This window comes from Actinomadura sp. RB99, from assembly GCF_014706005.1.
In the GTDB taxonomy this organism is placed as follows: domain Bacteria; phylum Actinomycetota; class Actinomycetes; order Streptosporangiales; family Streptosporangiaceae; genus Spirillospora.
Window position 1 is genome coordinate 1 of the sequence record NZ_JABMCA010000014.1, and the last position, 109,747, is coordinate 109,747.

Genomic DNA, 109,747 nt, shown 5'->3' on the forward strand with positions numbered 1-109,747 from the left:
CGCGCGCGAGGAGCGGGGGCTCGTCGTGCGCGTCGCCGACGACGGCCGGGGCCCCTCCGGCGCCGAGCCGGAGGGGTTCGGGATCCTCGGCATGATCGAGCGGGCGCGCAGCGTCGGCGGGCCGCTGGACGGGCTGCTGGGCGGGCGGGGCCGGCGGCATCGGCGCGCCCGGCCACGCCGGGCCCTGGTCGAGCTTGGTGCGGAACGCGTCGGTGTCTAGCTGCGTCGCCGGGGCGTGCACGGCCGGCGGCTCGGGCTCCGAGGGCCACAGCGGCTCGCCCGCCCCGTCCCGCGGAGGCTCCGAAGGCCACCGCGGCTCCTCCGCCGGAGCGGGAGCGGGAGCGGGCGGCGGCTCCGGCGCGGAGTGCGGCGCAGGGGGCGGTGCCGGTTCCTGCTGGGACGCGGCGCGCGCCTCGGGCTCCGGCGCGGCGGGCGGCGGGGGAGGAGGAGGCGGCGCGATCCGCGGGGGCGGGACGTCGGAGGACAGCGGGTTCACCGGCGCCTGCCGCTCCCCGTGCACCGCCGGAGACGGCGCGGGAGACGGCGGCGGAACCGACCCGGCCCCATGCGCCGCAGACGGCGATACCGGGGGCGACATGGGCGGCGGCATCGGCGGGGCCGACGGCGGCTCCACCGGGGCCACGGCCGGCGGCGGCCCCGGCGCCTCCTGCGCGGGCTCCGGCACCGGCGCGACGGCCCGGTCCTCGCCCGAGGACGCCCGCTCGGCGGCCATGTGCGCGCGGGCCGCCTTGATGATGTCCCACGCCGACAGCTCGTCGGTGGACGGCGGGGAGTGCATCGCGGGCGACGTCAGCTCCGCCGCGACCGCCTGCGGCACGGCGAACCCCGACGCCGGCGGCGGCACCTGCGCCAGCCGGCACCACGTCAGCCCGATCGTGTAGGTGGTGGCCAGCAGCGCGGCGAGCGCGTCGGGGTCGTCGCGGCGCAGCGCGTCCGGCAGCCGCCCGTCGCGCGGCCACAGCGCCCGCAGCGGGTTGGCGGGGTCGCCGAGCACCGCCTGCAGCGTGCGGGCGCTGTCGGGGTCCAGCCAGCGCTGCAGCGCCGGCAGCGCGCCCGGCGCGGCCTGCAGGTCGGCGGCCAGCACCGCGATCCCCGCGCGGCGGACCTCGTCGTGGCTGCGGCCGCCGGGCACCGGACGCGGCCCGGTCAGCCCGTGCACGATCTGCTCCAGGTCGTACAGGGCCAGGCGCAGGTACTCGCCGGGCGCGGTGTCGCGGACCATCGGCGTGGCGAACTCGGCGGGGCAGCGGCGCCGCCACTCCTGCACGATCGCCTCCGGCCCGTACCGGACGGTCGCCATGTCCTGGTTGACCATCCGCAGCGACGCCGCGGTGACCGCGGCGAGCGCGTCGGCGCCGGGCCGGAACCGCGGGTCGGTCTGCAGGCCCGCCGCGACCTCGTACATCACCCGCGCGATGTGCGCGGCGCCGCCGCCGTCGCCGGCGCCGAGCCGGTGGATGTAGTAGCCGGCCAGGGTGCCGAAGTCGGGCGGCATCATCCAGTGCAGCCGGTCGGCGGAGGTGGTCAGGAACGGGATGAACGACTCGATCAGCGGGTGCTCGGTCAGCACCACCGGGGAGCCCGCGCACCACAGCAGCGCGCCCCACGCGGCGGCGATGGTGCTGGGCGTGCCGGGCTGGAACATCGGGTCGCGCTGGGCGAACTGCTGCGGGTCGACCGCGAGCGCGGTGGTGATGGCCTGGGAGATCCGCGCGACGACGGCGGTGTCGGGGACGGGCCCGAGGAACCCCAGCGGCGCGACCCGCCCGGCCGACAGGTCGGGGCCGGTCGGGTACAGCTGCGGCGGGACCGGCGGGGTGCCGGCGCCGCGCGGCGCCGGGACGGCGACGCGCCGGTCGGCGTGGTCGGGCGGGGGAGGGCAGGGGAACCAGGCGCCGTCCAGGCCGCACCGGTACCAGCGCCCCCACGCGCCGAACAGCCACCATTCCCCGGCGCCCCACAGCATCCGCGCGGCGATCTGCCCGGCCCGCTCCTGCGGCTGGGCGGTCCGCCACCACGGGGAGGCGACCAGTTCACGCACGTTGCCCTCGACCGCCGCGAACAGGTCCGCGCTCGGGCCGCCTCCCGTCCCGCCGGGTCCCGCCCCGGCCCCCTGCCAGCTCACCCGGCGAATAGTAGTCCTCCCCGGCGGAGTGTCCGGCATGTCGTGTTCTGTCGGTCGCGTTCCACCCTCCCCTTGTAATGAGCGTTATGGCACGATGCTCCTGAACGGTCGAGGGGAGGGGCGGCGATGGGCGTCGACGCGGCGGCGCGCACCCGCGCCCAGGGAGTCGCGCTGGCGGTGTTCTCCTCGGTGTGCTTCGGCGCGTCCGGCCCGTTCGGCAAGGCGCTCATCGAAGGCGGCCTGGACCCGCTGCAGGCCGTGTGGCTGCGCATCACCGTGTCGGCGCTCGCGCTGGTCCCGATCGTGTGCGCCGTGCGGGCCCGGCGCGGCGCGCGCTCCCTGCGCGCGCAACTGCGGCCCCACCTCGGGCGGCTGGCGGCCTACGGGCTGACCGGCGTCGCCGGATGCCAGGCCTGCTACTACCTCGCCGCGTCCCGGCTGCCCGTCGGCGTGGCGATCCTGCTGGAGTTCACCGGGCCGGTCATGGTGCTGGCGTGGCTGCGGCTGGTGCGCCGCGCGCCCGTGCACCGCACCGCCGCCGCCGGCGTCGCGGTCGCCATGGCGGGCCTCGCCCTGGTCGTCCAGGTGTGGACGGGCCTGAGCCTGGACCCGCTCGGGCTGGCCGCCGGGCTCGGCGCCGCCGCCTGCCAGGCCTCCTACTTCCTGCTGGTCGACCGCCTCGCCGGACGCGTCGACCCGCTGGTCATCACCACCGCCGGCAGCGTCGTCGCCGCGGCCGCGCTCGCCGCCCTCGCCGCGCCGTGGGCGCTGCCGTGGCGGGTGCTCGGCGACGCCGTCCCCGTCGCCGGGCGCACCGCGCCCGGCTGGGCGCTGGTCGCCTGGATCGCGCTGGTCAGCACCGTGCTGGCCTACCTGACCGGGATCGCCGGCCTGCACCGGCTGTCCGCGCAGGTCGGCGGCGCCATCTGCTACACCGAGGCGGTCGCCGCCACCCTCATCGCCTGGGCGGCGCTCGGCGAACGCCTCACCGCCGCGCAGACGGCCGGCGGCGCGATCGTCCTGACCGGCGCCTACATCGCCCAGCGCGCCGCCGTCCCACCCGACCGCCCGGCCGCCGCCATCGGGACCAACACCGGAAGCGCGGCCGGTGGCGGCGCGGTGCCCGCGGCCCGGCCCGCCGACGCCCCGAACTGACCTAAGGGCGCCTGCGGCCCGGGCCCGCCGGACGGGTCAGGCGTTCTCCGCGCGGAACCGGCGGGCCCCCAGCCACACCGACACCACCAGCAGCACCACCGCGACCAGCGCGCCCTCGGCGACCGCCGCCGTCGCGTAGTCGCCGAGGAACGCCGCCCGCGCCGCGTCCACCACGTACCGGAACGGGGTGAACCGCGACACCGCGTCCAGCCATCCCGGCGCCAGGCTCATCGGCAGCAGGATCCCCGACAGCAGCATCAGCGGCAGCGTCACCGCCGACAGCAGCGGCGCGAACGCGTCCTCGCTGCGCGTCCGCATCGCCAGCACGTACGACAGCGAGGCGATCGCGACCGCCAGCGACACCACGAACAGCAGCCCGACCGCGATGCCGCCCGCCGGCGCCCGCAGCCCCAGCGCCAGCCCGACCGCCACCAGCAGCACCGCCTGCGCCGCCACGATGACGGTGTCGCGCAGCACCCGCCCCAGCAGCAGCGCGGTCCGGCTCACCGGCGTCACCCGCAGCCGCTCCACCACCCCCGACCGCAGCTCACCGATCAGCCCGAACCCGACGAACCCGGCGCCGAACAGCGCCAGCTGGATCAGCACGCCCGGCACGAACACCTGCCAGGCGTTGCCGGCGCCGAAACCGCGCACGTCCACCAGCCGCGACAGCAGCGGCCCGAACAGCACCAGGTACAGCAGCGGCTGCACCGCGCCGAACACCACCGCGACCTTGCTGCGCAGCGTCTGCCGCAGATACCGGCCGAACACCAGGCGGGTGTCGGCGGCCGTCCGTGCCAAGGACATCGAAGTCCTCCTTCGCTTCTCGGGGGATGGATCCGCCGCCGGTCAGGCGGCGTCGCGCAGGGAACGGCCGGTGACGGTGAGGAACACGTCGTCGAGGCTGGGACGGGACAGGTTCAGCGACGCCAGCTCCACCCCCGCGGCGTCCAGCGCCCGCACCAGGCTCATCAGCTGCCGCTCGCCGTCCTCGACGGTCAGCCGCACGCCGCGGCCGGCGACCACCGCCTCCCGCACCGACGGATGCCGCGACAGCGCCTCGCGCGCCGGCGCGCCGCCCGACGGGTCGGCGAACTCCAGGGTGACCACGTCGCCCGCGACGCGGCGCTTCAGCTCCGCGGGCGTGCCCGCGGCGACGATCCGTCCCCGGTCGATGATCAGCAGCCTGTCGCACAGCGCGTCCGCCTCGTCCAGGTAGTGCGTTGTCAGGAACACCGTCGTGCCGTCCCCGGCGCGCAACGAGCGGACGTGCTCCCACAGGTTCCCGCGGCTCTGCGGGTCCAGGCCCGTCGTCGGCTCGTCCAGGAACAGCAGCGGCGGCCGGTGCACCAGCCCCAGCGCGATGTCCAGGCGCCGCCGCTGACCGCCCGACAGCGCCCCGCACGGCCGCCCCCGCAGACCCTCCAGCTCCAGCCGCGCGCACAGCTCGCCGATCCGCGCGGCGCGGTCCCGCACCCCGTACAGGCGGGCCTGCAGGTCCAGCTCCTCGCCGACCGGGACCGACGGGTCGGTGCCGCCGCCCTGCGCGACGTAGCCGATGCGGCGCCGCACCCCGCCCGGATCGGCGCGCAGGTCGCGCCCCGCGACGGTCGCGGTGCCCGCGGTCGGCGCCAGCAGCGTCGTCAGCATCCGCAGCGTGGTGGTCTTCCCGGCGCCGTTGGGGCCGAGGAACCCGACGATCTCGCCGGGCGCCACGGACAGGTCCACGCCGCGCACGGCCTCGACCGTCCCGTGCCTGCCGGTGAAGGTGCGGGCGAGCCCGCGTGCCTCGATCACGATGACCTCCGATGGGGGAACGACTCGCCCAGTAGAGTAACCACAAAGTTTCAGTGACACCAAGTTTTCAGTCGCACCAGCGAAGGTAGGATTCCGGGCATGGGCAAGGAGATCGACCGGCGGCCCGGACCCGAGCCGGGGCCGCGCGAGCGCAAGAAGCGCGAGACCCGCCGCCGCATCGCCGACATCGCCACCGGGCTGTTCATCACCCGCGGCTTCGACAACGTCACCGTCGCCGACGTCGCCCGCACCGCCGACGTGTCGGTCAACACGGTCTTCAACTACTTCAGGACCAAGGAGGACCTGTTCTTCGACCGCCAGGGCGAGATGATCGAGGCCGCCGGGCAGGCGTTCCGCGACCGCCGCCCCGGCGAGGGCGTCGTCGCGGCGTTCCGCCGCCGCTTCTTCGAGGGCCTGGACGAGGGCGACTACCGGACCGCCTTCCACGAGGGCTCCGAGGTCTGGCTGAAGACCGTCCACGACAGCCCCGCCCTCACCGCCCGCATGCGCGAACTCGGCGAGCAGCTGAAGGACGCCCTCGCCGGCGTCCTCGCCGAGGAGACCGGCGCCGGCCCCGACGACATCACCCCCCGCGCCGCCGCCGCGATGATCTACGCCGCCCAGGGCGTCCTCATCGAGGAGATCGCCGCCCGCAAACGCGCCGGCGAGACCCTCAAGGAGATGCGCGACGACGTCTACGCCTCCGCCGCCCGCGTCTTCGGCATGCTGGAGCACGGCATCGGCGACTACGCCCCCAAACCCGCATCCGCCGACACCGTTACACGGCCCGGCGAGGACGCATAGCGCGGCACCAACGCAGGGATCGGGCCGCCGCCGCCGGAAAAATGAGTGTCGAGGCACTCCGCGGCGTTCCTAAAATCCATGATTGCGGAGGCGATCAATCATGGACACCCCCACGCTCCTTGCCCACCTGCAGACCCACGACACCCCGCTCACCCTGCCCCGGGGCGGCACCCTGCGCTGGGACGACGCGGACCTGCACCGCGCCGCCCACGCCGCCGGCCCCGAGCACTACGCGCTGCTGGCCCTCGCCCCCGGCGCGCTGCCCTGGCAGCGCGCCCGCGTCCTGCTGCAGACCCTCGCCGCCTCCCAGGCCGGTCTCGACGACGCCACCCGCGACACCCTCGCGCGCCTCGCCCGCGTCCTGACGCTGGCGCTGCCGCCCGCGCACGTCATCACCGTCCTGCTCGCGCTGCGCCGGCTGCGCGCCAACCACAAGCACACCACCCGCACCGTGCTGCGGTTCGTGCTGGAGCACCCCGACGCCGACGCGCTCATCGCGGCCCGCCGCCCCGCCCTGCTCGACTGCTTCGAGCACGCGCTCGGCAAGACCGCCGCCCGCGGCTGCGCCCGCCGCATCGACGACGGCGACACCGCCTCGGACTACCTGCGCCGCCGCCTGCTGCGCTTCCTCGCCGTCCCCGCCGCCGCGCCCGCCCGCGTCCAGGCCCTCTACGCCGCACCGCCCACCGCCACCACCGGCGGCCTCACCGGAACCGGAACCGCGGCGGGCACCGGAACCACGCCCGGCACGGCGACCGGCACGGCGACCGGCCCGGTGCGGGCACTGCCCGACGAGCCCGCCCTCACCCTCGACCCCGCCCGCGAACAGCCCGCGACCGTCACCGCCACCAACCGCGGCCACATCGCCGCCACCCTGGTCCACCTGTACCGGGGCGGCCCCGCCGAGGACCTGTACGCCGCGCTCGGCCGCTACGTCGACGACGCCGCCCGCGCCTACCCCCGCTTCGCCGGGACCGTCGCGCTCGTCCTGGACGCCTCGGCGTCCATGCGCGGCTACGGCGAACGCGAATGGGCCGTGCTGTCGCAGGCCGCCGCGCTGCGGATGCTGCTGTCGCGCGTCTGCGACCGGCTCGAGGTCGTCGAGGTCGGCGGCGACGAACGCGCCCCCCGCGGCGCCACCGACCTCGCCACCGGCGTCCTGGACGCCCTCGCCGCCGGACCCGACCTGGTCGCCGTCGTCTCCGACGGCTACGAGAACCGGTTCCCCGGCGACCTCGCCCGCGTCGCCGCGACCCTCCCGCGCGCCGGCGTCACCACCCCCGTGGTGTTCTGCCACGCCCTGTTCACCGCCGCCGACGACCTGACCCTGCGCCGACCCGCACCGTCCCTGCCGCAGCGCGGGTTCTGGCACCAGGACGACTTCACCACCCTGCTGCCCTGGATGTTCGCGCACTGCCCCGCGGGCCGCCCCTGGCTGCGCGCCGCCCTGCACGACCGCCTGGACGCCCTGGACCGGCAGGCCGCCGACCTCACCACCGCCCTCGCCGCCTGAACCGCCCCCCGAACCACCCGAACCACCCCCGGCCCGGAGGCCGCGCACGCCCTTGAGCGCGCTGCGCGCGCCTTGTACGCCGCCCGCGCGCGATTTCGGGGGAGCGGCCCTCGGCCGGCACGAACGAAAGGAGCACCGCATGACCGAGATGACGGCGCTCGACACCCTGCTGCCCGGCCCGCTCAGCCTCGCCGGGCACCGCCTCGGCACCCCGCAGCAGGCCGGCGCGCTCACCATGGTGCCGGTCTCCGGCCCCGCACGCCCCGGCTTCGTCCCGCCCCGCACCGGGCTGAAGCTGTCGCGCGTCACCGGCTACGGACGCCTCGAACTGCGCAACGGCGCCGCCGACGGCGTCGCGATCGTCCCCCTGCACATCGGCTACGTCCAGGACGCCGCCCAGAACCACGCGCTGTGCCGGTCGGCGTTCCTGGCCCCCGGCCAGAGCCTGCTGTTCGAGGACGCCTGCTGCGTCCAGCAGACCCAGGGCGGCTACCTCACCGGACGCGACCAGTGGTTCTTCGTGCTCCCCGGCGAACTGCGCGCCCGCGCCCTCGAACTGCGCGACGTCCGCGGCTACGCCAAGCTGTGGGACGACATCGCCGAGCTCAACCACCGCTGCGGGCTGCCCCGCCGCGGCCACCTCGAGCAGATCCTGTCCCGCAAGCGGCCCGTCCTCACCCAGTTCCAGAGCCGCCTGGAACCCCAGCCCGGACAGGTCGGCGCACTGTTCCTGGTCGCCGGGCGCTTCGCCGGCCTGGAGATCTGCCCCGACCCGCGCTACTTCGCCGAGATGTGGCCCGCCCTGGCCTGCTTCGCCTACGGCGTCGCCGCCTGGCGCGCCGAACCCGCGCCCGCCCCCGCCGTCCCCTACGACGCCGGCTCCCTCGCCGAACTGCGCGGCGCCCTGGACCGCGACCGCGCCGCCCGCCTCACCGACATCGCCCGCCGGCTCACCGCCGCGGGCCCCGCCGAACTCCGCGACCCCGTCCAGATACGGGAGGAGGAACGCTACCTGGACCTGCGGCTGTCCACCGTGACCGGCCCGCACCTGGCCGGGCAGGTCGTCACCGACGGCGGCCGCGCCGTCTACGCCTCCCTGTTCGCCCGCTGACCGACCGCTCCGCCCCCGCGGACCCGGCCCGCGGGCGGCACCCGCACGGGCCCGCCCGGAACGGCCCCGCAAAAGGGGTTGCCCCGGGCGGCCCCCACCCAGTTGAATCGGACCCACGGGAACTGAGCCGGACCCATCAGGCGATAACCCGGATTCCAAATTCGGATCTCGCACGACGCTCGACACGTCGCAAAGCGATCACGAGCCTGACCCGGTGCCGGCCGCCTGTCCCGTCTCCTCCAGGTAGGGCGCGAGCGCCGCCCGCACGTCCCCCGGCATCTCCCGCTTGGACTTGGAGCGCGGGTCGACGAACACGTGCCGGACCTCGCCGTCGGCCATCAGCCGCCCGCCCACCACGAACCGCGGACGCACCACCATGCTCGTCGTCCCCAGGTGCGCGACCGGCATCTCCACGTCCACCAGGTCGTCGAACCGCGCGCCCTCCCGGTACCGGATCCGCGCCTCCGCCACCACCAGGTCGTAGCCCGCGCCCACCATCTCGTCCGGCCCGCACACCGCCGCCCGCCAGAACTCCGTGAGCGCCACGTCGTAGAAGAACAGGTAGTGGCCGTTGAACACCACGCCCTGCTGGTCGCACTCGCTGTACCGCACCCGCAGCTGATGACTGAAGATCTGCCCCATACCGCCACATCCTGCCGCACCGCGCGGCACCGGCGGGCGGTGGCGCCTCACCGGGAACCGGCGTCCCGATCCTCGGCAGCCATAACCAGAGCTTCTGGATAGCAGAAGAATCATCTGTTGGACTTCTGCACTGCGAGTGACCAGCATGGGAGGTGACACACCAGCCCACCAGGGAGGACACCATGGACGAGAAGGCCATGCGCCCCGAGGACATCACCCGCCTGTTCGTCGAGCGCTCCAACGCCGGCGACGCCGCCGGGGTCGCCGCGCTCTACGAGGAGGACGCCGTGCTGGCCTACCCGCCCGGCGCGCAGACCGTCGGCCGCGACGCGATCCGCGCGCTGTGGGAGAAGGTGCTCGCCGGGCGCCCGCACTTCGAGCCCGAGGAGCCGCTGCCCACCCTCGTCAGCGGCGACCTCGCGCTCACCTCCACCCCGCCCAAGGACGGCGCCGGCGCCCGCGCGCAGGTCGCCCGCCGCCAGCCCGACGGCAGCTGGCTCCGCGTCCTCGACCAGCCCGAGTTCGTGCCCCCCGGCCGCTGACGAGCCCCGCCGCCGACGGGCCTGCCCGTGCCCAGGCCCTGCGTGGACGCCCGCGCCGGGCAAGCGCGGGCGCGGGCGCCGCGGCCGCGATGCCGAGAAGCCCAGGCCGAGAAGCTCAGCAGGCTCAGGAGGCCAGGAACTCCAGCAGGTCCCGGTTGAAGCGCTCCTTGTCGCCCGGCACCATCGCGATGCCGTGCGAGCCGCCCTCGTAGACCTTCAGCGTCGCGTCCGGGATGATCTGCGCGGACTTGCGGCCGGTCGCGTCGATCGGGACGATCTGGTCGTCGTCGCCGTGCACGACCAGCGTCGGCACGTCGAACTTCTTCAGGTCGTCGGTGAAGTCGGTCTCCGCGAACGCCGTCGTGCAGTCCACGCCCGCCTTGATGCTCTCGTGCATCGCCATGAACCAGAACGCGTCCCGGTTGCCCTGCGTCACCTTGTTGCCCGGGCGGTTCGCGCCGAAGAACGCCTCCGAGCTGTCCTTCCAGAACTGCGACCGCTCCTTCAGGATCCCGGCCTTGATGTCCTCGAACACCTGCGCCGGGACGCCCTCGGGATTGGCGTCGGTCTTCAGCATCAGCGGCGGGATCGCCGACAGCAGCACCGCCTTGGAGACCCGGCCCGTGCCGTGCCGGCCGATGTAGCGGGCCAGCTCCCCGCCGCCCATCGAGTGCGCCACCAGCGTGACGTCCCGCAGGTCGAGGGCGCCGAGCAGGTCGGCGAGGTCGTCGGCGAAGGTGTCGAAGTCGTAGCCGTCCCACGGCTGCGACGAGCGGCCGTGCCCGCGCCGGTCGTGGGCGATGCCGCGGTACCCGGCGTCGGCCACCGCCTTCATCTGGTCCTCCCACGCGTCGGCGTTCAGCGGCCAGCCGTGGATGAACACCACCGGGGCGCCCGAGCCCCAGTCCTTGTAGTAGATCTCGTTGCCGTCGCGCGTCGTGACGAACCCCATCCCGTGAACCCCCAGAAGTATCGGTGCGTTCCGCGGGGCGTTCCCGGGCACGCGCGCCGCTACCCGGATCGCGGGGCAAGGCAGGGTCGACCTTTCTTTGCACGCCCGCCCCGCGAGCACCGCGCCCGCCAGGCGCGGCGGCTGAAGTCTCGGCAAAGGCGGGCGCGTGCGGCGGGGAACGGGCCATGCGCGCGGCTAGCGTGCGGCCATGCCGCAGACGCCCGGCGACAGGCCCGCGTACGAGCCCGCCGACGTCCCGCCCGACGCGGCGTCCCCACCGCCCGCGCCTCCCGGCGCGGCTCCGGCCGGGACCGGCGGGGCCGGCTCGCGGCGGATGCCGCCGTGGCTGCCCCGGGCGTTCGCGCTCGGGGGCGTGATCACGCTGGCGTTCCTGGCGCTGCTGTGGCTGCTGGCACGGCTGCGCGGCCTGCTGCTGCTCGTGCTGGTCTCGCTGTTCCTGGCGTTCGCGATCGAACCCGCGGTGAACCGGCTGGCGGCCCGCGGATGGCGGCGCGGCGCCGCCACCGGGCTGATGTTCGTGGTGATCGCCGTGCTGCTCGCCGCCTTCGTCGGCGGCATCGGATCCCTGCTGGCCACCCAGACCAGCCACCTGATCAACGGGTTCCCCGGCTACGTCCGGCACGTTATCGACTGGGTCAACGCCACCTTCGGCACCCGCCTGTCGCGCGACACCCTGTTCCAGCGGCTCCCGACGGTGACGGGCACGCTGTCGCGGCACGTGTCGGGCCTCGCGCAGAACGTGTGGGGGATCGGCACCACCGCCTTCGGAGTGATCTTCAAGGCGCTCGGGGTGCTGCTGTTCACCTTCTACCTGTCGGTGCAGGGCCCGCAGCTGCGCCGGACGGTGTGCTCGCTGCTGCCGCCGCACCGGCAGCGCGCGGTGCTGCGGGCCTGGGAGATCGCGATCGACAAGACCGGCGGCTACATCTACTCGCGCGCGCTGCTGGCGCTGATCTCCGCCGTCGCGCACTACATCGCGCTCGCCGGCCTCGGAGTGCCGTACGCGGTGACGCTGGCGCTGTGGGTGGGGGTGGTGTCGCAGTTCATCCCGGCGGTCGGCACCTACCTGGCGGGCGCGGTGCCGGTGCTGATCGCGCTGACCCGCTCGCCGTCGACGGCGCTGTGGATCCTGCTGTTCATCATCGCCTACCAGCAGATCGAGAACTACCTGCTGCAGCCCCGCATCACCGCCCGGACGCTGGACATGCACCCCGCCGTCGCGTTCGGCCTGGTGCTGGCCGGGGTCGCGGTCGCCGGACCGGTCGGGGCGCTGGTGGCGCTGCCGTTCGGCGCGAGCGTGCAGGCGTTCGCCGGCGCCTACGTCCGCCGCTACGAGGTGGAGGAGCACCCGCTGACCCGGACGATGCCGCCCCGGCGCGAGCGGCGCGCCTCGCGGCGCGCACCGCGGTGGGCACGGCGGTGGCTCGGGCGGCTCCGGCGCCGGAAGTGACCCCGCTTTTGGCGACATCGTGTCGCCATCATAAGGTTGGCGACACACTGTCGCCAACTATCCCTCCGGAGCCCCTCCGTGTTCCTCGCCCTCCGCGACCTGCGGTTCGCCCGCGGCCGCTTCCTGCTGATGGGCACCGTGATCGCGCTGATCTCGGTGCTCGCCGCCGTCCTCACCGGCCTGTCGTCCGGGCTCGTCGGCGACGGCGTGTCCGCGCTGCGCGCCATGCCCGTCACCCACTTCGCCTTCCAGCGCGGCGTCGAGGGGGACCTGTACTCGCGCAGCACCGTCCCCGCCGGCGACGCCGCCGCCTGGGCGGCGCGGCCCGGCGTCCGCAGAGCCGCCGCCTACGGCAACCAGCTCGCCCACGCCAAGAACGCCCGCACCGGCCGGGACCTCGACATCGCCGTGTTCGGCATGGAACCCGGCTCCTTCATCGCGCCCCGCCCCGCCGCCGGCCGCGCGCTCGGCTCCGTCCCCGACGGCGTGTTGATCTCCGCCCGCCTCGCCGACGACGGCGTCCGGATCGGCGACACCCTCCGCGTCGAGCGCAGCGGCGCCGCGCTGCCCGTCATCGGCACCGTCGGCGACCGGTCCTTCACCCACGTCGCCGTCGTCTACGCGCCGCTGCGCACCTGGCAGCGCGTCCACTACGGCCTGCCCGGCACGCCGCCCGCGCAGGCCTACCAGCAGGCCACCGCGATCGCCCTGGACGCCGCGCCCTCGGTCGCCGGCGGCGGGGACGCGCAGGTCCTCACCAAGGAGAAGTCCTACTCCGCCTCGCCCGGATTCGCCGCCGAGACCGCCACCATGACGCTGATCAAGGTGTTCCTGTACCTGATCTCGATGCTGGTCGTCGCCGCGTTCTTCGTCGTGTGGACCGTCCAGCGCCGAGGGGAGATCGCCCTGGTCCGGGCGCTCGGCGGATCCGCCTGGTACCTGGCGCGCGACGCCGTCGCGCAGGTGCTGGTCGTGCTGGTGTCGGCCACCGCCGTCGGCACCGCGGCCGGCGTCGGCATCACCGCCGGGCTGCACGCCGCGTCCCGCACCGTCCCCATCGCCCTGGAGGCCGCGCCGCTGGCGACCGCCGCCGGGCTGCTGATCGTCCTCGGCGTGCTCGGCACCGTCGCCGCCCTGCGCCGCGTCACCTCCGTCGACCCGCTCACCGCCCTGGGAGGCCACCGATGACCGCCACCGCGACCCGCACCGGGCTCACCCTGTCCGGCGTCACCCTGCGCTACGGCGCCGGCGACACCCTCGTCACCGCCCTCGACGGCGTCGACCTCACCGTCGGGGCAGGCGAGGTCGTCGCCGTCGCCGGCCCCTCCGGCTCGGGCAAGTCCAGCCTCCTCGCCGTCGCCGGCGCGCTGATCACCCCCACCGAGGGCACCGTCGCCGTCGGCGGCACCGACGTCACCGCCGCCGCCCCCGCGCGCCGCACCGCACTGCGCCGCACCGGCATCGGCTACGTGTTCCAGTCCGCCAACCTGCTGCCCTCCCTCACCGCCCGCGACCAGCTGCTGCTCGTCGCGCACCTGGGCGGGCGCGTCACCCGCGAGCACCGCGACCGCGCCGCCGAACTGCTGGACGCCGTCGGGATGACCGCCAAGGCGCACCGCCGCCCCCACGAGCTGTCGGGCGGCGAACGCCAGCGCGTCGGCATCGCCCGCGCCCTGATGAACCGGCCCGCGCTGCTGCTGGCCGACGAGCCCACCGCCGCCCTCGACCAGCACCGCGCCCGCGACATCGTCGCGCTGCTGGCCGAGCAGGCCCACCGGCGCGGCACCGCCACCGTCCTGGTCACCCACGACGAGGGCCTGCTCGGCACCGCCGACCGCGTCGTGCGCATCCGGGACGGCAGAATGAACTAGCCGCGCCCGCACCTCCCCGCCGCGGAAGGAGACCGCATGCCGAGGATCACCGCCCCGACCGTCGCCGAGCACCGCGCCCGCAGGCACACCGCCCTGCAGGCCGCCGCCCGCGACATCCTGCTCGCCGACGGCGCGCAGGCGGTGACCCCGGCGTCGGTCGGCGCCCGCGCCGGCCTCGCCCGCTCCAGCGTCTACAAGTACTACGGCTCCACCGGCGACATCCTCGCCCAGCTCGCCGCCGACGTCTTCGCCGACTGGACGGACCGGCTGCGCACCGCCACCGCCGCCGCCGAACCGGACGGCCCCGCCGCGCGCATCGCCGCCTACGTCCGCGGCCACCTGGAGTTCGCCCGCAGCGACGACCGCCGCGTCACCGACGCCATCGCCGCCGCCGGGCTGCCCCCCGCCTGCCTGGACTGGCTCGCCGACCGGCAGCGCGCCCTCACCGCGCCGCTGCGCGAGGCGCTCGCCGACCGCGGCGACCCCGACCCCGACGCCACCGCCGCCCTCATCCTCGGCACCCTCGACGGCGCCGCCCGCCTCATCGACGCCGGACGCGACCCCGCCGCCGTCACCGACGCCGCCCTCGCCTTCATCACCCGCCCCTGACCCGCCGAGCCCCGTCACCCGCCCGGCGCGGCGGACGCGCCCCCCTTTACCCGCAGCAGGACGGACCCGGACCACATCGTCGACCATTGCCGTGGACGAGCCCGCCCCACCGGGTTAGCGTGCCAGCAGAACCTTGATCAATTAGCAGCTCGGGGGCGGAGGGAGCCGTCATGCACCTGCCCCGTACGCACCGTCCTCCCCGGCCCCCCGAGAGCGCGCCCCGCATCCGCGCGCTCAGCATCCGCGCGCCCGGCATGGGCCGCGCCCGCCGCGCCGTCGCGGGACTGGCCGCCGGAGCGCTCGCCGCCACCGCGCTCACCGCGCCCGCCGCCCACGCCCAGACCACCGGACGCGACGCCGGCAAGGACCCCGCCCTCGTGCGGCTGCTGCGCTCGATGAGCCTGCAGGACAAGGCCGCCCAGCTGTTCGTCCTGCAGGTCTACGGAAAGAGCGCCGACACCGCCGACCCCGCCGACGTCGCCGCCAACCGGAAGCTGTACGGCGTCGACAACGCCGCGCAGATCGTCGCCCGCTACCACCCCGGCGGATTCATCTACTACGCCAACAACGTCGCCGACCCCGCGCAGCTCGCCGGGTTCTCCAACGGCATCCAGCGCGCCGCGATGGCCCAGCCGCACCGCGTCCCCGAGACCATCGCCACCGACCAGGAGGGCGGCATCGTCGCGCGCGTCCAGCCGCCCGCCACCCAGTCGCCCGGCAGCATGGCGCTGGCCGCCGGACGCAGCACCGGCGACGCCGGAGCGCTCGCCCGCATCACCGGACGGGAACTGCGCGCCATCGGCGTGAACCAGGACTACGCGCCCGACGCCGACGTCAACGTCAACCCCGCCAACCCCGTCATCGGCGTCCGCTCCTTCGGCTCCGACCCGGCACTGGTGTCGTCCATGGTCACCGCGCAGCTGCGCGGCTACCGGGACGGGGGAGTGACCGCCACCGCCAAGCACTTCCCCGGGCACGGCGACACCACCACCGACAGCCACACCGGCGTCCCCCGCATCGGCCACACCCGCGCCCAGTGGGAGACGCTCGACCTGCCGCCCTTCCGCGCCGCGATCGCCGCCGGCGCCGAGGCCATCATGACCGCGCACATCATCGTGCCGGCCCTCGACCCCTCAGAGGACCCCGCCACCCTGTCCAAGCCGATCCTCACCGGCATCCTGCGCGACCAGCTGCACTACCGCGGCGTCATCGTCACCGACGCCCTCGACATGCAGGGGGTCCGCGACAAGTACGGCGACGAGCGCATCCCCGTCCTCGCCCTCAAGGCCGGCGCCGACGTGCTCCTCAAACCACCCGCCGACGCCTCCGGGAACGGCGTGTTCGCCCGCCAGCTCGCCGCCGTCGTCGACGCCGTCAAGACCGGCGAGATCAGCGAACAGCGCCTCGACGCGTCGGTGTACCGGGTGCTGGCCCTCAAGAAGAAGCGCGGCCTGTTCCGCAGCCCCTACGCCGACACCTCCAGGGTCGGCCGGACCGTCGGCACCCCCGCGCACCTGGCCGCCGCGCAGCGCGCCGCCGACCGCACCACCACCCTGATCAAGAACGACGCCGGACTGCTCCCGCTGACGACCGGCCCCCGCAAGGTCCTCATCGCCGGATGGGGCACCGCCTCCACCACCGCCGGCCTCGCCACCGGCATCGCCGGGCACGGCGCCGCCACCACCGTCCGCAGCACCGGCCTCAGCCCCACCCCCGCGCAGATCGACGACACCGTGGCCGCCGCCAAGGACCAGGACCTCGTCGTCGCCGTCACCAACCGCGCCTGGGACGTCAGCACCGAACCCGGCCACCAGGGCCCCGGGCAGACGAACCTCGTCAAGGCTCTGGTCGCCACCGGCAAGCCCGTCGTCGTCATCGCCGTCCGCGACCCCTACGACATCGCCTACTTCCCCGAGGCCGCCACCTACCTGGCCACCTACTCCTACACCGCCGAAGCGCTGCGCTCGGCCGTCAAGACCCTGTTCGGCGAGAACGACCCGCAGGGCAGGCTGCCCGTCGCCATCCCCACCCGCGACGACCCCGGCACCGCCCTGTACCCCTTCGGCCACGGCCTCACCTACCAGCACTGACCCTCGGACGCGGCCCCGGCTCGGGGCGCCCGGGCCCAACGGCGACGGCCCGGTTCCGGGGACGACAGCCGCAGTCGTCCCCGGAACCGGGCCGGGTTCAGCCTCTGCTCCTCACGCGGCCCCGCCACAGCGTCAGGGCCCAGGAAGGCCCCTGCGGCGGAGACCCCGAGGTCAGCGGTGCCGCGCGGTGACGGTCACCTGGTTGGCGCCGATCGCCTTCATCATCGTCGGCCAGATCTTGGTGGCCTCGCGGATCCACGCGGGCCAGTTGTGGCGGCCGTCGCCGTAGATGTCGGCGGTGTAGGGCACCTTCAGCTCGTCCAGGCGCTTCTTGAACTCCTGGTTGTCCGCGCCGACCGCGATCTCGCTCAGCAGGCCGATGTCCCACGGCGCCACGTTCGGGTCGCCCGGACCGGGCTTGCCGGTCGTCCCGGAGGAGAAGAACAGCTGCGTGCCGCGCAGCTTGTCGGCCAGCGCGTACGGGTCGTGGGCCGCCCAGTTGGCGTCGTCGGCCCACGGGATGCCCCAGATCGCGAACGGGTCCTGCCCGTTGCCGGCGTTGGTGAACATCAGCATCGCCGGCATCCCCGCCGACCGCAGCGACAGCGTGCCGCTCAGCGAGGCGACGTACTTGAACAGCCCCGGGTGGCGGGCGGCGTAGCTGTACGCGCCCTGCCCGCCCGAGGAGTTGCCGATCGCCGCGCGGACCGCGCCCGCGCCGTAGTTGCGCTCCATCAGCTGGCGCACCTCGGCGGTGTGGAAGGTCTCCCACTTGGGGGTCCCGCCCTTGCCGTAGTTGTACCAGTCGGTGTACGAGCCGTTCTCGCCCTCCGGCATCACGACCAGGACGTTGTACTTGGCGGCCCAGTCCTCGATGTCGGTGTTCTTGGTCCAGGAGGTGTAGTTGTCCTGGCCGCCGTGGAAGGCGTACAGCACCGGCCACGTCCGCGCCGAGCCGCGCGCCCAGTCGCCGGGCAGCAGGATCCGGGTCTTCACCGACTTGCCGAGCGCCGGGGACGAGATGGTGACGTCCACCTCGTGGTCGGCGACCTTGGTCTCCTGGGTGATCCGGGCGCCGTCGTCCGCCTTCACCGGCGCCGTGTCCGCCTGCGCAGCCCCGGCCCCCGCCGCGCCGATCCCGGCCACCAGTACCGTGGCGGCGGCCGCCGTCACCGAACGCCGCCAGTGGACGACCGTGGGTGCCGGACGGCGGACAGAGGGTGTCATATGCTCACCTTGCGGAACAGGCCCGACCCCCGTGGCCGCGCGACTTCCGCAGAGTGTGCCGCCGACCCGCCAAATGATCTACAAACCGGAGTAACAAAGAAAACTCCGCCTCACTGTAGATAAGTGAGTCATTCAGGGGGCGCCGTGAGCGCCCGGTGACACTCGGGTCAAATATGGCGATGAGGGACCGCGCGCGACGCCCGGGGGACCGGCATGTGAGCCAGGTCTCGGCGTGAGGGGTCCCGCGCATCGGGCAGGATCGAGGAATGCGGGCGCATCGGCCGGGGGGCGGTCGCGCCGACCGGCGGCGGCCCCGGGCACTGACGGCGGCCGCGGCCCTCGCCACGGCCGCGGCCGTCCTGGACGTGGTGGCCGACGGCCCCCTGCGCCACCTGGACCAGTGGGTGTTCTCCGCCGGCCTGCCGCCCCGCACCGGCGCCTGGCACTGGACGTGGCGGACGATCGTCAACGGCGGCCAGTACTGGATCGTCGGCAGCATCGCGGGCGTCACCGCCGCGGCCGCCGCGTGGCGGCGCCGCAGCCTCCCGCTGCTGATCCGCGCGGGCCTGTGGCTGGCCTGCACCGAACTCGTCGTGCGGTCCGCGCAGGTGCTGTTCGCGCGGACCGCACCCCTGTACGGCGAGGACGAGCTGTTCGCCGCCGGGCACCTGTCGTTCCCGTCCGGGCACTCCGCCAACGCCGCCGCCTGCCTGCTGTTCATCGCCGCTATGGCCGGCGCCTCGCGCGGCTGGACGATCGCCGCGCACACCCTGGCCGGGCTGGTCGCCGTCGCCGTCGTCGCGCTCGGCTACCACTGGCCGACCGACGCGCTCGCCGGATGGGGGATCGGCACGCTGCTGGCCTGCGCCGCGCGCGTCCTGGTCGTGCCCGGCGAACCCGCCCGCGAAGGCCGCCGCCGCGCCGCGCCGGTCACCGCCGCCCCCAAGGACGCCTGACCTCGCCACCGCCCCGATCTTGACTCCGCCCCGACCCGCCGCCGACCCGACTCTGACCCGACTCTGACCCCGCCTCAGCCTTGCCGCCTGGGCCTCACTCCGGACCGGCGGACTCGGCGAGCAGCGAGGCGAGTTCGCGCGGCTCGGACAGCATCGGCCAGTGCCCGGTCGGCAGCTCCCGGTACGTCCAGCCCGGCCCGGCCATCATCGCGAACACCGGATTGCCGCTGTCGGCCATCTGCCGCACCGCCGCCAGCGGGATCGTGCACAGGACGAGCGTGCGCGGCGTGCCCGGCAGCGGCTCGGGCCGCCGGAGCGGCTGCGTCACGGTCGCGAACGGCTGCGGAGTGCCGCGCCGCCGCATCTCGGCGAGCCGCTCGGCGCTCAGCCCCGCGAGGTTGACCGGGTCGATGTCCGCGTCGAACGCCGGCACCGGGATCGTCCAGCCGTCACCCTCCTCGGCGACGGTCTTCTCCAACTCGGCGCGGTCGTCGGGGGCGCGGAAGTCGATGCCCGCCATCCCGGACGGCATCGGCCCGCTGTCGACGTAGACCACGCGCGAGACGCGCTCGGGGATCCGGTCGGCGGCGCCGGTGACCGCCATGTTCGCGCCGCTGTGCGCGACGAGGACCACCGGCCCCGGACCGGCGCTCTCCACCGCGTCGACGACGTCGGCGATGTGGGTCTCCAGGCCCACCTCCGGCGTCAGCTCGCCCGCCCGCTCGGCGAGCCCCGTCAGCGTCACCGGGACCGCCTCGTGGCCCTCCTCCCGCAGCCCCGAGGCCACCTCCTCCCACGCCCACGCGCCCAGCCAGAACCCCGGAACCAATACGAACGTCGCCATGTCAGCGCCCTTTCCCTCGTTGGTGAGGTCAACGCTAGGCTCGATACCGGACAGAAACCGCCCGGATTAGTGGAGTGTCCCGTGTCACACCCGGCGCCGGACTCCGGCCGGTCCCACCCGACGACCCGCGTGCTGGCGATGCTCGAACTGCTGCAGGCCCACCACCACATGACGGGGCCCGACCTGGCGCGCCGGCTCGGTGTCGACGAGCGCACCGTCCGCCGTTACGCCGCGCGCCTCGACGACCTCGGCGTGCCCGTCGTCGCCGAACGCGGCAGGCACGGCGGCTACCGCCTGATGCCCGGCTACAAGCTGCCGCCGCTGATGCTCACCGACGACGAGGCGGTCGCGGTCGTGCTCGGCCTGGTGGCCGGCCGCCGCCTCGGCCTGCCGGGACAGGCCACCGAGAGCGCGCTGGCCAAGGTGCAGCGGGTGCTGCCCGCCGCGCTGCGCGACCGCGTCCAGGCGCTGCGCGAGACCCTCGGGTTCACCCTCGCCGCCCGCGACGCCGCCGCGCCCTCCACCGGTGTCCTGCTCACCCTGGCCGCCGCCGTCCGCGAGCGCCGCCGCGTCCGGCTGCGGTACCGGTCCTGGCAGGGCGCCGACTCCGAACGCGACCTGGACCCCTACGGCCTGGTGTTCCACTCCGGACGGTGGTACGCCACCGGCCACGACCACCGCAGCGGCGAGGTCCGCACCTTCCGCGTCGACCGGATCGCCTCCGCCGACACCGGCGGCACCGCGACCGGCGCCGCCTACGAGATCCCCGCCGGCGCCGACCCCGTCCAGCACGTGACGCGGTCGCTGGCCGGCGTCCCGTACGCGCACGAGGTCGAGGTGCTGCTGGAGACCACGCTCGAACAGGCCCGCCGGCGCGTCCCCGCGACCGTCGCCACCCTCACCGAGACCGCCGGGGGAGTGGTGATGACGACCCGCGCCGAGCACCTGGACGGCATGGCGCGGATGCTCGCCGGCCTCGGCTGGCCGTTCATGATCCGGCGGCCCGCCGAACTGCGCGGGCACGTCCGCGACCTCGCCCGCCACCTGGACGAGCAGGCGGGCCGCTGATCGGCCGCGCCCGGCACGCCATCAGCCCGCCCCCGGGCACCGCCGTCAATCCTGCTCGGGCTCGCCGCCGGAACCGTCCGGGCCGGAGCCGGCGGGTTCCTCCGAGCCGCCCGCGCCGCCGGAGCCGCGCGCCTCCCACTCGTCGCGCAGCATCGCGTAGACGACCTCGTCGGTCCACTCGCCCTTGACGAGCTCGTTCTGCACCAGGTGCGCCTCGCGCCGCATCCCGAGCCGCTCCAGCACCCGCGCGGACGCGGCGTTGCGGCCGTCCAGCCGGCCCACGATCCGGTGCAGCCCCAGGCCCTCGAACCCCAGCCGCAGCACCACCTCGGCCGCCTCCGTCGCGAACCCCTTGCCGTGGAAGGACGGGTTCAGGATGTAGCCGATCTCGCCCTGCCGGTGCTCGCGGCTGCGCCACTGCAGATTGACCTCGCCGACCAGATCGCCGGTCTCGCGCCACTCGACCGCCAGCACGAGCCAGTCGCCCTCCTTCTCCAGGGTCGCGGCGGCCATTTTCTCGCGCAGGAACGACCGCGATTCCTCCCGGTCACGCGGCTCCCAATAGAGGAAACGCGCCACTTCGGGAAGGGATTGGTAGGCGTAGAGGCTCTCCAGGTCGTCCTCTCGGAACGGACGCAGCGCCAGGCGCTCGGTCTCGATGGGAAAGGTGGGACGAAGCACGCGCCGATCCTATTCACCCGGCTCGCCGTTCGGCGACCCGTGGTTCCCCGGTAACCACCCGGTCGGCCGCCCGCCGTCCGGCCGTCACCCCGGGTCAGGAGCGGGTGGCGCCGTGCCGGCCGTCCCGGCCGCCCGCATTCTCATCGGCGTCCCGGCCGCCCGCGACGCCGGTCTCGCGTTTCTCCTCCTCGCTGAACCCGCGGGTGTCGCGGAATTCGACATACGGTTCCGCTCCCGCCGGCCGCCCGGCGGCGATGGCGCGGCCGCGCTCCAGTTCGGCGTTCATCTCCGCGCCCAGCAGGATCGCCAGATTCGTGACCCACAGCCAAACCAGGAAGATGATGATGCCGGCGAGGCTGCCGTAGGTCTTGTTGTAATTGGAGAAGTTCGTCACGTAGGCCGCGAACACCCCGGACGCCACCAGCCACAGCAGGATGGCCAGCACGCCGCCCGGGGTGACCCAGCGGAAACCGCGCTTGGCGTTCGGCGCCGCCCAGTACAGCAGCGCGAACAGGAAGCTGACGACGATCAGCATCACCGGCCACTTGACGATGTCCCAGACCGTCACCGCGGTCGAGCCGAGCCCGAGCAGGTCGCCGGCCTTGCGGGCGAGCGGACCGGACACGATCACCGCGATGACCGACACCGACAGCAGCACCAGCGTGACGATCGTGACGCCCACCCGCAGCGGCAGCGTCTTCCAGATCGGCCGCCCCTCGGGGATGTCGTAGATGGCGTTGGACGCCCGCATGAACGCCCCCACGTACCCCGACGCCGACCAGATCGCGGCCAGGATGCCGACGATCGCGGCGACGCCCGCCCCGGCGCGGTTGTTCTGCAGCTGCGTGAGCGCGCTGACCAGGACGTTCTTCACGGCGCCCGGCGCGATCCCGTTGAGGTTGTCGATGAGGTCGCTGGTGACCGACTTGCCGCCGAGCCCGACCAGCGACACCACCACCAGCATCGCCGGGAAGATCGACAGGATGGCGTAGTAGGTGAGGGCGGCGGCCCAGTCCGACAGGTTGTCGCGCTGGAACTCGCCGATGGCGCGCTTGGCGGCGCGCCCCCACGAGGTGACGGGCAGATCGGTGGGCGCGGAGGGCCTGCGCATCTCCGGGGGTCCTCTCTCAGCGTGCCAGCGGTCCGCGGCCGGTCCGGCGCACGCGGATCGGGGCGCGCTGCGCCCGCCGCACCCGGACCTGCACCGGCGCGTTGCGGATCCGGCGGCGCCGCCCTGCGCGGCCCTGGTCCGCGCCTGCCGCGACGCGACGACCTGCCGGGCGCGCAGCATGCGCTCGCGGGCCATCTCCTTGGCCTGGTCGGCCCGGTCGCGGGCCATCGCTTTCACGTCGGCCTTGGCCGCCAGCGCCTCGACGGTCTCCCCGAGCTCCTGGCGGGCCCGGTCGACCTCCTGGCGCAGCTCCTCGGTGCCGGCGTCGGCGCCGTGCCTGCCCTGGGTGGTCATCGGTGCGTCGCCCTCTCCTTCAGGTCGTGGACGGTCATGCGCGCCTCGTCCATCGCCCGTTCGGGTTTGGCGGGCGTCGCCCGCTTGGTCTGCGCCATGCCGAGCAGCGCCAGCACGCCCGCGGCCGCCACCAGCGCGCCGCCGACGATGAGGGCCGACGCCCACACCGGCAGCACCAGCGCGATCGCGGCGATCACGGCCGTGAGCAGCGCCGCCGCCCCGAACAGGGCGACCAGCGCCGCGCCGCCGAACATGCCGGCGCCGGTGCCGGCGTGCCGGCCCTTGTCCTTCAGTTCCGCAACGGCGAGCCGCAGTTCCGCGCGCATCAGCTCCGAGACCTGCTGCGTCGCCTGCCGGACGAGCTCGCCCGTCCCGGCCTCGCTCCTGTGCCCGTCGTGGACCGCGGGCGCGCGTCCGGCGTCCTGCCGGGACGCCCCGGTGATGTCGGCGGCGCTCCGGCCGTCGTGTGTCCGCAGGGTGCTCATGGCCTCAGGCCCCCTCCGCGTGCCGTCGTTTCGAAGCCTGCGGCAGACCCGTTCCCCCTGGTGGGGACCTAAACGTGGGACGCGGCGCGCCGGGCCCCTAGCCGCGGCCGACGAACGAGGGCATCGCGGTGGCCATCACCGTCATGAACTGCACATTGGCGTCCAGCGGCAGGCCCGCCATGTACAGCACGGCGTCGGCGACGTGCCGGACGTCCATCACCGGTTCGGGCCTCACCGACCCGTCGGCCTGCAGGGTGCCGGACCCGAACCGGCCGGTCATCTCCGTCGCGGCGTTGCCGACGTCGATCTGCCCGCACGCGATCCGGTGCGGGCGCCCCTCCAGCGACAGCGTCTTGGTGAGGCCGGTGATCGCGTGCTTGCTGGCGGTGTAGGCGGCCGACATCGGGCGCGGGGTGTGCGCCGACAGCGACCCGTTGTTGATGATCCGGCCGCCCCGCGGGTCCTGCTCCTTCATCATGCGGAACGCCTGCTGGGCGCACAGGAACGCGCCGGTGAGGTTGGTGTCGAGGACGGTCCGCCACTCGCGGTGCGAGAACTCCTCGACCGGCTGCGGCGCGCCGAACACCCCGGCGTTGTTGACCAGCAGGTCCAGCCGTCCCCAGCGCTCGGCGACGGCGCCGAACAGCGCCTCGACCGACGCGGGGTCGGTGACGTCGGCGGGGACGGGCAGTGCCCGGTCCCCGGCGTCGCGGGCGCGCGCGGCCGTGTCCGCGAGCGGTGCGGCGCGGCGCCCCGCCAATGCCACCCGCCAGCCGCGGTCCAGCAGGGCGACGGCGACGGCGGCGCCGATGCCCGAGCCCGCCCCGGTGACGAGCGCGACCGGTTCCCCGCCGGGCTTCCGGCCGGGGCCGGTTTCATGATCGGACACGGATCGAGCCTCCCTCGCCGACGTCTCACATGTCAAGATCAGCGTTCACGATACGGATGCACTCCGGCGAACCGCCACATCGCGGTCACCGCCGGCGCCGCGTCCGGCCCGCGCCCGGGCCGTGCCCGTCTGGCCGGTACCGGACCCGGCGTGCGTGTCCAGAGTCGGTCACCGGGTCTTGTGGGCCCGCTGAGGCGGATCTACCTTCCGCGCGGGCGTTGCTCCCAGCGCCCGCCCCAGGCGACGACGAGCAGATCCTCACCGCCGCCGTCCGGCTCCACCGACCCCCGAGGAGCTCCCCCCGATGACGACCCGCACAACGATCACCGCCGCCGCGCTGCTGCTCGGCGCCGCGCTCGCCACCGCGCCCACCGCGCCCACCGCGCCCGCCGCGCACGCGGCGCCCGGCCCGGCCGCGCAGCCCGTCCACCCGATCTCGCCCGGCGACCCCTACGCCGCCTGCACCGCCGGCGCCAGCCCGGACGGCACGGTCTACCCGGGCGCCGAAGTGGAACCGTGGATCGCCGCCGACCGGCACCGGCCCGGCCGCGTCATCGCCGTCTACCAGCAGGACCGCTGGTCCGACGGCGGCGCCAAAGGCGTCGCCGCCTCCTACAGCCGCGACGGACGCCACTTCACCAAGACCACGCTGCCGTTCAGCAAGTGCGCCCCCGGCGGCCTGAACTACGAACGCGCCTCCGACGCCTGGGTGGACTTCGGCCCCGACGGCGTCGCCTACGCCAGCGGCCTGGACTTCGACGTGTCCACGGCCCGCAACGGCGTCGGCGCCGCCACCTCCTACGACGGCGGACACACCTGGACCCGCACCACCCAGCTCATCGACGACACCGACCCGTCCATCGTCGACGACAAGAACTCCGTCACCGCCGACCCGCGCCACCCCGGCACCGCCTACCAGGTGTGGGACCGCATCGACCAGGTCACCACCGGACCCGGCGCCCACTACACCGGCCCCTCCTACATCGCCATCACCCGCGACCACGGCCGCACCTGGACGCCGGCGCACCCGTTCGTGGACACCGGCGCGGTCCCCAACTCCCAGACCATCGGCAACGTCATCGTCGCCGACGCCCGCCGCGACGTCCTGTACGACTTCTTCGAATGGCAGACCTACAGCGGCGTCGACGCCACCGAGCCGGTCGACCTGCACTTCGCCGTCGTCACCTCCAAGGACCAGGGCCGGACCTGGAGCAAGCCCGTCACGGTCGCGCCCGACACCTCCGTGCCGGAGGTCGACCCCAACGCCCCCGACGACCCGTCCAAGGCGCTGCGCGGCGGCGCCAACCTCATCAGCGCCGCCGTCGACCCGCAGACCGGCGAGCTCTACGCGACGTTCGAGGGCGCCGACCCCACCGGCTCCTACGACCAGATCCAGCTCGTCCACTCCACCGACGGCGGCCGCACCTGGTCGGCTCCGGTGCGCGTCAACCAGGCTCCGGCGGCGCCCGCCTTCACCCCGTCCATCGCGGTGAACGACCGCGGCACGGTCGCCATCACCTACGTCGACCTGCGCTACCTGCGCCCCGGCGACACCACCACGCTGCCTGCCGCCATGTGGTACCTCACGTTCCCGCGCGGCGGCGAGAACCGCCCGTCCGAGCGCCGCATCTCCCGCGTCTTCGACTGGCTGAAGGCGCCCTACGCCGGATGGGGCCACTTCCTCGGCGACTACGAGAGCGTCGCGGCGGCCGGGCACGGGTTCCAGCCCGCCGTGATCGAGACCAACGACACCGGACCCTCCGTCAACGGCACCGACCTGTTCACCGGGATCTTCGGCGCCGCCCCGGCGGCGGCCGCTCCGGCGACGGCGAGCCCCGCCCTCCGCGCCACCACCGCTCACCATCTGAACGCCCACCGCGCCCGGCACTGAGCAGCACACGGGACGCACACCGCACTGAGCGAAGGGGCCGCCGGCGACGCCCGGCGGCCCTGCCGCGATCGTCAGAGGATCGCGGTCTCCGCGCCGTCGACCAGCAGGACCTGGCCGTCGCGCAGCGACCGGTGCGGGACGCCTTCGCCGCGGTAGCGGGCGGCGACCGCCGTCAGGACCTCCGACTCCGGATGCCCGGGGGAGTCGACGTGGGGCACGAGCGCGTGATCGAGGACGCCCAGGCCGTCCCAGACCGGCGGGTCCCCGTGGACGCGGGTCACGGCGTCCGGGTCGTCGCACGCCTCAAGGCCGCGCAGGCTCGGCGCCAGCACGCAGCCGCCCGCGCTGTACCCGGCGTAGACGAGCGCGTCGCGGCCGAGCAGGCCGGTGAGCGCGGCGTCGGCGCCGCTGCGGGCCAGCGCGTGGCGCAGCACGAACGCGTTGCCGCCCCGCGCCCATACCAGGGGGAAGCGCGCCAGCTCCGCGGCGATGGCGGAGGCGGGCCGGCCGAAGTACCGCCGCAGGTCGATCTCGGTCGGACGCAGCCCGAGCGCGGTCAAGGCGGCGATCTCGCTTCGCACCCCGGCCCGCCGGCCCTCCTCGGACTCCGCGTCCAGGGCGTTGGCGATCACCGCGGTCTCGGCCCCCGGCGCCGGCAGCAGGCCGAGCAGCCGGTCGGGGTGCCCGCCCATCCGGAACGACGACAGATACAAGCGCACCCGACGACTCTAATCGTCAGGCCGTGCTCACCCAGTCGACGCGGTGCCCCTCGGTCGGGTCGGGCGTCTCCCAGCGGCGGACGAGCCGGTCGATGACCGCGTCCGGAACCGGCGCGGCCCGGCCGCGGTTGCGGTCGCGCAGCACCGCCGGCGGCGCCTCCAGCGCCACCAGCTCCACCCGGCCCTGGTAGCCGGCGATGAGACCGGTGCACTGCTCGCGCTGGGTCCGCGACACGTTCGTGGCGTTCCACACGAACGACCGCCCGGCGCGCAGATGCCCGCGGGCCAGCTCGTGCGCGGCCGCGGCGACCGCGTGCTGGTCGCCGGCGGGCGACACGCCCATCTCGGTGCGCAGCCGGTCCAGGCTCACCACCGGCACGTCCGGCCGGTTCGCGGCGATCCAGTGGTCCTTGCCGACCCCCGGCAGGCCCGACAGCACCGTCACCGTGCAGCGGGTGTCGTCGTAGGCAGCGTAGTCGGGGTCGCGGTCGTCCTTGCGGAAGTACCAGAACCGCGCGTGGTCGGACGGGAACGCGCGCGGCGCGTCCAGGCACCGCTGCTCGGCGCAGTACTCCCCGTACAGGGCGACGTTGTCCAGCAGCTCGTCGGTGTCGGGGCAGATCCGGCCGAGGATGTCGGCCGACGCCAGCAGCACCAGGTCGTCGTTGCGGGCCAGCAGGCTCACCCGGAACGCGATCTTCTGCAGGTCGGGGCGCTCCAGCGCCCAGAACGGCACCTGGTGGTGGCGGATCAGCGCGGCGACGTGCTCGCGCCACGCGACCGGCGCTCCCATCTCCCACAGGATGCGCCGCACCATCAGGTCACCGCGGCGCGAATGGCCGCGCGCGGTGATCCTGCCGTCGTCCTCGGTGCGGGTGCAGTGCGGCTTGGCGATGTCGTGCATCAGCACCGTCGCGAACAGCCGCACCCGCTCGTCCTCCGGACGCGCCCGCCACTGCGGCAGCGCAGCGAGCGCCTCGCACGCCATCCGGGTGTGGACCTCGACGTCGCCCTCGCCGTGGAACACCGCGTCCTGCGGGACGCCCGCCATCTCGCGCACCCACCCGAACGCCTCGCGGATGTCGTCCCACCGGACGTCCCAGTGCGGCGGCGCCGGGCACAGGTCAGCGAACACCCGCATACAGCACCTCCGGGTCGGCCAGGCCGTTGGCGACGATCGGACGCTCCTGCCAGTGCGTCCCCGAGTCGAGGATCGCGGTCAGGAAGCTCGGCCGGACCCACTTGTAGCGGTCGACCGTCTCCCCGTCCTCCTCCACCTTGATGTAGAGGCCCTCCATCTCGTCGGACTTGTCGGTCTCGGCGGCGACCCGGTCCGGGTCGGCGCCGCCCGCCCGCGCCGCCGCGCGCAGCGCGTCCCGCCAGGCGGGGGTGCGGCAGGTCGAGGGGCCGACGAACGCGGTCAGGGCGCCCAGGTCCGGGAGCGTCCCCTCGTGCAGGACGGGCACCGACACCACCGGCGTGCCGGCCAGCAGCTCGCGGCGGCGGGCGGTCGACAGGAACGTCCCGTCGCGCTGGTCGAGGACGTCGAACTCGCAGAAGTAGTGGGGGAGCGCGTCGTAGAAGACGGTGTGCTTGGCGTACAGCCATTCCCCGTACATCACGTACCGGTCGCCGAGGCGTTCCCGCAGGACGTGCTGGACGGACGCGGCCCACGCCTTCAGCGGCCCGAACTGCCGCTCGCGGGGCCCGCCGGTCAGGTAGTGGCCGCGGCTCTGCAACCGCAGCTCCCCGTCGGGGGAGAAGCTGATGCCGCAGTTGGCGCCGTCGAGCTTCTCCTCCACCACCAGGTACCGTCCGGCGATCGCCGAGAACGGCCGCGCGGCCAGGTCGTGGTCTCCCGGCTGGAGCCGGGAGCCCTCGATGTGCCGGGTGCGGGGGTATTTGCGGAGCATGCCGACCGTTCTAACGAACCCGTCCGGCCGTGCCAACCGAATTTCAGCGGTTCGGGACGATCCGGGTGAGCGCGAACGCGGCGAGCCACAGCCCGACGCTCACCCACGCCAGCGCGTGCAGGCCCGCCGTGAAGTGCGCCGCGTCGAGCGCCGGGCCGGCGACCGCCCCGTACACCGCGACGCCGAGGGCCGTGCCGACCTGCCGGGCGGTGTTGTTGAACCCGCCCGCCAGTCCGGCGTGCGCGGGCGGGGCGGCGCGCATCGCCGCGGCGACCACGGCCGTCACGATCAGGCCGTCGCCGATCCCGATGGCCAGCAGCGTCGGCAGCAGCACCGGGTAGGAGCCGCCGATGCCGACCCGCAGCAGGCTGAGGCATCCGGCGGCGGCCAGCGCGGTCCCGGCGCCGAGCGGGAGGCGGGTGCCGAACCGGGCGGTGAGCCGTCCGCTGACCGGTGCCAGCAGCGCCAGCGGCACCGCCATCGGCATCAGCAGCACCCCGGCGGTGAACGCCGAGTGGTGCTCGGCCTGCTGGAGCTTGAGCGTCGCGACGAACAGCACGCCGTTGGTGACCAGGTTCATCGCCAGGGCGATGCCGTTGGCGCCGAGGAACGCGGGGGCGCGCAGCAGCCCGCCCGGCACCATCGGCGCCGCGGCGCGGCGCTCGGCCCACACGAACGCGGCCGCCGCCGCGACCGTGACGGCCGCCGTGACGGCCGCTTCCCCGCGGTGGCCGTGGCCGGCGGCGATGACCGTCCACACCAGCCCGCCGAGGGTGAGCGGCGCCAGCGCCATCCCCGCCCGGTCCAGTGGTGGCCGCGGGCCGTCCGGACGCTCCCGGCGCGGCTCGCGGACGACGGCGAGGACCCCGGCGATCGCGGCGGCGACGATCGGCACGTTCAGCAGGAAGATCCACCGCCAGCCGGCGGAGTCGACCAGCGCGCCGCCCAGCAGCGGCCCGGCGGGCAGCGCCGTGGAGGAGATGCCCGCCCACACCCCGAGCGCGCGGGCCTGCTCCGCGCGGCCCGGGTACGCCGCGGTGATGACCGCGAGGCTGCCGGGCAGCAGCAGCGCCGCGCCCGCGCCCTGGACGACCCGCGCCGCGATCAGCGGTCCCGGGCCGGGCGCGCAGCCGCAGGCCAGCGACGCGACCCCGAACAGCCCGAGCCCGGCCAGCAGCATCCGGCGGTGCCCGATCCGGTCGCCGAGCGCGCCGCCGCCGAGCAGCAGCCCGGCGATCGCGACGGCGTACCCGTCGACGACGCCCTGCAGGCCGGGGAGCCCGGTGCCGAGCGCGCGGCCGATGCCGGGGAGGGCGACGTTGACGATCGTGACGTCCAGCAGCACCAGGAACATGCCGGCGCACAGGATGGCGAGCATCGCGCCGCGGCGCGGGACGGGCGCGGACCCGGTGTTCTCGGTGGCGGTCTGGGCACCGGTGTCGGTCGGCGATCTCATCCGTCCACGATGACCCGCGAACGTTTCGCCCGCGCTGGAACCTTCCGCGACCGCGCGGCGGGTGGCCGGCGTCAGCCGGGGACGACCTGGGCGAGCGCGCCGGTCTCCAAGGCGACCCACAGGGCGCCGTCGGGACCGAGCGCGATGCCGTGCGGCTCGCAGCCGGGCCTCGGCAGCGGATGCTCGTCGATGCGGCCCTCGCAGGTGATGCGGCCGACGTGCGCGTTGCCCCACTCGGTGAACCACAGCGCCCCGTCCGGGCCGGTGACGATCGCGTGCGGGCGCGCCCCCGGGTCGGGCAGCGGGAACTCGGTCACCTTCCCGTCCGTGGTGATCCGGCCGATGTGCCCGGCGCCGATCGCGGCGAACCACAGCGCGCCGTCCGGGCCCGCGGTGATCCCGACCGGCGCGGCGCCCTCGGTCGGCAGGGCGTGCACGGCGACGTCGCCGCCGGGCGCGATCCGCCCGACCGCGTTGCCCTGGTTGAGGGTGAACCACAGCGCCCCGTCCGGCCCCGCCGTGATCATGGACGGCATGGCGCCCGACACCGGCAGCGGGAACTCGGCGACCTCCCCGGCGGGGGTGATCCGGCCGATGCGGTCGGTCCGCATGAGGGTGAACCAGAGCGCGCCGTCCGGCCCGGCGGCGATGCCGCAGGGGCCGCCCGGGGGGACCTCGAACATCGTCACCCGGCCGCCGGTGTCGATCCGGCCGACGCGGTCGCCGCGCAGGCAGGTGAACCACAGGGCTCCGTCCGGGCCCGCGGTGATGTTCATCGGCCCGTCCGGGAGGGGGTCGGCCGGATGGAGGTCCGCCTCGCCGCCCGGCGCCATCCGCCCGATCCGTCCTTCATGCACCAGCGTGAACCACAACGACCCGTCCGGTCCCGTGGCTATTCCATAAGGACCCGCTTCGGGGTCGGTGACGGTGAACTCCCTGATCGTGGCATGCGAACCCTGCGGCATGAATAGTCCCCCCTCGTCCCACTTCTTTCCGAGCGACGGCGAGACTAACGCAACTGAAGTTGCGTTACGATCGCGCCGCCGCACGCGCCGGCCTCCTGACGAGCTGACCGGCGCGGGCGAGGTCAGGGCGCCGGGACGAGCCGCCGGATCGTCATCGGCTCGGCGAGGATCCGCCCCAGCACCTGCTCGACGTGCCGGAAGTGCGGCGTGGCGAAGTGCTCCTCCAGCGCGTCGGGACCCGTCCACTCCTCCACGACCACCATCCGGGCGGGACGGTTCGGGTCGGCGTAGGGGCGGTAGGCCAGGCATCCCGGCTCATCCAGGGACGGCTCGATCATCGCCTCCAGGGCGGTGCGGAGCCGGTCCTCCTGGCCGGGCGAGGCGAGGCATTCGGCAACGACGGTCAATGACATGGCGGTCTCCTTCTAGGTCGCGTGAGGGAAGCGGTGCGGGGTCGGTGACGGTGCGGGTCAGGGGCGGGCGGGGCCGGTGCCCGCGCCGGACGCGGTGATCGCCGCGGCGATCTCGTCCAGGTCGGCCGGGGTCAGCTCGACCGAGCCGGCGCCGATCCAGCCGTCCACCTGGTCGGCCCGGCGGGCGCCGACGATCGCGCCGGTGACGCCGGGCCAGGCCAGCGTCCAGGCGATCGCGACCTCCGCGACGCTCGCGCCGCGGCGTTCGGCGACGGGACGCAGCGCGTCCGCGAGCCGCAGGTTCGCCGCCAGCCCGGTGGTGAAGTCGTGGTGGGCCGTGCGCCAGTCGTCGGCGGGCAGCGACGCGGCCCGCTCGGCCGAGAACGCGCCGGTCAGCAGCCCCGACTGCAGCGGCGAGTACACGATCACGCCGGTGCCGTGCTCGCGGGCCCAGGCGATCTCGCCGGCCGCGGACCGGTTGATGGCCGAGAACGGCGGCTGGACCGCGTCCACATGCGCGATCTTCTCGGCCCGGTCCAGCAGGTCGGGGGAGTGGTTGGACAGCCCGATCGCGCGGACCTTCCCCTCGGCCTTCAGGTCGGCCATGACCTGCCAGTACTCCTCCAGCGGCGTGGCGTTCGGCGACACCGGGCCGCTGCCGTCGCCGGCGTAGTCCAGCGACTCGCCGGTGTCGGGCCAGTGCACCTGGTAGAGGTCGATGCGCTCGACGCCGAGCCGCCGCAGCGAGTCCTCCACCTCGCGGCGCACGCTCGCCGGCTTCATGATCCGCCGCGGCGCGGCCTGCGGGTCGGCGGGGTCCCAGACGAGGCCGGCCTTGGTGAAGACGAACGGCCGCTCGTCCTCGCGCAGCCCCGCGATCGCCTTGCCGACCAGTTCCTCGGAGTGCCCGAGGCCGTACACCGCGGCGGTGTCGATCCAGTTGACGCCGGAACCGATCGCGTGCCGGATCGCCGCGACGGACTCGGCGTCGTCGGTGGCGCCCCAGCCGAACCGCCAGCCCGGGCCCGACACGGCCCAGGACCCGAAACCGACCGCGGTGATGTCCATGCCGGTGCCGCCGAGCGGACGCGTTGTGATCATTTCCCCTGCTCCTCAGGTTCGCGGGAGTTCGTGATGATCACTGTCGTCGGCGGGCGCCGCGGTACCCAGTGGCGGCCGCAGCCTAGGCACCGCATGACCAGGCTCCGCGGTCCCGGCGTCCCGGGACGGCACGGGATAATCGGTCCATGGCACTCGACAGGCGAGCCGAACTCGGCGAGTTCCTGCGCTCACGCAGGGCCCGGCTGAAGCCCGAGGAACTCGGGCTGCCCGACTACGGCGGCCGGCGCCGCGTCCCCGGCCTGCGCCGCGAGGAACTGGCCCGGCTCGCCGGCGTCAGCGTCGACCACTACGTCCGGCTGGAGCAGGGCCGCACCCTGCACTTCTCCGAGGCCGTCCTGGACGCGGTCGCCCGCGCCCTGCGGCTCGACGACGTCGAACGCGGCCACCTGTACCGCCTGGCCCGCCCCTACACCGAGCCCGCCGGGGCGCCCGAGCGGCGGCCCCAGCAGGTCCGGTCCGGGCTGCGGCGGCTGCTGGACGCCACCACCGAAGTGCCCGTCTACATCGTCGGCCGCTACACCGAGGTGCTCGCCTGGAACGACCTGGCCGCCGCGCTCATCACCGACTTCGGGGCGCTGGCGCCCACCGAGCGCAACTTCGCGCGCATGGTGTTCCTGGACGAGGGCATGCGCGGCCTGTACGCCGACTGGCGCGGGAAGGCCGCCGACATCGTCGGCTACCTGCGGCTGGACGTCGGGCGGCATCCCGGCGACCCGGCGGCCGCCGTGCTGGTCGAGGAGCTGTCGGCCGCCAGCCCCGTGTTCCGCGAGATCTGGGCCGAGCACGGCCTCAAGGAGAAGACGCACGGCCGCTACGTCTACCGGCACCCCGTCGTCGGCACCCTCGACCTCGGCTTCGAGACCCTCCGGCTGCCCGACGACCCCGACCAGGCGCTGGTCGCGCACACCGTCGAGCAGGGCTCCCCGTCGCACGCGGCGCTGCGCCTGCTGGCCGCCACCCACCGGAGCGTCTCGGTGCCGTGAGCCGCGGGCCGGACCCGCGTCACGCGGGCGCGGGCGCCGTCCACTCCTGGTCCTCCCAGGCGGGGTCGAGCGGGGTGTGCGCGATGTGGTTGGTGTAGTTCGACAGCGTCTTCATGCCGATCCCGAGGACGATGTCCAGGACGTGGCGTCGGGTGTACCCGGCGGCCAGGAACGCCTCGACCTGCGCGTCGTCCACCCAGCCGCGCTGCTCGACCATCGCGCCGGTGAACACGCGGACCGCCTCCAGCGCCGGGTCGTCCAGCGCGCGGCCGCCGCGCAGCGCCTCGACGACCTCGGCCGGGACGCGCGACCGCAGCGCGAGCGTGGAGTGGGCCGCCACGCAGTACGCGCAGCCGTTCAGCACGCTCGCGGTGATCCACACGACGTGCTTGGCGTTCCTCGGCAGCGACGACCTGCCGAACAGCTCCGACAGCGCGTTGTACCCGGCCAGCAGCTCCGGCGACTCGGCCATCACCCCGTTCAGGGTGGTGACGAACCCCATCCGCTTCCTGGCCGCCTCCAGGTGCGGGCGCGCGGCCTCGGGGGCGTCGGTCTCGTCGTACACGGTGAACTCGGTCATCGGTTCTCCTCATCGGGGGTCAGGGAGGCGAGGGCGGCGTCCACGGACGCGGTCAGCGCGGCCGCGGGGGCGCCCGCGCGCGACCGGAGGTTCACGCCGTAGGCCAGCAGCGCCAGGGTCTGCGCGGTGCCGTCGACGTCCAGGCCCGGACGCAGCTGCCCCTGCCGGTCGGCGGACCGCAGGGCCGCGCGCATCGCCGCGCACAGCCCGTCGTGGTGGACGTCCAGGATCCGCCTGACGTCGTCGTCCTCGGCGCCGTCCGGGCTCGCGTGCGCGTTGGACACCATGCATCCCCAGCGCGCGTGCTCGCCCGAGCAGCGGGCGGCGATGAGCCCGGCGAAGAAGCCGGCGATCGCGGGCAGCCCCCGGCCGTCGGCCGCGAGGCGGTCGAACACCGGGCGCGAGTGGCGCTCCACGTAGCCGCGGAGCGCCGCCAGGTACAGATCCCGCTTGCCGCCGAACGTCGCGTACAGGCTGGACCGGCTGATCCCCGTCTCCGCCACCACCTCGGCGATGCCGGTGGACGCGGCGCCGCGCCGCCAGAACAGCCGCACGACCTGCTCCAGTACCACGTCCGGGTCGAAGTGCTTGACGTCGGGCATCCGCTCCCGCCTCCACATAACTCGGAACGACCGTTCCAAGATGGCATGGAGGGACCCTGCCGCGCAACCGCCCCGCACACTCCGCAGGGCTACAGGCCGTGGCGGCGGTCGCCCAGCACCGCCTCGCAGACGCGCGCTTCGGACTCGGCGGAGAACGGCTCCCGCCGCGCGGCCACCGCGTCCCGCGCCTCCTCGGCGACCAGGTCGGCGTTGATCTGCGCCCCCGCCATCGCACCCGCCGCCGCGGCGGCACCGACCTGGGCGGACAGGTCGGTCACGTTGCCCGCGACCCACACCCCGGGCACGTCGGTGCGGCCCACCGTGTCGGCCGGAATGTGCTCGCCCGCGCCCGTCGGATGCTCCACCGGCCGCAGCCCGAGCCCCGCGAGGAAGCCGCCGCGGGCGGTCATCCGGGACGCCACCGCCAGCGCGTCGCGCGCGACCACCGCGCCGCCGGCCAGCCGGACGCCGACGAGCCGGTCATCGGCGACCTCCAGGCCCGCGACCTCGCCCTCCACCACACGGACGCCGCGGGCGGCCAGCTGCTCGGCCTGCTCGCCGCCGGGCCGCGGCGCGGTGTGGGCGAAGAACACGACATCGTCGCTGAGCTGCCGGAACAGCAGCGCCTGGTGCACCGACATCGGACCGCTCGACAGCACGCCGATGGCCTGGTCGCGGACCTCCCAGCCGTGGCAGTACGGGCAGTGCACCACGTCCCGGCCCCACCGCTCCGCCAGCCCCGGCACGTCCGGCAGCTCGTCCACCAGGCCGGTCGTCACCAGCAGCCGGCGCGCCCGGACGGTCCGACCGCCGGCCAGGCCGACGGTGAAACCGCCGTCGTCGCGCACCGCCTCGGTGACCGTCCCGGCCACCACGTGCCCGCCGTAGCGCCGGACCTCCGCCCGGCCTCGCTCCAGCAGCTCGGCCGGCGGCATCCCGTCCCTGGCCAGCAGCCCGTGCACGCCCTCGGCGGGCGCGTTGCGCGGGGAACCGGCGTCGACCACCACGACCGACCGCCGCGACCGCGCGAGCATCAGCGCCCCGTTCAGGCCCGCGGCGCCCCCGCCGACCACCACCACGTCATAGGCGTCCTTCAGCCGTTCGGTCATCTCGACCACCTCCGCGGCCACTAGGGGTCCAGCCCAAGTAAGCCCAAAACCCACATTGGGATGATCTTGGAATGGTGAAGTAGCGGACCGTCCGTGTGGCCTGGTCGGTCTGAGGGGGCCGGTCAGCCGTTCGCCGGGGCGGCGGCGTTTTTCTCGTCGTGTTCGCGGAGCATGCGCAGGACGGTGGCGGGTGAGGGGTGCTGGCCTTTCTTCTTGCCCTTGGTGATGACGAGCCGGGCGGCGATGTCGCGCAGGCTCAGCTGTTGGTCGCGTAGGTGGAGGGCCATGCTGAGCATGGCGTCGTCGGTGACGGTGGCGCCGCCGATGGTCTTGCCGCGGGTGCGGGCGGATTCGTGGCCTTCGAGGGTGCGGTCGCGGATGTACTCGCGTTCCATCCCGGACAGCGCTGCGAGCACGGTGAACACGATCCCGGAGGGGTCGTGGGAGCCTTGGAGTTCGCCGGTGAGGAACTCCAGGCCGATGCCGGAGGCTTTGAGCTGTTCGGCCAGTGCCGCCAGTTCGATGCCGCGGCCGAGCCGCTTGTGCTCATGCACCACGAGGGTGACCGCGACGCCGGAGGACCGCAGTTCGCGGGCCAGGCCGACGGCCCGCTCGAGTTCGGGGCGGCTGGTGGCGCGGGTGGAGATCTTCTCGGAGAAGACCCGGGTGACGCCGGCGGCCTTGAGTGAGTCGAGCTGGGTGTCCAGGGACTGGCGGAGCGTGGAGGCGCGGGCGTATCCGATCCGTACGTGCCCGGCTGGCTCCGTCCCCGCCGCCGCGGGCCGGGGCAGTTCGACCCACACCGAGCCGGGCTTTCGGATCGCTGGAATGGGGACGTTGAGGGCCTTGGCCAAGGAGGGCACGAGCCGGAACCGGGCGGTGTGGTACTGGGCGGCCACCTTCCCTTTGCCGGTCCGGCACGGCGACCCGGCGGGGGCGGCGCAGGAGGACATCGGGCAGTCGGAGGCTTCCACGCGCAGGAAGTCGTCATCACTCACTTGCGGATCGTTTCATGGGTGCGTTTCATCCGTCGAGCCTTTTGCAACAACCCATGAAACGAGGTTCGCCCTGGACGGCTCACGCTGGGCTGGGTGTTTCATAGGTCCTCGCCTATGAAACACCTTCGGCCCTGCTCTCTGGAGGGCTCCCGGCTTCCTCGTTCTTTCCGGCACACTCCTCGCGAAGTGTTCGGCTCCGATGGCGGCAAGATCACGCAGAACTCGGGCTGGCACGCCGGCGAACGCTTCGTCTAGGAAGGCCGGTGGGACGTGGCCGAGCTCCGCGCCGTTCTCGACAAGATCCCCCGTCGGCCCGCCCCCGCTCGCGTTCGGCGAGTGAGTCCCCGGTTCACCGATAGGAGCGCTCATGTACGTGGTGCACGCGGCCTTCCGCCTCGACGGCATCACCGTCACCGACTACCTGCGCCACTGCGACGAGGTGGCGCCCGAGTACGCCGCCATCCCGGGCCTGCTCTCCAAGATCTGGCTCGCCGCCCCGGAGAACTCCCGTTTCGGGGCCGTGTACATCTGCAAGGACGAGGCTGCCTGTGACGCCTTCCGCGCCTCGGAGTTCTTCCAGAAGGTCGCGGAGACGCCGTTCGTTGCCGCGTGAGGTCGCAGGGCTACCACGTGCTCGACGGCCTGACGCAGGTCACTCGGGGACCGAGTGGCACCGCACCTTGATGTACCGACCGCTTGGCGGCGGGGCGGTGGCCGCGAGCAGGCCGCTGCTCGCGGCCACCGTCCGGTCGGGTGGACGGCCGCAGGTAGTGGCGGCGGCCGTGTCCGTTCAGAATTCCGGGTCGTCTGCGATCCGGACGACGCGCTTGCCGCGGCTGTGGCCGGTCTCCATCGATCTGTGCGCTTCTGCGATCTCCTCCATCGCGTAGACCTTGTGAAGGACGGGACGCAGGTCACCGCGTTCCACATGGTCGGCCAGTTCGTTCAGGTGCGCTCGGGTCGGCTTCATTCGGGCCATGCGCGCACGCGGTCCGGGGAGGAGGGCCGACAGCATCGCATATCCCATGCCCTTCGCCGACAGGGAGGCCATTCGGCCGCCCTGGCGCAGCCTGCGGCGGTAGGTGCCCATGGAGGTTCCGTTCAGGTCGATGACCGCGTCGAATTCCTGTCCCGCGGGCAGTTGCTCGGGCAGTTCGTGGGCGTAGGCCTGCTCGGCGCCCAGTCCCAGGCACAGGTCGGTGTTGGCGCCGGACGAGATGGTGGTGACGCGTGCGCCTTTGGCCGCGGCGAGTTGCACCGTGGCGCTGCCGACGCCGCCGCTTGCGCCCACCACCAGGAGGCTGTGCTCGGGGTGGAGGCCGACGGTGCGCAGTGCCAGCAGCGCGGTCAGTCCGACGGTGGGCAGAGCGGCGGCGGTGACCAGGTCGTGGCCGACCGGGGCGGGCGCCGTGAGTGACTCGTCGAGGCAGATGTACTCGGCGGCGGTCGCGCTGTTGAGACCGACCTTGCTCCCCCAGACGCGCCGTCCCACGACGCTGGAGTCGACACCGGGACCGGCCGCGACGATCTGCCCGGTGAAGTCCTCGCCGGTGCCCTTGGGGAAGCGGAACCCGCTCATCACCCGCATTTTGCCGGCGCGGACCTGCGCCTCGGCGGGGTTGACACTGGTGGCGTGCACCCGGATCAACACCTCGCCCTTGCCCGGCTGCGGCACCGGAACCTTGTGCACCTGCAGGACGTCCGGTGGGCCGTAGCGCTCGTAACGCACTGCGCGCATCGTGGACTCTATCGGCTGGGCCATGTCGTTCCCTTTCTGGAATCCCGTTCATTGATGAGGTGGGAGATCACATGCGAGCCAGGCTCGAATCATGGGCGGCGGCGTCCTCGCCGGGGCGGTCGGGCAGGATCGCCGCGAGCCAGCGCGGCAGCCACCAGGCGGCCCGTCCGAGGAGGGCGAGCGCGGCGGGGACGACGGCCATGCGGACGACGAAGGCGTCGAGGAGGACGGCGACACCGAGCCCGAAACCGAGCATCTTGATCATCGCCTCGCTCGATCCGACGAAGCCGGCGAAGACACTGATCATGATGAGCGCGCCTGCGGTCACGACGCGGGCGTTGTGCGCGAACCCGGCGGTGATCGCCGCGCGGGGTTCGGCTCCCTCGGTGTGCGCCTCGCGCATCCGGCTGACGAGGAAGACCTCGTAGTCCATCGCGAGGCCGAACACGACCCCGATCAGGAAGATCGGCATCGTGCTGTTGATCGGGCCGGTCTGCTCGACACCGAGGACGCCGCCGAGCCATCCCCACTGGAAGACCGCGACGATCACGCCTAGCGAGGCCAGGACCGACAGCAGGAACCCAGCGGCCGCCTTGAGCGGGACGACCAGCGACCGGAAGACCACGAGCAGGATCAGGAACGCCAGCGCCGACACCAGCGCGAGATAGGGCGGCACCGCGCCGCCGAGCCGCTGGGCGATGTCGATGTTGAGCGCCGTCCTGCCGGTCACCAGGACCTGCGCCCCGGTGGCGGAGCGCAGGTCGCCGCGGCGCTTGCGGATCGCGGTGACCAGGTCCTTGGTCGCGGTGTCGTTCGGTCCCGATGCGGGCACCACGCTGATCATCGCGGTGTCGCCCGAAGGGCTGAGCCGAGCCGGGGTGACGGTGGCCACCCCGGGAAGGGCGGAGACGACCGAGATCGCTCGTGCCGCGGCGGTGCCGGCGTTCCCGCGGCCCGCCGTGTCCACGGTGAGGGTCAGCGGCCCGTTGAAGCCCGGGCCGAACCCGTCCGCCAGAAGGTCGTACGCTTTGCGCTGCGTGGTGTCCGGGGGGAGATGCCCGTCGTCGGGCAGTGCCATCCGCAGGCTCGCCGCGGGGACGGCCAGCACGGCGAGCCCGATCACGCCGGCGACGAGCACGCTCACCGGCCTGGCCAGGACGAAGGCCGCCCAGCGCGCGCCGAGCCCGTCCTGGCGGCGGCCGCGCCGCGGCCGGGCTGAGGCCGCGGCGGGCCGCCGGGTCGCCTTGCGGACCTTGCGGGGCAGGACGCGGCGGCCGGCGAACCCGAGCAGGGCCGGGATCAGCGTCAGCGCCACCAGAACGGCCACGACGACGGTCGCCGCGGCGGCCAGCCCCATCTTGGTCAGGTTGGGGATGTTCACCACCGCCAGTCCGGCCAGGGCGACGACCACGGTGAGGCCGGCGAACACCACCGCCGAGCCCGCGGTACCCAGTGCCCGTCCGGCGGCGTCCTCCGGCTGGTGCCCGTCGGCGAGCTCGCTGCGGTACCGGGACACGATGAACAGCGCGTAGTCGATACCGACCGCCAGACCGATCATGAGCGCCAGAAGGGCCGTGCTGCTGGACAGGTGCAGAACTCCGCCGAGGGCCGAGATGCCGGCGATCCCGATGGCGACGCCGAGCAGCGCGGTCACCAGCGGCAGCCCAGCGGCCACCAGCGAGCCGAACGTCAACATCAGCACCAGCGCGGTGATCGCCAGCCCGACCACCTCGCCCGGCCCGGCGGTGGGGACCGGTGTCAGCGCGTCCCCGCCGATCTCGACCCGGAGTCCCGTGTCGCGGCCGTCCCGGGCCGCCCGCTTGAGCGCGTTCACCGTCGCGTCGGTCAGTTCGGTCGCCGTCGTCTTATAGGAGACCACCGCATAGGCGATGGCACCGTCCTTGGCAAGCAGGCGGACAGATCCGCCGCCCGTACCGCTAGTGGAGCCGTCGAAAGGCCCGGCCACGGACGCGACCTGCGGCGACCCGGACCGCAGTTCACCCACGACTCGCTGCACGGCGGCGGTATTGGCAGAGGTGGTGAGCCGCTGCCCTGCCGGAGCCTGGAACACGACACGCGCGGTGGCGCCGTCTGCAGCCGATCCCGGGAAGCGTTGCTCGATGAGGTCGAACGCGCGCTGCGACTCGGTTCCGGGAACGGTGAGCGGACTGTTGGTGGGGCCGGATGCTGCGGCAGCGGCGAATCCGACCGCGACCAGCAAGGCCACCCATGCCAGCGCGACGAGCCGACGGCGGCGGAAGGCGAACCTGCCCAACGCGTACAACAACGAAGCCATGAGGGATGTACTACTCTCCGTGCGAGATTGGAACGGGGACGGTCGGCTTGGTGACCGTCAGGGGGCGAGCAGGACGGCACCGATCGTGGCGCGCTGCTCGAGAACGGTGTGGGCGTCGGCGGCACGCTCCAACGGATAGGTCGCGTGGATGCGCGGCCTCAACTCCCCCGCGGCGGCGAGCTGCAGTGCATGCCGGGCGTGCCCGCGCTGCTCGGCCTCGGGACGGCTGAACGCGATGCCCAGCGCCCCGACCACGCTGAGGCCGAGCCGCCCCACGGTGAGGCTGTCGATGGCAGCGTCACCGCTGGTGGCCCCGTACACGGCGATACGGCCCGCGTTCGGACGGGCGGCGAGCAGCGCCTGCTCGCGGACGGCGCCGCCGACGGCGTCGAAGACCACGTCGGCGCCCCGTCCACCGGTCGCCGCGGTGACCTTGCCGGCCCAGTCCGGGTCGGTGTAGTCGATCAGTGCGTCGGCACCGTCCAGTGAGGCGGCGGCCAGTTTCTCCGGGCTTCCCGCCGCCGCGATAACCTGGCGCGCCCCCGCCTGCCGGCACATCTGGACCAAGAGGGATCCGATCCGCCCGGCCGCGGCGGTGACCAGGACGGTGTCCTCAGGGCCGACCCGGATCGCCGTCATCATGCCGGCGGCGACCGCGCCGGCCTGGAACACCGGTACGGCCTCCTTCAGCGGCAGCCCGTCCGGCACCTCGAACACCCCGCCCGCGTCAGCGACCGCGAACTCGGCGTATCCGCCGCGCATGCCGCTGGTGGTGGCCACCACCCGCTTGCCTCGCAACGACGGGTCGGTGCCGCGGCCGGCCCGCACGACCCGTCCACCGACCTCCAACCCGGGAACGTACGGCAGCGGGAACGGGTACCGCCCCGACCGCACAAGCACGTCCCCGAACACGACCCCGGCCACCTCGACGGCCACCACCACCTGCCCCGGCGCCGGGGACGGTGGATCGGCGTCCTGGACCCGCAGCACTTCCGGCGGCCCGAACTGCTCGACGTACACGGCTCGCATTCGTTTTCTCCCTTGGTGAAGGTCGCCTCTCGACCGGGCCTGCGATTGACAGCTCGAATCGATCGAGACAACATGTCTCATCCGGCGCAATGTGTTCGACTGTCAGTGTCGTGACCGGTCCGCACGGGCGACAAGGCGCAGATCGGCCGTAGCGCCCCAGTCGAGACACCAGGCGCGGATTGTCTCGATCGTGGAGGTCAGATTGCCCCGACCACGGGAGAGCGTGCGGGTCCTTCGTACCCGTACGCTGCTACGCCAGGCCCTGGTGGAACTCATCGAGGAGCGCGGCTTCGACCGCGTCACCGTCGGCCAGATCACCGAGCGGGCGATGGTGAGCCGTGCCGCCTTCTACCGCAACTACCGCGACAAGTACCACCTCGTGGAAGAGATCTTCGACGAGGCGATGGACGTCCTGCGCGGTTCGGTCGCCGACCCTGACGCGAAACCCGCCCTGGAACTGTGGGCTTCCTTCTTCGACCACGTCGCCCACTACCACCGGCTGTACGGCGCCCTGCTGAGCCACCGAGGCAGTCAGTGGTTCGCGGTCAGGATGCGCACCTCGTTGTCCGCCATGGTCGCCGAACACATTCCCTCATCCGGGCCGACCGGCGGCTTGGCGCCGTCCCTCGTGGCCGCCATGTTCGTCCAGGCCATCACCTGGTGGCTCGACAACGGCCGCCCCCTGTCCTCGCAGGACATGGCCGTCCAGACCGGCCGCCTGGCCGGCGCCATCATCGCCGAAGCCAACTCATGGAAAGGCGCGCCCCGCCCCGGCTGACACACCGCACTCCGACCGCCGACCTCTCCACGCCGAGTTCGCCACCGGCTCCCTCCATGCATGGGCCGAACCCACCGGCACGGTGAACTTGATCGCCCCGGCATTGCGCTCGGCGATCTCCACCCACTCCAGCTCGCCCACGACCTCGTCCAGGGCGGCCAGCTCACCGGTCATCTCCGCGCGCAGCTCGTCGATGAACACGCCTGCATCCAGCGGTTTGCGCAACTCGCCGTAGTGCTCGACGCGGCGCGACTCCAAGTCGGTGGGCAGATCGGCGTCGGGGTTGCGCCACCGGTCGGCGCCCACCACCCACACCTCCTTGCAGCGCAACTGCTCGCGCAGCGCCTGGAAGGTGGCGACCTCGTAGACCATCCGCACCACCCGTCGGCGGCCGCAGGTGTCATCCCGGTACACCAAGTCCGCCCACTACCCGTCGGTGCCCCGATGCGCCGGGGCGCGCTCACCGAGCGGGTAGTAGGTGGTGTTGCCCGCCTTGGCGTACCGCTTCACCAGGTCCAGCGCCTCGATCACCGGACGGCGCAAGCTGTTGTTGGAACGACACTCCAGCACCTCCAGCAGCTCGATCAGGCCCCTGCGGTGTCGGCGTGCACGTCGGGTGGCGGCGGGTGCGGGGAGGGGACGGTGCCGTGGATGGTGGACGGGATCGCGCCGCTGGAACGGTCCTGGTTCCTGACGGCGCTGCCGCGGGAGGTGCGGGAGCTGAACCGGATGCGGTGGGAGCCGCGCTATCGCAGGCGCCGCCTGTGGAGCGTCTGACCGCCCGGCCCGGGCGGGGGCGTCGCCAGGGGACGGCGCGGACGGTGACGTGCCGGTCGGCGGGGCTGTAGTACGACATCAGCAGCGCTTGCGGGGTGCTGAGCTCAGGGTGGCCGATGAAGGCGCGGCACTGGTTGTTGCCGGTGCCGCCAGAGCAGGGGAGGGCGCCTTCCCCGGCGGGCTGCCAGGGGCCTTGCGGAGCGGGCGCGCGCCACAGCCGGTACCGGCCGTCCAGTCCGCGCTGCTCGATGAAGACATGGCCTCACCATCCCGAACCGCATCGGGACGAAAAGTCACGCCACCGTCAGACCAAGCCACCGCCTAGCGCGGATTTTCGTTCCGATGCTCGTCAACCCCCGACAGTTCGCCGATGCGCATGGCCTCTCCCTGGTCTGCCGCGAGGAAGTCGCCGACGCGACTTGACTCTCACATCTATGTGAGACTTTAGCGTCCTCGCTATGAGAAGGAGTTTCGCGACGCTCGCGGCCTTGTGTGTGAGCGTCTTCGTCGTCGGGACGTCGGAATACTTGATCTCCGGGCTGCTGCCGCAGGTCGGAGCGGATCTGAAGGTTTCTGTGGGCACGGCTGGGCAGGCGGTCACCGTCTACGCGCTCGGAGTCGTGGCCGGTGGGCCCCTCGTTGCCGGGCTGACCGCCCGGATGCCCCGCAAGGGGCTCGCGTTGGGTCTGATGCTGCTGTTCGCGGCGGGCAGCGCGATCTGCGCTCTGGCCCCCTCCTACGAACTTCTGCTGGTAGGCCGCCTGGTCTCGTCGTTCAGCCACGCCGCTTTCCTCGCCCTGGCGCTGGTGATGGCGACCAGCGTGGTGCCGCCGGACAAGACCGGCACGGCGATCTCCACGGTCGCCTCCGGCTTCACCGTGGCAACCCTGCTCGGGGTACCTTTGGGTGCGCTGCTGGGGGAGAGCGCCGGATGGCGCGCCCCGTTCGCCATCCTGACCGCACTGGCACTGGCAGGTGTCGTACTGCTCGCAGTCGTCCTGCCCAAGCAGCCGGCCCCGGCCACGCGGCTGCGAGACGAGGTCCGGGTGGTGACCCGCCGCCCGGTCCTGCTGGCCATCGCCACCACCGCGGTCGGATTCTCCGGCGTCGCCACGGTGTTCACCTACATCGCCCCACTGCTGACCCGCGTATCGGGCTTCTCCTCCACGGCGGTCTCGGGGCTCCTGCTCGCATACGGGGCAGGCAGCTTTCTCGGCAACCTCCTCGCCGGCCGACTCACCGACAAGTCCATGAGCGCCACCGTGCGCGGCGTCTTCGGCGGGCTGACCGGTGTGCTCGTCCTCATTCCGTTCGCCGCCGTCTGGCGGCCCTCGGCGGTGGCGGCGGTCTTGGTACTCGGCCTGCTCGCCACCGCCACCATCGCCCCTTTGCAGGGGCTGATCCTGCACCACGCGGGCGATGCCCCCACGCTGGCCGTCTCCGCCAACGTCGGGGCCTTCAATCTCGGCGCGGCCGCCGGCTCGGCCATCGGCGGTGTCATCGTCTCGGCAGGCGCCCTGCGCTGGACCGGTCTGGCCGGTGCGGTGCTGAGCCTGGCGGGGCTGGCCCTGACCTACCTCGCCCTGCCCCGCACGCCCTCGGTCACGCAGCCGGCCGACGACGACGTCCCAGCCGCCATCTGACTCGCCACCGTCCACTCCCCGCGAAGGAGGCAATCCATGCGTGCCGTCCAGATCGACCGCCACGGCGGTCCGGAGGTCCTCACCGTTCGAGAGGTTCCCGAACCCGTTCCCGAGGCCGGCGAGGTCCTCATCCGTTCGACGGCCAGCAGCCTGAACCCGGTCGACTGGAAGACCCGGGCGTGGGACATCGGCCCCGAACTCCCCGCCACCCTCGGCTGGGACCTGGCCGGAGTCGTCATCGCCGGCGGCGGCACCGCGTTTCGCCCCGGAGACCACGTCATTGCGATGTCCGCGCAGATCGCCACCAGGCGCGGCACATGGGCCGAGCGCGTCGCCCTTCCCGCCGCGCTGCTGGCAAAAGCCCCCACGACCGTGCCCTTGGCCGACGCCGCGGCACTGCCGCTGGCCGGCGTGACAGCTGTGCAGGCGCTGGACAAGGCGGCTGTCAGCAGCGGCACGCGCCTGCTCGTCATCGGCGCGGCCGGTGCCGTGGGCGGCATCGCGGTGCAGCTCGCCCGCCGGGCAGGGGCCGTCGTCGATGCACTGGTATCTCGGCCCGGCCACCGCGAGGAGGCACGAGCCCTTGGCGCCGATCACGTCTGGCATACCCTTGCTGACCTGCCCGCCGTCGCCTACGACGCCGTACTCGACACCGCCGGCCTTGATGCCAGCCGCGCCCTCGCGCCCGGCGGCCGGTACGTCTCCATCGCCGACCATCCGCTACCGGATGTTCCCGGTGCGGTCAAAAGCTACGTCCAGGAGGACCAGGAACAGCTCGCCCACCTCGCCTCCCTGATAGAACGAGGTGATCTTCGCCTGCGCGTCGCGCACCGGTACCCGTTTCACCAGGTCCGCGCCGCACATGAACGCTTCGAAGCCGGCGGCAACGTCGGTAAATTCCTGCTCACCTTCTGAAGTCAGCGCAAGGCCCCCCGTCTGTCCGGACAGTCGAGTCCGGGCGACGGGGGCCTCGTTGCTGGTCATGCGATGATCTTCCTCTGCCGAAAAAGCGACAGAGCCATTAACTGGACACACCCCCGCCATGGCCCCGGTTTGCGCCGGTCGGGGCCCTGGTGGGGCTCACGCCGCCTCATCCAGGGTGTCGAAATCGATCTCGGCCAGGGCGGCATCGAAGGCGGCGGGTTTGATGGCCAGGTCGTCGGTGGGATAGATCCCGAACCGGTTGATGTGCTCGGTGAGGTAGGGCGACAGCTGCGCCAGCAGCTCGGCGGTGACCTCCCAGCCTTCGGCGATCAGCTCGCGGATGACCTCGGTCATGTCCAGGGCGGTGTGGAACACCACGCAGTTGGCCAGCAGGGAGTTGAACTTGATGAGCTTCTCCTGCTCGACGGGGTCGTTGTCGGCGATCACGCCGGCGTTGCCGAACCGCAGCCAGTCGGCGAACCCGTTGTAGGCCTCGACCTTGTTGGTCGCCGCCGTCACCCGCCGCCGCAACGCCGCATCCGCCAGGTAACGCAACAACGCGACCGTGCGTACGCTGCGGCCGACCTCCCGGAAGGCCTTGTAGATCTCGTTGCGGCGGGAGTTGGAGGTCAGCCGGCGCAGCATGGTGACCGAGTTCAGCCGGCCCTCGCGGATCGAGATCGCCACCCGCATCAGGTCCGGCCACATCTTCTCGATCAGCCGCCAGTCGATCACGTTCCGCCCTGCCTCACCGAACAGCGCCTCGATGTGGGCATACTCGGCTTGGGCGGAGTGGCGGAAGAAGATCAGGTCCTTCCAGTTCCGGATCCGGGGCATCAGGTCGAACCCGAACAGGTGCGCGAGCGTGAAGACCGGGAAGCTCTGGCCCTGGGTGTCGGCGTGGATCGTGCCCGGCTTGACGTCGGAGGCGTTGGCGAGCAGCCCGTCGATGATGTAGATCGCCTCCCACGCCCGCACGGCACGAACCGGGAGAACAACGCGATGTAGTGGTCGGCGACGTAGTGGTAGGCGATCCCGCCGAACCCGCCGTAGCGGATGTGGTTCTCGGCCAGCAGGTTGTCGATGTAGGTGTCGACCTGGGTGCCATCAGTAGCCACCGACGACCCGTCCCCCCAGGCGCGGGTCACATCGAGCTGGGCGAAGGCGTTGACGACCTCGGCGATCGCCTTGTTCAGCTTGGTGATGCTGGCGTGCCGGTTCTTGGCCAGGGAGATCTCGTGCGCGGTGATCCCGGGAATGTGCCGGGCCGCCTCGTAGGGGCCCATGTTCGACCCGCACGCGAACGTGGTCAGCACGTACCGGCCCTGGGGGTCCTTCAGCTTCGGGTCGTTGCCCGAGGCCGGGCCGAAGTGCCGCCACCAGCCCAGCCAGTACGCGGTACGGGCCAGGATCTGGATCAGCGTGCGTTCGGGCATCCGCCGTCGGATCTCCTCGGCCAGCCACGCGGCCTCCTTTGAGGTGCCCATCCCACGCAGCGGCTTGAGCACCGGCACCCCGTCTTCGTCGATGACCAGGTCGGCGTTGTCGGAGTAGCCAGCGTCCAGATCGGCCGCGGCCTGGGCGTGCCGCTCCTTCAACGCCGCGGTGAACCCGCCGGCGCTGGCGGGCAGGCCGACCTCGGAACAGAACTCGCCGATCAGCGGCTGGCACTCTTCATAGGTCAGCAGGTGCGCCGACCAGTCGGCGAACTCACTCGCCCCGGCCACCGCGATGTCGCCGGTGCGCAGCTCGGCGGCCAGGTAGGTGAACACCATTGCCTCGAAATGCCGTTTGACCAGCATCCCGGGATGGGCGCGGTCTCGTACCGCCCGGAGCCAGTTGCCCGAGGCGAACGACAGATCCAGCGGCACGCCCTGGTGGTGGTCGGGGATGAAGTCACGGGTCTTGCCCCAGTACGTCACCGCGTGCAGCAGCGCGTCCACCACGCTGTGGTCGGCGGAGGTGGCCTGCAGCGTCAGCGACCCGGCCAGGGCCAGCGCGGTGGCCCGGTCGGCCTTGAAGTACCGGGCGACCAGCAGTTCGTAGTTGTCGCCGTGGAAGGCTGAGACCTCCTCGATGTCGGCGAGCTGAGCGGCGAACCCGCCCGCCTTTTCCACCGCGGCCACTGCACGCGCCGCCCCCTCATCCGGCGCCTGCCCGGCCGCCGCCTGCCGCTCAGGGTCCAGGTGCTCCAAAACGGTGCGGTAGGTGCCGATCAGCCGCTCGCTCGCCGCCCGCTGCTGCTCGCGGATCTCCTCCAGTTTCGCCCGGGCCTTCTTCAGGTTCCCGGACATCCGCTTGCACAGCATCTGCGCCAGATCATCACGCGCCCGCGCCTGAGCGGTGTGCACCAGGGATGCCAGCAGCGCCACCCGCTTGACCGGCTCATATCGGCTCAGCACGTCGGCGTCGCCTGCGTCGGCCTCGGCGGCGAAATCGGCGATCTTGGAGGCGGCCACCCCCTCCACCCACGCGCCGGCCGGTCCCAGGGCATCGGCCCATTCCAGGTGCTGGCGCTGCTCCTTGAACCGGGACCATGACGCCCGCCGCGCGGGGCGTTTCAGCCGCGCCAGGTCGCTCTTGCCGTCCGGGCCGACCACCAGCAGGGCCTCCAGGCGCGCCCGCCCGGCCGTCCTCAGGCGGGACCGGATCATCTGGAAGATGCCGGCGTTGGTCTCCGCACGGATGCGGGTGGCCATCTCATCCAGCGTCGAGAACGCCGGCAGCTCGAGACAGGCCTGCACCAGGTGCTCCAGCGCCACGTTGATCAGGTCCGGCGGGTTGTTCTTCACCCGCGCGGCCTTCCGGATCGCCCGATCGGCGATCTTGCGGGCCTTCCCCGGATTCCGCGCCACGCCCAGCCGGGTGCGCACCACCGCGCGATGCGACTCGGCCGTACGCGGCGAGGAATACACCGCCGCGGTGTCCTCACCCAGCTCCAGGCACCGCCGGACGTGATCGACGACCGCGTCCGGCACCTCACCCGCCTTGGGGAACCTGCCCATCTTCTGGAAGCACTTGAGCGCCACCACCAGCGCCAGCAGGTGATCATCAGTGTCCGTACGCTCCCGCGCCCACACCGCCTCATCCGGGCTCGGCGAATAGAAAACATGCAGCTCCCGAGCCATCATCAACTTCGGGAACTGCGGATACGCCGTCCGCTCAACCGAGGTCAACCCAACCCACCGCCCCGCACACCCGCACCGAAGGCGCGTCAGGACAACCCAACGCACCCGCCAGCGAACACAACGTAGCGGGACAACTACCGGCAGCGCCGACGAATCCGATAACTCACCGATACCGAACGAACACACCAACGCCCGGGCACGGGCCCGGCTCGACGATCAGTGCTTCGGATCGGCGTAGGGTGAACCTCGGCGTAGGCGTCGTCAGCCTCGGTCAGGTCGAAGCCCTCGTCCCACTCTGTACTCGGCGGCCAGAGTTACTCGGCGGCCCCGCGCGCAGGTGGTCATACAGCCACTCAGGGCGGGCGACGCTGAACGCATGCGTCTGAGGCTGCTCGTCGTCGAAGCGGCGGATGAACTGCCCGTCATAGACCAGGAAGTGGCCCAGATCGTCGCGGTCCTCGCGGATCTCCTCGGGCAACGTCACCACCCGAGTGACCTCGTCGGCGTCGCAGTCGACCTCGACCATCACCGGCATCACGTACCGCACCCAGCGGCGCGTCGAGCCCGCGCCGGCGTGCTCCTCTTCCCCGGTGTCGTCTTCGGCATCGAGCTCCTCGACGACCTCATCGAGAGCGGGATGGGGTTCGCTCATGCCCGGCAGCGTAGAGACGCGTACCGCCGCGAACTGCTCATCGACACAGATCCAGCATCAACGCCCAGCTTCAAGATCATCCCAATGTGGGTTTTGGGCTTACTTGGGCTGGACCCCCACTATGTGAACCGGACCCCGGCGACGGCAAACCTCTTTGCCGATATGGCAAAATGGCGGCATGGACGACGACCTCGACCAGGCGCTCGACGCGGTCGGCCCGCGCCTGCGCGCGCTGCGCAACGAGCGCGAGATCACGCTGACCGACCTGTCGGCCGCGACCGGCGTCTCGGTGAGCACGCTGTCGCGGCTGGAGTCCGGCGCCCGCCGCCCGACCCTCGAACTGCTCTTCCCGCTGGCCAAGGCCTACGGCGTCACCCTCGACGAGCTCGTGGACGCGCCGCCCACCGGCGACCCGCGCATCCACCTGCGGCCCGTCGTCCGCAACGGCATGACCATGCTGCCGCTGACCCGCCGCGCCGGCGGCATCCAGGCCTACAAGCTCGTCATCCCCGCCGGCAGCGAGCGCCGGGAGCCCACACCGCAGACCCACGAGGGCTACGAATGGCTCTACGTCCTCAACGGACGGCTGCGCGTCCTCCTCGGCGAGCACGACCTGGTCCTGTCACCCGGCGAGGCCGCCGAGTTCGACACCCGGCTGCCGCACTGGTTCGGCGCCGTCGACGCCGACCCCGTCGAGTTCCTCGTGCTGTTCGGCAGCCAGGGCGAGCGCGCCCACCTGCGCGCCCGCCCCAAGGCGAAGCGCCCCGGCTAGCGCCCGCTCACGGGGCGCCCAGCCTATCCGCGCCCGGGCCGCTTGCAGCCGAACCTACCTGCGGCCCGCCTCGTCGCGGCCGAGCTCGGCGAGGCGGGCCAGCGCGGGCAGCGCGTCCGCGAGCGCCCGCCGCTGCTCCCCGGTCAGCCGCTCCACCAGCGGCGCCAGGTGCCGCGCCCGGTCGGCGCGGCGCGACCGCCAGATCCGGCGGCCCGCCTCGGTGATGTGGACCAGGACGGCGCGCCCGTCGTCCGGGTCGGGGCGGCGCTCCACCAGCCCGTCCCGCTCCAGCCGCGTGACCAGCTGGGTGATGCCGGGCTGGCTCACCTGCTCGGTCCTGGTCAGCTCGGTCATCCGCACGGGACCGCCCGCCGCGAGCGTGTCCAGCACCGACAGCGTCGTGAACGGCAGCTTCTCCAGCATCGGAATCCGGATGTAGAACCGGTTGAAGCTCTCGATCGCGGCGGTGAAGGCGTCCACGTCGAAAGCGTCGACGTCCAAGGCGTCGTCCGAGGTGTCGTCCACACCCGAAACCTATCGCCGTTCCCCGGCCCCGCAGCCGCCCGCCTTCGGGGGCGGCTGCGCGAGCCGCGGCGCTGGGGCGGATCCGCCTACACCGCCCGGCCCCTACGGATTCGGGGCGGCCGTCGAGGCGTCGCTGATGTGCAGGACGGCGTCCGCCGCGTCGATGATCTCCTTGCCGAGCGGGAAATAGGTCTGCTGCTGGGCGGCGTCCGTTCGCGGACCGGTGGCGGCGATCGAGGCGGCCTCTACCAGGCCCCACGTGCCGAAACGGCTCTGAAGCGAACCCTCGTAGGTGTCCGGAGCCGGCTCCTGAATATCGAGGATCCCGCTGCGGCCCAGGCTTCCGGCGACGAAAACGTACCGCTCGTCCACCAGGGACCCGAGAATGGCGCCCACACCGATCCAGCTGAGCTCCATATTCCCCATCGGCATGACGCAGATGTTCCGCTGCAGGTGGAGATTGTGCGCGAAGACGAGCGTCGGTCCCCGCCGGGCCTCGATGTCGCGGATGTCGAGGAGATTCCGCGCCATCAGCGCGTCCCGGGTTCCTCCCAGCAGGGAGATGCGGGCGGCCTGCTCCAGGCGCCGGGCCGACTGCTTGTGATACCGCAGCAGACCGAGGCCGGCGGTGAGGTGCGTCCTCGCCCGGTACCACTCGGCGCGCGACGTCGCCGCGATCAGCTCCGGTGCGCGCGCGTAGAGCGTGTTGAGCATGTCGTCGGCGATCGACCGCAGCCTCTCGGCCTCGGGCGTCTCACCGACCGACATGGCCGGGTCCATGACCGCCTCCATGCGGCTCCACCGCCCGTCCTCACCCGTCAGGGCCGCGATGTCATGGTCGAGGGCCAGGTAGTCGCGGCCGTGTTCGAGGTAGGTGCGGGGGCTGGGCGCGCTGGTCGTCTCCATCGGGGCGTCGAACCCGTGGAAGGCCACGCGTTCCGAGGCGGGCCGGTCCCGGTTGTACTCGCGCATCCAGTCGACCAGCCGCCTGTTGGCGTCCAGGTCTCCGAAGCCGTGCGAGAACCCTCCGCCCATCACGGCGTCGAGGCTTCCGGCGCCGTGTTGGACGAAGTCGTCCACGGCGAGCGCGGCCACACGATCGGTCTCCAGGGCGATCGACCGGAAGCCTCGGTCGACCAGTTGGGCGAACAGTTCGTTGCGGACCCGTCCGAAGGCGGGCTCGAGATGCGTCGGCTCACCGAGCCCCAGCAGGTCGCATGACGCGGGTACGAACCCGCAAATGTCCTGGGTCATGTGTCGCAATCGTATCTTTGAAAATTCGCTTGAGACTTTGACTGCATCCATCGTCTTGGAGCGCGCTAAAGTCTCAAACGGTGATGACACTTGCGACCAGCTGACCTCGCGCGCGAGCACGGCATCTCGACCCAGGCGGTGCGCAACTACGAGCAGGACGGCTTCCTCCCGCCCGCCGAGCGCACGCGCAGCGGGTACCGGATCTACACCGAGGCGCACGCGGCGGCGCTGCGCGCCTTCCTCGCCCTCGTCCCCGCGTACGGGCACGCCATCGCGGGCCGGATCATGAACGCCGTGCACGACGGCGACCTCGACGGCGCGCTGAGGATCATCGACCTCGGTCACGGCAGGCTGCTCCGCGACCGGGACACCCTCGACGCGGTGCGGCAGGCGGTCGACCACCTGATCGCGGACTCCGGCGCCCACCCGGACCCGCCCGGGCGCCCCGAGACCCTCACCATCGGCGAACTCGCGCACCGGCTCCAGGTCACGGCCGCGACCCTGCGCAACTGGGAAGGCGCGGGCATCCTCGCGCCCGCCCGGGACCCGGCCACCGGCTATCGCCTCTTCCGCGCCGACGACGTCCGCGACGCCGAGCTCACCCACCTGCTCAGGCGCGGGGGCTACCCGCTGGGCCACATCCGCACGGTGGTCGAGCAGGTCCGGCAGGCCGGCGGGATGGGCGCCCTGGCCGCCGCCCTGGACGGCTGGCAGCGAAAGCTCACCGCGCAGGGGCTGGCGATGCTCGACGCGTCCGTCCAGCTGAGCCACTACCTGGCCGCGTCCCACCGATGACGTCGGCGCGGCACATCGGTCAGGTGGCGGATCCGCGGGCGGCGATGAGGGGGCCGATGACGCTGGTGCCGGGGCCGATGCGGCCGCCGGGACCGGGAAGCTGGGTGGTGTTGTCGGCGGTCAGTTCGTGCCCGCAGTGGGCGCACGCGGTGACGGCCTCGGTGTCGTGCCCGCACTCCAGGTGGTGGATGCGCACGGGCGGCCCGGACTCCCCGTACCAGCGGTCGCCCCACCGCATCAGGGCGAGCAGGACCGGATACAGGTCCTTGCCCTTCTCCGTCGCCAGGTAGTGCTCGCGGGGCGGGTGGTCCTGGTAGCGCTCGCGGACCAGTACCCCCTCCTCCACCAGCCGGGCGAGCCGGGCGGCCAGGACCTTGCGCGAGATGCCCAGGTCGCGGGCCAGGTCGTCGAAGCGGGTCACGCCCACCAGGACGTCGCGCATGATGAGCGCCGTCCACGCGTCCGCGAACAGGTCGGTGGCGCGCGCGATCGAGCACGCGACGTCGGTGAGCGGGGTCCTGGTCACCCGTCCAGACTACCTGGGTTCCCTTAGGGGACTAATGTAGGTTTCCTTAGGGAACCAACGGGAGGCGACATGGGACCGACCATCGAACTGGACTCGCGTACGGCCGGCGCCATCGACGGGCGCCACATCCGGGCCCTCACGTTCCAGGACGTGCGGCTGGAGTACGTGGACTCGGTGCTGCGCCGGCTCGGGATCGACCCGGCCGGGCGGTCCGCCCTGGTGGTCGGTAGCGGGCGCGGGCTGCTCGCCCGGGGGCTGGCCGGGCTCGGCCTCACCGTCGTCGCGCTGGACCCGTCCCCCGAGGCGACCGCGATGGCGCGGGAGGCGGGCGCCGCCGAGGCCGTCGAGTACGCGACCGCCTCCGCGGAGGCCCCCGGATTGCCCGACACGTCCTTCGACATCGTCTTCTACGCCGACACCTTCGAGATCACCGACGACCTCGACCGGGTCGTCGCGCACGCCGCCCGGCTGCTGCGGCCCGACGGCGTCCTGTTCTACGACACCGTCAACCGGACGCCGGTCTCCCGGCTGATCTACCTGGGGGCCTTCCAGGCGCTGCCGTCGACCCGGATCATGCCGCGCGGCCGCTACACCGCCGCGCGGTTGCGGACCCCGGAGGAGGTCACGGCCGCCCTCGCCGCTCACGGGCTGCGGAACGAGGACGTCTGCTCGTTCAAGCCCGCGAACGTCCTCGACCTGGTCCGAGCGACCGTCGCGCGCCGGAAGGGGAGGATCGCCGACGAGGCGATCCCGGGAATGACGGGTTTCGTTCTCGAACCGGACGGCAAGCCGATCGTCACCTACCTCGGTCACGCCCGGCCGGACCGGAGGGCGGGGGAGTAGCGGAACGACGGTCATTCAGGGCCTCGGAGTCCCAGCCCGCACAAGGCGGAGGGCCATGGACGGCATGTCGTCGTCGGTGACGCTGATGCTCTTGCCGCGCTTGCGGGCGGACTCGTGCCCTTGCGGCTCCGCTCGAGTGCTGCGGGTCAGGGCTGGTCGTCCACGAGAGCGATCGCGCGCGCCTCGGGAACTCCCAGCATCAGCAGGCTCGTGATCGTCGCTGCTCGGGCGCCGACGGGCTTGTTCGACAGGTCGCTGTCCGCGATGGCGAACACGACGCCGTAGGCGACCTGGCTCAGAATGCCCGCCGGCAGGTGCTGTGCGAACACGTCGCAGTCCTGGCCCCGTTTCACGAGGTCGGCGAGAAGATCATCGACTGGCCCGAGCAGGCCGTGGATCGCCTCGCCGTACTCGCCGCGGCGCAGCGCCAGCAGCACTCGGTACCGGTGCGTCACCGGCCAGACGCGGCCGATGAATTCCACCCATGTCGCGTCCGCTTCCGCGTGGGAGGCGTTGACCTCGGTGAGCACGGCCGTCATCTCGGTGACGGCCCGTTCCGTGAGTGTCCGAACCAGGTCGAGCCGCGAGGGGAAATGGCCGTAGACGGTGCGGCGGACGACGCCGGCAGCGGAGGCGATGTCGCCCATACCGGCGTCGGGGTTCTCTCCCAGCACGTCGAGGGCGACGTCGAGATCGATGGGCTGGACATCCACTTCATCCACGTCAGGTCCAAGAATCCCAACGCGATGCCGCTGATACTTACGCACGGATGGCCGGGCTCGATCGTCGAGTTCCTGAAGCTGATCGGCCCGCTGACCGATCCGGTTTCATACGGAGGAGACGCCGCCGATTCATTCGACGTCGTCGTCCCGTCGCTTCCCGGGTTCGGGTTCTCCCAGAAGCCCACGGAGACCGGGTGGACGGTATCGCGCATCGCAAGCGCGTGGGTGGAGCTGATGAAGCGTCTCGGCTACACGAGATGGGCCGCGCAAGGCGGCGATTGGGGTGCCGTCGTCACCACCGCCCTCGGAGCCATGCAACCTGAGGGGCTTCTCGGAATTCATCTGAACACCCAGTACGCCTTTCCCGCACAGATACCCGACACCTTGTCGCCCGAACAGCGCTACGCCGTGGAGACCCTCGCCCTCTACACCGGCGATCTCGGTGGGTCGAACCACCTTCAGGGCACGAAGCCGGAGACCGTCGGATTCGCCCTGGCGGACTCTCCCGCTGGTCAGGCGGCCTGGATCTACGAGAAGTTCCAGTCCAAGACCGACAACCACGGGCTCGCCGAGGACGCCCTCGGCATGGACGACATGCTCGACGCGATATCCCTCTACTGGTTCACCAACAGCGCAGCGTCGTCCGCCCGCATCTACTGGGAGAACAAATCGCTCACCTTCGCCGGCCCGAAGCTGACGCTTCCGGTCGCGGTGACCGTCTTCCCGAGGGACATCCCACGCCTGCCACGAAGCTGGATCGAAGACACCTACGGCAATCTGATCCACTACGCCGAGGCCGACAAGGGCGGGCACTTCGCGGCCTTGGAGCAGCCCGAGATCCTGGTCGGCGAAATCCGCACCGGCCTGCGCACCCTTCGTTCCTGACACCAACGCGCGAACTCAGGAGCGCACGAGTATCACTCGGGTCTCACTGAATCGACTCTTGTTGTCACCAGGTCTCGGTCACCGTCTACCAGCCGTCCAGTTCGCCAACGGCTCTTCTGGCGATCGCTTTTGCCGCACACTGGCCCCTTTGCCTCGTTCGCTCGATGAGGCCGAGGACAGGGAAGCGGGGGCTCGTGCGGCTACCCGTGGCCTACTTCGCGGCTGGTGTCCGAGCTAGGACACCGGGGCCTTCAGGGCGAGGATCGCGTAGGCCACCTGCAGGGCCGTCTCGGTGGACAGCGGTGTGGGCAACCGGTCGAGGACGACCTCTTCTCCCTCCGCGCGGACGGCCGCGGATTCACCGATCCGGACGAGCGCCGCGGGGCCGGTGGCGTCCACGGCGGGCAGCCGTCCGGCGGACGGCACGAGGGCCTCGGCGGTCTCGGCGCGCTGCTGGGCGAGGACGGCGCGTTCGCGTTGCCGATCGGCGTCGGCGCGCGCTGCGTCCCGGTCCCGGGTGAGGGCCGCGACCTCGGCCTCGCGCGCCGCCTGCGCGGCCGCCCGTTCGGTGCGGGCCGTCTCGGCGGCGGCCACGGCCTCGGCGAGCCGGTCGCGGACGCTCGCGGTGTCGCGTTCGGCGGCGTCCGCGCGTGCGGTCGCCTCGCGGGCCCGGTCGGCGTGGTCGGCCGCCTCCTGCGTGAGCGCTTGCACCCGGCTGCGCTCCTCCGCGAGCCGGGTTTGAGTCTGGGCGAGGTCGTCGCGCATCTGCTGCAGCCGCCGTTCGGCGTCGGCGAGTCGCTCCCGTGCGGCATCGCGCTCGCTGCGCGCTTCGGCACGGTCGTCGGCGCCCTGCCGGGCCTGCTGCTCGGCCTGCTTGCGGGCGAGTTGATGGGTCTGGGCGAGTTCCTCGGCGAGCCGGGCGCGGGTGTCGGCCTCGGCGGCGGCGGTCCGGGACCGGTCGCGTTCGCGTTCGGCCTCGGCGCGGGCGTCGACCGCGGCCTGGCGGAGCCGTTCGGCGGAGTCGCGCGCGGCGGTCGCCTCGTCGGCCGCGGCCAGGGCTTCGGCGGCCTGCCGTTCCAGCTCGCTGTTGCGGGTGGTGACCGCGTCGACGGTGGCGGCCAGACGGTCCGACTCCTCCTTCTCCAGCTCCGCGAGCCGCTGGAGGTCGGCGACGTGCCGGCCGAGCCGATCGGCGAACGCGGCGCGCTCGGTAGCGGCGCGTTCCCCGAAGGCGCGCAGCGCGGCCAGCGGTTCGGCGGCCGCGGCGGCGGTGGCCGTCTTGCGCGCCGCGTCGGCGAGCGCCTTGCAGTTCTGCCCGCCGGGGCCCTCGCCGGGCTGGTGGTAACGCTGCGGCCGGCCGCCCCGGCGCGGGTTGCGGGGTGGGGGCAGCGGCTGTTGGCACCATTCGCACGGCCGCGGCTCGCTGTTGGGCGTCTGGGGCACGGTCAGAGCGTTCGCGCGCTCGTCCGGCCCACCGTCCGGCCCCGTCTCCTGGCCTGTCGCCTCGGTCTTCCCTGCTTCGTCGTCGCCCACATGCTGATCATAGAGGCTCTGCGTGAAACGTGAAACCAGTTTTGCGGTTCCACGTTTGCGAAACCATCGCTACATGACAATCGCCGTTATGATGTACTCGCCGTGGAGAGCCGACCGAGGGGCGACGGAGTGACCGAGAGCAGTGGCCGCATAAGCCCGACGACGGACACCGCCGCCGGGGAGGACGCAGTCACCGCGCATCTCGCCGTCCCGGGGGAGCGCGTCGAAGTCGCCACCGCGCCGACCGTGGCGCTACGCGGTCCGGCGCCGGCCCGGACCCCGCACCAACTCGCCGACCTCCTCGCGCGCGCCGGATCCGGGGCCGACCTGCCGGCGGCCACGCTGCGGGAGCTGGCGAACGCGACCGGGACCTGGCTCCAAGGCGAGCGCCGCTCCTCGCCCGCCACCCAGGCCGGCTACATCCGCGAGGTGGCCTGGTGGCTGACGTGGGTCATCACCCGGGGCCTGGACCCGACCGACATCAGCCACCTCGAGGCCGATCTCTATCTGGCCGCCCTGCGCGCCCAGGGCCTGAAGAACGCCACTCGCGCCCGGCGGCTGTCGGCCGTCAGCTCCTGGTACGCCTACCTGCACCGCGCCGGCCTCGCCGCGCGCAATCCGTTCGGCTCCGGGATGGAGCGGCCGCGGGTCAGCCAGTACTCCACGACCCGCGGGATCTCCGCCGACGACATGGAGCGGATGCTGGCGTACGCGCAGGTGCACGAGACGCCGCGCACCACCGCGGTGCTGGCCCTGATGTTCTCCACCGGCTGCCGGGTCGGTTCCGTCACCGACACCACCGTGGACAGCCTCGGCCACGACTCCGGGCACCGGACCATCGACCTGCCGGTCAAGGGCGGTGCCACCAAGCGCTTCGTGCTGCCTCCGCTGGCGGCCGACGCCATCGACGCCTACCTCGAACACCGCCGCGAGCGTCCCGACCGGCCGCTCGACCCGGCGGCCCCGCTGTTCGCCACCCGCACCGGCCGCCCCATCGACCAGCCGTACGTCTTCCGGCTGGTGCGGCGGGTCGCCGCGGCGGCGGGCGTCCACGGGGCCGGCCAGCTCTCGCCCCACAGCGCCCGGCACGGCGTGGCGACCGTCCTGCTCGACGGCCACCCCCTCCACGTGGTGCAGGACTTCCTCGGCCACGCCAACCCCGCCACCACCCGCCGTTACGACGAGGACCGCGAAAGCCTCGACCGCTCTCCCGCGTACGACCTCAGCCGGATCCTCAGCGCCGGCGCCGCCCGGCACCGCCGCCGGTACGAGCCCTCGCCGGACAGCGAGAACCGCTAGATCCGCTTTCTCCATCGCGAGCGGAAAAGGGGCGGTTCAAGCCAGGGACGGTGCTCACCCGGCGCGGTGGCCCGCCGCCAGTTAGGTGGCGGGTGATGTGCGTGCCTGCGCGTCGGGTGGGTGGAGTGCGGTGATGCCCGCGAGGATCAGATCGATGCCGGCGAGGAACTGCTCGCGGTCGTCGTGCTCGCGCAGTTCGTCCGCGACGGCACGGGTGAACGGGTAGTCGTCGGCGTCGAGCTCCTCCCATGCCGTGGACACGGCGTCGAGGAACTCGGCGCGGTCGGCGTCGGGTCCGAGAGCGGCGGCTCCGGCGGTGTTCGCGGCGTTCTGGCCCGCGGCGCCCAGGATGTAGTGCATCAGCGCCGACGTCGCCGTGAACCGGTCGCCCCTCGGCACGCCCAGCGCGCGGACCCGCCGGCCGAGGCTTTCGAAGATCCGCGGCGTGACCGTCCCGGCTGGGTTGCGGGACAGCTGCGCGGCGAGCTGAGCGCCGAGCCAGGGGTGCTCTTCGGTCGCTTCGAACAGGCCGAGCGCGACGGCGCGGATCTCGTCCCGCGGCGAGTCCGGAAGGGCGGCGGGCTCGACGGCCAGAGCGGCGGCGACGACGGCGTCCGTGGCGGCGCCGAGGAGCTCGCCCTTGTTCGCCACATGCCAGTAGATCGCTCCGGGACCGGTGGCGAGGCGGTCGGTGAGCGCCCGGAACGTCAGCCCGCCCTCGCCGGCCGCGTCGAGCAGCTCGACGGCCGCCTCGACGATGCGCTCCCGGGAGAGCGCCTCCGTGCGCCGGTGCGACCGGCGTGCCCGCGTTGCCATACCGCCATCCTGCCACGTCTGGAACATCGTTCCAAAGTGCGGCGTTGGAGTGATGGAACGGCGTACCAGAGGCCGGCCGGACCCGGCCTCGCACCATCGAAGGGAGCCACCATGACCGCTCACGTCACGATCATCGGCGCCGGGCTCGGCGGCCTCACGCTCGCGCGCGTCCTGCACGTCCACGGAATCCCGTCCACTGTCTACGAGGCGGAGCCGTCGCCGACGGCGCGCGCGCAGGGCGGGATGCTCGACATCCACGACCACAACGGCCAACCGGCCCTCCGGGCGGCGGGCCTTATCGAGGAGTTCCGCGGTCTCGTCCTGGAGGGCCGCGAGGCGACACGGGCCCTCGCCTCGGACGGGACCGTCCTGCTCGACGAACCCGACGACGGCACGGGCGGGCGCCCCGAGGTGCAGCGCGGCGAGCTGCGGCGGATGCTGCTCGACTCGCTCCCCGCCGGCACCGTCCAATGGGGCCGGAAGGTCACCGGCGTCCGGGCCCTGGGCGGCGGCCGCCATAAAGTGGCCTTCGCCGACGGCGGCACCGTCGTCACGAACGTGCTGGTCGGCGCGGACGGCGCATGGTCACGGGCCCGGCCGCTGCTCTCCGGCGCCGTCCCCGAGTACACCGGCATGTCGTTCGTCGAGACGTACCTGTTCGACACCGATACCCGGCACCCCGCCTGCGCGAAGGCGGTCGGCGGCGGGACGATGTTCGCGCTCCGGCCGGGAAAGGGGATCCAGGCCCACCGGGAGAGCGGCGGAACCCTCCACACCTATGTGGCGCTCCGCAGGCCCCGCGACTGGTTCGCCGGCATCGACTTCACCGATCCCGCCGCTGCCGCCGCGCGCGTCGCGCGGGAGTTCGACGGCTGGGCATCCGCCCTCACCGCGTTGATCACCGACGGTGACACCGCGCCGGTCCTGCGCCCCCTGCACGCTCTGCCCGACGAGCACCGCTGGGACCGCGTGCCGGGCGTGACGCTGCTCGGCGACGCCGCTCACCTCATGATCCCGTCCGGCGAGGGCGCCAACCTCGCCATGTACGACGGCGCCGACCTCGGCAAGGCGATCGCCGCGCACCCCGGCGACGTCGAGGCCGCGTTCACCGAGTACGAGCGGGCGCTGTTCCCGCGCAGCGCCGCTGAGGCCGCCGACGCCGCCCACCTGCACGAACTCATGTTCGGCGACGGCGCACCGGACAGCCTGATCGGCATGCTCGCCGGGGCCGAAGGACGGACCGTCGCGTGAGCCGGAAGGGCGCCGCCCCCGGTGCGTGGGCGGCGCCCGTGTGGGGGCCGGTCGGGGCCGTCCCTTGCGGTCAGGCCGCGGCTGCGGCGGTTTCGGCGGTGGCGGTCAGGACCGCGCGGCCGAGGATGTGGCCGGCCATGGTGAAGCCGAGGAGCGCCGGAGTCGCGTCCGCCGGGACGCCGATGGAGGCGACGTCGAGGGCGTGCACCACGACGAAGTAGCGGTGCCGCCCGTGACCGGCCGGCGGGGCAGCGCCGATGTAGCGCGCGACCCGGGCGTCGTTGGGCAGTTGGAACGCACCCTCGGGCAGGCCCGAGCCGGTGTCGTCACCGGCGCCTTCGGGCAGTTCGGTGACGGTGGCGGGGATGTCGGCGACCGCCCAGTGCCAGAACCCGGACCCGGTCGGGGCGTCGGGGTCGTAGATGGTGACGGCATAGCTCTTCGTGCCTTCGGGCGCGCCGCTCCACGACAGCTGCGGGGAGACGTCCCGGCCGCCGGGGACGCCGGAGGCGAGCTGCTCGGGCGGCCAGGCGTCGCCGTCGCCGACGGTGGTGCTGGTCACGGAGAAGGAGGCCGCCTCGGGGAGGCGGGCGAAGGGGTTGTTCTCGCTCATCGCGGTTTCCTTTCGGGTTGTGCCGTCGGTGGCGTGGGCTGAGCCGATGGAGGCCCGCGGCGTCGTGCAGGGGGCGGGGCCGTCCGCTCTCACCTCGCCATGAATCGACCATAGCATCGAAAATCGATTATCTGCATCTTCGTCTATGCTGGCGCCATGCCTCAGACAGCGCACCCCCCGTCCCTGGAGGCCGGGCCGGGAAAGCGGATGCTCTCCGAGCAGGTCCACGCACGCCTCCGGGACGCGATCATGCGGGGAGAGCACGTCCCCGGCGACGCCCTCAAGCCGCACAACCTCGCCAAGCAGCAGGGGGTGAGCCTGGCCGTGGTGCGCGAGGCGCTCGTGCGGCTGGTCGGCGAGGGCCTCGCGGACCGGCTGCCGAACCGCGGCTTCGCCGTCCCGGCCTTCTCCGACCGCCGCTGGCAGGAGATCGCCGAGGCCCGCCGGGCCGTCGAACCGGTCATGCTGCGCATGTCCATCGAGCGCGGCGACATCGACTGGGAGGCCCGGGTGCGCGCCGCCTTCCACCGTCTGGCCCGCACTCCGCCGTACGCGCCGGACGAGGGTGAGTACTACACCGCCGCCTGGGCCGAAGCCCATCGGGTGTTCCATCGCACCCTGCTGGAGGGGTGCGGCAACCCCGTCCTGCTGGAGACGTTCGACCGGCTGTGGACCGCCAGCGAGCTGGCCCGCCGCTGGTCTGCGCACCGCGGGCCCGAGCGGGACGCCGTCGGCGAGCACCGCCGGCTGGAGGAGACGGCGCTGGCCCGCGACGCCGACGCCGCGGCCGAGGCCCTCACCCTCCACCTGTCCATGACCGCGGCCGTCCTCGCCGGCGACGAGCCCGCGAACCGGGTCTGACGGACTTCACCGACCGCGCCCCGCGACGTCAGGGCGGCGTTGCCACTTGCAATCTCGCGGACTCTTCGCCCTCGCGGATGGAGCCGGGGATCTTCACCGTGCCGCGATACGTCAGCGACAGCAACGGATCCGTCATGAGGGTGGTGACGAGCATCATGACGATCATCAGTGCGTACAATTCGCCGCCGAAAAGGTGCATCTGCAGGCCGATTCCTACGACGATCGGCCCCGTCAGCCCCCGCGTGTTCATCAGGGCCGCGATGGCCATCGAGGGCCGCGCGGACATGCCCTGGGTCCGCAGTCCCAGGTAGGTCCCGCCAAGCTTGCTCACCACCGCGACGAAAAGAATGGCGCCGAACTGCCAGAGGCTGGAGATCTTCAGGGACGTCAGGTTGATCTGCAGCCCGGCGACCACGAAGTACACCGGCAGTAGCACCGAGGTGAGTCGGGTGAGGCCGTCGCTAACGTCGGCATGCAATGCACCGCCGCCGGTGCGCGGTATGGCCATGCCGAACAGAAAGGAACCGAGAATGAAGTGCATGCCCATTGCCTCGGTGGCCGCACCGGACAGCAGCGCACCCGCCAGAACCACGGGGAAGGTCCACGCCGCAGGGGCTTTCCGGCTCCGCTCCGCGCGGATGAGCCTGTGCAACACGGGCCGGACGACGAGGAGCACACCAGCCCCGTAGAGGACGAACAAGGCTGTACGCCACAACGTTGCTCCGCCACCGACCATGGCCTGGACGCCGGCGAGTTCCGCCCAGGCCACTACATCGACCAGGGCGGCGATCGCCAGCGCCAGTCCGCCCAACTCGGTGGCGAACAACCCCCGGCCGTCGATGATCCTCGCGAGCACCGGGAAGGCGGTCACCGAGATCGCCAGACCGATGAACAGCACGAACGCGGTCGGCGACGCGCCTCGCGCCGAATACTCGCGCAGCAGGGAGAACCCCAGACCGATGCCCAGTGCGAGAGGGACGAGGTTGGCTCCGAGAAGTCCGCCGATGGCCAGCCGTCCTCTGCCTCGCAGCGCACCGGCGTCTGCCTCGAGCCCGACGCCGAACATGAACAGAGCCAGACCGAGATTCGCGACGCCCGTAAGCGAGGACCGCACATCGGCGGGGAACAGGGCGTCCGAGATCGCGCCGTCCATCAGCGTGGGCCCGAGCGAATACCGGCGATTATCTCGCCCACTACGGCTGGCTGCCCCACACGCCCGGCCAGCGCGCCGAGCCCGCGCGCCACCAGCAGAATCAACGTTACGTCCAGGAGAAGCAGCTGCACTTGATGACTGGTCAAAGAGGGCTCCCCTTAATGGTCAATCCACTTGAGTCGAGTCGCTCCACCCTGGGTCTCTTTCGGAGATAGGCGTAAAAGGCGCGATCCGTGACAGTACGCGACTACCTGCCAGTCGCCCATAAGAGGCGGCCAAGTTCTTGCATAGTGAGATGCCTTGAGATCGAGACAATTGAGGTGGTCACCAAAGGAAGCCAAGCCAAGTCCAACAACACATCAACATAGCCATAGCCGCCCTTGACGCACTGAGCCTTTTCGGTGTGCTGCGGCCCCCGGTATTGCGGGGTGCGGATGGCTTTGGTGAGGCGGCCGGCGCGGTGGGGGCAGCAGCCCGGCTTTCGTAGGACTCTCCATGGCTTGAGCTGGGCGTTCGGTCGTTCACCGGGTCCGCGGAGTTCGGCGTATGCGCGGTCGGGGTCCTTTTGCGGCTCGGACTTGTCACGCCCCTTGTACGGTGTGTGCGCGCCCGCGGCCTCGTCGGCAGCGAATAGAAACGGGCGCACAAGGCACTGGCCGCGTCGCCGGCCTCGTGCCTGGCAAACCCGGAGGGCAGCGTGTTCTGCGGGCCGGGGCTGATGCGGAGGTTCGCGGCGCCGGAAAACCGTTTGAACGGTTCGTCCGCCCTCCCGTAGGTTGCCTGCGGCCCATCGCCGTGAGGACAGAGGACGGACCCGCGTGACCCCGCCTGCTCTTTAGACCTGACACCTTCTTCCGCTCACCTGTAGCCGACGGACCCCGTCGGCTCTGCCGGGCTGCCCTCGCGCGCCCGGCCGTACAGCGTTCGAGGCCGCGCGCAATCGGCCTCGTGTCAGGTCCAGAGAGATCATGTCTTCACAACCTCATACCGTGCTGCCCTGGGTCGTTCGCCGGACCCGGCTGCCTCTGCTGTCACTGCGGTGCGCGGACTGCCGGTCGGAGTCGGCCACCACCGGCGAGGGCAGGTTCCGCGTCAACGCCAACGGCAAGCTGCTGGACGTGTGGCTGCTGGTCCGCTGCACGTCCTGCGACCGGACGAGCAAGCTCACCGTCCACGAGCGGGCGCCGGTCAGGTCCTTCGATCCGGCCGAACTCCACGGCTACCGCGTCAACGATCCGGACCTGGTGGCGTCCACGCTGCTGGATCCGCTGCTCGCCCGGCGCAACCGCTTCGCCCTGGACTGGACGGGCGCCTGGCGGCTGGACGCCCCGTCGGCATGGCTCGACGAGGCATGGCCGGTCCGGGTGCAGGTCGTGTTCGAGGATCCGGTGCCGGTGCGTCCGGACCGGCTCATCGCGCAGGGCCTCGGCGTCAGCAGGAGCGAGGTGCTGCGCCGGATCAAGTGCGAGATCCCGCTGCGCCGTCCGACGACCACCGGGTTCACCTTCACCGTGATGCCCGGGGACTAGCGGGGAGGTGGTCGCGGCGAGCCCCTCGGCCCGCCGCGGCCGCACCTTCTCGCGGCGTGTGACGTCAGCCAGATGCCAAGTGACGTCATGTTGGCTTGACACGACGTCACTTTGGCGTCATGGTGGTGGCATGGACTTGATGCCGTATGTCGAGAACCTCCGCCGCGAACTCGCCGTCGCCGCCGAGGCGGGGGGTCCGGATGCGCGGGCGCTGGCCGAGCGGCTCACCGGGGCGCTCGACTCGGCGGCCAGGCTCGCGCTGCTGGAGGCGCTGTCGGCCGCGGCCGACGAGATCACCCGGGATCTCGCACCGGGCTCGGTCGACGTGCGGCTGCGGGGCGGCGAACCGGCGTTCGTGGTGACGCCGCCGCCCGCGCCGTCCCCAGACGCTGCCGTCGCCGCACCGTCGCCGGTGCCGGTGCCCGAGGCCGTGCCGCCGTCGGGGGAGGAGGGCGGCACCGCGCGGATGACCTTGCGGTTGCCCGAGCACCTCAAGCTGCGCGTGGAGGAGGCGGCGGGCCGGCAGGGGATCTCGGTCAACGCCTGGCTGGTCCGTGCCGTCTCCGCCGCGTTCGAGCCCGGCGCGGGCGGCCGTCCCGCCGAGCAGGCGCGGCGGCCCCAGAGCGGGCGCGGCTACACCGGCTGGGTGCGCTAGCGGCATCCGCTCGGCTTCATTTCTTCACTCATCGCCCGGCCCCGCGCCGGGATGTTGGACCGGACCCATGAGGAGGGCTCCGCCATGCCTACTTTCGACACCCCCGAGCCGATCACCGCCGACATCGACGTCTACGGCGGCCAGGTCCGGATCAACGCGAGCGACCGCACCGACACCGTGGTGGAGGTGCGTCCGAGCGACCCGTCCGCGGAGGCGAGCGTGCAGGCCGCCGAGCGGACGGTCGTGGAGTGCTCCGGCGGACGGCTGCTGGTCAAGGGACCCAAGCCCAAGGGCCTGAAGTACGTGCTGCCCTGGCGCGGCTCCATCGAGGTGACCATCGACCTGCCCGCCGGGTCCCGCCTGGAGGCCAAGGTCGCGGCGGAGGTCGTCGCCACCGGCGCGCTCGGCGAGGCCGTCGTGCACAGCTCGATCGGGGACGTGCGGCTGGAGGAGACCGGTCCGCTGGACGCCAAGACCTCCACCGGCGACATCACCGTGGACCGGGTGACCGGCCAGGCCGAGGCGGCCACCTCCACCGGGTCGATCCGGATCGGCGCCATCGACGGCACCGGCACCGTGAAGGCCTCCACCGGATCCATCACGCTGGGCGAGGTGACCGGGGACCTGCAACTGAAGACCGGCACCGGTGACGTCACCGTGGGCCGCACGCTGGCCGGTCTCACCGTCAAGACCGCGCACGGCCGGATCCGGATCGGCGAGGCGGTGAGCGGCACCGTCCGGCTGGAGACCGGCCACGGCAAGGTCGGCGTCGGCATCGCCGAGGGCACGGCCGCCTGGCTGGACCTGCACTCCAAGAACGGCGTCGTGCGCAGCACCCTGACCGCCGCGGACGGGCCCGAGCCGTCCGACGCGGTCGTGGAAGTGCACGCGCACACCAACTGGGGCGACATCGACGTCCACCGGTCCTGACCCCCGAGGACCAGCAAGGGAGCCCCTCATGAGCGACGCGATCACCGCCGAAGGGCTGGTGAAGAGATACGGCGAGGTGACGGCCCTGGACGGGCTGAGCTTCTCCGTCCCGCAGGGCACGGTGCTCGCCCTGCTCGGCCCGAACGGCGCCGGCAAGACCACCGCCGTGCGGGTCCTGACCACGCTGCTGCGGCCCGACGCCGGACGCGCCACCGTCGCCGGACACGACGTCGTCGAGGACGCCCGGCGGCTGCGCGCCCACATCGGGCTGTCCGGCCAGTACGCCGCCGTCGACGAGCACCTCACCGGCGCCGAGAACCTGGAGATGGTCGGGCGCCTCTACCACCTGGGCGCCAAGCGCAGCAGGGCCCGCGCCCGCGAACTGCTCGAACGCTTCGACCTCTCCGACGCCGCGGACCGTCCGGTGAAGGGCTACTCCGGCGGCATGCGCCGACGCATCGACCTCGCCGCCGCGCTGGTCGCCGACCCGCCGGTGCTGTTCCTGGACGAGCCCAGCACCGGCCTGGACCCACGCGCCCGAGCCGCCCTTTGGGACACGATCTCCGAACTCGTCGGCGCCGGCAGCACGCTGCTGCTGACCACCCAGTACATGGAGGAGGCCGACCGCCTCGCCGACCAGGTCATGGTGGTCGACCACGGCCGCGCCATCGCCCGCGGCACCGCCGACGAGCTCAAGGACCAGGTCGGCGGCAGCCGCATCGAGCTGACGGTGGCCGACGCCGGCGAGCTGGAGACCGCCCGGCAGGCGCTCGCCTGGGTCGCCGTCGGCGCCATGCGGGCCGCGCCGGAGTCGCTCCGGATCACCGTCCCGGTGACCGACGGCCCCGAGGCGCTCCGCAGCGTCCTCGGCCGCCTCGCCGAGGACGGCGTCCGGATCCGGGACGCCGGGCTGCGGCGCCCGACCCTCGACGACGTCTACCTCACCCTGACCGGGCACCAGGCGTCCGGCGCCGGCGAGCAGCCCCGGGAGGCCGTCCGATGAACGCCGTCATCATGCCCGTCGCCGACGGGTGGACCATCGCCAAGCGCAACGCCCTGAAGATCCGGCGGTCGCCGGACATGCTCGGCGGCGTGATCATGCTGCCGGTCGTGCTGGTGCTGCTGTTCGCCTACGTCTTCGGCAGCGCCATCCACGTGCCGGGGATGTCGTACCGGGAGTTCCTGCTGCCCGGCATCTTCGTCCAGGCGGTGATCATGAGCGCGCAGATCACCGGGTACACGCTGACCCTGGACCTGCAGAAGGGCATCTTCGACCGGTTCCGCTCGCTGCCGATGGCCCCGTCCGCGGTGCTGATCGGGCAGACCGTCAGCGACCTGCTGATGAACCTCGCCGGCCTGGCCGTCATGGCGGTGATGGGGCTGATCGTCGGCTGGCGGGTGCACACCTCGCTCTCCGAGGCGGTGCTGGGGTTCGGGCTGCTGATGCTGTTCGCCTACGCGTTCTCGTGGGTCACCGCGACCGTCGCGCTGGCCCTGCGCACGCCGGAGAGCTTCAACAACGTCGCCACCATGGTCTCGTTCCCGCTGGTGTTCGTCTCCAACGCCTTCCTGGACAGCTCGAAGCTCCCCGCGCCGCTGCGCGTCGTCGCCGAATGGAACCCCGTCTCCACCTTCACCCAGGCGGCACGCGAACTCTTCGGCAACACCAGCGCGGTGCTGAGGACCTCGGACGTCTGGCCGATCCGGCACGCCGTCCTGGCGTCGCTGCTCTGGATCGCCGTCCTCCTGGTCGTGTTCGTCCCCCTGGCCACCCGCCTCTACAAGAAGGCGGTCAGCACCTGACCACTGCCGCACCGGCGCGGGAGGCCAGGGAATCGAGCGTCCGGCCTCCCGCTACCTCTGTGCGGGGCGGGAACAGCATGCGGGGTCGGGTGGTTATACATGATGGTCGGTGTGCCTGGTGTCCCCGGGCCTCATCTATCGCCTTCGCGGAATACCGTCCGGCTGGAGCCGCGTCGCGCCATTCGCCGAGAGGCGACCCGCACACCGGCCCGCACGCATCACCACTCGGCCCCGGCAGCATTCACGTGCTGCCGGGGCTTTGTGGTGTGTTCTCATGTGGACGGCGCGGATGCGGTTGGCGCAGGCGAGGGTGGCGCGGTAGGCGAGGTACTGCCGGGCGTAGACGGTGGTCCTCATCGCAGCCAGCGCCGGACATTGACCGAAGGGCTACTGAGCTAGTGTGCTAGCATCCTCGCGTGGGCGACGAGGACGTCAAGCAGTTCAACGTGTACCTGCCGATCGGGCTGATCAAGCAGGTGAAGCACCGTGCCATCGAGGCGGAGCTGTCGCTGTCGGCGCTGGTCGCGGAGGCGCTGCGCGCCTACCTCGACGACGGCGGCCCGCAGGAGCGGTCCAGCGAGAAGGGGAAGTGAGATGACCACCGAAGGCTTCGAGGCCGTCTACCTGGAGACGCACAACTGGGGGAAGGCGGCCGGGTTCTTCCGGTCGCTGGGGTTCGAGCTGGAGTTCGAGACCGATCACAACTCCGGGCGGCTCCGCAAGGGCGACGGCCCCTACGTCTTCATCGCCGAGGTGCCCGAGGACCGGGAGCCGCACGCGCGGATGGTGCTGAAGGTGGCGGACGCGGAGGAGTTCCGTCCCGGCGCGGGCGTCGAGGTGGTGACGCCGTTCGAGGACACCCACTACGGGAGCCGCGAGATGACCGTCCGGGACCCCGACGGGCGGCTGTGGATCCTGCAGGCGCCGGGGAAGTGACCCGCTGCGCGACGCGATGGACAGATTTGTGAACCACGTGGTTCACTTCAAGGACAGCTAGTCCGTCCATCCGGAGGCAGGCATGCGGACGTCCGTACAGCGGGAGAAGGTCCGGTTCGACAGCGGCGGCGCGCAGTGCGCGGCCTGGCACTATCCGAGTTCGAACGGCGCGTGCGTGGTCATGGCCGGCGGGTTCGGGGTCACCAAGGAGCCGGGCACCGACCGGTTCGCGGAGCGGTTCGCCCGGGCCGGGTTCGGTGTGCTGGCCTTCGACTACCGGCATCTGGGGGAGAGCGGCGGGCTGCCGCGCCAGGTCGCGCGGGTGGGCGAGCACCTGGCGGACTGGCGGGCCGCGATCGGCCGCGCGCGGTCGCTGCCGGACGTCGACCCGGCCGCGGTCGCGGCGTGGGGGTTCTCGCTGTCGGGCGGGCATCTGCTGCGCGTCGCGGCGGGCGATCCCGCGCTCGCCGCGGTGGTCGCGCAGACCCCCGCGGTCGGCGGCTGGGCGGCCTCGCGCAGCGCCACGTCCCACCAGACTCCAGGGGCGCTGCTGCGCCTGGCCGCCACCGGCATCGCCGACGCCGCCGGTGCGGTGGCGGGCCGGGCGCCCCGGACGGTGCCGCTCGCGGCGCCGCCGGGGCAGGTGGGGGTGCTGTCCACCCCCGACGCCTTGGAGGGCGCGCGGGCGCTGGACCCGGACGGCCGGTACGGCGCCTGGCGGCAGGAGATCGCCGCGCGTTCGGCGCTGCGGTTCGCGCTCTACCAGCCCGGACGCGCGGCGCGGCGCGTCCGGTGCCCGGTGCTGGTGGTGGTCTGCGAGCAGGACATGGCGGCCTACCCGCCCGCCGCGATCCGCGCGGCGGGCCGCATGCCCCGTGCGGAACTCCTCCGCGTTCCCGGCCGGCACTACGCCCCGTTCCTGGAGCAGCACGAGCAGGTCGTCGCGGCCGAGCTGGACTTCCTGGGCCGTCACCTGACCGGCGGCGCGGCCACCGCGGGGTGACGCCGGCGTAGCGCCGCCTCCCGAATCGCCGCCGATTGATATTCTCAACGTTGAGATAGGGAGGCGGCGATGGCGGACGCGGTGGACGACATCCTCGCGCAGTGGCGGCGGGAGCGGCCCGACCTGGACGTGTGGCCGATGGGGATCATCGGCCGGATCTCCCGACTGCAGATGCTGCTGCACCGCGAGCTGCGCGGGTTCTTCGCCGAGCGGGGCCTGGAGAGCTGGGAGTTCGACGTGCTGGCGACGCTGCGGCGGTCGGGCGCGCCCTACGAGCTGACCGCGGGCGCGCTGCTGAAGGCGGCGATGGTCACCTCGGGCGCCATCACCAACCGCATCGACCGGATGGAGGCCAAGGGGCTGGTGGAGCGGGTCCGCGACGCCGGGGACCGGCGGTCGGTGCTGATCCGGCTCACCCCGCGCGGCCTGGCGGTCGTGGACGAGGCGGTCGGCGCGCACGTGGAGAACGAGGCGCGGCTGCTGGCCGCGCTCGGCCCGTCCGAGCGGGAGGACCTGGCGGGCAGGCTGCGGGTGCTGCTGGAGTCGCTGGGCGACACCTCCCGGGCCTGAGCCTCGGTCCGCGCGCGGGTCAGCGCGCGGTGAACGGGCGGGTCGCGCGGGCGGCGCGGTCGGCGATGGCGGTGAGGTGGTCGGCCAGCTCGGGCGGGTCGAGCAGGGTGTAGTCGACGTCCAGGACGGCGACGCGGTGCGCCAGGTACCGCAGGGAGTCCGAGCGGGTGTGCAGGCGGCAGGTGCGGTCGTCGACCGGTTCCAGGACGCCGTGCCAGGCGGTGACGTGCCGGGCGGCCTCGGCGAACGGGACGTGCAGCAGCAGGCGGGCGCGGATGGCGCCGGAACCGCCGGCGAGGTTGTCCATGGCCCAGGAGGTGGGGTCCGCGCCGCCGGGCGGGGTGCGGGCCGGGGCGCGGACGCCGGTGCGGTGCGGGTCGGTGATGCGGTCGGCGCGGTAGGTGCGCCAGTCCGCGCGGTCCTCGTCGTGGGCGACCAGGTACCAGCGGCGTCCGGCGGTGACGAGGCGGTGGGGCTGGGCGTGCCGGCGGCTTTCGGTGCCGTCGGCGGCGGTGTAGGCGAAGCGGACGTTCTCGCCGGCGACGCAGGCGGCGGCGAGCAGGGCCAGGACGGCGGGGTCGGCGGCGGGCGGCGCGTCGGTGTGCGGCGGCAGGGGGACGGCGGCCCGCGCGAGCGCGGTCACGCGGTGCCGCAGCCGTTTCGGTAGGACCTGCTCGAGTTTGGCCAGGGCGCGCTGGGAGGCGTCCTCGATGCCGGTGACGGCGCCGGCGGTGCGCAGGCCGATCGCGATGGCGGTCGCCTCGTCGTCGTCCAGCAGCAGCGGCGGCATCGCGGTGCCGGCGGTGAGCCGGTAGCCGCCGGTGCTGCCGTGCACGGCGCGGACGGGGTAGCCGAGGGTGCGCAGCCGGTCGATGTCGCGGCGGACGGTGCGGCCGGTGACGCCGAGGCGGTCGGCGAGTTCGGCGCCGGTCCAGTCGCGGGGCGTCTGCAGCAGGGACAGCAGCCGCAGCAGCCGTGCGGAGGGATCGCGCATGGGGTCCATCTTGCCGATTCATTAGGACGTTCACTGACCTAATGCGGTCCTAGTGTCGTCGTCGTCGGGGCCGGGAGACGTCCGGTCCCCTGGTGGACGGAGGAACGGCATGCTGCGTGGACTGGCGACGATCAGCTTCTTCGCGGACGACGTGGAGGCGGCCGGCGACTGGTACGCCGGGCTGCTCGGGGCGCGTCCCTACTTCCGCGTCCCGGGTCCGGACGGCCGGGCGGTCTACCTGGAGTTCCGGGTCGGCGACCATCAGCACGAGCTGGGGCTGATCGACGCGCGCTTCCGTCCGGGCGCGTCGGGCGCGGCGGCGGGGGAGCCGGGCGGGGCGGTGGCGTACTGGCACGTCGACGACCTGGAGGGCGCGGTGGCGCGGCTGGTGTCGATGGGCGCCCGCGTCCACGAGGAGATCACCGAGCGCGGGGAGGGCACGGGGTTCGCGACGGCGTCGGTCGTCGACCCGTTCGGCAACGTGCTCGGGGTGATGACCAACCCCCACTATCTGCGGATGCTGACGGCGGCGACCGCTGAGGTCGGGAGCACGTCCGCCGCACGCGAGCCTCGCCGAGACCTATCGCACGTCACCTGAACCCAGCACAATCGCCCCTATGACGATCACCACGGGCGCGCCGCCGCCCGCGCGCCGTTCACCCGTCGCGGTCGCTCGGGGGTTCCTGACCGGTGGCGTGGTCGGTACGTCGCTCGCCGCGCTCGTCGTGGGCGCGATCGTGGAGAACGAGCCTCTGTTCGTCACGGGTGCGGTTCTGCCCGTGGGTTACGGACTGCTGTTCTTCCTCGCCGGTATGCCGAGGCGTGCCCGCGAGGCGGCGGTCGTGCCCCGCACGGTGCTCGCGATGATCGAGGATCTGGAGGCCGTCGGGGGCGAGTCGAGCGACGTACCGGTCCGGTTCGAGCTCACCGTCGCGCCGGACGACGGGCCGGCGTACCGGGTGGAGATCACGCAGGGCATCAACCTCGTGGACCTGTCCGATTACCGGCCGCACGGCGTCGTGGTGGTCCAGTACCCGCCGGGCAGGCCGTGGCGGGTGCGCATCGTCAAGCGGCCGACACCGGAGTGGGAGGAGCGGGCGGCCTCGGTCCTCTTCGATTCGGCGCCCAGGACGGCCAGGGTGGCCGCGCCCTCGAAGGGCCGCGCTTCCGGCTTCGCCGCGTTCTTCGGCCTGCTGCTCGGCGCGGCCGTCGTGGTCCTGTCGTTCCGCGCGGTCCTGTTCGACCGGGACGACACCGGGGAGCCGCTTTCGGCCGTGCGGCCGTCCGTCTCCTCCACGTCGTCGACCACGGTGATCTCGTCGGCGTCCGGAACGGTCACCCTGGGCCCGGGCCGGTCGTTTCTCGACAAGGGCGAACTGGACCGGGCCGTCGGCCTGCTCACCAGGGGCAGGGACACGCGTCAGGCGCTCACCGTCGTGGTGCAGGAGCGCCTGCTGTCGGTCGTGTTCTCGCCGACCGGCCCGCAGCCCCCGGGCCTCGACCCCCGTGCGCTGCCCTACGACCGTTTCCCCGCCCTGGTGAAGGAGGCCACGACCGCCCTCGGCGTCGGCTCCCCGCGCACCTGGCAGATCACCGCCGACCGCCTCACCGGCAGCGTCGCCCTCCGGGTCTCCGTGACCGGCTCCGAAGGCACCGCCTATCTGGATGCGGACGGACAGGGCAAGGTCGTACGGCGCGTGTCGGCAGGAGGCTGACCCATGGACTGGCATGTGTATCCGGCCTTGTGGTGCGGGGTGTTCGGCACGTGGGCGCTGGTCGGATACGGGCGGTCGCTGGCCGGGGCGACCCGGGCGCAGCGGACGGTCTGGACGAAGGGACGGATCGAGCGGGTCGGGGAACCGCGGCACGGAAGCTCCCCGGAGGACGGGATAGCCGTGGTCGTCTCGTTCCAGGACCCGGCCACCGGAGAGGAGTTCACCGTCACCAACGACGGTGAGCGGGGCGAGAGGATCAGCGTGGCCTGGACGGGCCGGGAGATCGGCGTCCACTACCCGCGCGGCAGGCCCCACGCCTTCCGGTTCGCCGGCCACCTCTCCGAAGGCGGGCGCGGCCTCGGCTGGCCCACTTTCGCGCTGTTCCTGGTCTACGCCGGTCTGGTCGCCGCCGCCGCGATCGACTGGGGTTGGCCGTGGGCGCTGCTCGGCTTCTGCGGGCCGTGGGCCCTCTCCGGCGTTTACCACCTGCCCGGGAACATCCGCGACAGGAAGCGCCGTCTCGGCGACCTCGCGGCCATGGCCGCCGTGCCCGGACGTGTCGTCGCCGTGCTCAGGAGCGTCACCCGCGACGCCACCGACGGCAACACCTGGACCAGCCTGATGCCGGTCGTCGCCTTCACCACCCTCGACGGCAAGGAGGTCACGGCCTACTGCGAGTCGGGGCTCCCGGACCCCGCCGGGTCGCGGGGGCTGGACGTCACGGTTCACTACGCCCCCGCCGACCCTGCCGTCTTCGTCCTGGACGTCGAGGCCGAACGCCGGTCCTGGAAGCGGGACATGGCCGTCAACGTCGTGGGCGTGCTGGTCGTGGCGGCGGCGGCCGTGGTGGGGGCGGTCGCGCTGTGACCCGGGAGTCGGGCAGGCGCGCCGAGGGGCCGGCCCGGCACCGCCGGCCTCGGCCGGCGCGTCGGGCGGGCCGGCCGGGAACACCCCGGGATGCCGGGCGTTTTCCCCCGGTCAGTCGTGTCCGAGGTAGGCGCGCAGGTGGCGGGCGGTGAGGGTGTCGGCGGAGGCGACCAGGTCAGCGGGGGTGCCCGTGAACACGACGCGGCCGCCGTCGGCTCCGGCGCCGGGGCCGAGGTCGATGATGTGGTCGGCGTGGGCCATGACGGCCTGGTGGTGCTCGATGACGATGACCGACCCGCCGGCGCCGACGAGGCGGTCCAGCAGGCCGAGCAGCTGGTCGACGTCGGCCAGGTGCAGGCCGGTGGTGGGTTCGTCCAGGACGTAGACGGAGGCGTCGCCGGCCATGTGGACGGCGAGCTTGAGGCGCTGGCGCTCCCCGCCGGACAGGGTGGTGAGGGGCTGGCCGAGGGTCAGGTAGCCCAGGCCGACGCCGGCGAGCCGGTCCAGGACGGCGTTGGCCGGGCCGGTGGGGAAGAACTCTCGGGCCTGCTCGACGGGCATCGCCAGGACCTGGCTGATGTCCTTGCCGCGCAGGGTGTGGGTGAGGACCTCGGCGGTGTAGCGGCGTCCCTCGCACTTCTCGCAGACGGCGGCGACGCCCGCCATCATCGCCAGGTCGGTGTAGATGAGGCCGATGCCCTTGCAGGCGGGGCAGGCGCCTTCGGAGTTGGCGCTGAACAGGGCGGCCTTGACGCCGTTGGCCTTGGCGAACGCGGCGCGGACGTGGTCGAGCAGGCCGGTGTAGGTGGCGGGGTTGCTGCGGCGGGAGCCGCGGATAGCGGACTGGTCGACCACGACGACGCCGTCGCGTCCGGGCAGCACGCCGTGCACGAGGGAGCTCTTGCCGGATCCGGCGACGCCGGTGACGACGGTGAGCACGCCGAGCGGGACGTCGACGTCGACGTCCTTGAGGTTGTGCAGGTTCGCGCCGCGGATCGGCAGGTGACCGGTCGGGGTGCGGGGCCGCTCGCGCAGCCGGGCGCGGTGGTCCAGGTGGCGTCCGGTGAGGGTGCCGGAGGCGCGCAGGCCGGCGACGTCGCCGGCGAAGCAGACGTGCCCGCCGGCGGTCCCGGCGCCGGGGCCGAGGTCGACGACGTGGTCGGCGATCGCGATCGTCTCGGGCTTGTGCTCGACGACCAGGACGGTGTTGCCCTTGTCGCGCAGCCGCAGCAGCAGGTCGTTCATCCGCTGGATGTCGTGGGGGTGCAGGCCGGCGGTGGGTTCGTCGAAGACGTAGGTGACGTCGGTGAGGGGTGAGCCGAGGTGGCGGACCATCTTCACCCGCTGCGCCTCGCCGCCCGACAGGCTGGGGGACTCGCGGTCGAGGCTGAGGTAGCCGAGGCCGATCTCCACGAGCGAGTCGAGGGTCTCGCGCAGGGTGGCCACGAGCGGCGCGACGGACTCGTCGTCGATCTTGGCGACGACGTCGGCGAGGTCGCTGATCTGCATGGCGGCGCAGTCGGCGATGTTCAGGCCGCCGATGCGGCCGGCGAGCGCGGCGGGGTTGAGGCGGGCGCCGCCGCAGGCGGGGCAGGTGCTGAAGGTGACGGCGCGGTCGACGAACGCGCGGACGTGCGGCCGCAGGGAGTCGCGGTCCTTGCCGAGGTAGAGCCGCTTCACCTTCACCAGCAGGCCCTCGTAGGTGGTGTTGAGGCCGCTGTTGTGGATCTTGGTGGCGGGTTTGTTGAGGAGGTCGTCCCACTGGGCGGGGGTGTAGTCGCGGAGTCTGGTGTCGGGGTCGACGAGCCCGGATTCGGCCAGCACCTTCCAGTACCAGGAGCCGACGGCGAAGCCGGGGACGGTGACGGCGCCCTCGTTGAGCGACAGGTCGCGGTCGAGCAGCTGGTCGAGGTCGATGGCGGTGGTGCGGCCGAGGCCCTCGCATTCGGGGCACATGCCCTCGGCGCTGTTGAAGCTGTAGGCCGAGGACGTCCCGGCGCTCGGCGTGGCGAGCCGGGAGAAGACGATCCGCAGCATGGTGTGGGCGTCGGTGGCGGTGCCGACGGTGGAGCGGGAGTTGGCGCCCATCGGCTCCTGGTCGACGATGATCGCCGCGGACAGGTTGCGCAGCGCGTCGACGTCGGGGCGTGCGGGGCTGCCCATGAACGACTGCAGGAACGCGGTGTAGGTCTCGTTGATCAGCCGCCGGGACTCGGCGGCGATGGTGCCGAAGACCAGCGACGACTTGCCGGAGCCGGACACGCCGGTGAAGACGGTGAGGCGGCGCTTGGGGATGTCCAGGTCGACGCCGGCGAGGTTGTTCTCGCGGGCGCCGCGGACCTCGATGACGTCGTGCCGGTCGGCGGCGGGTCCGGGGCCGGCCGCGGTGTCGGTGCCGGTGGTGGGCGGGAGAGGCATGCGTCGTCCTCGCATCGGCTTGATAGCTTATGGCGTAAAGAGATCGTGGAATGAATCAGTTTACGGCATACGGAGTTGTTCGGTGACCGTGTTCGCGGGGCAGGGCGACCCCCGCCGCTCGATGGACCTGCTGTGGGGGCGGACGGAGGCCGCGGCGCCGCACGCGCGTCCGGGGCCGCGGCCGGGGCTGAGCGTGGAGGTCATCGTGGACGCGGCGATCGCGGTCGCCGACGCCGAGGGGATGGCGGCGCTGTCGATGCGCGCGGTCGGTGAGCGGCTCGGCCGGACGGCGATGGCGCTGTACACCTACGTGCCGGGCAAGGCCGAGCTGGTGGACCTGATGTACGACCGGGCGCTGGCGGAGCTGCCGGCCGCCTACGAGGTGTCGGCGGGGTGGCGTGCGGCGCTGGTGGCGTGGGCGGAGGACGGCTGGGCGTTCTACCTGCGGCATCCGTGGATGCTGCAGGTGTCGCAGGCGCGTCCGGTGCTGGGGCCCAACGAGTACGGGGTCCTGGAGGCGCTGCTGGGGGTGCTCGCGGTGACGGGGCTGGACGCGCGGGGGGTGCGGCGGGCGGTCGCGGCGCTGTCGAGCGTGGTGCGGGGCGCGGCGGGGACGGTGGCGGAGTCGCGGCAGGCGGTGCGGGCGACGGGCCTGACGGAGGCGCAGTGGTGGCACGGGCGGGCCGGAGCGCTGACGGAGGTCGCGCCGGGGTTCGCGGAGCGGTTCCCGCGCGTGGCGTGGCTGGACGCCGAGGGCGCCCCCGACGTGCCGGAGGCCGCTGAAGCCGGCGGTGAGGCGGGTGACGGGTCGGACGGCGGGTCGGATGGCGGGGTGTCGTATCTGGAGCGGGCGGCGCGGGAGGCGTTCGAGGGCGGCCTGGAACTCGTGCTGGACGGCATCGAGGCGGCGATCGCCCGCACCGCAGCGCGGAAGAGGTGACGGGCCGCGCCCGCAGGGGGACGTGAGCAGGATCTCATCGGCGTCCCGTCACATTCGTGGGGCTGAAGTCCTCATCCTGGTATGGACACTTTCTCGATCGCGCTGCCCGATGAGGCGGCGGTGGGCGCGGCGACCAAGCCCGGCGGCGGCCGGGCGGCGGCGGGCGTGCTCGGGCTGGCCGGACCGGCGTTCGTGGACGTCTTCGCGCGCGCGGGGCACGCGGCGTTCCGCAGGGATCTGGAGCGGCTGGCGGCGGCCGCGGCGGCGGGCCGGGCGCACGCGCCGCAGGTGCGGGCGGGCTGGGAGAACCTGAAGCTGCAGCTGCGCCGTCACCACGATCTGCAGGCCGGCGCGTTGTGGCCGCGGGTGGAGCGCGCGGTGGCGGGTCACGGCCCTGACCTGGGAGTGGTGGCGGAGCTGCGGGCGGAGTACGAGGGGATCGGGCCGCTGGTGGTGGCGCTGGACGCCGCGTTGGAGGACGACGAGCGGGGTTCGGGGGAGCTGGTGTCGGCGGTGCGGGCGCTGCGGGCGGCGCTGGAGGTGCATCTGCGGCATGAGGAGGCGGGGGTGCTGGCGCTGGCGCGGCGGGTGCTCGGTCCGGCGGACTGGGCGGGGTTCGCCGCCGACGCGGTGTCGGCGTGCGGTTCGCAGGGCGGATCTGGAGGCGTTTCGGGTGGCGTTTCGGGTGGCGGTTCGGGTGGCGGGGGCTGCCGGGAGGGGACGGTGCCGTGGCTGGTGGACGGGATCGCGCCGCTCGAGCGCAGCCGTTTCCTGACGGCGCTGCCGCGCGAGGTGCGGGAGATGAACCGGATGCGGTGGGAGCCGCGTTACCGCAGGCGCCGCCTGTGGAGCGTCTGACCGTCGCCGCGACCCGGCGTGCGGGGTGTCACCAGGGGACGGCGCGGACGGTGACGTGCCGGTCGGCGGGGTTGTAGTACGACATCAGCAGCGCGGCGGTGGTGCTGAGCTCGGGGTGGCCGATGAACGCGCGGCATTGGTCGTTGCCGGTGCCGCCCGAGCAGGGGACGGCGCCTTGCCCGGCGGGCCGCCAGGGGCCTTGCGGGGCGGGTGCGCGCCACAGCCGGTACCGGCCGTCCAGTCCGCGCTGCTCGATGAGGACCAGGCCCTGGCCGGCGGCGGTGTAGTCGGCGATGTGGACGGCGGCGGGCGCGGCGCCGGGGGCGACGGTCTGGGCGCGGGACGCGTCGGGCGTCCATCCGGCGGGGGACCAGTACCGGTAGGCGGACGGGTCGCGCCAGGCGGCGGGGTCGGCGGGGACGCGGGCGAGGGTGACGCGGCCGGCGGCGCAGGCGCCGATGGTCCAGGTGTCGCAGGCCGACCCGTAGAGGTAGAGGTGGCCGTCGCGCAGGACGGGGGAGCCGAGGGTGAGCTGGAACGGCAGGCCGCCGGGGACGGTGAACACGCGGGTCTGGCCGTGCAGGGTGCGGTCGGCGGGCCGGTAGGCGGCGATGCCGTATCCCTGCGGGGTGATGGTGGTGCCGTGGACGCACACATCGGTGTAGGTGAGCAGGACGGTGCCGTCGCCGGGCAGGGGTGCGGCGCCGGAGATCCAGGAGGCGCTGTAGGCGGTGCCGGGGATGTGGCAGGGGGCGCCGCCGGGGAGCTGGAGGCCGGGCGGGGTGGGCAGGAGCGCTTGCGGCGGCCCGTCGCCGGGCGCGGTGGCGGTTCCGGTGCGAGGGGTGCCGGGGGTGCCGGGGGTGGGGAGTTCGGTGAGGTCGGTGGGGACGCGTCCGGGTGCGGCGGTTCCGGTGGCGGCGGTCGCGCCGAGCCACAGGCCGGGGCGGGTGCCCTTCCAGGTGGAGTCGCAGAACAGCCACAGGTCGCGGTGGCCGGTGAGGGGGGCGCTGTAGCCGCAGTCGCGGTCGATGGTGTTGCCGGGCGCGGCGGTCTCGTAGCGGGACAGGACGCGGGCGGGCGGGGCGGCGCCGGGCGGGTGCCGGGGGCGGTCGTGCAGGAGGACGGCGACGATCACGGCGGTGGTGAGCAGCGCGCCGGCGAGGAGGGCGGCGGGTGCGGCCAGTGCGCCGCGTCCGGGTGGTGCGGGCGGGGCCGTGGGTGCGGGGCGGGCCGTGCGGTGGTTCATGCGACGGTCCCTCTCCGGGGTGCGGCGGCTTCCGGGTGCCAGGGTCGCGTGCGGGTGCGTGCGGCGGCAAGCCGGGGTGCGCGGGGGTGCGGGCGGTGCGCGGTGGGGCGGGTCAGAAACGGGCGGTGAGCAGGGCCAGGACGGCGACGCCGGCGGTGAGCCAGGCGGCGTAGTCGCCGATGTGCCCGGAGTGCAGGGCGTGCAGGCGGGCGGCCGCGGCGGCGGCGGTCCGCGCGAGGGGCCCCTGCCGGTCGGAGGCGGGGTCGGAGGCCGAGTGGGAGGCGCGGCGCCGTAGCGCGTACCCGGCGACGAGCGCGGCCAGCAGCAGGGTGGCCAGGAATCCGGCGACGCCGGAGGCGGTCCAGGGGTCGGCAGGGACGGCGTGGGGGTGGGGGACGCGGCCGTCCAGGACCAGGGCGGCGTAGCCGTCGCGGTCGGTGAACATGGCGGCGGCGGTGCCGACGGGCCCGCCGGGGATCAGCCCGACCAGCAGCGCGCCGATGAGCAGGACCAGGCCGGGGGTGAGCATCGTCCAGGGCAGGTTCCGCAGGGTGGGGCGGGTCTCGGGGTCCTCGTGCCCGCCGCCGGCGCCGGGCCGTCCGCGGTGCGCGGGGTCCTCCTCGGCGGGGGTGCCGCGGAACACCCCGAGCCAGACGCGCAGGACGGCGCCGGCGGTGAGCGCGGACGCGACGATGGCCAGCGGGGTGAACCACCACCAGCCGAGTTCCTCGGCGGCGTGCTCGGTGACGGCGTGCCCGGCGAACAGCCCGGAGGGGGGCAGCCCGGCCAGGCCGAGCGCGCCGAGCAGGAAGGTGGCGCCGGTGACGGGCATGCCGCGGCCGCGGCCGCGCAGTTCGTGCTCGTCGACGGTCTCGTGCCGGTTGAGCAGGGCGCCGGCCGCCAGGAACAGGGCGCCTTTCACGCCGGCGTGCCCGGCGAGGTAGTAGGCGGTGCCGGCGAGGGCGTCGGGTCCGTGGGCGGCGACGCCGACCAGCAGCAGCCCGACGTGGCTGATGGTGGAGTAGGCCAGCAGCCGTTTGATGTGGTGCTGCAGAACGCACATGACGGCGCCGAGCAGCGCGGCGGCGGCGCCGAGGACGGCGATGGCGCGCAGCGGGACGAGCCCGGCGAACGTCGCCCAGTAGGTGCGGGCGATGCCGTAGACGCCGAGCGGCACCATGATGCCGGAGAACAGCACGCAGACGGGGGTGGGGGCGACGGCGTGGGCGTCGGCGAGCCAGAAGTGGAAGGGGACGGCGGACGCCTTGACCAGGTAGCCGGTGCAGATCAGCACGAACGCGGCGGTGACCAGGGCGTCGCCGTGCCCGCCGGCGCCGCTGCCGGCGAGCTGCCGTCCGGTGGTGGCGAGGCCGAGCTGGCCGGTGCGGGCGTAGACCAGGGCGATGCCGGCGAGGGTGAGGTAGGCGCCGATCGACTGGATGATGCCGAAGTTGAGGGCGCCGTGGACGGTGGAGGGCTCCTCGGAGCGGTAGCCGGTGAGCGCGAACGCCACGACGCTCATCAGCTCGAAGAACACGAACGCGTCGAACAGGTCGCCGGTGTAGACGTAGGCGACCATGGCCGCCAGGAACAGCAGCATGAGGGTGTGGAAGATCGCCTGGATCTCGGTGAAGAACCGCCAGGAGAACAGCAGCGCGGCGAGGGTGAGCAGGGCGGTGACGAGGGCGAGGCCGGCGGCGAAGGGGTCGGCGACCAGGGGGATCCCGACGCCGGTGGCCGGTCCCCAGCCGCCGAGCCAGCTGACCTGGGCGTGGTGGGGGGCGCGGGTGAGGGTGAGCGCGGACAGCGCGGCGACGGCGGCGACGGCCAGCACGGCGGCGACGTCGACGACCAGCCGCGGCAGCCACCGCCCGGCGGTGGCCAGCAGCGCGGCCGCCAGGATGGGGACGGCGATGGTGACCTGCAGGATCACGATTCCAGCGACCTCAGCTCGCCGGGGTCGATGGTGCCGCGGCGCTTGGCGACCTGGACGGCCAGGGCGAGCAGCAGGGCGGTGACGGTGGCGCCGACGACGATGTCGGTGAGGGTCATGGCCTGCACGACGGGGTCGGTGACGGGGCGTCCGCGGGGCGGGCGGTCGGAGAAGACGGGGGCGGTGGCGCCGTAGCGGTAGCCGATGGCCAGCAGCAGCACGTAGGTGCCGGACTGGGTGACCGACAGGCACACCACGGCGTGGATGAGGTCGCGGCTGGTGACGATGCCGTAGATCCCGACGAGGACGATCCAGGCGGCGGCCAGGTAGGGCAGGTGGCTCACGGGGTCCCCCCGGGTGGTTCGCGCACGAGCAGCGCCTGTTCGAAGAACTTGCCGATGAGCAGGACCAGCGCGCAGCCGACCTCGACGCCGACGGCGCCGTTGAGGGCGGGGACGGCGCCGGCGGCGGCCAGGGCCATCGCGACGAACACGCCGGCGGCGAGCGCCTCGGTCGACTCGAACACCGGGATGGGCCGCAGCCGCTGCAGGGCGGGGTAGTCGCCGGCGAGGTACAGCAGGTGGACGGCGGTGCCGAGGATGACGCCGCCCTGGAATCCGCCGCCGGGGGACTGGGCGCCGTGGGCGATGATGTAGACGCCGATCAGCAGGGTGACGGGCAGCAGCAGGTAGCCGACGATGCGCAGCGCGTCCGACACCTCGGCGGGGCCGAGCCGGTGCGCGGCGCCCTCGTCCTCGGCCTCCTTGCCGACGACGCGCAGCAGCACCACCGCGCCGATCGCCGAGGCCATGAGGATCAGTTCCTCGCCGACGGTGTCGAAGGCGCGCTGGTCGAAGTTGACCGAGGAGATGGTGTTGGTGGTGGACTCGCGCAGGGCCTGCCGGACGGCGCGGTCGCCGTAGGGGTGCACGGCGCCGCCGAAGCGGGGCAGGTCGAGGGCGCCGGCGGTGAACAGGGCGGCGACGCCGGCGGCGCCGGCGAGGAACAGCAGGGTGCGGGTGCGGGTCCTCATGCGGGCGCCCTCATCGCGCGTCCTCGCGCACCGTGCCGGACGCCGTGTCGGACGCCGTGCCGGTCCCGGCGCCGTCGGCGTCGCCGTCGCGGTCGGGGCGGCGGTCCTCCTCGCCGGTGTCGCCGCCCTCGCGGTGGCGGCGGGTGGCGTGCAGGGCGAGCACGACGATGAGGGGGACGACGACGGTGCCGACGCCGATCTGGGACATGGCGACGTCGGGGGCCTGCAGGATCAGGAACAGCACGCCGAGGACCATCCCGTATCCGGACAGGACGATGGCCTGGCGGGCGGGGTTGCGGGTCAGCACGACGGCGGTCGCCATGAGGACGGTCAGGGCGAGCGCGGTGAGGATGAGCGCGTCGGCGAGGGCGCCGGAGAACGGGTCGCTCACGATCCCTCCGTTCCCGGGCCGCCGCTGCGCCCGTCCGCGTTCCGCGGGCCGGGGCGGCGGTGGTCGGGCCGGTCGGCGCGGGCGACGGCCTGCCCGGCGGTGACGACGGTCGCGGGGCCGGTCGCGGCGAGCAGCACCCCGATCACGACGATCTTGACGACGTCGTGCCAGGACGACCAGGGGTGCAGGGCCAGGCCGGCCAGCAGCAGCGGAGCGCCGAGCGCGGTGACGGGCGCGACGGCGTGCAGGCGGCCGGCGGCGCCGGGCGTGCGGGCCAGCCGCAGCCCGGCCAGGACGCAGACGGCGGTGCCGGCCCAGGTGAGGGTGTCGGCGAGGAGGGTCATCGCGGTGGTGTCCCGGTCACGGTCGTTCCGTCCTGTCACAGGGTCCGGCTGAAGAAGCGGGCGAACACCAGCGCCCCGGCGAACGACAGCAGGGCCAGGACGAGGGCGACGTCGAGGTAGGCGGGGCGCCCGTAGGCGGAGGTGAGCAGCGTCAGCACGAGGGTGACCAGGGGGCCGGTGACGATGAGGCCGGCGAGCCGGTCGACGGGGCGTCCGCGCAGGGTGGTCAGCAGCGCGGGCAGCACGGCGCCGGCCAGCAGCACCAGGGCGGGGACGGCGATGCTCATCGCGCCTCCCCAGGTCCGTGCCCGCCCGGCCCGCCCGGCCCGTCCGGCTCGCGCGGTCCGTCCGGTGCGCTGGGGGTGTCGGGTTCGTCGGGGCGGTGGGGGGAGCGGCGCGGGTCCTGGACGAGGCCGGTGTCGCGTAGCCGCCGCTCGAAGGCGGACGGGTCGCGGCCGAGGCGGTGGACGTTCAGCAGGCCGCGCTCGGGGTCGACGCCGCCGACGAAGGTGGCGGGCGAGGTCGACACCAGCAGGGTGGCGGTGCCGCGGTTGGCGGCGCCGGGCGCGACGGCCAGCGAGGTCCAGGCGCCGCCGGAGGCGCCGAGGACGGCGACGCGGGCGCTGTCGGCGACGATCTGGGCGGGCAGCAGCGCCAGCGGGGGCAGCAGCCGGGCGGGCGGGACGGGCCGCGCGCCGGGCGCGAGGTCGGCGGCGGGGCGGCGGGGCCCGGCGGGGTCGTGGGCGGTGCCGGTGGTGAACAGGGCGCGGCGCCCGGCGGTCGCGGCGGCGGCACCGAACGCGGCGGCGACGGCGCCGACGGTGATCTCGGTGACGTCGATCGTGGAGATCAGCGACAGGTAGAGCGCGAGGAGCGCGGCCCACCAGGCGAGGGGTTCGGCGGCGCGGCGGGCGGGGCCGGGGCGCAGCAGCGGGGTGGTCCGCGCGGCGCGGGGGCCGGCCGGGGGCAGTCCGGGCGGTCGCCCGGGCGGGCCCGGGGCTGGTGGCGTCATGCGTTTCCGCATACCCGAGCGGACGGTTCCAACCGTGACCGGCGGCAAGCGGCCGCCGCCCGCATCCCCTACCGGTCACCGGTTCGTGCCGTCCGTGGTGCGGCGCCGGAATGTTTGCGTGCGCCTCGCCGGGTAGGCCGCGCTACGACCGTGAGGCGCACCGCGCCGGCGGGACACCGCGCCTCCGGGAGCACCGGGCTCGAGCGCCGGGTCGACGGCGCGGGCAGGCGAGGGAAGGGGGCGGAGATGGCGAGGTTCGGGTACTTCCTGTCCAGCGAGGAGCACGCCCCCGGCGAGCTGGTGCGGCAGGCGCGGCTGGCCGAGCAGGCCGGGTTCGAGGCGCTGTGGATCTCCGACCACTTCCACCCGTGGCTGGACGAGCAGGGCCAGGCGTCGTTCGCCTGGTCGGTGATCGGCGCGATCTCGCAGGCGACGTCGCTGCCCGTCGGGACCGCGGTGACGTGCCCGCTGGTGCGCACGCACCCGGCGATCGTGGCGCAGGCGGCGGCGACGTGCGCGGTGCTGACCGGCGGCCGGTTCACCCTCGGCGTCGGGACCGGCGAGTTCCTCAACGAGCACATCATCGACTCGCGGTGGCCGCCGGCGGCCGAGCGGATGGAGATGCTGGAGGAGGCCGTCGCGCTGGTGCGGCGGCTGTTCACCGGCGAGCTCGTCACCCACCGCGGCGAGCACTACCGCCTCGACACCGCCCGCCTGTACACCGTTCCCGACGAGCCGCCGCCGATCCACATGTCGGGGTTCGGGACCAAGGCGGCGACGCTGGCGGGCCGGATCGCCGACGGGTTCATCTGCATGATGCCCGACGCGGACCTGGTGAAGGCGTTCCGCGACGCCGGCGGTGCGGGCCGGCGGGTGCAGGGCGGGCTGAAGGCGTGCTGGGCGTCCGACGAGGAGCGGGCGCGGCGGACCGCGCTGCGGCTGTGGGCCAGTGACCACCTGCCGGGCGAGGCGAACCAGCTGCTGCCGCAGCCGCGGCAGTTCCGCCAGCTGTCGCAGCTGGTGACCGAGGACGTGGTCGCCGAGAAGGTGCCGTGCGGTCCCGACCCCGAGGTGCACGTGCGGGCGCTGCGCGCCTATGTCGACGCCGGGTACGAGGACGTGTTCGTCACGCAGATCGGGCCCGAGCAGGACGGATTCTTCGATTTCTACTCCCGCGAGGTGCTGCCCCGCCTGCGCGGATGACCCCTACTCGCACGGCGAGATCCCCCCGAATGGAAGGAATGAGGATGGACACCCCCTCGGTGCCCGGCAAGGGCCCCGGACAGATCAGCAAGAACGCCTCGCGCGCCGGCACCGCCGCGTCCGCCAAGGCCTCGGAGAAGGCGTCCGGCAAGGCGTCGGGCGCTGCCAAGGCGTCGGGCGCGGTGTCGGAGAAGGCGTCGGGCGCCGTGTCGGGCACGGCGTCCGGCGCGAAGTCGGCGGCCCGCGCCGGCACGGACGCCGTCAGCGCCGTCGGCGCGGGCGCCGGGCAGGTGGCCGGGCAGGTGGCCGGGCAGGTCGGCGGCCAGGTGGCGGCGCTGCCGGGCCGGGTGGCGGGGCTGGCGCGGCTGGTGACGCTGCGGCGGCTGCTGCGCGCGGCGCCGGTGGTGGCCGCCGCGGGCGCCGGCATTCTGATCGGCCGCCGCACCAAGCGCTGACCCGCCCGTTTCGCGCCCCCGGGACCCTCCCGTGCGGGAGGGTCCCGGGGGCGCGGCATGCCACTTGACCGGTGCCTGACCGAAACCGGAATGTCCGTTTAGACAGGTCGAGGCGGGTAGAGGGGTGCATGAACGTTTTCCCCCGGACAAGGAGATGACATGACTGGGCCGATAGCCCAGCAGACCTCGGGCACCAGCACCGTCCAGCGCGGCGGCGGTGGCGGCAGCAGCAGCCTCGCCGACGTCGTCGACCTGATCCTGGAGAAGGGTCTGGTCATCGACATCTACGCCCGAGTGTCGCTGGTCGGCATCGAGATCCTCACGGTGGACGTGCGGATCGTGGTGGCGAGCGTGGACACCTACCTGCGGTTCGCCAAGGCGGTGAACCGCCTCGACATCGCCCACGACGGCACCTCGCAGGGCCTGCCGCAGTTCGTGGAGGGCATGCAGGAGTCGGGCGCGAAGAAGAAGACCCGGGGCGCGCTGGAAGGCGCCGGCGAGCGGCTGAAGGAGACCTTCGGCGGCGGCTCCGACGATGACGACGAGGACGAGGACAAGCAGCCCGCGCGGCGGCGGTCGTCCCGCAAGAAGGAGGACGACGAATGACCTCCCCGAACGAATCCGGTGAGGGCAAGACCCCCCAGTACGTGTACGGGGTGACGCGCGCCGGCGCGTCCCTGCCCGCCGACGTGGCGGGACTGGACGACCGGCCGGTGACCCTGGTGGAGGACGGCGGGCGCTGCGCCGCGGTCGTCAGCGACCTGCCGGCGGGCCGCCCGCTGGGCGAGCGCGCCGACCTGGTCGCGCACCAGCGGGTGCTGAACGCGCTGCTGGACGCGGGCATGGTGGTGCTGCCGTTCCGGTTCGGCGCCGCCCTGTCCGACCGCACCGCGGTCCAGAAGGAACTCCTGGAGGGCAACTCCGACCGGCTCGGGCAGGTCATCGACCAGCTCGAGGGCCGGGTGGAGCTGCGGCTGAAGGCCACCTACGTCCAGGACACCGTCCTGCGCGAGATCATGCAGGCCGAGCCGGAGGTCGCCGAGCTGTCGCAGCGGCTGCGGGAGGTCCCCGCGGACGTCGCCGACGCCGTCTACTACGACCAGGTCCGCCTCGGCGAGCTGATCGCGCAGGCGATGGACCGGCGCCGCGAGCACGACGGGCAGGTGCTGCTGGAGGCGGTCGCGCCCGCGGCCGAGGCGTTCGTGCGCAAGACGCCGCCCCGCGAGGAGGACGTCCTGGACGCCTCGTTCCTGGTGCGCACCGACCGCCGCGAGGAGTTCGAGAAGGTCGTGGAGAAGCTCGGCGCGTCCCACACCGAACGGATCCGGCTGCGGCTGATCGGGCCGCTGCCGCCCTACGACTTCGTCCCGGAGGCGTGAATGGGCCTGTTCACCGGCCTGGTGACGCTGCCGCTGGCGCCCGTGCGCGGGGTGATGTGGCTGGCGGAGGTGCTCACCGAGCAGGCCGAGCAGGAACTGTACGACCCCGGCAGGATCGCTGCGGAGATGCAGCAGATCGCCGACGAGGTCGCCGCGGGCGAGATCGGCGAGGACGAGGCCGCCGCCCGCGAGGAGGAACTGATCGCCCGCCTGCACGAGGGCCGCGCCCGCGGCCTGTAGCGGCGCGGCGCGTGGAGGGAGACCAGTGATGATGTCGGCGTCCGAGGCCGCCAAGCGGGCGGCCGAGCACGTGACGGCGATGACCGGCCGCGCCGCCGAGAGCGTCGTCGGACTCGAGCGCTCCGGCGAGGACGGCTGGCGCGTGGCCGTGGAGGTGGTGGAGACCCACCGCATCCCCGACTCCGCCGACATCCTCGCCATCTACGACACCGAAGTCGACGCGGACGGCGAACTGGTGTCCTACCGGCGCGTCCGCCGGTACCCGCGCGGACGAGTGGAGAGGGACTGAGGACCGTTGAGCGAGATCACCTGGACCGGCTCGCGGGGGCCCGCCAAGTCGATGGCGGGGGAGCGGCAGTCGGCGAACCTGGCCGACCTGCTGGAGCGGATCCTGGACAAGGGCATCGTGATCGTCGGTGACGTCCGGGTGAACCTGCTGGACATCGAGCTGCTGACGATCAAGCTGCGGCTGCTGGTGGCCTCGGTCGACCGCGCCCGCGAGATGGGCATCGACTGGTGGGAGCACGACCCGTCGCTGTCGTCGAAGGCCCGCGCGCCGAAGTCCGGCGACGGGCACGTGGAGGGCGGCGCGGACCGGGAGCTGCTGGAGGAGAACCGGCGGCTGCGCGAGCGGCTGGCCGCGCTGGAGGCCGGCGACGCCTCCGCCGCGTCCGGTTCCGAAGGCTCCGGGTCCCGCCGCGCCGAGGGGAAGGAGGCCGGATCGTGACCGACCACGACACCGTCGGTGACGGCCTCGCCGTCTACCTGTACGGGGTGGCGCGGGGCCTGGACCCGGCGGCGCTGGACGGCGCCGCCGGAGTGGGCGGCGCGCCGGTGCGCACCGTCGTGCGCACCGGCCCGGCGGGGACGCTGACCGCGCTGGTCAGCACCGTCCGCCTGGACCAGTACGGCGAGGCGGCGCTGCGCGAGAACCTGGAGGACCTGGCGTGGCTGGAGGAGACCGCCCGCGCCCACCACGACGTGGTGGACCGGGCGGCGCACGCCGCGCCGACCGCGCCGGTGCGGATCGCCACGATCTACCGTGACGACGCGCGGGTGGCGCAGGTCCTCGATGAGCAGGGCGACCGGTTCGCCCTGGCGCTGGACCGGGTCGCCGGCCGCGCCGAGTGGGGCGTCAAGGCCTACGCGCACCGCGAGGCCCTCGAACCCGCGCAGGCTCCCGAGCCCGCGCCCGTTTCCGAGCCCGCCGCGTCCGAGCCGCGGTCCGGTGCGGGCGGGGCGGGGACGGCCTATCTGCGGCGCCGCCAGGACGAGCGGCGCCGACGCGCCGACGCGGGCCGCAAGGTCAGCGAGCAGGCCGCGGCGATCCACGACGGCCTCGCCGAACTCGCGGTCGCCGCCCGCCACCACCCGCCGCAGGACCCCAAGCTGTCGGGCCGCGACGGCGTGCAGATCCTCAACGCCGCCTACCTGCTCGAGGACGGCGACGCCGAGGCGTTCGCGCAGGCGGCGCGCGCGGCGGGGGAGCGGTGGCCGGGCATCGAGGTGGAAGTGACGGGGCCGTGGCCGCCCTACTCCTTCATCGACACCACCGACCCCGCACCCGAGACCGAAGGGGCCGGGCGGGCGGCCGAGGGGGCGGTGCGGTGACGGCCGTCCTGGACACCGGCCGCGACGTCCCGATGGAGCGGATCGCGCTGGTCGACCTGCTGGACCGGCTGCTGGCCGGCGGCGTGATGATCGCCGGCGACCTGGTCATCTCCATCGCGGAGGTCGACCTGGTGCGGGTGTCGCTGCGCGCGCTGGTCACCTCGGTCCGCGACGAGCTGCTGCGCGGCGACGAGATGCTGCGCGAGGAGGAACGGTGAACCCCACGCCCCGCGACCCCCGCACCGGCCCCGGGACCGGACGGTCCCGCGCCGGGGAGCGCGCGCCGGTGTCGGGCGAGGTGTCGGTGCGCGACCCCGCGGCGGGCGACCCGCTCACCGACGACATCCTCGCCGGCCGCACCGGCGGCGCCGCCGCGGACGCCCCGGTCCGCGCGACCCGCGCGTCCGCGCACGCCGAGGCCCTGCGGGAGCGGTCGTCGCGCACGATGCAGCGGCTGCGCACCGACCCCGAGACCGTCGAGCGGGACCTGGTGAAGCTGGTGCTGACGCTGGTGGAGCTGATCCGGCAGCTGATGGAGCGGCAGGCGCTGCGCCGCGCGGAGGGCGGCGACCTCACCGACGAGCAGATCGAGCGGCTCGGGCTGGCGCTGATGCGCCTGGACGAGGCGATGACCCGGCTCAAGGACCACTTCGACCTGGAGGACGGCGACCTGAACCTCGACCTCGGGCCGCTGGGGCCGCTGCTGCCCGAATGACCCCGTCATGCGTCGAGCCCCGCCGAGGCGGGGCTCGACGCATGCTCGGCCTCGATCGTCCTCAGCGCCCGCGCGGCGGCGCGCCGTCCGGCGGCTCGTGCGGGGTGGCCTCGTGCGGGGCGGCGGGGTTGACGGCGGTGCCCTTGAAGAAGGTGTAGTGGAACGTGCCGCCCTCGGCGGCGGTGCGGCGCAGGTCGGCGATGCCGCGGTCGAACTCCTCCGGTGTGGTGAGGCCCGCGGCTACCGCGTCGTCGCGGACGGCCCGGACCATCGCGGTGAAGGTGTCGCGGGTGAACCCCTCGACCAGCGCCGGCCGGCTCCGGTCGGCGTACACGGTGCGGGGCCGCACCGTGACCTGCCGGTATCCGGCCCCGGCCAGCAGGGGGTGCAGGCGGCGGCCGATGAGCGCGTCGCCGCCCGCGGCGGCCTGCAGCCGGACCTGGTGGCCGATCGCGGCGCGCGCGGCGGCGCTGTCGGGGTGGAAGAACGCCGACCCGTGGTCGCCCTCGATGACGGTGAGGGTGCCGCCGGGCCGCAGGACCCGCCGCAGCCCGGCGAGCGCGGCGGCCGGGTCGGGCAGGTGCTCCAGCACGAAGCAGACGAACAGGTGGTCGAACGCGCCGCCGGGGAACGGCAGGTCGTGCAGGTCGGCCCGCAGCCACCGCACCCGCGCGGCCGGGAACCGGGCGGCGACGCGGTCGCTCGCCACCGCCAGGGACGCGGCGGACACGTCGACGGCGGTGAGGTCCGCGCCCGGGGAGGACGCCAGCAGGTGGACGGTCTGGGCGCCAACGCCGCAGCCGACCTCCAGGACGCGGGACCCGGGCGGGTAGGCGGTCCCGGCCTGCCCGTCGGCGGCGCCGTGCAGCAGCGCGGCGAGCGTGTCGGCCTGGTCGCCGAGCCGCCGCGTCTCGTGCTCCGAATAGCCGTGCACATAGCCCCGGACGGTGCCGGACGCCTCACCGGACGCCTCACCGGATGCTTCGCCTGATGTCTGGCCGGGCGCCTGGCCGGAAGGGTGCCCGGGAGCGGTCGCTGTTTCCATATGCCCACCGTCCCGCCACAATGGCCCGATGCACAGGTCCAAAGACGGCGCGTCCGACCAGGCCATAACCGGTGGCGGCGACGCCCCGGCTCCGGGCGGCGGATCCGGGAACGGGCCGGGCACCCGCGTCGGCATCGGAGCGGACTTCCTGCAGCTCGACACCGCCGAGGCACCGCCGGGCGGCATGGCCGCCTGGCTCGCCCGACGGCTGCGCGAGGCGATCGCCGACGGCCGCCTGCCCGTCGGCAGCCGCCTGCCCGCCACCCGCGTCCTGGCCGCCGACCTGCGCGTCTCGCGCGGCGTGGTCACCGACGCCTACCAGCGGCTCACCGACGACGGCCACATCGCCGGACGCGGCCGCGCCGGCACCATCGTCGTCGCCGCGCCCCTCACCGCCCCGCCGCCACCCCCCGCCCGCGCACCCGGCCGCCCCGGCCCGGCGGAACCGCCGCGCCCGGTGTTCCCCGACCGGCCCGGCGCCGAAGCGTTCGACCTCCTGCGCGCCGCACCCGCACGCATCGACCTGTCACCCGGCGTCCCCGACCTGGCCGCCTTCCCGCGCGCCGCATGGCTGCGCGCCGAACGCCGCGTCCTGTCCGCACTGGCGGCACCGTCCTTCGGCTACGGCGACCCGCGCGGCACGCCCGCGCTGCGCACCGCCGTCGCCGGCTGGCTGGCCCGCAACCGCGGCATCCGCGCCGACCCCGCCGACATCGTCATCCTCGCCGGCACCGCCCAGGCCCTCGGCCTGCTCTCCCAGGTGCTGCGCGACACCGGCATCGACACCGTCGCCGTCGAGGACCCCGGCTCCCTCGGCACCCGCCAGCACCTGGACCACTGGGGCATGCGCACCCCGCCCGTCCCCGTCGACGACCACGGCGTCCGCGTCGACGCCCTGCGCGGCACCGGCGCCCCCGCCGTCCTGCTCACCCCCGCCCACCAGTTCCCGACCGGCACCGTCCTGTCCGGCACCCGGCGCCGCGAGCTGAGGGACTGGGCCACCGCCGGCGGCCTGATCATCGAGGACGACTACGACGCCGAGCACCGCTACGACCGGCCCCCCGCCCCCGCGCTGCGCGCCCTGCTGACCGACCGCGTCTTCTACGCCGGCAGCGTCTCCAAGCTGCTCGCGCCCGCGCTGCGCACCGGCTGGGTCCTCGCCCCGCCCCGCCACCGCGACGCGCTCGTGGACGCCAAGCGCTTCGCCGACCTCGGCAACGCCGCGCTGCCCCAGCTCGTCCTGGCCGACCTGATGGAGTCGGGGGAGATGGAACGGCAGCTGCGGACGCTGCGCCGCCGCCACCGCGCCCGCCGCGACGCGATGATCGACGCGATCCGCGCGAGGCTGCCCGGCGCCGTCGTGCACGGCGCCGCCGCCGGCCTGCACCTGCTGGTCACCTTCCCCGACCGCCCCGGCCTCGGGGACGCCGATGTGACCGACACCGACCTGGCCGCCGCCGCCCTCGGCCGCGGCGTCAAGACCCAGCCGCTGTCCTGGCACGCCCAGCGGCCCGCCCCGCCCGGCCTCGTCCTCGGCTACGCCGCCACCGCCCCCTCGGCCATCGACGACGGCGTCACCGCGATCGCCGCCGCCCTACGCGACCTCACCTGACCCCTCCACCCGCCCGCCCCGGCCCGCAGCGAGTCGTGCCGGGGCGGGGGAGAGGCCGGGGTCAGGCGGCCAGCAGCTCGGCGTCCCACAGATCCCGGTACGGGCCCGCCACCGCCACCAGCTCGTCGTGACGACCCCGCTGCACCACCCGGCCGCGATCCATCACCACCACCTCGTCCGCCGCGTCCAGCGCCGCCAACCGGTGCGTGACCAGCAGCAGCGTCCCACCGCCCGGCGCCGACAGCAGATCCCGGACGACCGCGTCGGCCATCACCGGATCCAGCGCCTCCGCCGGCTCGTCCAGCACCAGCACCGGCGGATCGGCCAGCAGCGCCCGCGCCAGCAGCAACCGCTGCCGCTGCCCGCCCGACAACCCATGCCCGCCCGTCCCGACCGGCGTGTCCCACCCGTCCGGCAGCGCCCGCACAACCTCCAGGAACCGCGCCCGCCGCGCCGCCGCCTCCAGCTCGCCGTCCGTCGCGTCCGGACGCGCCAGCAGCAGGTTCGCACGCACCGACCCCGCGAACACGTGCGCGTCCTGCATCAACCCCCGCACCGCGCCCCCAGTGCCCCCGACACCGCCCGCGCCGTACCGGGCCGCGTCCAGCCCGCCGAGCAGCACCGCGCCCGCCTGCGGAACCACCTCACCCGACACCGCCGCCAGCAGCGTGCTCTTGCCCGCACCGCTCGCGCCCACCACCGCCACCCGCCGGCCCCGCTCCACCCGCAGATCCACCCCGTCCAGCGCCGCCCGCACCCGACGCGCCCCACCGCCCGCCGCGCCCGCACCGCCCGCGTACGACACCCGCACACCCAGCAGCTCCACCGCCAGCGGCCCCTGCGGCACCGCCACCGGACGCGACGGACGCGGCGCCGGGGGAGCGGCGGCCAGCACCGCCTCCACCCGCCGCACCGCCGGCCACACCTCCCGCCACCGCTGCGCCGCCCCCGCCAGCGGCAGCACCGCCTCCACCGCCACCAGCGCCGACAACCCCGCCACCGCCGCCCCCACCTGGTCCGCGCCGCTCCCGAGCGCCGCCCACGCGACCGCCGCCACCACGCACCCCTGCACCGCCACACCCGCCCCGGCCACCAGCGCCGACACCCGCGCCGCCGCACGCTCGGCCCGCTGCAGCCCCGCCGCCGCGTCCCCGGCCGCCGCCGCGAACCGCCCGTCCGCACCGAACACCGCCAGGTCCGCCGCACCCTCCAGGACGTCCAGCGCCCGCACCGCCAGCTCCTCACGCCCCGCCGCGACCCGCGCCCCCGCCCGCCCGGCCGCCCACGCCGCCACCGACGCCAGGACCGGACCCGCCACCAGCACCCCCACCGCCAGCACCACGGCCGCCGCCGGCGCCACCCACCCGCACACCACCACGCCCACGACCCCGCACACCACCGCAGCGACCCCCGGCAGCACGCACCGCAGCAGCAGGTCCTGCACCGCCTCCACGTCCGACACCATCCGCGTCAGCGCACCGGCGCCCCGCAGCCCCGCATCCGACCGCCGCCACGCCGCCAACGCGTCGAACACCCGCCCCCGCAGCTCCGCCAGCGCCCGCAACGTCGCGTCATGACCCGCCAGCCGCTCGACGTACCGCAGCGACCCCTTCGCCAGCGCGAACCCCCGCACCGCCACGATCGCCACCGACAGCACCGCCAGCTCCGGACGCTGCGACGCCCGCGCGATCAGCCACGCCGCCGTCGCGACCAGCGCCAGCCCGCACACCTCCGCCGCCACGCCCGCCAGCGCCGCCGCCACCAGCCGCACCGCATGCGGCCGCACCGCACCCCACAGCCCCCTCATGCCGCCCTGCCTCCCTCAGCCGCACCGGCCCGCACGCACTCTGCACCAGGCTCCGACGCAGGCTCCGACAAGCGGCCGTCCTGCAGCCGCACCACCCGGTCCACCAGCGACAGCAGCGCCGGACGATGCGCCACCACCAACGCCGACCGCCCCTCCAGCAACCGCGCCGCACCCTCCACCAGCGCCCGCTCACTGGCCACGTCCAACCGCGCCGTCGGCTCGTCCAGCAGCATCACCGGACCACCCGCCAGATACGCCCGCGCCACCGCCAGCCGCTGACGCTGACCCGCCGACACCCCCGCACCGCCCTCGCCCAGCACCGTCGCATACCCCTGCGGCATCTCCCCGACGAAACCGTCCGCGACCGCCGCCCGCGCCGCCTCTACCACCCGCTCCATCCCCGCCTCCGGATCACCGAGCCGGATGTTGTCGGCCACCGACGCCGCGAACAGATGCGGACGCTGCGGCACCCACCCCAGACGCCGCCGCCACGCCACCGGATCCAGCTCCGCCAGATCCACCCCGTCCACCAGCACCCGCCCCGACACCGGAGCCACCAAACCCGCCACCACCAGCAGCAACGTCGACTTCCCCGCACCCGACGGCCCCGTCACCGCGACCCGCTCACCCGCACCGATCCGCAACGACACCTCCTCCAACGCCGCCCGCTCCGCCCCCGGATACCGCACCGTCACCCGATCCAGCACGATCTCCGGCACCACCGCCGCTGGCACCACCGCCCGACCGGCCGACGGCGCCGCCGGCCCGTCCAGCACCGCGAACGCCTCCTCGGCCGCCGCCACCCCCTCCGCACTGGCATGGAACCGCGCACCCAACGCCCGCAACGGCAGATACGCCTCCGGCGTCAGCACCAGCACCAGCAGCCCCGTCGACAGCAGCATCCCGCCGTCCAGCAACCGCAACCCCACCGGCACCGCCACCAGCGCCACCGACAACGCGCACACCAGCTCCAGCACCAGCGACGACAGGAACGCCACCCGCAACGCCCCCGTCGTCGCCCGCCGATGCTCCTCCGCCAGCGCCCGCACCACCCCCGACTGATGCCCCGTCCGCCCGAACGCCCGCAACGTCGACAACCCCGCCACCACGTCCCGGAAATGCCCCCCGAGCCGATGCAGCGCCCCCCACTGCCGCCCCGTCAACGCCGCCGTCCGCAACCCCACCAGAGCACCGAACACCGGCACCAACGGCAACGTCACCAGCACCACCACCGCCGACGCCCAGTCCGCCGCCCACAACCGCGCCACCACCAGCGGCGGCACCACGCACGCCGCCAGCAACTGCGGCACGTACCCGGTGAAGAACGGGTCCACCGCGTCCAGCCCCCGCGTCAGCAGCGTCACCCGCGCCCCCGCGTCCACCGCCCCGCCCGCCAGCAACCCCGCCCGCAAACCCCGCTTCACCCCGGCCGCCGCACGCCCCGCCACCAGCGACGACACCCACGCCAGCACCGCCCGGCCCGCCACCGCCGCCACCACCCACGGCAACGACCCCGCATCCAGGCCCGCCACCGCCCGCGCCAGCAGACCCGCCGCCACCACCAGCAGCACACCCTGACCCGCCGCCAGCACACCCAACCCCACCAGCACCCGCCGGGGGAGAAGCCCCAGCAGCCGCCGCTCCACACCCTTCACACCGACCCCCGGCTCACAGGTACGAAGGCGAATCCACACGCCCCCAGAACGTCCGCCACACCAGCGCCTGCGACGCCGCCAGCAACGGCAGCAGCACCACCGCCGACACCGCCGTCAACGACAACCCGCCGCCCTCCGCGACCACCTCCGACCACGGCAACCGCGACCCCGCCACCACCGCCGCCACGACCAGCACCACCGCCGACACCGCATACCGGCCACGACCCCGCGCCGCCCGCACCGCCAGCTCACCCGACAGCCGCAGCCGCGCGAACGCCGCACCATGCCACGCGAACACCACCGCCAACGGCAACGCCAGCACGCTCCCCGCGTTCACACCCCCGCCGCCCAGCACCGACCCCAGCAGCGACGCCCACGCCAACCCCAGCGCCCAGCTCCCCGCGACCACCGCCCCATCGCACACCGTCCGCCACCCCGCCGCGTCCACCCGCCCGCGAAGCCACAGCCCCATGTCCCGCACGACCCACCCGACCAGCAGCACCGCCGCCACCGGATACAGATCCGCCAGCAACCGGTGCTCCAACCCCGGGAACGCCCCCGCCACCAGACCCGCCGACGCCACCAGCCACACCTCGTTCCCGAGGAAGAACGGCGCGAACGACGCGATCACCACCCGCCGCTCCCGCTGATCCCGCCCCAGCCACGGCAGCAGCATCCCCACCCCGATGTCCGCACCCGCCAGCACCAGATACCCGCCGGCGAACACCGCCAGCAGCACGACCGCCAACGACTCCATCACGCACACTCCCGTCGCACCGTCACGAAACCGAGCATCAGAACGTCGCCGACACCGCCGGCGCCGACGGCGCCACCGGGGGAGCGGCCCCCAGCGCACCCCCGTCCGGCCCCCGCCGCGCGAACCGCGCCAGCAACCACGCGTTCACCGCCACCAGCACCGCGAACAGCACCGTGAACGCCGCGAACGACACCGCGAACGTCCCCGACCCCACCCCGGGCGACAGCGCGTCCCGCGTCTTCAGCACCCCGTACACCATCCACGGCTGCCGCCCCACCTCACGGAACATCCAGCCCGCCAGCATCGCCGCATAGGGGAGCGGCACCGCGCAGATCATCACCACGTGGAACACCCGGCCCCGCACCAGCCACCGCCCCCACCACACCTTCACCAGCGCGACGACCGCCAGCAGCAGCATCAGCGACCACAACCCGGTCATCACCGCCTCACCCACGCCCGCCTGCCCCGGCGCCATGTAATCGCCCGGCCCGAACCGCGCCGTGAAGTCCGCCACCGCCGCGGCCGCGTCGTCCCCACCGGTCTTCGTCGGCTGCAGGTACCGGTACTGCATCCCCCCGACGACCACCACGGGCATCACCGACGCCATCACCGTCACCAGGCCCATCCGCATCGACCGCCGGAAGAACTCCACCTCCGCCGTCCGCCGCAGCAGGTGGTAACCGCTCACCCCCGCCATGAAGAACCCCGCAGTCAGCAGCCCCCCGAACAGCACATGCCCGAACGCCAGCACCGCCGTCGGATTGCCCAGCAGCGCCCCCACGTCCGTCAGCCGCGCCGCCCCGTCCCGCATCTCGTAACCCACCGGACGCTGCATCCACCCGTTCGCCACCAGCACGAAGTACGCCGACAGATACGCCGTCAGCGTCACCACCCAGATCAACCCCAGATGCACCCACCGGTTCAGCCGATCCCACCCGAAGATCCACAACCCCAGGAACGTCGACTCCACGAAGAACGCGGCGATCGTCTCCAGCGCGAGCGGCGCCCCGAACACCCCGCCCGTCATCCGCGACATCCCCGACCAGTTCAACCCGAGCTGGAACTCCATCACCAGCCCCGTGACGATCCCCACCGCGTAATTCACCACGTACAGCTGGCCCCAGAACCGCGTCATCCGCGCATGCACCGCACGGCCCGACAACGTCGCCCGCGTCTGCATCACCGCCACCAGCGTCGCCAGCCCCAACGTCAACGCCACGAACACGAAATGCGAACCTGCCGTCAACGCGAACTGCACCCGCGCCAGCACCAACGGGTCCATCAGCACAACCCCCACGAACGATCGCCGGAAACCACGACACGATCCTCCGGCCCCGCACCCCCTCCGCGAATCCTGCGCAAGCCCCGAACCGCACTGCGCGTTTCGCGTACCGACCCCCCGCCCACTACGCCCCGAGATGTACGACGCCGCCGCGCCTACTCCCAGCGGAGAAGCCGCCCCACCGCCCCGGGGCCGGGGGAGGAGCACCGGCATCGCGAGACTGTCGGCGCCGTCCAATACCCTGCCCGCCGAACCACCCGAACCAGGGAAGCCCCGCCATGACCACACTGCCCGACCGCCCCAACACCGCCCTGCTCGTCATCGACGTCCAGAACGGCGTCATGGCCGACGCCCACAAGCGCGACACCGTCATCGCCAACATCGCCGCACTCGCGGCCAAGGCCCGCACCCAGAACGCGCCCGTCATCTGGGTCCAGCACTCCGACGCCGAACTGCAGAAGGGAAGCGACGCCTGGCGCTACGTCCCGGAACTGGAACGCCGCGAGGACGAACCGCTCGTCGCCAAGTCCTACGGCGACGCCTTCGAGGACACCGACCTCGACCGCACCCTCACCGACGCCCGCATCGGCCACCTGGTCGTCGCCGGCCCGGAGACCGACGTCTGCATCCGCTCCACCATCCACAGCGCCTTCACCCGCGGCTACGACGTGATCCTCGTCGAAGACGCCCACACCACGCCGGACAAGAGCATATGGGGCGCGCCGCCACCCGAGCAGGTCATCGCCCACACCAACCTCTATTGGCGCTTCCTCCACACCGCACCAGGCCGCACAGCCACGGTCACCGAAACCCGGAACGCCACCTTCAACGCCTGAGGCGGGGGAGAGCCCATACCCTCGAGTCCGCCGAACAGCCGTAGGGGATAGGGGCGGGTGACCGGCGGTCAGGTGCTGATCGAGGTGATGAAGGCGTCCAGGTTCGTCTTGATGCGTGCGACCTTCTCCTCAAGGGGGACGGTGTTGCCCTGCTTGCCGGCATCGCCGCTGCGCCGCGCGCTCATCAACGCGACACCGCCGCCGGTGTGCGCGGTATGGCAGAACGAGCACAGGCTGGTCGAGTTGAACCCGCGTGCCTTGCCGGGCGCGGACGCGAGGCGCAGCGCGATCCCGGTGAGCCGGTCGTCCTTCTCGGCGATCAGGTAGACGCGGTCGGGAGCCTTCGGATCACGCCAGCCGAGGAAGTCGAGGCCGGTCAGGGCGACTGTGCGAAGTCCATTTTCGGGCCGGTGAGGAGGGGGTCGATGACCTCTACTTAACATAATGCTAATTATCGACCATCTGCGAGAGCTGGGACGAAAGCGGGCGCACGGCGCCAGAACGCCGTGTGTGCGGCGGTCAGTGCGTGACGGCGATCCAGAAACGGTCCTCGCCCCGGCGGCGGCCGTCCGGCACGCCGCCGTTGGCGAGGATGGCGCGCCGCGACGGCTCGTTGCCGGCGGCGCACGTGAGCAGAACGCGATCCAGGCCAAGGCTCCGGCATTCGATCAGGCCGGCGGCGAGCATCGCGGTGGCGTGGCCCTGGCGGCGCCAGGGCGTGACCACGTGGTAGCCGACGTGTCCGCCGACGTCGGCGAGCTGCGGCGTCAGCCGGTGCCGGATGATCAAGGTGCCGATGTAGTGCTCGCCGGACACGTACCAGAACGTGCTGTACGGCACGCCCCAGCGGTGCCTGACGGCGCGGACCCGCGCGGCGAACGCCTCGAAGTCGGCGGCCGCGTCGTCGAGCGTGCGCGTCCAGTCGTCGGTGGCGCCTTCGGCGAGGCAGTCGGCGCGCTCGCCGGCGAGGAACGAGTCGCGCACCGCCGCCGTCGGCGGGACGAGCCGCGGCGGGCGATCTGATGCAGGCAAGGCAGGCCATCCTCTCTTTCCCGCCCTGGGCTCGCGAGGTGGGTCCGCTCCCCGGCCCGGATCGGCGCTCGCTCCGGGCGGATGTCACGGATGATCAAGGAGCGCTCGCGGTGCTCTGGTCGATGGCGCGGTCGTCGCGGTGTCACTTGCGACATATGTGGTCTTTGCGATCTCATACCGGACAGAATCCAGCTTCTGTCCGGTATGAGCAGTTTGTATAGATTCGTCCTTTGGCTTGGGCGGTGTGCTGTCCCGTCTCAGTGAACCTGCTCGGTTCTCAGTCAAGCCGCCGCGAGCCGGTCGACTGTCTCACTGAACCTGCTTCCTGCGAAGATCAGCCGAACGTGAACGTCCTGGCGTGGATAGGACGCGTCCTGGGAGGGTGGGCCTCATGGAGGACTTGCGGGAGGACTTGCGAGAGGCGGAGCACCGACTCCAGGCCGCGCAGCTGGCTGGAGATGTCAAGGCGCTTGATCGGCTGCTGGATGATCGGCTGATCTTCACCTTCGGTGCCAACGTTCAGACCAAGGCGGACGATCTGGAGCTGCATCGCACTCGGACGCAGGTGCTGACGAAGGTGGCCGAGGAAGAGCTGACCGTACTCGCTGACGGGCACACCGGGGTGACCTGGTTTCTCGGCACCGTCGAGGGGACCGTCTCCGGGACGCCGTTCGCAGCCAGGATGCGATACACCCGCACTTGGATATACGACGAGAGGCACGGCTGGCGAATCATCGCCGTGCACGCCAGCACTACCGATTGACATAGCCCACACATCGTCCGACGACCGTCCGGCTTCATGGTCACCACCCCGCCCAAAGCTGACTGCACAGAGCGGTGGCCACTTCGCAGGTTCATTGAGACAGGACATGTGCGGCTCGCGGCGGCGGGCTCTCTAGGGTGATCGGCATGACCGTGCTGCGCTCGATCGCCCTGTTCCTGCTGGCCGCGCTCGCGGAGATCGGCGGCGCGTGGCTGGTGTGGCAGGGCTGGCGGGAGCACCGCGGGCCGTGGTGGATCGTGGCGGGGGTGGCCGCTCTCGGGGCATACGGGTTCGTGGCGACGTTGCAGCCCTCCCCCGACTTCGGCCGGATCCTGGCCGCGTACGGCGGTGTGTTCGTCGCGGGGTCGCTGGCGTGGGGCGTGGTCGTCGACGGGTTCCGGCCGGACCGGTGGGACCTCGCCGGCGCGCTGGTCTGCCTGGCCGGGGTCGCGTTGATCATGTACGCGCCGCGTTCGTGACCGGGGTGCGCCGGGTCACGTGGCGGTGAGGTCGATGAAGCGCAGGGCGTTGCGGACGGCCGCTCCCCCGGGGTCGTTGTTGAAGTAGACGTAGGCGTCGTCGGCGTCGTCCAGGCGTTCGGTCCAGGCGCGGAGCGTCTCGTCGTCGTAGTGGGGCCAGGGGTCGGCGGGGCCTTCGTGGAAGCGCAGGTAGAGCCAGTCGGCGGTCCGCCAGAGGGGTGTGAGGGGGCGGCCGAGGCGGTCGGCCCAGCACAGGGCGGCGCCGTGGTGCTCCAGGACGCGGCGGACGTCGTCGGTCCACCAGGTGGGGTGGCGTGGTTCGACGGCGACGCGGACGCCGGCCGGGAACCGGCGCAGGCAGGCGTCGAGGCGGTCGGGGTCGGCCTGGAGGGTGGGCGGGAGTTGGAGCAGGACGGGGCCGAGTCTGTCGTCGAGGCCGCCGGCGGCGGCCATGAGGCGGGCGACGGGCTCGGCGGGGTCGTTGAGGCGTTTCATGTGGGTGAGGTAGCGGCTGGCTTTGACGGCCATGACGAAGCCGGGCGGCGTGTTGTCGCGCCAGGCTTCGAAGGTGGCGCGTTTGGGGAGCCGGTAGAAGGCGTTGTTGTTCTCGACGGTGGTGAAGACTTCGCTGTAGCGCTGCAGCCAGGCGCGTTGCGGGACGCCGGACGGGTAGAGGACGTCGCGCCAGTCGGTGTACTGCCATCCGGATGTGCCGATCCGCACGGGCGGCTCCTCTCCCCCAGGGTGTCGGGTGCGGTGGTCGTACCCGTCCGGGGGCGGTTTTGTCGGTGGCGGGTTGTAGCGTCCGGCGGGTGCGTCCTGCCGATCTTCAGCGTGTGACCGTTGCCGAGGCTGTGGACCGTTATGCGGAGATGGTCCGGGCGAAGTGTTCGACGGGGGCGTTGGCGCCGGCGTCGGCGGAGGTGTACGCGCGGGACGTGGTGACGTTCGCGGAGCTGGCGGGTGCGGATCGGGTGCTGGACGATCTGACGGGGGCGGACGTCGATGAGGTGCTGCTGGGGTTCGCGCGCAAGCCGGACGGGCGTCGGCGCGGGGGGCGGGTGCCGGGGGCGGACGGCGGTGGTGCGTTGCAGAGCGCGTCGTCCCAGGCGCGGTTCCGCAGGTCGGTGTCGGCGTTCTTCAAGTACGCGGTGGTGGCGGGGTGGGTGCAGTTGGATCCGATGGTGGCGGTGACGGTGCGGCCGAAGCATCGGGGCGGGTTGCGGGCGGAGCGGCGGGCGTTGACGGTGGAGCAGGCGGAGGGGTTGCTGGGGGCCGCGCGGGAGATGGCGGAGGCGGGTCCGGCGCCGCGGCGGCGGGTGGATCAGCGGACGGAGTTGCGGGACGGGTTGATCGTGCTGTTGCTGGCGGCGGTGGGGCCGCGGGTGTCGGAGTTGACGCGGGCGAACGCGGAGGACTTCTTCGTCAACGGGGGGATGCGGTATTGGCGGATCTTCGGGAAGGGCGGGCGGACGCGGGATGTGCCGCTGCCTCGTCCGGTGGTGGAGGTGCTGGACGCGTATCTGGCGGAGGGGCGGGTGCTGCTGGATCGCGGGGTGGAGTCGCGGGCGTTGTTGCTGTCGTGGCGGGGTCGGCGGTTGGCGCGGGGTGATGTGCAGGCGGTGATCGATCGGGTGCTGGAGGGGGTGGAGCCGGGGCGGCGGCGGAGTGTGACGCCGCATGGGCTGCGGCATACGACGGCGACGCATCTGCTGGCGGCGGCGACGGACATGGATGCGGTGCGGCGGGTGCTGGGGCATTCGGATCTGTCGACGCTGGGGCGGTATCGGGACGAGCTGCCGGGTGAGTTGGAGGCGGCGATGCGGGTGCATCCGTTGCTGGGGCCGGTGGAGCGGGGGTGAGGCGCGGGGCGGACTGTCCCCCGGTCCTGTCCCTCGGGCCTCTCCCCCTGGGTCTCCCTCCCCTGGTCGGTGGTCAGAGGAGGGTGCGGGCGAGGGTGTAGGCGGCGGTGAGGTCGGTGCCGCGGTAGTCGAGGGCGGCGATGCCGGCGAGGTGGTGGTCGGCGTTGATGGCGATGGTGTTCTTGAGGTGGCGGAAGAGGGGCGCGTCGGACATGGAGTCGCCGTAGGCGAGGCATTGGTCGGTGGTGAGGCCGTGGCGGGTGCGGAGTTCTTCGGTGATGCGGACCTTGTCGTCTGGGGTGAGGATGCCGCTGGTGTCGAGGGGTGCGGCGGTGAACGGGAGCGGGGGGAAGCGGGAGGCGATGACGTGGTCGAAGCCGAGGTCGAGGAGGTGGCGGGCGAAGAAGTCGGGCGACATGGTGATGACGGCGGAGTGTTCGCCGCGTGCGCGGATGTCGGCGCAGACGTCGGGGATGCCGGTGAGCCAGGGGCTGGCGGTGTAGGCGGCGGCGACGTGGTCGGGGGTGAGGTGGTGCCAGAGGCGGTGGATCTCGCTGGAGAAGCCGCGGGTGTCGAGGGTGCCGGCGGCGAACCGGGCCTCGAGGGCGTGGAGTTCGGTGAGGGTGCCGAGGTGGCGGGCGAGTTGGAGGTTGGCGGTGGTTCCGGTGAGGAGGGTGCCGTCCATGTCGAATATGTGCAGGTGTCCCACGTGGTGTCAGTGTGGTGGACGGGCGTCGTGGTGGGCGAATCGGTTTTGGTTGTGGTAAGCGGCGTGGTGTGACCTCCTGTCGGAGGTCGGGGGTGGTGGCGGGCTTTCGGGGGATGTGGGGGCGGTGGTGCGGTTCCTAGCGTCGGGGGCATGGATTCGATCTTGGATGTGGTGGGTGCGGCGGTGTCGTCGCCGTGGTTCTGCCTGGTGCTGTTCGCGGTGGCGCTGCTGGACGGCTTCTTCCCCGTGGTGCCGAGCGAGAGCATGGTGATCGCGGGCGGGGTGTATGCGGCGTCGGGGTCGCCGGATCTGGCGCTGGTGGTGGTGTCGGCGGCGGCGGGCGCGTTCGCCGGTGATCATGTGGCGTTCCTGCTGGGGCGGGGGCCGGGCGGGCGGTTGCTGCGGCGGGCGCGGCCGGGGACGCGGCGGTACGGGGCGCTGGTGCGGGCGCGGGGTGCGTTGGCGGAGCGTGGCGGGTTGGTGCTGGTGGTGGCGCGGTACGTGCCGGGTGGGCGGACGGCGGTGACGGTGTCGATGGGTGCGTTGGGGTTCCCGTTGCGGCGGTTCTCGGTGTTCGCGGGGGTGGCGGCGGTGTCGTGGGGGTTGTACGGCGGGCTGCTGGGTTATGTGGGCGGTGCGGCGTTCGAGGACGATCCGGTGAGGGGTGTGGCGGTGGGGCTGGGGTTGGCGTTGTCGGTGACGGGTGTGGTGGAGGGGGTGCGTTTCGTGCGGCGGCGCCGGTCGCGGGGGCGGCACGGTGGCGCCGGCGTGGGGGTCGGTGGTGCTGCGGTGGGGGCCGGTGGCGGCGGGGTCGTCCGTGCGGAGGGGCGGTAGGGCTGTCTTCGGTGGGGGTGCGGGGTCGACTTCTGGGTGATGCGCGGCGTTTGTGGAGCGGGTGATCGTCGGGACGTGCCAAGCTCTACGGGACGGTGAACGTGGGGTGAACTTCGACGGTCCGTCCGGTATCCCATGGGGTGTCGGGCGGCCGTCTCGATCGTGAGGGAGAGCATGCAGGCGCCAGATTTCAGCGTGCATCTGTACCGGGACGTCACCGAGTGGGCGTGGGGTACGCCGTCGTGGGTGCATTCGGTGGCGGACGTGGGGACGAACGCGGGGCTTCTGTTGTTCGCGGTGCTGTTCGTGGCGGGCTGGTGGCGGGCGCGGGGCCTGGACGCGCGGGCGATGGGGCTGGCGTTGTCGGCGCCGTTCGCGATGGTGGCGGCGTATCTGGTGAGCGAGGTGTCGAAGGACTTCCTGCGGGAGGAGCGGCCGTGCCGGGCGGTGTCGGGGGCGGTGCACATCGCGTCGTGTCCCGCGCCCGGGGACTGGTCATTCCCGAGCAATCACGCGACGATCGCGGCGGCCTCGGCGGCGGCGCTGGTGGTGGTGTGGCGGGCGCTGGCGCCGCTGGTGCTGCCGTTGGCGGTGCTGATGGCGTTCTCGCGGGTTTTCGTGGGTGTGCACTACCCGCATGACGTGGCGGCGGGGTTCTGTGTGGGTGTGGTGGTGGCTCCGGTGGTGGCGCTGGTGCTGGTGCGGGCTGCCGAGCCGCTGGTGGATTTCCTGCGGGGGTTCCCGGTGGCGGCGGTATTGCTGGGGGCGCGTCCGGTGGCCGCGCCGGCGGGTGCGGGGTTCGGTGGCGCGGGGCTGGCGCAGGAGCCGGTGCCGGCGGGTGCCGCGGGTGTAACGCGGATGGACGATGCGGCGGTGACGATGCCGGACGTGATGGGCGGCGTGCGGGGCGTCGGCGGGCCGGGTGGTGCGGTGGGGCGGCATCATCGGCGGGGTTCGTAGCGCTCTGCGGGTATGGCGGGCCGTTCCGGTGGTGGCACCGGGGCGGCCCGTTCCGTTCGTCGGGGGGCGGGTTCCCTGCCGAAAGTGGGGGTCGGGGGGTGGCGTTCGGGCACTGTGGGGCCGCTCCCCCGCCGCCTAGGTTCTGGCGTTGTCGAGATGTCGGGGCCGGAGGGACGGTGTGATGATCGCGTTGCGTGGTCTGACGAAGCGGTACGGGGACAGGACGGCGGTGGACGGGCTGTCGCTGGAGGTGGCGGCCGGGAAGGTGACGGGGTTCCTCGGGCCGAACGGGGCGGGGAAGTCGACGACGATGCGGATGATCGTGGGGCTGGATCGTCCGAGTGCGGGTGCGGCGCTGGTGGGCGGGCGGCGGTATGCGGAGTTCCGGCATCCGCTGCGCGAGGTGGGGGCGTTGCTGGAGGCGAAGGCGGTGCATCCGGGGCGGTCGGCGCGGCGGCATCTGCTGGCGATGGCGCGCAGCAACGGGATCGCGGCGGGGCGGGTGGAGGAGGTGCTCGCTCTGGTCGGTCTGGAGGGGGTGGCCGGCAAGCGGGCGGGGTCGTTCTCGCTGGGGATGGGGCAGCGGCTCGGGATCGCGGGTGCGCTGCTGGGCGATCCGGGGGTGCTGCTGTTCGACGAGCCGGTGAACGGGCTGGATCCGGACGGGGTGCTGTGGGTGCGGCGGTTGATGCGGTCGCTGGCGGCGGAGGGCCGGACGGTGTTCGTGTCGTCGCATCTGATGAGCGAGATGCAGTTGACGGCGGACCGGCTGGTGGTGATCGGGCGGGGCCGGTTGATCGCGGACGCGCCGGTGGCGGAGGTGATCGCGGCGAGTTCGCGGAACGCGGTGCGGGTGCGCAGTCCGCGGGCGGCGGAGCTGGCGGCGCGGGTGGAGGCGGAGGCCGTCCCGCGCGGGGCCGCTCACCCCGAGGCCGCCCCGCGTGGGGGTGCCGCGTCCGGGGGTGCCGGGCGGCGGGGTGTCGAGGTGGTGCGGGTGTCGGCGGAGGAGCTGGTGGTGACGGGGTTGCCGGTGGATCGGGTCGGGTGGCTGGCGTTCGAGGCGGGGGTTCCGGTGCTGGAGCTGAGCGAGGAGAAGGCGTCGCTGGAGGAGGCGTACATGGAGTTGACGGGGGCGAGCGTGGAGTACGGCGCGGGTGCGGCGGCCGGGGTGGAGGCGTGATGGCGGTGACGGTGCGGGCGAGGTCCGGTGGGGCGGAGCGGGCCGGCGGCGGGCTGCGGGGGGCGGTCGCGGCGGAGTGGACGAAGCTGTGGTCGGTGCGCTCGACGTGGTGGGGCCTTGCGGCCGCGGTCGTGCTGATGGGACTGATGTGCCTGATCCTGGCGTCGTCGACGGTGTCGAACAACACCAACGAGGTGGCGTCGGACGATCAGGGGGTGGTGTCGGTGAGCGGGGTCGCGATCGCGTCGCTGGACATGGTCCAGTTCGTGGTGGTGGCGGTGGCGATCCTGGTGATCACCGGTGAGTACGCGACGGGGAGCATCCGGTCGACGTTGCAGTGGGTGCCGCGGCGGGGGCGGATGCTGGTGGCGAAGGCGGTGGTGCTGGCGGCGGTGATGCTGCCGGCCGGGGTGGTGCTGGGCGTGGCGGGGACGGCGGTCGCCGGTCCGGTCCTGGGCGAGTGGGGGCGGTCGCGGGCGGTGGTGTTCGTCGACGACGCGCTGCAGTCGGGGGTGTATCTGGCGCTGGTGTGCCTGCTGGTCCTGGGGCTGGGGGCGATGCTGCGGAGCACGGCGGGGACGTTGACGACGGCGTTCCTGTTCCTGCTGGTGCTGCCGATGCTGCTGGAGAACGCCGGTTCGAGCGTGGGGCGGCGCGCGGCGGACGCGTTGCCGAGCGGTGCGGGGCGGCATTTCATGAACGGGGACGGCCCGTATCCGGCGGGGGCCGGTGCGGCGATCCTGGCGGCGTGGGCGGTGGCGGCGTTGTGGGGCGGTGTGGTGGTGCTGCGTCGCCGGGACGCCTGACACGCCCGTGGGCTGGCTCGGGGGCCGTCGCGCCGTGGTCGGCGCGGCGGCCCCCGGGTCGCGTTCAAGGTGCGCGGGTGTCAGGGGGTGCGGGTGTCAGGGGGTGCGGGTGTCAGGGGTGGGGTCGTGGACGAGTCCGGCTTCGTGGGCGAGAACGGCGGCCTGGACGCGGTTCTTGACGTCCAGGCGGGTGAGGATGGCGCTGACGTAGGCCTTGACGGTGCCTTCGACGACGTGGAGGCGGTCGGCGATCTCGGCGTTGGACAGGCCGGCGCCGAGCAGGGCGAGGACCTGGCGTTCGCGGGGGGTGAGGCCTTCGGTGCGGCGGCGGGCGGCGGCGCCGGCGGCCATGCGCCCGCCGGACAGCTCGGTGATGACGCGGTGGGCGACCTTGGGCGACAGGAACGCGGCGCCGGCGGCGACGGCGCGGACGCCGGCGATGAGTTCGTGGGGGTCGCCGGACTTGAGCAGGAAGCCGCTGGCGCCGCCGCTGAGGGCGCGGGCGATGTAGTCGTCCTCGCCGAAGGTGGTGAGGATGGCGACGGCGGTGGCGGGGGCGGCGCGGCGCAGTTCGTCGGCGGCGGTGAGGCCGTCCATGCGGGGCATGCGGATGTCGAGGAGGGCGACGTCGGGGTGGTGGGCGAGGGCGAGGTCGACGGCTTCGCGGCCGTCGCCGGCCTCGGCGACGACGTCGATGCCGGGGTCGGCGGACAGGATGGCGCGGACTCCCGCGCGGATCATGGTCTCGTCGTCGGCGAGCAGGACGCGGATCACTCGGGGCCTTTCGTGGCGGGGTCGGCGGTGCTGTAGGTGTTCTTGGCGGTGAGGCGGCCGCCGCTGAAGCACAGGCGGTAGAGGTGGCCGGTGCCGAGCAGGTCGGCGGTGGGGCGGTAGTAGCGGCAGCGGGCGCCGGGCGGTTCGGGGACGCGGGCGCGGACGGTGCCGGCCTCGGTGGCCTGGACGGGCGGGAGCAGCGGCTCGACGTGGTCGCGGGTGTCGCCGACGCGCAGGGCGGCGTAGTCGGCGGGCGGCAGGACGGAGTTGAGGGTGGCGTAGGCGTAGTAGCCGAGCATGACGGCGCCGAGCGCGGCGATGAGGGCGGCGGGGACGGCGATGGCGGTGATGAGGCCGCGGCGGACCTGGCGGCGTTCGCGTTCCAGGTGGCGTGCGGATTCGGAGGGGCCGTCGGGGGCGTCCAGGGGGCGGGGGCCGGGCGGCGGTGTCTCGGGCAGGACGGCGCGGACGGTGAAGCCGCCGCCGGGCGCGGGTGCGGCGTGCAGGGTGCCGCCGGCGAGGCGGGCGCGTTCGGCGAGGCCGGTGAGGCCGTGGCCGCCGCCGGGCGGGAGCAGGGCGGGGCCGCCGGGCGGGGCGTCGTTGGCGACGGTGACGGTGATCGCGGGCGCGGCCGGGTCGTCGCCGGTGGCAGGGGCGCGGCGGGTGAGGGTGACGGTGATCGGGGCGCCGGG

General features: G+C 73.4%; 117 protein-coding genes and 1 pseudogene (1 of these 118 cut by a window edge). 59 read left to right on the forward strand and 59 right to left on the reverse strand.

Features of this window, described 5'->3' with window-relative positions; all coding sequences use genetic code 11:
• Positions 1–2,146 (reverse strand): hypothetical protein (locus amrb99_RS15230; protein WP_190856613.1); only part of this gene is annotated, 2,146 nt, incomplete at its 3' end.
• A 126-nt stretch (positions 2,147–2,272) separates the two neighbouring features.
• Here amrb99_RS15230 and amrb99_RS15235 point away from each other — a divergent pair.
• Entirely contained in the window at positions 2,273–3,301 is a 1,029-nt protein-coding gene (locus tag amrb99_RS15235; protein ID WP_190856614.1) for a DMT family transporter, read from the forward strand.
• A 36-nt stretch (positions 3,302–3,337) separates the two neighbouring features.
• On the opposite strand, the gene amrb99_RS15240 is transcribed toward amrb99_RS15235, so the two are convergent.
• Both amrb99_RS15240 and amrb99_RS15245 read right to left on the reverse strand, forming a co-directional pair.
• Positions 3,338–4,108, reverse strand: coding sequence for an ABC transporter permease (locus tag amrb99_RS15240; RefSeq protein WP_190856615.1), 771 nt, complete (start codon positions 4,106–4,108; stop codon positions 3,338–3,340).
• 42 nt (positions 4,109–4,150) lie between these two features.
• On the reverse strand, positions 4,151–5,098 hold the full coding sequence (locus tag amrb99_RS15245) for an ATP-binding cassette domain-containing protein (protein WP_190856616.1): 948 nt from the start codon (positions 5,096–5,098) through the stop codon (positions 4,151–4,153).
• A 99-nt stretch (positions 5,099–5,197) separates the two neighbouring features.
• Between amrb99_RS15245 and amrb99_RS15250 the strand changes: the two genes are divergently transcribed.
• The 3 genes from amrb99_RS15250 to amrb99_RS15260 all read left to right on the forward strand — a co-directional run bounded on the left by amrb99_RS15250 (position 5,198) and on the right by amrb99_RS15260 (position 8,526).
• The gene (locus amrb99_RS15250) at positions 5,198–5,902 is read left to right on the forward strand and encodes a TetR/AcrR family transcriptional regulator (protein WP_190856617.1); all 705 of its coding nucleotides are present in this window, start codon (positions 5,198–5,200) and stop codon (positions 5,900–5,902) included.
• A gap of 100 nt (positions 5,903–6,002) precedes the next feature.
• The gene (locus amrb99_RS15255; RefSeq protein ID WP_190856618.1) at positions 6,003–7,415 is read left to right on the forward strand and encodes a VWA domain-containing protein; all 1,413 of its coding nucleotides are present in this window, start codon (positions 6,003–6,005) and stop codon (positions 7,413–7,415) included.
• A 139-nt stretch (positions 7,416–7,554) separates the two neighbouring features.
• A complete protein-coding gene (locus amrb99_RS15260) occupies positions 7,555–8,526 on the forward strand; it encodes a DUF6569 family protein (RefSeq protein ID WP_190856619.1) in 972 nt (323 codons plus the stop codon).
• Positions 8,527–8,724: 198 nt separating this feature from the next.
• Here the strand turns inward: amrb99_RS15260 and amrb99_RS15265 are convergent, their stop codons facing one another.
• Positions 8,725–9,168, reverse strand: coding sequence for a thioesterase family protein (locus amrb99_RS15265; RefSeq protein ID WP_190856620.1), 444 nt, complete (start codon positions 9,166–9,168; stop codon positions 8,725–8,727).
• Between the two features lie 182 nt (positions 9,169–9,350).
• Here amrb99_RS15265 and amrb99_RS15270 point away from each other — a divergent pair, with 182 nt between their 5' ends.
• Positions 9,351–9,710, forward strand: coding sequence for a nuclear transport factor 2 family protein (locus amrb99_RS15270; protein WP_190856621.1), 360 nt, complete (start codon positions 9,351–9,353; stop codon positions 9,708–9,710).
• A 124-nt stretch (positions 9,711–9,834) separates the two neighbouring features.
• On the opposite strand, the gene amrb99_RS15275 is transcribed toward amrb99_RS15270, so the two are convergent.
• A complete protein-coding gene (locus tag amrb99_RS15275) occupies positions 9,835–10,662 on the reverse strand; it encodes an alpha/beta hydrolase (protein WP_190856622.1) in 828 nt (275 codons plus the stop codon).
• A 208-nt stretch (positions 10,663–10,870) separates the two neighbouring features.
• On the opposite strand from amrb99_RS15275, the gene amrb99_RS15280 reads away from it, so the two are divergent.
• The 5 genes from amrb99_RS15280 (at position 10,871) to amrb99_RS15300 (ending at position 16,703) form a co-directional block, all read left to right on the forward strand.
• On the forward strand, positions 10,871–12,133 hold the full coding sequence (locus amrb99_RS15280; RefSeq protein WP_206699948.1) for an AI-2E family transporter: 1,263 nt from the start codon (positions 10,871–10,873) through the stop codon (positions 12,131–12,133).
• 78 nt (positions 12,134–12,211) lie between these two features.
• The gene (locus amrb99_RS15285; protein ID WP_190856623.1) at positions 12,212–13,321 is read left to right on the forward strand and encodes an FtsX-like permease family protein; all 1,110 of its coding nucleotides are present in this window, start codon (positions 12,212–12,214) and stop codon (positions 13,319–13,321) included.
• Entirely contained in the window at positions 13,318–14,004 is a 687-nt protein-coding gene (locus tag amrb99_RS15290; RefSeq protein ID WP_190856624.1) for an ABC transporter ATP-binding protein, read from the forward strand. Before amrb99_RS15285 ends, amrb99_RS15290 begins: the two co-directional genes overlap by 4 nt.
• 36 nt (positions 14,005–14,040) lie before the next feature.
• On the forward strand, positions 14,041–14,613 hold the full coding sequence (locus amrb99_RS15295) for a TetR/AcrR family transcriptional regulator (RefSeq protein WP_190856625.1): 573 nt from the start codon (positions 14,041–14,043) through the stop codon (positions 14,611–14,613).
• Positions 14,614–14,783: 170 nt separating this feature from the next.
• Complete coding sequence (locus amrb99_RS15300) at positions 14,784–16,703, forward strand: glycoside hydrolase family 3 protein (RefSeq protein ID WP_206699949.1); 1,920 nt, start codon at positions 14,784–14,786, stop codon at positions 16,701–16,703.
• A gap of 171 nt (positions 16,704–16,874) precedes the next feature.
• Here amrb99_RS15300 and amrb99_RS15305 read toward each other — a convergent pair whose 3' ends face one another.
• On the reverse strand, positions 16,875–17,930 hold the full coding sequence (locus amrb99_RS15305) for an alpha/beta hydrolase-fold protein (RefSeq protein ID WP_190856626.1): 1,056 nt from the start codon (positions 17,928–17,930) through the stop codon (positions 16,875–16,877).
• A 266-nt stretch (positions 17,931–18,196) separates the two neighbouring features.
• Between amrb99_RS15305 and amrb99_RS15310 the strand changes: the two genes are divergently transcribed.
• On the forward strand, positions 18,197–18,886 hold the full coding sequence (locus amrb99_RS15310; RefSeq protein ID WP_190856627.1) for a phosphatase PAP2 family protein: 690 nt from the start codon (positions 18,197–18,199) through the stop codon (positions 18,884–18,886).
• Positions 18,887–18,980: 94 nt separating this feature from the next.
• On the opposite strand, the gene amrb99_RS15315 is transcribed toward amrb99_RS15310, so the two are convergent.
• The gene (locus amrb99_RS15315) at positions 18,981–19,730 is read right to left on the reverse strand and encodes an alpha/beta hydrolase (protein ID WP_190856628.1); all 750 of its coding nucleotides are present in this window, start codon (positions 19,728–19,730) and stop codon (positions 18,981–18,983) included.
• 81 nt (positions 19,731–19,811) lie between these two features.
• Between amrb99_RS15315 and amrb99_RS15320 the strand changes: the two genes are divergently transcribed.
• The gene (locus amrb99_RS15320) at positions 19,812–20,798 is read left to right on the forward strand and encodes a YafY family protein (RefSeq protein ID WP_347256685.1); all 987 of its coding nucleotides are present in this window, start codon (positions 19,812–19,814) and stop codon (positions 20,796–20,798) included.
• 45 nt (positions 20,799–20,843) lie between these two features.
• Here amrb99_RS15320 and amrb99_RS15325 read toward each other — a convergent pair whose 3' ends face one another.
• The 4 genes from amrb99_RS15325 to amrb99_RS15340 form a co-directional block, all read right to left on the reverse strand.
• Positions 20,844–21,479, reverse strand: coding sequence for a GNAT family N-acetyltransferase (locus tag amrb99_RS15325; RefSeq protein WP_190856629.1), 636 nt, complete (start codon positions 21,477–21,479; stop codon positions 20,844–20,846).
• A gap of 94 nt (positions 21,480–21,573) precedes the next feature.
• Complete coding sequence (locus tag amrb99_RS15330; RefSeq protein WP_190856630.1) at positions 21,574–22,944, reverse strand: YhjD/YihY/BrkB family envelope integrity protein; 1,371 nt, start codon at positions 22,942–22,944, stop codon at positions 21,574–21,576.
• Entirely contained in the window at positions 22,941–23,429 is a 489-nt protein-coding gene (locus tag amrb99_RS15335) for a phage holin family protein (protein WP_190856631.1), read from the reverse strand. The genes amrb99_RS15330 and amrb99_RS15335 overlap by 4 nt, the downstream gene beginning before the upstream one ends.
• Before the next feature lie 97 nt (positions 23,430–23,526).
• Complete coding sequence (locus amrb99_RS15340; protein ID WP_190856632.1) at positions 23,527–24,318, reverse strand: SDR family NAD(P)-dependent oxidoreductase; 792 nt, start codon at positions 24,316–24,318, stop codon at positions 23,527–23,529.
• A 304-nt stretch (positions 24,319–24,622) separates the two neighbouring features.
• Between amrb99_RS15340 and amrb99_RS15345 the strand changes: the two genes are divergently transcribed.
• Entirely contained in the window at positions 24,623–26,209 is a 1,587-nt protein-coding gene (locus amrb99_RS15345; RefSeq protein WP_190856633.1) for a sialidase family protein, read from the forward strand.
• Positions 26,210–26,280: 71 nt separating this feature from the next.
• On the opposite strand, the gene amrb99_RS15350 is transcribed toward amrb99_RS15345, so the two are convergent.
• From amrb99_RS15350 to amrb99_RS15380, 7 genes are all read right to left on the reverse strand, one after another.
• Entirely contained in the window at positions 26,281–26,928 is a 648-nt protein-coding gene (locus amrb99_RS15350) for a Type 1 glutamine amidotransferase-like domain-containing protein (protein WP_190856634.1), read from the reverse strand.
• A gap of 16 nt (positions 26,929–26,944) precedes the next feature.
• Positions 26,945–28,069, reverse strand: coding sequence for an AAA family ATPase (locus amrb99_RS15355; protein ID WP_190856635.1), 1,125 nt, complete (start codon positions 28,067–28,069; stop codon positions 26,945–26,947).
• The gene (locus amrb99_RS15360; protein ID WP_190856636.1) at positions 28,053–28,841 is read right to left on the reverse strand and encodes an RNA ligase family protein; all 789 of its coding nucleotides are present in this window, start codon (positions 28,839–28,841) and stop codon (positions 28,053–28,055) included. The genes amrb99_RS15355 and amrb99_RS15360 overlap by 17 nt, the downstream gene beginning before the upstream one ends.
• 43 nt (positions 28,842–28,884) lie before the next feature.
• Positions 28,885–30,297, reverse strand: coding sequence for an MFS transporter (locus tag amrb99_RS15365; RefSeq protein WP_241755582.1), 1,413 nt, complete (start codon positions 30,295–30,297; stop codon positions 28,885–28,887).
• 71 nt (positions 30,298–30,368) lie between these two features.
• The gene (locus amrb99_RS15370) at positions 30,369–31,262 is read right to left on the reverse strand and encodes a virginiamycin B lyase (RefSeq protein WP_190856637.1); all 894 of its coding nucleotides are present in this window, start codon (positions 31,260–31,262) and stop codon (positions 30,369–30,371) included.
• A gap of 122 nt (positions 31,263–31,384) precedes the next feature.
• Complete coding sequence (locus amrb99_RS15375; RefSeq protein ID WP_190856638.1) at positions 31,385–31,675, reverse strand: putative quinol monooxygenase; 291 nt, start codon at positions 31,673–31,675, stop codon at positions 31,385–31,387.
• A gap of 57 nt (positions 31,676–31,732) precedes the next feature.
• Positions 31,733–32,776 carry an aldo/keto reductase gene (locus amrb99_RS15380; protein WP_241755583.1) on the reverse strand — a complete coding sequence of 348 codons (1,044 nt, stop codon included), beginning with the start codon at positions 32,774–32,776 and terminating at the stop codon, positions 31,733–31,735.
• A 146-nt stretch (positions 32,777–32,922) separates the two neighbouring features.
• Between amrb99_RS15380 and amrb99_RS15385 the strand changes: the two genes are divergently transcribed.
• Positions 32,923–33,780 (forward strand): helix-turn-helix transcriptional regulator, encoded by an 858-nt coding sequence (locus tag amrb99_RS15385; RefSeq protein WP_190856639.1) that lies wholly within the window; start codon positions 32,923–32,925, stop codon positions 33,778–33,780.
• A 19-nt stretch (positions 33,781–33,799) separates the two neighbouring features.
• Here the strand turns inward: amrb99_RS15385 and amrb99_RS15390 are convergent, their stop codons facing one another.
• From amrb99_RS15390 to amrb99_RS15405, 4 genes are all read right to left on the reverse strand, one after another.
• Positions 33,800–34,360: a carboxymuconolactone decarboxylase family protein gene (locus tag amrb99_RS15390; RefSeq protein ID WP_190856640.1), complete on the reverse strand. Its 561-nt coding sequence runs from the start codon at positions 34,358–34,360 to the stop codon at positions 33,800–33,802.
• Positions 34,357–34,962: a TetR/AcrR family transcriptional regulator gene (locus tag amrb99_RS15395; protein ID WP_190856641.1), complete on the reverse strand. Its 606-nt coding sequence runs from the start codon at positions 34,960–34,962 to the stop codon at positions 34,357–34,359. The genes amrb99_RS15390 and amrb99_RS15395 overlap by 4 nt, the downstream gene beginning before the upstream one ends.
• An 89-nt stretch (positions 34,963–35,051) precedes the next feature.
• On the reverse strand, positions 35,052–36,071 hold the full coding sequence (locus amrb99_RS15400; protein WP_190856642.1) for an NAD(P)/FAD-dependent oxidoreductase: 1,020 nt from the start codon (positions 36,069–36,071) through the stop codon (positions 35,052–35,054).
• A gap of 122 nt (positions 36,072–36,193) precedes the next feature.
• A complete protein-coding gene (locus tag amrb99_RS15405) occupies positions 36,194–37,069 on the reverse strand; it encodes a recombinase family protein (protein ID WP_347256686.1) in 876 nt (291 codons plus the stop codon).
• Positions 37,070–37,436: 367 nt separating this feature from the next.
• Here amrb99_RS15405 and amrb99_RS15410 point away from each other — a divergent pair, with 367 nt between their 5' ends.
• The gene (locus amrb99_RS15410) at positions 37,437–37,682 is read left to right on the forward strand and encodes a YdhR family protein (protein WP_190856643.1); all 246 of its coding nucleotides are present in this window, start codon (positions 37,437–37,439) and stop codon (positions 37,680–37,682) included.
• Between the two features lie 177 nt (positions 37,683–37,859).
• On the opposite strand, the gene amrb99_RS15415 is transcribed toward amrb99_RS15410, so the two are convergent.
• From amrb99_RS15415 to amrb99_RS15425, 3 genes are all read right to left on the reverse strand, one after another.
• Positions 37,860–38,798: an NAD(P)-dependent alcohol dehydrogenase gene (locus amrb99_RS15415; RefSeq protein WP_190856644.1), complete on the reverse strand. Its 939-nt coding sequence runs from the start codon at positions 38,796–38,798 to the stop codon at positions 37,860–37,862.
• Positions 38,799–38,874: 76 nt separating this feature from the next.
• The gene (locus amrb99_RS15420; protein WP_190856645.1) at positions 38,875–41,103 is read right to left on the reverse strand and encodes an MMPL family transporter; all 2,229 of its coding nucleotides are present in this window, start codon (positions 41,101–41,103) and stop codon (positions 38,875–38,877) included.
• A 57-nt stretch (positions 41,104–41,160) separates the two neighbouring features.
• Entirely contained in the window at positions 41,161–42,132 is a 972-nt protein-coding gene (locus tag amrb99_RS15425; RefSeq protein ID WP_190856646.1) for a zinc-binding dehydrogenase, read from the reverse strand.
• A gap of 265 nt (positions 42,133–42,397) precedes the next feature.
• Here amrb99_RS15425 and amrb99_RS15430 point away from each other — a divergent pair, with 265 nt between their 5' ends.
• Positions 42,398–42,910, forward strand: coding sequence for a TetR/AcrR family transcriptional regulator (locus tag amrb99_RS15430; protein ID WP_347256687.1), 513 nt, complete (start codon positions 42,398–42,400; stop codon positions 42,908–42,910).
• On the opposite strand, the gene amrb99_RS15435 is transcribed toward amrb99_RS15430, so the two are convergent.
• Complete coding sequence (locus tag amrb99_RS15435; RefSeq protein WP_190856648.1) at positions 42,881–43,282, reverse strand: hypothetical protein; 402 nt, start codon at positions 43,280–43,282, stop codon at positions 42,881–42,883. The two genes, amrb99_RS15430 and amrb99_RS15435, sit on opposite strands and share 30 nt — an antisense overlap.
• A gap of 270 nt (positions 43,283–43,552) precedes the next feature.
• On the opposite strand from amrb99_RS15435, the gene amrb99_RS52390 reads away from it, so the two are divergent.
• The 3 genes from amrb99_RS52390 to amrb99_RS15445 all read left to right on the forward strand — a co-directional run bounded on the left by amrb99_RS52390 (position 43,553) and on the right by amrb99_RS15445 (position 46,245).
• Positions 43,553–43,687 carry a hypothetical protein gene (locus tag amrb99_RS52390; RefSeq protein ID WP_277819918.1) on the forward strand — a complete coding sequence of 45 codons (135 nt, stop codon included), beginning with the start codon at positions 43,553–43,555 and terminating at the stop codon, positions 43,685–43,687.
• A 458-nt stretch (positions 43,688–44,145) separates the two neighbouring features.
• Positions 44,146–45,330 (forward strand): MFS transporter, encoded by a 1,185-nt coding sequence (locus tag amrb99_RS15440; RefSeq protein ID WP_190856649.1) that lies wholly within the window; start codon positions 44,146–44,148, stop codon positions 45,328–45,330.
• 36 nt (positions 45,331–45,366) lie between these two features.
• A complete protein-coding gene (locus tag amrb99_RS15445) occupies positions 45,367–46,245 on the forward strand; it encodes an NADP-dependent oxidoreductase (protein ID WP_190856650.1) in 879 nt (292 codons plus the stop codon).
• Positions 46,246–46,410: 165 nt separating this feature from the next.
• Here the strand turns inward: amrb99_RS15445 and amrb99_RS51035 are convergent, their stop codons facing one another.
• The 3 genes from amrb99_RS51035 to amrb99_RS15455 form a co-directional block, all read right to left on the reverse strand.
• Positions 46,411–47,208 carry a Tn3 family transposase gene (locus tag amrb99_RS51035; RefSeq protein ID WP_347256703.1) on the reverse strand — a complete coding sequence of 266 codons (798 nt, stop codon included), beginning with the start codon at positions 47,206–47,208 and terminating at the stop codon, positions 46,411–46,413.
• Complete coding sequence (locus tag amrb99_RS15450) at positions 47,091–49,430, reverse strand: Tn3 family transposase (RefSeq protein ID WP_241755584.1); 2,340 nt, start codon at positions 49,428–49,430, stop codon at positions 47,091–47,093. Before amrb99_RS15450 ends, amrb99_RS51035 begins: the two co-directional genes overlap by 118 nt.
• 223 nt (positions 49,431–49,653) lie before the next feature.
• On the reverse strand, positions 49,654–50,034 hold the full coding sequence (locus amrb99_RS15455; RefSeq protein WP_190856651.1) for a hypothetical protein: 381 nt from the start codon (positions 50,032–50,034) through the stop codon (positions 49,654–49,656).
• Between the two features lie 178 nt (positions 50,035–50,212).
• Between amrb99_RS15455 and amrb99_RS15460 the strand changes: the two genes are divergently transcribed.
• Entirely contained in the window at positions 50,213–50,806 is a 594-nt protein-coding gene (locus tag amrb99_RS15460; protein WP_190856652.1) for an XRE family transcriptional regulator, read from the forward strand.
• A 54-nt stretch (positions 50,807–50,860) separates the two neighbouring features.
• Here amrb99_RS15460 and amrb99_RS15465 read toward each other — a convergent pair whose 3' ends face one another.
• The gene (locus amrb99_RS15465; protein ID WP_347256688.1) at positions 50,861–51,331 is read right to left on the reverse strand and encodes a MarR family transcriptional regulator; all 471 of its coding nucleotides are present in this window, start codon (positions 51,329–51,331) and stop codon (positions 50,861–50,863) included.
• A 102-nt stretch (positions 51,332–51,433) separates the two neighbouring features.
• The gene (locus amrb99_RS15470; protein WP_190856653.1) at positions 51,434–52,585 is read right to left on the reverse strand and encodes an erythromycin esterase family protein; all 1,152 of its coding nucleotides are present in this window, start codon (positions 52,583–52,585) and stop codon (positions 51,434–51,436) included.
• Between the two features lie 90 nt (positions 52,586–52,675).
• Here amrb99_RS15470 and amrb99_RS15475 point away from each other — a divergent pair, with 90 nt between their 5' ends.
• The gene (locus tag amrb99_RS15475) at positions 52,676–53,380 is read left to right on the forward strand and encodes a TioE family transcriptional regulator (RefSeq protein WP_190856654.1); all 705 of its coding nucleotides are present in this window, start codon (positions 52,676–52,678) and stop codon (positions 53,378–53,380) included.
• A 19-nt stretch (positions 53,381–53,399) separates the two neighbouring features.
• On the opposite strand, the gene amrb99_RS15480 is transcribed toward amrb99_RS15475, so the two are convergent.
• Positions 53,400–53,906, reverse strand: a complete 507-nt coding sequence (locus tag amrb99_RS15480) for a helix-turn-helix domain-containing protein (RefSeq protein ID WP_190856655.1) — start codon at positions 53,904–53,906, stop codon at positions 53,400–53,402.
• A 69-nt stretch (positions 53,907–53,975) separates the two neighbouring features.
• On the opposite strand from amrb99_RS15480, the gene amrb99_RS15485 reads away from it, so the two are divergent.
• Positions 53,976–54,749: a methyltransferase domain-containing protein gene (locus tag amrb99_RS15485; protein ID WP_190856656.1), complete on the forward strand. Its 774-nt coding sequence runs from the start codon at positions 53,976–53,978 to the stop codon at positions 54,747–54,749.
• 146 nt (positions 54,750–54,895) lie between these two features.
• Here the strand turns inward: amrb99_RS15485 and amrb99_RS15490 are convergent, their stop codons facing one another.
• The gene (locus amrb99_RS15490; RefSeq protein ID WP_206699950.1) at positions 54,896–55,516 is read right to left on the reverse strand and encodes a TetR/AcrR family transcriptional regulator; all 621 of its coding nucleotides are present in this window, start codon (positions 55,514–55,516) and stop codon (positions 54,896–54,898) included.
• Here amrb99_RS15490 and amrb99_RS15495 point away from each other — a divergent pair.
• Entirely contained in the window at positions 55,496–56,356 is an 861-nt protein-coding gene (locus amrb99_RS15495; protein WP_206699951.1) for an alpha/beta hydrolase, read from the forward strand. The two genes, amrb99_RS15490 and amrb99_RS15495, sit on opposite strands and share 21 nt — an antisense overlap.
• A 234-nt stretch (positions 56,357–56,590) precedes the next feature.
• On the opposite strand, the gene amrb99_RS15500 is transcribed toward amrb99_RS15495, so the two are convergent.
• Entirely contained in the window at positions 56,591–57,889 is a 1,299-nt protein-coding gene (locus tag amrb99_RS15500; protein ID WP_190856657.1) for a hypothetical protein, read from the reverse strand.
• Positions 57,890–58,018: 129 nt separating this feature from the next.
• Here amrb99_RS15500 and amrb99_RS15505 point away from each other — a divergent pair, with 129 nt between their 5' ends.
• The gene (locus amrb99_RS15505; RefSeq protein ID WP_190856658.1) at positions 58,019–59,188 is read left to right on the forward strand and encodes a tyrosine-type recombinase/integrase; all 1,170 of its coding nucleotides are present in this window, start codon (positions 58,019–58,021) and stop codon (positions 59,186–59,188) included.
• Positions 59,189–59,269: 81 nt separating this feature from the next.
• Here amrb99_RS15505 and amrb99_RS15510 read toward each other — a convergent pair whose 3' ends face one another.
• A complete protein-coding gene (locus amrb99_RS15510; RefSeq protein ID WP_190856659.1) occupies positions 59,270–60,004 on the reverse strand; it encodes a TetR/AcrR family transcriptional regulator C-terminal domain-containing protein in 735 nt (244 codons plus the stop codon).
• Positions 60,005–60,115: 111 nt separating this feature from the next.
• Here amrb99_RS15510 and amrb99_RS15515 point away from each other — a divergent pair, with 111 nt between their 5' ends.
• A complete protein-coding gene (locus amrb99_RS15515) occupies positions 60,116–61,255 on the forward strand; it encodes an NAD(P)/FAD-dependent oxidoreductase (RefSeq protein WP_190856660.1) in 1,140 nt (379 codons plus the stop codon).
• Positions 61,256–61,325: 70 nt separating this feature from the next.
• Here the strand turns inward: amrb99_RS15515 and amrb99_RS15520 are convergent, their stop codons facing one another.
• Positions 61,326–61,868 (reverse strand): YbhB/YbcL family Raf kinase inhibitor-like protein, encoded by a 543-nt coding sequence (locus amrb99_RS15520; RefSeq protein ID WP_190856661.1) that lies wholly within the window; start codon positions 61,866–61,868, stop codon positions 61,326–61,328.
• 156 nt (positions 61,869–62,024) lie between these two features.
• Between amrb99_RS15520 and amrb99_RS15525 the strand changes: the two genes are divergently transcribed.
• Entirely contained in the window at positions 62,025–62,729 is a 705-nt protein-coding gene (locus amrb99_RS15525) for a GntR family transcriptional regulator (RefSeq protein WP_190856662.1), read from the forward strand.
• A gap of 28 nt (positions 62,730–62,757) precedes the next feature.
• On the opposite strand, the gene amrb99_RS15530 is transcribed toward amrb99_RS15525, so the two are convergent.
• Together amrb99_RS15530 and amrb99_RS15535 are read right to left on the reverse strand one after the other, a co-directional pair.
• Positions 62,758–63,882, reverse strand: coding sequence for a cation:proton antiporter (locus tag amrb99_RS15530; protein ID WP_206699952.1), 1,125 nt, complete (start codon positions 63,880–63,882; stop codon positions 62,758–62,760).
• 433 nt (positions 63,883–64,315) lie between these two features.
• A pseudogene (locus tag amrb99_RS15535) lies at positions 64,316–64,483 on the reverse strand (IS5/IS1182 family transposase); the annotation flags it as partial.
• A 388-nt stretch (positions 64,484–64,871) separates the two neighbouring features.
• Between amrb99_RS15535 and amrb99_RS15540 the strand changes: the two are divergent.
• The 9 genes from amrb99_RS15540 (at position 64,872) to amrb99_RS15580 (ending at position 71,308) form a co-directional block, all read left to right on the forward strand.
• Entirely contained in the window at positions 64,872–65,411 is a 540-nt protein-coding gene (locus amrb99_RS15540) for a DUF1062 domain-containing protein (RefSeq protein ID WP_347256689.1), read from the forward strand.
• A 130-nt stretch (positions 65,412–65,541) separates the two neighbouring features.
• The gene (locus tag amrb99_RS15545) at positions 65,542–66,066 is read left to right on the forward strand and encodes a toxin-antitoxin system HicB family antitoxin (RefSeq protein WP_190856664.1); all 525 of its coding nucleotides are present in this window, start codon (positions 65,542–65,544) and stop codon (positions 66,064–66,066) included.
• Between the two features lie 84 nt (positions 66,067–66,150).
• A complete protein-coding gene (locus amrb99_RS15550) occupies positions 66,151–66,996 on the forward strand; it encodes a DUF4097 family beta strand repeat-containing protein (RefSeq protein ID WP_190856665.1) in 846 nt (281 codons plus the stop codon).
• Between the two features lie 28 nt (positions 66,997–67,024).
• Complete coding sequence (locus amrb99_RS15555; RefSeq protein WP_190856666.1) at positions 67,025–67,999, forward strand: ATP-binding cassette domain-containing protein; 975 nt, start codon at positions 67,025–67,027, stop codon at positions 67,997–67,999.
• Positions 67,996–68,799 (forward strand): ABC transporter permease, encoded by an 804-nt coding sequence (locus tag amrb99_RS15560; RefSeq protein WP_190856667.1) that lies wholly within the window; start codon positions 67,996–67,998, stop codon positions 68,797–68,799. The genes amrb99_RS15555 and amrb99_RS15560 overlap by 4 nt, the downstream gene beginning before the upstream one ends.
• Positions 68,800–69,215: 416 nt before the next feature.
• The gene (locus amrb99_RS15565; protein ID WP_190856668.1) at positions 69,216–69,392 is read left to right on the forward strand and encodes a CopG family transcriptional regulator; all 177 of its coding nucleotides are present in this window, start codon (positions 69,216–69,218) and stop codon (positions 69,390–69,392) included.
• Between the two features lies 1 nt (position 69,393).
• The gene (locus amrb99_RS15570; protein ID WP_190856669.1) at positions 69,394–69,735 is read left to right on the forward strand and encodes a VOC family protein; all 342 of its coding nucleotides are present in this window, start codon (positions 69,394–69,396) and stop codon (positions 69,733–69,735) included.
• An 82-nt stretch (positions 69,736–69,817) separates the two neighbouring features.
• On the forward strand, positions 69,818–70,738 hold the full coding sequence (locus amrb99_RS15575) for an alpha/beta hydrolase (RefSeq protein WP_190856670.1): 921 nt from the start codon (positions 69,818–69,820) through the stop codon (positions 70,736–70,738).
• A gap of 69 nt (positions 70,739–70,807) precedes the next feature.
• Positions 70,808–71,308, forward strand: a complete 501-nt coding sequence (locus amrb99_RS15580; RefSeq protein WP_190856671.1) for a MarR family transcriptional regulator — start codon at positions 70,808–70,810, stop codon at positions 71,306–71,308.
• A gap of 19 nt (positions 71,309–71,327) precedes the next feature.
• On the opposite strand, the gene amrb99_RS15585 is transcribed toward amrb99_RS15580, so the two are convergent.
• Positions 71,328–72,302 (reverse strand): WYL domain-containing protein, encoded by a 975-nt coding sequence (locus amrb99_RS15585; RefSeq protein WP_190856672.1) that lies wholly within the window; start codon positions 72,300–72,302, stop codon positions 71,328–71,330.
• Positions 72,303–72,411: 109 nt separating this feature from the next.
• On the opposite strand from amrb99_RS15585, the gene amrb99_RS15590 reads away from it, so the two are divergent.
• The 3 genes from amrb99_RS15590 to amrb99_RS15600 are packed head-to-tail and all read left to right on the forward strand — an operon-like array spanning position 72,412 to position 74,884.
• Entirely contained in the window at positions 72,412–72,900 is a 489-nt protein-coding gene (locus amrb99_RS15590; protein ID WP_190856673.1) for a VOC family protein, read from the forward strand.
• A 19-nt stretch (positions 72,901–72,919) separates the two neighbouring features.
• Positions 72,920–74,017, forward strand: coding sequence for a hypothetical protein (locus amrb99_RS15595; protein ID WP_190856674.1), 1,098 nt, complete (start codon positions 72,920–72,922; stop codon positions 74,015–74,017).
• Between the two features lie 3 nt (positions 74,018–74,020).
• Positions 74,021–74,884: a DUF3592 domain-containing protein gene (locus tag amrb99_RS15600; RefSeq protein WP_190856675.1), complete on the forward strand. Its 864-nt coding sequence runs from the start codon at positions 74,021–74,023 to the stop codon at positions 74,882–74,884.
• Positions 74,885–74,995: 111 nt separating this feature from the next.
• Here the strand turns inward: amrb99_RS15600 and amrb99_RS15605 are convergent, their stop codons facing one another.
• Positions 74,996–77,302 carry an excinuclease ABC subunit UvrA gene (locus amrb99_RS15605; RefSeq protein WP_190856676.1) on the reverse strand — a complete coding sequence of 769 codons (2,307 nt, stop codon included), beginning with the start codon at positions 77,300–77,302 and terminating at the stop codon, positions 74,996–74,998.
• An 82-nt stretch (positions 77,303–77,384) separates the two neighbouring features.
• Here amrb99_RS15605 and amrb99_RS15610 point away from each other — a divergent pair, with 82 nt between their 5' ends.
• Together amrb99_RS15610 and amrb99_RS15615 are read left to right on the forward strand one after the other, a co-directional pair.
• Positions 77,385–78,242 (forward strand): TetR/AcrR family transcriptional regulator C-terminal domain-containing protein, encoded by an 858-nt coding sequence (locus amrb99_RS15610; RefSeq protein WP_190856677.1) that lies wholly within the window; start codon positions 77,385–77,387, stop codon positions 78,240–78,242.
• Positions 78,243–78,323: 81 nt separating this feature from the next.
• On the forward strand, positions 78,324–79,100 hold the full coding sequence (locus amrb99_RS15615; protein ID WP_190856678.1) for a hemerythrin domain-containing protein: 777 nt from the start codon (positions 78,324–78,326) through the stop codon (positions 79,098–79,100).
• Positions 79,101–79,128: 28 nt separating this feature from the next.
• Here amrb99_RS15615 and amrb99_RS15620 read toward each other — a convergent pair whose 3' ends face one another.
• The 8 genes from amrb99_RS15620 to amrb99_RS50080 form a co-directional block, all read right to left on the reverse strand.
• Positions 79,129–80,346: a hypothetical protein gene (locus amrb99_RS15620; RefSeq protein ID WP_190856679.1), complete on the reverse strand. Its 1,218-nt coding sequence runs from the start codon at positions 80,344–80,346 to the stop codon at positions 79,129–79,131.
• 112 nt (positions 80,347–80,458) lie between these two features.
• Positions 80,459–82,279: a proton-conducting transporter membrane subunit gene (locus tag amrb99_RS15625; RefSeq protein ID WP_206699953.1), complete on the reverse strand. Its 1,821-nt coding sequence runs from the start codon at positions 82,277–82,279 to the stop codon at positions 80,459–80,461.
• On the reverse strand, positions 82,276–82,623 hold the full coding sequence (locus amrb99_RS15630) for an NADH-quinone oxidoreductase subunit K (RefSeq protein ID WP_190856680.1): 348 nt from the start codon (positions 82,621–82,623) through the stop codon (positions 82,276–82,278). The genes amrb99_RS15625 and amrb99_RS15630 overlap by 4 nt, the downstream gene beginning before the upstream one ends.
• Complete coding sequence (locus amrb99_RS15635; protein WP_190856681.1) at positions 82,620–83,312, reverse strand: MnhB domain-containing protein; 693 nt, start codon at positions 83,310–83,312, stop codon at positions 82,620–82,622. Before amrb99_RS15635 ends, amrb99_RS15630 begins: the two co-directional genes overlap by 4 nt.
• A gap of 10 nt (positions 83,313–83,322) precedes the next feature.
• Positions 83,323–83,703 (reverse strand): DUF4040 domain-containing protein, encoded by a 381-nt coding sequence (locus tag amrb99_RS15640; protein ID WP_347256690.1) that lies wholly within the window; start codon positions 83,701–83,703, stop codon positions 83,323–83,325.
• Positions 83,700–84,086 carry a monovalent cation/H(+) antiporter subunit G gene (locus amrb99_RS52395; protein WP_190856682.1) on the reverse strand — a complete coding sequence of 129 codons (387 nt, stop codon included), beginning with the start codon at positions 84,084–84,086 and terminating at the stop codon, positions 83,700–83,702. Before amrb99_RS52395 ends, amrb99_RS15640 begins: the two co-directional genes overlap by 4 nt.
• Positions 84,083–84,334, reverse strand: coding sequence for a monovalent cation/H+ antiporter complex subunit F (locus tag amrb99_RS15650; protein ID WP_190856683.1), 252 nt, complete (start codon positions 84,332–84,334; stop codon positions 84,083–84,085). The genes amrb99_RS52395 and amrb99_RS15650 overlap by 4 nt, the downstream gene beginning before the upstream one ends.
• Positions 84,331–85,059, reverse strand: a complete 729-nt coding sequence (locus amrb99_RS50080) for a hypothetical protein (RefSeq protein WP_206699954.1) — start codon at positions 85,057–85,059, stop codon at positions 84,331–84,333. Before amrb99_RS50080 ends, amrb99_RS15650 begins: the two co-directional genes overlap by 4 nt.
• Positions 85,060–85,305: 246 nt before the next feature.
• On the opposite strand from amrb99_RS50080, the gene amrb99_RS15660 reads away from it, so the two are divergent.
• The 10 genes from amrb99_RS15660 to amrb99_RS53125 all read left to right on the forward strand — a co-directional run bounded on the left by amrb99_RS15660 (position 85,306) and on the right by amrb99_RS53125 (position 90,662).
• Positions 85,306–86,262, forward strand: coding sequence for a TIGR03557 family F420-dependent LLM class oxidoreductase (locus amrb99_RS15660; RefSeq protein WP_190856684.1), 957 nt, complete (start codon positions 85,306–85,308; stop codon positions 86,260–86,262).
• Between the two features lie 44 nt (positions 86,263–86,306).
• Positions 86,307–86,717, forward strand: coding sequence for a hypothetical protein (locus tag amrb99_RS15665; protein ID WP_190856685.1), 411 nt, complete (start codon positions 86,307–86,309; stop codon positions 86,715–86,717).
• Positions 86,718–86,876: 159 nt separating this feature from the next.
• A complete protein-coding gene (gene gvpJ, locus amrb99_RS15670) occupies positions 86,877–87,323 on the forward strand; it encodes a gas vesicle protein GvpJ (protein WP_190856686.1) in 447 nt (148 codons plus the stop codon).
• Entirely contained in the window at positions 87,320–88,096 is a 777-nt protein-coding gene (locus amrb99_RS15675; RefSeq protein ID WP_190856687.1) for a GvpL/GvpF family gas vesicle protein, read from the forward strand. The genes gvpJ and amrb99_RS15675 overlap by 4 nt, the downstream gene beginning before the upstream one ends.
• A complete protein-coding gene (locus tag amrb99_RS15680; RefSeq protein WP_190856688.1) occupies positions 88,097–88,336 on the forward strand; it encodes a gas vesicle protein GvpG in 240 nt (79 codons plus the stop codon). It abuts the gene before it with no gap.
• Positions 88,337–88,364: 28 nt separating this feature from the next.
• Positions 88,365–88,625, forward strand: coding sequence for a gas vesicle protein GvpO (gene gvpO / locus amrb99_RS15685; protein ID WP_190856689.1), 261 nt, complete (start codon positions 88,365–88,367; stop codon positions 88,623–88,625).
• Positions 88,626–88,676: 51 nt separating this feature from the next.
• Positions 88,677–89,063: a gas vesicle protein gene (locus tag amrb99_RS15690; protein WP_190856760.1), complete on the forward strand. Its 387-nt coding sequence runs from the start codon at positions 88,677–88,679 to the stop codon at positions 89,061–89,063.
• Entirely contained in the window at positions 89,060–89,947 is an 888-nt protein-coding gene (locus amrb99_RS15695) for a GvpL/GvpF family gas vesicle protein (RefSeq protein ID WP_190856690.1), read from the forward strand. The genes amrb99_RS15690 and amrb99_RS15695 overlap by 4 nt, the downstream gene beginning before the upstream one ends.
• Complete coding sequence (locus amrb99_RS15700) at positions 89,944–90,165, forward strand: gas vesicle protein (protein ID WP_347256691.1); 222 nt, start codon at positions 89,944–89,946, stop codon at positions 90,163–90,165. The genes amrb99_RS15695 and amrb99_RS15700 overlap by 4 nt, the downstream gene beginning before the upstream one ends.
• Positions 90,162–90,662, forward strand: coding sequence for a gas vesicle protein K (locus amrb99_RS53125; protein WP_347256692.1), 501 nt, complete (start codon positions 90,162–90,164; stop codon positions 90,660–90,662). The genes amrb99_RS15700 and amrb99_RS53125 overlap by 4 nt, the downstream gene beginning before the upstream one ends.
• A gap of 61 nt (positions 90,663–90,723) precedes the next feature.
• Here amrb99_RS53125 and amrb99_RS15710 read toward each other — a convergent pair whose 3' ends face one another.
• Positions 90,724–91,596 (reverse strand): L-histidine N(alpha)-methyltransferase, encoded by an 873-nt coding sequence (locus amrb99_RS15710; RefSeq protein ID WP_206699955.1) that lies wholly within the window; start codon positions 91,594–91,596, stop codon positions 90,724–90,726.
• A 139-nt stretch (positions 91,597–91,735) separates the two neighbouring features.
• On the opposite strand from amrb99_RS15710, the gene amrb99_RS15715 reads away from it, so the two are divergent.
• Entirely contained in the window at positions 91,736–93,319 is a 1,584-nt protein-coding gene (locus amrb99_RS15715; RefSeq protein WP_190856692.1) for a PLP-dependent aminotransferase family protein, read from the forward strand.
• A 61-nt stretch (positions 93,320–93,380) separates the two neighbouring features.
• Here amrb99_RS15715 and cydC read toward each other — a convergent pair whose 3' ends face one another.
• The 4 genes from cydC to amrb99_RS15735 are packed head-to-tail and all read right to left on the reverse strand — an operon-like array spanning position 93,381 to position 98,820.
• On the reverse strand, positions 93,381–95,126 hold the full coding sequence (gene cydC / locus amrb99_RS15720) for a thiol reductant ABC exporter subunit CydC (RefSeq protein ID WP_190856693.1): 1,746 nt from the start codon (positions 95,124–95,126) through the stop codon (positions 93,381–93,383).
• Entirely contained in the window at positions 95,123–96,781 is a 1,659-nt protein-coding gene (gene cydD, locus amrb99_RS15725) for a thiol reductant ABC exporter subunit CydD (RefSeq protein WP_190856694.1), read from the reverse strand. Before cydD ends, cydC begins: the two co-directional genes overlap by 4 nt.
• Positions 96,782–96,794: 13 nt before the next feature.
• On the reverse strand, positions 96,795–97,538 hold the full coding sequence (locus tag amrb99_RS15730; RefSeq protein WP_190856762.1) for a cytochrome d ubiquinol oxidase subunit II: 744 nt from the start codon (positions 97,536–97,538) through the stop codon (positions 96,795–96,797).
• A 37-nt stretch (positions 97,539–97,575) separates the two neighbouring features.
• Positions 97,576–98,820 (reverse strand): cytochrome ubiquinol oxidase subunit I, encoded by a 1,245-nt coding sequence (locus amrb99_RS15735; RefSeq protein WP_190856695.1) that lies wholly within the window; start codon positions 98,818–98,820, stop codon positions 97,576–97,578.
• A gap of 278 nt (positions 98,821–99,098) precedes the next feature.
• Here amrb99_RS15735 and amrb99_RS15740 point away from each other — a divergent pair, with 278 nt between their 5' ends.
• A complete protein-coding gene (locus amrb99_RS15740; protein WP_190856696.1) occupies positions 99,099–99,656 on the forward strand; it encodes an isochorismatase family protein in 558 nt (185 codons plus the stop codon).
• A 68-nt stretch (positions 99,657–99,724) separates the two neighbouring features.
• On the opposite strand, the gene amrb99_RS15745 is transcribed toward amrb99_RS15740, so the two are convergent.
• Both amrb99_RS15745 and amrb99_RS15750 read right to left on the reverse strand, forming a co-directional pair.
• On the reverse strand, positions 99,725–100,099 hold the full coding sequence (locus amrb99_RS15745; RefSeq protein ID WP_190856697.1) for an FBP domain-containing protein: 375 nt from the start codon (positions 100,097–100,099) through the stop codon (positions 99,725–99,727).
• A 76-nt stretch (positions 100,100–100,175) separates the two neighbouring features.
• Positions 100,176–100,688 carry a GNAT family N-acetyltransferase gene (locus amrb99_RS15750; RefSeq protein WP_190856698.1) on the reverse strand — a complete coding sequence of 171 codons (513 nt, stop codon included), beginning with the start codon at positions 100,686–100,688 and terminating at the stop codon, positions 100,176–100,178.
• A gap of 391 nt (positions 100,689–101,079) precedes the next feature.
• On the opposite strand from amrb99_RS15750, the gene amrb99_RS15755 reads away from it, so the two are divergent.
• Positions 101,080–101,451 (forward strand): nuclear transport factor 2 family protein, encoded by a 372-nt coding sequence (locus amrb99_RS15755; protein ID WP_190856699.1) that lies wholly within the window; start codon positions 101,080–101,082, stop codon positions 101,449–101,451.
• Positions 101,452–101,597: 146 nt separating this feature from the next.
• Positions 101,598–101,930 (forward strand): YnfA family protein, encoded by a 333-nt coding sequence (locus amrb99_RS15760; protein ID WP_190856700.1) that lies wholly within the window; start codon positions 101,598–101,600, stop codon positions 101,928–101,930.
• A 15-nt stretch (positions 101,931–101,945) separates the two neighbouring features.
• On the opposite strand, the gene amrb99_RS15765 is transcribed toward amrb99_RS15760, so the two are convergent.
• On the reverse strand, positions 101,946–102,653 hold the full coding sequence (locus amrb99_RS15765; RefSeq protein ID WP_347256693.1) for a DUF72 domain-containing protein: 708 nt from the start codon (positions 102,651–102,653) through the stop codon (positions 101,946–101,948).
• 113 nt (positions 102,654–102,766) lie between these two features.
• On the opposite strand from amrb99_RS15765, the gene amrb99_RS52400 reads away from it, so the two are divergent.
• Positions 102,767–103,792: a tyrosine-type recombinase/integrase gene (locus amrb99_RS52400; protein ID WP_347256694.1), complete on the forward strand. Its 1,026-nt coding sequence runs from the start codon at positions 102,767–102,769 to the stop codon at positions 103,790–103,792.
• Between the two features lie 73 nt (positions 103,793–103,865).
• Here amrb99_RS52400 and amrb99_RS15775 read toward each other — a convergent pair whose 3' ends face one another.
• Positions 103,866–104,501: an HAD-IB family phosphatase gene (locus amrb99_RS15775; protein WP_190856702.1), complete on the reverse strand. Its 636-nt coding sequence runs from the start codon at positions 104,499–104,501 to the stop codon at positions 103,866–103,868.
• 150 nt (positions 104,502–104,651) lie between these two features.
• Between amrb99_RS15775 and amrb99_RS15780 the strand changes: the two genes are divergently transcribed.
• From amrb99_RS15780 to amrb99_RS15795, 4 genes are all read left to right on the forward strand, one after another.
• On the forward strand, positions 104,652–105,335 hold the full coding sequence (locus amrb99_RS15780; RefSeq protein WP_190856703.1) for a VTT domain-containing protein: 684 nt from the start codon (positions 104,652–104,654) through the stop codon (positions 105,333–105,335).
• A gap of 174 nt (positions 105,336–105,509) precedes the next feature.
• On the forward strand, positions 105,510–106,295 hold the full coding sequence (locus amrb99_RS15785; RefSeq protein ID WP_190856704.1) for a phosphatase PAP2 family protein: 786 nt from the start codon (positions 105,510–105,512) through the stop codon (positions 106,293–106,295).
• 181 nt (positions 106,296–106,476) lie between these two features.
• A complete protein-coding gene (locus tag amrb99_RS15790; protein ID WP_190856705.1) occupies positions 106,477–107,475 on the forward strand; it encodes an ATP-binding cassette domain-containing protein in 999 nt (332 codons plus the stop codon).
• A complete protein-coding gene (locus amrb99_RS15795; RefSeq protein ID WP_190856706.1) occupies positions 107,475–108,281 on the forward strand; it encodes an ABC transporter permease in 807 nt (268 codons plus the stop codon). The genes amrb99_RS15790 and amrb99_RS15795 overlap by 1 nt, the downstream gene beginning before the upstream one ends.
• Positions 108,282–108,377: 96 nt before the next feature.
• On the opposite strand, the gene amrb99_RS15800 is transcribed toward amrb99_RS15795, so the two are convergent.
• On the reverse strand, positions 108,378–109,055 hold the full coding sequence (locus tag amrb99_RS15800) for a response regulator (RefSeq protein WP_190856707.1): 678 nt from the start codon (positions 109,053–109,055) through the stop codon (positions 108,378–108,380).
• Positions 109,052–109,747 carry the final stretch of a histidine kinase gene (locus amrb99_RS51050; RefSeq protein ID WP_206699956.1) on the reverse strand. The gene runs 1,107 nt beyond the window's last position, so only the last 696 of its 1,803 coding nucleotides appear in the window; the start codon falls outside the window, past its right edge — the gene reads right to left on this strand; the stop codon is at positions 109,052–109,054. The genes amrb99_RS15800 and amrb99_RS51050 overlap by 4 nt, the downstream gene beginning before the upstream one ends.

Excerpts from the sequence above, each read along its gene's own strand:
- amrb99_RS15735 (WP_190856695.1), bottom strand. The coding sequence starts at position 98,820 with ATGGACCCGTTGGTGCTGGCGCGGGTGCAGTTCGCGTTGACGGCAGGT.
- amrb99_RS15660 (WP_190856684.1), top strand. The coding sequence starts at position 85,306 with ATGGCGAGGTTCGGGTACTTCCTGTCCAGCGAGGAGCACGCCCCCGGC.
- amrb99_RS15520 (WP_190856661.1), bottom strand. The coding sequence starts at position 61,868 with ATGAGCGAGAACAACCCCTTCGCCCGCCTCCCCGAGGCGGCCTCCTTC.
- amrb99_RS15530 (WP_206699952.1), bottom strand. The coding sequence starts at position 63,882 with ATGGACGGCGCGATCTCGGACGCCCTGTTCCCCGCCGATGTGCGGTCC.
- amrb99_RS15580 (WP_190856671.1), top strand. The coding sequence starts at position 70,808 with ATGGCGGACGCGGTGGACGACATCCTCGCGCAGTGGCGGCGGGAGCGG.
- amrb99_RS15425 (WP_190856646.1), bottom strand. The coding sequence starts at position 42,132 with ATGCGAGCCGTGTACGTCGAGCAGTTCGGGCCGCCGGAAGTGCTGCGG.
- amrb99_RS15635 (WP_190856681.1), bottom strand. The coding sequence starts at position 83,312 with ATGAGGACCCGCACCCGCACCCTGCTGTTCCTCGCCGGCGCCGCCGGC.
- amrb99_RS15365 (WP_241755582.1), bottom strand. The coding sequence starts at position 30,297 with ATGAGATCGCCGACCGACACCGGTGCCCAGACCGCCACCGAGAACACC.
- amrb99_RS15795 (WP_190856706.1), top strand. The coding sequence starts at position 107,475 with ATGGCGGTGACGGTGCGGGCGAGGTCCGGTGGGGCGGAGCGGGCCGGC.
- amrb99_RS15715 (WP_190856692.1), top strand. The coding sequence starts at position 91,736 with ATGCACAGGTCCAAAGACGGCGCGTCCGACCAGGCCATAACCGGTGGC.
- amrb99_RS15235 (WP_190856614.1), top strand. The coding sequence starts at position 2,273 with ATGGGCGTCGACGCGGCGGCGCGCACCCGCGCCCAGGGAGTCGCGCTG.
- amrb99_RS15485 (WP_190856656.1), top strand. The coding sequence starts at position 53,976 with ATGGGACCGACCATCGAACTGGACTCGCGTACGGCCGGCGCCATCGAC.
- amrb99_RS15300 (WP_206699949.1), top strand. The coding sequence starts at position 14,784 with ATGCACCTGCCCCGTACGCACCGTCCTCCCCGGCCCCCCGAGAGCGCG.
- amrb99_RS15550 (WP_190856665.1), top strand. The coding sequence starts at position 66,151 with ATGCCTACTTTCGACACCCCCGAGCCGATCACCGCCGACATCGACGTC.
- amrb99_RS15345 (WP_190856633.1), top strand. The coding sequence starts at position 24,623 with ATGACGACCCGCACAACGATCACCGCCGCCGCGCTGCTGCTCGGCGCC.
- amrb99_RS15515 (WP_190856660.1), top strand. The coding sequence starts at position 60,116 with ATGACCGCTCACGTCACGATCATCGGCGCCGGGCTCGGCGGCCTCACG.
- amrb99_RS15590 (WP_190856673.1), top strand. The coding sequence starts at position 72,412 with ATGCTGCGTGGACTGGCGACGATCAGCTTCTTCGCGGACGACGTGGAG.
- amrb99_RS15745 (WP_190856697.1), bottom strand. The coding sequence starts at position 100,099 with ATGTTAAGTAGAGGTCATCGACCCCCTCCTCACCGGCCCGAAAATGGA.
- gvpJ (WP_190856686.1), top strand. The coding sequence starts at position 86,877 with ATGACTGGGCCGATAGCCCAGCAGACCTCGGGCACCAGCACCGTCCAG.
- amrb99_RS15665 (WP_190856685.1), top strand. The coding sequence starts at position 86,307 with ATGGACACCCCCTCGGTGCCCGGCAAGGGCCCCGGACAGATCAGCAAG.
- amrb99_RS15410 (WP_190856643.1), top strand. The coding sequence starts at position 37,437 with ATGTACGTGGTGCACGCGGCCTTCCGCCTCGACGGCATCACCGTCACC.
- amrb99_RS15470 (WP_190856653.1), bottom strand. The coding sequence starts at position 52,585 with ATGACCCAGGACATTTGCGGGTTCGTACCCGCGTCATGCGACCTGCTG.
- amrb99_RS15455 (WP_190856651.1), bottom strand. The coding sequence starts at position 50,034 with ATGAGCGAACCCCATCCCGCTCTCGATGAGGTCGTCGAGGAGCTCGAT.
- amrb99_RS15785 (WP_190856704.1), top strand. The coding sequence starts at position 105,510 with ATGCAGGCGCCAGATTTCAGCGTGCATCTGTACCGGGACGTCACCGAG.
- amrb99_RS15680 (WP_190856688.1), top strand. The coding sequence starts at position 88,097 with ATGGGCCTGTTCACCGGCCTGGTGACGCTGCCGCTGGCGCCCGTGCGC.
- amrb99_RS15375 (WP_190856638.1), bottom strand. The coding sequence starts at position 31,675 with ATGTCATTGACCGTCGTTGCCGAATGCCTCGCCTCGCCCGGCCAGGAG.
- amrb99_RS15400 (WP_190856642.1), bottom strand. The coding sequence starts at position 36,071 with ATGACCGAACGGCTGAAGGACGCCTATGACGTGGTGGTGGTCGGCGGG.
- amrb99_RS15420 (WP_190856645.1), bottom strand. The coding sequence starts at position 41,103 with ATGGCTTCGTTGTTGTACGCGTTGGGCAGGTTCGCCTTCCGCCGCCGT.
- amrb99_RS15295 (WP_190856625.1), top strand. The coding sequence starts at position 14,041 with ATGCCGAGGATCACCGCCCCGACCGTCGCCGAGCACCGCGCCCGCAGG.
- amrb99_RS15265 (WP_190856620.1), bottom strand. The coding sequence starts at position 9,168 with ATGGGGCAGATCTTCAGTCATCAGCTGCGGGTGCGGTACAGCGAGTGC.
- amrb99_RS15595 (WP_190856674.1), top strand. The coding sequence starts at position 72,920 with ATGACGATCACCACGGGCGCGCCGCCGCCCGCGCGCCGTTCACCCGTC.
- amrb99_RS15605 (WP_190856676.1), bottom strand. The coding sequence starts at position 77,302 with ATGCCTCTCCCGCCCACCACCGGCACCGACACCGCGGCCGGCCCCGGA.
- amrb99_RS15380 (WP_241755583.1), bottom strand. The coding sequence starts at position 32,776 with ATGATCACAACGCGTCCGCTCGGCGGCACCGGCATGGACATCACCGCG.
- gvpO (WP_190856689.1), top strand. The coding sequence starts at position 88,365 with ATGATGTCGGCGTCCGAGGCCGCCAAGCGGGCGGCCGAGCACGTGACG.
- amrb99_RS15740 (WP_190856696.1), top strand. The coding sequence starts at position 99,099 with ATGACCACACTGCCCGACCGCCCCAACACCGCCCTGCTCGTCATCGAC.
- amrb99_RS15305 (WP_190856626.1), bottom strand. The coding sequence starts at position 17,930 with ATGACACCCTCTGTCCGCCGTCCGGCACCCACGGTCGTCCACTGGCGG.
- amrb99_RS15575 (WP_190856670.1), top strand. The coding sequence starts at position 69,818 with ATGCGGACGTCCGTACAGCGGGAGAAGGTCCGGTTCGACAGCGGCGGC.
- amrb99_RS15555 (WP_190856666.1), top strand. The coding sequence starts at position 67,025 with ATGAGCGACGCGATCACCGCCGAAGGGCTGGTGAAGAGATACGGCGAG.
- amrb99_RS15730 (WP_190856762.1), bottom strand. The coding sequence starts at position 97,538 with ATGGAGTCGTTGGCGGTCGTGCTGCTGGCGGTGTTCGCCGGCGGGTAT.
- amrb99_RS15390 (WP_190856640.1), bottom strand. The coding sequence starts at position 34,360 with ATGACCGAGTTCACCGTGTACGACGAGACCGACGCCCCCGAGGCCGCG.
- amrb99_RS15435 (WP_190856648.1), bottom strand. The coding sequence starts at position 43,282 with ATGGTCTACGAGGTCGCCACCTTCCAGGCGCTGCGCGAGCAGTTGCGC.
- amrb99_RS15510 (WP_190856659.1), bottom strand. The coding sequence starts at position 60,004 with ATGGCAACGCGGGCACGCCGGTCGCACCGGCGCACGGAGGCGCTCTCC.
- amrb99_RS15675 (WP_190856687.1), top strand. The coding sequence starts at position 87,320 with ATGACCTCCCCGAACGAATCCGGTGAGGGCAAGACCCCCCAGTACGTG.
- cydC (WP_190856693.1), bottom strand. The coding sequence starts at position 95,126 with ATGAGGGGGCTGTGGGGTGCGGTGCGGCCGCATGCGGTGCGGCTGGTG.
- amrb99_RS15240 (WP_190856615.1), bottom strand. The coding sequence starts at position 4,108 with ATGTCCTTGGCACGGACGGCCGCCGACACCCGCCTGGTGTTCGGCCGG.
- amrb99_RS15370 (WP_190856637.1), bottom strand. The coding sequence starts at position 31,262 with ATGCCGCAGGGTTCGCATGCCACGATCAGGGAGTTCACCGTCACCGAC.
- amrb99_RS15755 (WP_190856699.1), top strand. The coding sequence starts at position 101,080 with ATGGAGGACTTGCGGGAGGACTTGCGAGAGGCGGAGCACCGACTCCAG.
- amrb99_RS15270 (WP_190856621.1), top strand. The coding sequence starts at position 9,351 with ATGGACGAGAAGGCCATGCGCCCCGAGGACATCACCCGCCTGTTCGTC.
- amrb99_RS15560 (WP_190856667.1), top strand. The coding sequence starts at position 67,996 with ATGAACGCCGTCATCATGCCCGTCGCCGACGGGTGGACCATCGCCAAG.
- amrb99_RS15585 (WP_190856672.1), bottom strand. The coding sequence starts at position 72,302 with ATGCGCGATCCCTCCGCACGGCTGCTGCGGCTGCTGTCCCTGCTGCAG.
- amrb99_RS50080 (WP_206699954.1), bottom strand. The coding sequence starts at position 85,059 with ATGACGCCACCAGCCCCGGGCCCGCCCGGGCGACCGCCCGGACTGCCC.
- amrb99_RS15330 (WP_190856630.1), bottom strand. The coding sequence starts at position 22,944 with ATGACCACCCAGGGCAGGCACGGCGCCGACGCCGGCACCGAGGAGCTG.
- amrb99_RS15395 (WP_190856641.1), bottom strand. The coding sequence starts at position 34,962 with ATGCCCGACGTCAAGCACTTCGACCCGGACGTGGTACTGGAGCAGGTC.
- amrb99_RS15615 (WP_190856678.1), top strand. The coding sequence starts at position 78,324 with ATGGACACTTTCTCGATCGCGCTGCCCGATGAGGCGGCGGTGGGCGCG.
- amrb99_RS15280 (WP_206699948.1), top strand. The coding sequence starts at position 10,871 with ATGCCGCAGACGCCCGGCGACAGGCCCGCGTACGAGCCCGCCGACGTC.
- amrb99_RS15310 (WP_190856627.1), top strand. The coding sequence starts at position 18,197 with ATGCGGGCGCATCGGCCGGGGGGCGGTCGCGCCGACCGGCGGCGGCCC.
- amrb99_RS15545 (WP_190856664.1), top strand. The coding sequence starts at position 65,542 with ATGGACTTGATGCCGTATGTCGAGAACCTCCGCCGCGAACTCGCCGTC.
- amrb99_RS15780 (WP_190856703.1), top strand. The coding sequence starts at position 104,652 with ATGGATTCGATCTTGGATGTGGTGGGTGCGGCGGTGTCGTCGCCGTGG.
- amrb99_RS15790 (WP_190856705.1), top strand. The coding sequence starts at position 106,477 with ATGATCGCGTTGCGTGGTCTGACGAAGCGGTACGGGGACAGGACGGCG.
- amrb99_RS15355 (WP_190856635.1), bottom strand. The coding sequence starts at position 28,069 with ATGCGGGTGTTCGCTGACCTGTGCCCGGCGCCGCCGCACTGGGACGTC.
- amrb99_RS15335 (WP_190856631.1), bottom strand. The coding sequence starts at position 23,429 with ATGAGCACCCTGCGGACACACGACGGCCGGAGCGCCGCCGACATCACC.
- amrb99_RS15275 (WP_190856622.1), bottom strand. The coding sequence starts at position 10,662 with ATGGGGTTCGTCACGACGCGCGACGGCAACGAGATCTACTACAAGGAC.
- amrb99_RS15620 (WP_190856679.1), bottom strand. The coding sequence starts at position 80,346 with ATGAACCACCGCACGGCCCGCCCCGCACCCACGGCCCCGCCCGCACCA.
- amrb99_RS15290 (WP_190856624.1), top strand. The coding sequence starts at position 13,318 with ATGACCGCCACCGCGACCCGCACCGGGCTCACCCTGTCCGGCGTCACC.
- amrb99_RS15690 (WP_190856760.1), top strand. The coding sequence starts at position 88,677 with ATGGCGGGGGAGCGGCAGTCGGCGAACCTGGCCGACCTGCTGGAGCGG.
- amrb99_RS15760 (WP_190856700.1), top strand. The coding sequence starts at position 101,598 with ATGACCGTGCTGCGCTCGATCGCCCTGTTCCTGCTGGCCGCGCTCGCG.
- amrb99_RS15255 (WP_190856618.1), top strand. The coding sequence starts at position 6,003 with ATGGACACCCCCACGCTCCTTGCCCACCTGCAGACCCACGACACCCCG.
- amrb99_RS15570 (WP_190856669.1), top strand. The coding sequence starts at position 69,394 with ATGACCACCGAAGGCTTCGAGGCCGTCTACCTGGAGACGCACAACTGG.
- amrb99_RS15440 (WP_190856649.1), top strand. The coding sequence starts at position 44,146 with ATGAGAAGGAGTTTCGCGACGCTCGCGGCCTTGTGTGTGAGCGTCTTC.
- amrb99_RS15315 (WP_190856628.1), bottom strand. The coding sequence starts at position 19,730 with ATGGCGACGTTCGTATTGGTTCCGGGGTTCTGGCTGGGCGCGTGGGCG.
- amrb99_RS15495 (WP_206699951.1), top strand. The coding sequence starts at position 55,496 with ATGCCGCTGATACTTACGCACGGATGGCCGGGCTCGATCGTCGAGTTC.
- amrb99_RS15650 (WP_190856683.1), bottom strand. The coding sequence starts at position 84,334 with ATGAGCATCGCCGTCCCCGCCCTGGTGCTGCTGGCCGGCGCCGTGCTG.
- amrb99_RS15385 (WP_190856639.1), top strand. The coding sequence starts at position 32,923 with ATGGCACTCGACAGGCGAGCCGAACTCGGCGAGTTCCTGCGCTCACGC.
- amrb99_RS15460 (WP_190856652.1), top strand. The coding sequence starts at position 50,213 with ATGGACGACGACCTCGACCAGGCGCTCGACGCGGTCGGCCCGCGCCTG.
- amrb99_RS15600 (WP_190856675.1), top strand. The coding sequence starts at position 74,021 with ATGGACTGGCATGTGTATCCGGCCTTGTGGTGCGGGGTGTTCGGCACG.
- amrb99_RS15525 (WP_190856662.1), top strand. The coding sequence starts at position 62,025 with ATGCCTCAGACAGCGCACCCCCCGTCCCTGGAGGCCGGGCCGGGAAAG.
- amrb99_RS15360 (WP_190856636.1), bottom strand. The coding sequence starts at position 28,841 with ATGCTCCGCAAATACCCCCGCACCCGGCACATCGAGGGCTCCCGGCTC.
- amrb99_RS15260 (WP_190856619.1), top strand. The coding sequence starts at position 7,555 with ATGACCGAGATGACGGCGCTCGACACCCTGCTGCCCGGCCCGCTCAGC.
- amrb99_RS15445 (WP_190856650.1), top strand. The coding sequence starts at position 45,367 with ATGCGTGCCGTCCAGATCGACCGCCACGGCGGTCCGGAGGTCCTCACC.
- amrb99_RS15250 (WP_190856617.1), top strand. The coding sequence starts at position 5,198 with ATGGGCAAGGAGATCGACCGGCGGCCCGGACCCGAGCCGGGGCCGCGC.